Here is a 112,712-nt window from a genome sequence, read left to right as displayed (position 1 = left end):
TTTTGGCAACCTCGACGAAAAAGGCCAACTGCCAGCCAATGCCCACGCCGAAACCATGAATACCGCACGCATGACCCACAGCTTCGCCATGGCCCATGCCATGGGCTTGCCGGGCTATGCCGAACTGGTTGAGCACGGTGTTGCGGCCCTCAGTGGCCCTTTGCGTGATAGCAAACACGGCGGTTGGTTCGCCACGCCTCAGGCCTTCGATGGCAATACCGGCAAGGCCGCCTACCTGCATGCTTTCGTCGCCCTGGCAGCCAGTTCTGCCGTGGTGGCGGGCGCGCCTGGTGCGCAAAACCTGCTCAATGATGCGACCCACATCATCGACCAGTTTTTCTGGAGCGAAGCCGAGGGCGTTATGCTCGAATCCTTTGCTCAGGATTGGAGCGGCGTCGAAGCCTATCGCGGCGCCAACAGCAATATGCACGCGACCGAAGCCTTCCTTGCCTTGGCCGATGTGACGGGCGATACCCGCTGGCTGGATCGTGCACTGCGTATAGTCGAGCGCGTGATCCACACCCACGCCGCCGGTAACCAGTTTATGGTCATCGAGCATTTCGACCCGCACTGGCGCCCGTTGCTGAACTACAACGAAGACAACCGCGCCGACGGCTTCCGCCCCTACGGCATCACCCCAGGCCACGGTTTTGAATGGGCGCGGCTGGTGCTGCACCTGGAGGCCGCCCGCCTGCAAGCCGGGCTGGCTACGCCAGATTGGTTGGTGAGCGACGCCAAAGGCTTGTTCGCCAGCGCCTGCGAATACGCCTGGGCCGTGGATGGCGCCCCCGGCATCGTTTACACCCTGGACTGGAATCACCAGCCGGTGGTGCGCGAACGCTTGCATTGGACCCACGCCGAAGCCTGCGCCGCAGCCCAAGCCTTGCTTAAACGCACTGGCGAACTGCATTACGAAACCTGGTATCGGCGCTTCTGGGAGTTCTGCGAAACCCACTTTATCGACCGCATCCACGGCAGTTGGCACCACGAACTCAACCCGCATAACCAGCCCAGCAGCACTATCTGGGGTGGCAAGCCGGACCTGTACCATGCCTGGCAAGCGGTGGTGCTGCCTGCACTGCCCTTGGCACCGAGCATGACCAGCGCATTAAGCGCTGGGCGCTATGTCACCAACTGGTGACATTTGTGCGTCCCTTTGTTACCCGCGCTCGAAAAAACCATGTTTAAACTCCGTGCAGCGCAAGCTCTAGACTTGCATGCATAACAACAAGAAAAGGTATTCAGATGAACGCGATTAATCGCCTCGCCGTAGCTATTTCCGTTGCCTCGTTGTTTCCCCTCAGTGCATTTGCCGCCGACTCCAAAGGTACGGTTGAAGTTGTGCATTGGTGGACCTCGGGTGGCGAAAAAGCGGCTGTAGATGTCCTGAAGGCCCAAGTCGAGAAAGACGGCTTCACCTGGAAAGACGGTGCCGTTGCAGGCGGCGGTGGCGCCACTGCCATGACCGTGCTCAAAAGCCGCGCGGTCGCCGGTAACCCTCCCGGCGTTGCCCAGATCAAAGGCCCCGATATCCAGGAATGGGCGTCCACTGGCCTGCTCGACACTGACGTGCTCAAAGACGTCGCCAAAGAAGAAAAATGGGACTCCCTGCTCGACAAGAAAGTCTCCGACACTGTGAAGTACGACGGTGACTACGTCGCCGTGCCGGTCAACATTCACCGTGTGAACTGGCTGTGGATCAACCCGGAAGTCTTCAAGAAAGCCGGTATCACCAAGAACCCAACCACCCTCGAAGAATTCTACGCAGCCGGCGACAAGCTCAAGGCTGCGGGCTTTATTCCGCTCGCCCACGGTGGCCAGCCTTGGCAGGACAGCACCGTGTTCGAAGCGGTCGTGCTCTCGGTGATGGGTGCCGATGGCTACAAGAAAGCCCTGGTTGACCTGGATAACGCCGCGCTGACCGGCCCGGAAATGGTCAAGTCCCTCACCGAGCTTAAGAAAGTCGCGACCTACATGGACGTCGATGGCAAAGGCCAGGACTGGAACCTCGAAGCCGGCAAAGTCATCAACGGCAAGGCCGGTATGCAGATCATGGGTGACTGGGCCAAGTCCGAATGGACTGCCGCCAAGAAAGTCGCCGGTAAAGACTACGAGTGCGTAGCCTTCCCGGGCACCGACAAAGCCTTCACTTACAACATCGACTCCCTGGCGGTGTTCAAGCAGAAAGACAAAGGCACCGCTGCCGGTCAGCAGGACATCGCCAAAGTCGTGCTGGGTGAAAACTTCCAGAAAGTGTTCAGCATCAACAAGGGTTCGATCCCTGTTCGTACTGACATGCTCAATGAAATGGACAAACTCGGCTTCGACTCCTGCGCCCAGACCGCTGCCAAAGACTTCCTGGCAGACGCCAAGTCTGGCGGCCTGCAGCCAAGCATGGCGCACAACATGGCCACCACACTGGCCGTGCAAGGCGCGTTCTTTGATGTCGTGACCAACTTCATCAACGACCCGAAAGCAGACCCGGCCGACACCGCCAAGAAACTCGGCGCTGCGATCAAGTCAGCCAAGTAAAAGCTGACCTTGTGAGGGGGACCCCTAACCCCTCACAAGGCCTGTTCCTGTAGTCCTTTTTCCCTGTATTGGATTTCCCCATGAGTTCTGTTGCTGTGTTCAGCAAAGCCTCGCCGTTCGATGCACTGCAGCGCTGGCTACCCAAACTGGTGCTGGCGCCCAGCATGTTCATCGTCTTGGTGGGCTTCTACGGCTACATCCTGTGGACGTTTGTGCTGTCGTTCACCACATCCACGTTCCTGCCAAGCTACAAATGGGCGGGTCTGGCGCAGTACGAGCGTTTATTCGACAACGATCGCTGGTGGGTGGCGAGCAAGAACCTGGCGCTGTTTGGCGGCATGTTTATCGGCATCACCTTGGTGATCGGCGTGACGCTGGCGATTTTCCTCGACCAGAAAATCCGCCGCGAAGGCTTCATCCGCACCATTTACCTGTACCCGATGGCGCTCTCGATGATCGTCACCGGTACCGCCTGGAAATGGCTGCTCAACCCGGGCATGGGCCTGGACAAACTCCTGCGTGACTGGGGCTGGGAAGGCTTCCGTCTCGATTGGCTGATCGACCCGGATCGTGTGGTCTATTGCCTGGTAATCGCTGCTGTGTGGCAAGCGTCCGGATTCATCATGGCGATGTTCCTCGCCGGTTTGCGTGGCGTTGATCAATCGATCATCCGCGCCGCGCAGATCGACGGCGCGAGCCTGCCGCGCATCTACTGGAGCGTGGTGCTGCCGAGCCTGCGTCCGGTGTTCTTCAGTGCGGTGATGATCCTGGCGCACATTGCCATCAAGAGCTTCGACCTGGTGGCGGCGATGACCGCGGGAGGTCCGGGCTACTCGTCCGACCTGCCGGCGATGTTCATGTATTCGTTCACCTTCAGCCGTGGCCAGATGGGCATGGGGTCGGCGAGTGCAATCCTGATGCTCGGTGCGATCCTCGCGATCATCGTGCCTTACCTCTACTCCGAGCTGAGGACCAAACGTAATGACTAGTCTCGCCTCTAAACCGTCCATCAGCCTGAGCCGCATCGCGATTTACGCAGTGCTGATCCTCGCCGTGCTGCTGTACTTGGTGCCGCTGGTGGTGATGCTGCTCACCAGCTTCAAGACCCCGGAAGACATCACCAACGGCAACCTGCTGAGCTGGCCCACCGTGGTCACCGGCATCGGCTGGGTCAAGGCCTGGGACACCGTCGATGGTTACTTCTGGAACTCGATCAAGATCACCGTTCCGGCTGTACTCATTTCCACCGCCATCGGCGCATTGAACGGTTATGTGCTGTCGTTCTGGCGCTTCCGTGGCTCGCAGCTGTTCTTCGGTCTGCTGTTGTTCGGCTGCTTCCTGCCGTTCCAGACCGTGCTGCTGCCCGCGTCGTTCACCCTCGGCAAGATGGGCCTGGCCAGCACCACCACAGGCTTGGTGTTCATCCATGTGGTTTACGGCCTGGCGTTCACCACGCTGTTCTTCCGTAACTACTACGTGAGCATTCCGGATGCGCTGATCAAGGCTGCGCGCCTGGACGGTGCAGGATTCTTCACCATCTTCCGTCAGATCATTCTGCCGATGTCGACGCCGATCATCATGGTCTGCCTGATCTGGCAGTTCACTCAGATCTGGAACGACTTCCTGTTCGGCGTGGTGTTCTCCAGTGGCGACTCCCAGCCCATCACGGTGGCGCTGAATAACCTGGTCAACACGAGCACCGGGGCCAAGGAATATAACGTGGATATGGCGGCGGCGATGATCGCCGGGCTGCCGACCCTGCTGGTCTATGTGATCGCAGGCAAGTATTTCGTGCGCGGCCTGACGGCCGGCGCGGTCAAGGGGTAATCATGGCTACGCTTGAACTTCGCAATGTAAACAAGACCTATGGCGCCGGCCTGCCCGACACCTTGAAGAACATCGAACTGTCGATCAAGGAAGGTGAATTCCTGATCCTGGTCGGCCCTTCGGGTTGCGGTAAATCCACGCTGATGAACTGCATCGCCGGTCTTGAGACCATCACCGGCGGCGCGATCATGATCGGTGACCAGGATGTGAGCGGCATGAGCCCCAAGGATCGCGACATCGCCATGGTGTTCCAGTCCTACGCGCTGTACCCGACCATGAGCGTGCGCGAGAACATCGAGTTTGGCCTGAAGATCCGCAAGATGCCGCAAGCCGACATCGACGCCGAAGTGGCGCGCGTGGCCAAGCTGCTGCAAATCGAACACCTGCTTAACCGTAAGCCGGGCCAACTCTCCGGCGGCCAGCAACAGCGCGTGGCCATGGGCCGTGCCCTTGCGCGTCGGCCGAAGATCTACCTGTTCGACGAACCGCTGTCCAACCTCGACGCCAAGCTGCGCGTCGAGATGCGCACCGAAATGAAACTGATGCACCAGCGTCTGAAAACCACCACCGTCTACGTGACCCACGACCAGATCGAAGCCATGACCCTGGGCGACAAAGTGGCGGTGATGAAGGACGGCATCATCCAGCAGTTCGGCACGCCGAAAGAGATCTACAACAACCCGGCCAACCAGTTCGTGGCGAGCTTCATTGGTTCGCCACCGATGAACTTCGTACCTCTGCGCCTGCAACGCAAGGACGGTCGTTTGGTGGCACTGCTCGACAGTGGCCAGGCCCGTTGTGAGCTGGCGCTGAACGTGACGGATGCGGGTCTTGAAGACCGCGACGTGATCCTGGGCCTGCGCCCGGAGCAGATTATGTTGGCGACAGGCGAGGGCGACAGCGCATCGAGCATTCGTGCCGAAGTTCAGGTCACCGAGCCAACCGGACCGGACACCCTGGTGTTCGTGCAACTCAATGACACCAAGGTCTGCTGCCGCCTGGCGCCCGATGTGGCACCCCAGGTGGGCGAGACCCTGACCCTGCAATTCGATCCGGCCAAGGTGTTGCTGTTTGACGCCAAGACGGGGGAGCGTCTGGGCACTGCTGCCTCAGTGCCGACACAGGGACATGCCGATAACGTGGCTCAGTTCAAGGGTCGCTGAGCGATATAAGTCGTTGTTTTAGTTAAAAAATGTAACCCGCGTTAGATAAAAACAGTTTAATAACAATAAAGACGAGGATGTAGGGATGAAAAAGCAACACAACAACACTCGGCTGATCTGCCAACTGTCAGCAGCAGCAGCCCTGGTATTGTCCGCCAATGCGATGGCGGCCGATGCATTCAGCGCCGATTCCAAGTGGATGACCGGCGATTGGGGCGGCGAGCGTACCAAGCTGATTGAGCAAGGTATCGATATCAAGGCCGACTACGTTGGGGAGATGGGCGCCAACCTGCATGGTGGCTACAACGACGACAAGACTGGTCGTTACTCCGACCAGTTTGGTTTGGGCGTAGCACTGGATCTGCAAAAGCTGTGGGGCTGGGATAACACTCAGGCCAAGATCCAGTTGACCAACCGTAATGGCCAGAACATCTCCAACGACCGCATTGGCGATCCGCGTGCCGGCACGCTGAGCTCGTCGATGGAAGTCTACGGTCGTGGCCACATGGTGCGTCTGACCCAGTTCTGGATTCAACACCAGATGTTCGACAACAAGCTGGATGTGAAGCTCGGCTACTTCGGTGAAGGCGAAGACTTCAACACCTTCCCATGCGACTTCCAGAACCTGTCGTTCTGCGGCTCGCAAGTCGGTAACTACGTGAACACTTGGTACAACTGGCCTGTCAGCCAGGCGGCCATTCGCGTGAAGTACAACATCACGCCTGAGTTGTACGCGCAGATCGGTGCATACAACCAGAACCCATCGCAGCTTGAGCACGGCAATGGCTTCAAGCTCAGCGGCAGTGGCACCAAGGGCACCGTGATTCCGGTGGAATTGGTCTGGTCGCCGAAAGTTAACAACCTGCCGGGCGAATACCGTGTGGGTTACTACAAGAGCGCGGCTGATGCACCGGACGTGCGTGAAGACGTCAACGGCGGCAATGCGGTCCTCACTGGCGCAGACTTCCGTACCCGCAGCAGCAAGAAAGGCTACTGGTTCGTTGCACAACAGCAGCTCACCACGCACAACGGCGATGCTTCGCGCGGCCTGAACATCGCAGCGAACGCCACCTTCCACGATAAGGAAACCAACCTGGTCGACAACTACCAGTCCTTGATGCTGGTGTACAAAGGTCCATTCGACGCGCGTCCAAAAGATGACGTCGGCATTGGTGCTGCTCGTCTGCACGTCAACAATGATGTGAAGAAGAACGCTGAGCTGCTGAACGCCGATAATGGCGTAAGTGACTATGACAGTGCGCTGTACACGCCGATTCGCGAAACCGAGTACAACTTCGAAATCAACTACGGCTTCCACGTCACCAACTGGCTGACCGTGCGTCCCAACCTGCAATACGTTGTCCAACCGGGCGGCGTGGATAAAGTCGACAACGCGTTGGTGGCTGGCCTGAAAATTCAGTCTACGTTCTAACGTTGTTGCGATAAGCTCCTTCTCTCTGTGCGCATTTGCGGGTAGCCATGGCTATCCGCTTTTTTTTGGGTGGCACTGTGATATTCGGGACCGTGGCACATGCATGAGCATCCGCTGCAACGCTTTTTCAAATCCTTGCGCGAGCGTCCAGTGTTCGCCTGGGAGCGCTTTCAGATGCGCGATGTGTTGGTGATTGACCATCCGCTGTGTCAGGCGGTGTTCAGCCGGCAGGGCGCGCAACTGTTGCATTTCCAACCCCGTGGCCAGAAACCCTGGCTGTGGTGCGCGGCCAAGTGGCCGCAAGTCGGCGCCATCCGTGGTGGCGTGCCGGTGTGCTGGCCGTGGTACGGCCGTCACCCGAGCGAGAACGCGTGGCCATCCCATGGCTGGGCGCGATTGATCGACTGGAAACTGCTCGACAGCAGCACCGACGACGACGGTGTACGCCTGCACTGGCAATTGCAGTTGTGCGACTGGCAGGTCGACCTGCACGCGCACCTGGGTGAAACCCTGGAACTGCGCCTGAGCACCGAGCATCAAGACGAACTCCCATGCCAGTTGAGCCATGCTTTGCACGCTTACTGGCGTATTGGTCACGTCGACGAGATAGCGCTGTCTGGGCTCGACGGCGCCCAAGGTTATGACCAGCTCAATCGTCAGGCTTGTCAGCAGGAAGGCGAATTGCGGGTGGACGGTGGGTGCCAGCGGGTGTTCCAGCACGAAGGTGAACTGCAGCTCAAGGATCACGCCTGGCAGCGTGAACTGTGTATCGACACTGGCGACAGTGCGGACACCGTGGTGTGGCATCCAGGCAGCCGGCCGTTGCTGGGGGTCAGTTTTAACGAGGCGTCGGGGTTTGTGTGCGTGGAGTCGGCGATGGCTGGCGCAAGTCTGGCGCCGGGGGAGCGGGCGCATCTCAGCTTGCAGGCGCGGGCTGGGGTTTAGCGGTGTGGCTGATGGCCCTATCGGGGGAAAGCCCCCTCCCACAGTTTGATTTGTGAATACATTTCAAATGTGGGAGGGGGCTTGCCCCCGATGAGGCCAATGAAGCCAACACACAGACTGGATTAGTTGAACTCATCCCCAACCGGATACCGGCTGTCATTCAAACTCTCTTTGATCTTGCGCAGATGCGGCTGGAAATCCACGCCACGGCGCAAGGTCATGCCGGTGGCCAGCACATCCAGCACCGTCAGCTGAATGATCCGCGAGGTCATCGGCATATAGATGTCGGTGTCTTCCGGCAGCGGAATGTTCAGGCTCACGGTACTGGCCTTTGCCAGCGGTGAATTCTCGGCAGTCACGCCCAGCACCGATGCGCCGTTTTCCCGTGCGATACGCGCTACTTCCACCAACTCGCGGGTACGCCCGGTGTAGGAAATAATCACGAACAGCTCGCCGGTGTGCGCCACTGAGGCGATCATTCGTTGCATTAGCACGTCGGCGTGGGCGGTCACCGACAGGTTGAAGCGGAAGAACTTGTGCAGCGCATCCATGGCCACCGGCGCAGACGCGCCCAGGCCGAAGAAGTGGATCTGCCGCGCCTGGATCAACAAGTCCACGGCCTTGCTGATCAGGTTCGGGTCCAAGGCCTGGCAGGCGCTGTCCAGGGACGCAATGGCGCTGCCAAAGATCTTCTGGGTGTAGGCCTCGGGGTTATCATCGGCCTCCACGGCACGGCTGACATAAGCTGCGCCACTGGCCAGGCTTTGCGCCAACTGCAATTTGAGTTCAGGGTAACCGCTGACGCCGAACGAACGGCAGAAACGGTTGACCGTCGGTTCACTGACCGAAGCGGCCTGGGCAAGGGCGGCAATGGAGAAGCGGGTCGCCTGCTGCGGGTTGAGCAGGATGACCTCGGCGACTTTTTTCTCAGCCTTGTTCAATTCTTCGAGGCGGTTCCGGATCTGTTCCAGAAGATTTCGCACGCGGTCCATTCAGTCTTTCCTTCGGGCGACGATGCAAATAAAGGGCGGCAGCCAATCGACGAGTGGCTTTTCGCGGTGGCCTATCCTACTGAGGGTAGCTGAACACCACCACTCGGAATGCGTATTTCGGGAAAATGTTGTGGTTATTACTACATTTTTCCTTGAGTGATGCCTTGAAAAAAGGTATTTGTAGCTTAACTTGATAAAAGAACAAACATCATGCCTTCGATAACCGTAGAACCCTGCACCTTTGCCCTGTTTGGCGCCTTGGGTGATCTGGCGCTGCGCAAGTTATTTCCTGCCCTCTATCAACTTGATGGCGCTGGGCTGCTGCACGACGACACGCGCATCCTGGCCCTGGCCCGTGAAGCCGGTTCCGAGCAGCAGCACCTGGCTCATATCGAAAAAGAACTGCGTAAATATGTCGGCAACGAACTGGACGAAAGCATCGCCCAGCGTTTCCTGGCGCGCCTGACTTACGTCCACGTCGACTTCATGAAGGCCGACGACTACGTGGCCCTGGCTGAACTGGCGGGTACCGAGCAACGCCTGATCGCTTATTTCGCCACCCCGGCCGCGGTGTACGGCGCGATCTGCGAGAACCTGTCCAAGGTCGGCCTGGCGGAAAACACCCGCGTGGTGTTGGAAAAACCCATCGGTTCGGACCTGGAGTCCTCGCGCAAGGTCAACGATGCCGTGGCGCAGTTTTTCCCGGAAAACCGCACCTACCGTATCGACCACTACCTGGGCAAAGAGACCGTCCAGAACCTGATCGCCCTGCGTTTCGCCAACAGCCTGTTCGAAACCCAGTGGAACCAGAACTACATCTCCCACGTGGAAATCACCGTGGCCGAGCAAGTCGGTATCGAAGGCCGTTGGGGCTACTTCGATAAGGCAGGCCAGTTGCGGGACATGATTCAGAACCACCTGTTGCAACTGCTTTGCCTGATCGCTATGGACCCGCCGGCCGATTTGTCCGCCGACAGCATCCGTGACGAGAAGGTCAAGGTGCTCAAGGCCCTGGCGCCGATCAGCCCGGATGGCCTGACCACTCAGGTTGTACGTGGCCAGTACATCGCCGGCTACAGCGCCGGTAAAGCGGTGCCGGGTTACCTGGAAGAAGAGAATTCCAACACCCAGAGCGACACCGAAACGTTCGTCGCACTGCGGGCCGATATTCGTAACTGGCGTTGGGCCGGGGTGCCGTTCTATCTGCGCACCGGCAAGCGCATGCCGCAGAAGCTGTCGCAGATCGTCATCCATTTCAAGGAACCGTCTCACTACATCTTCGCCCCCGAGCAGCGCTTGCAGATCAGCAACAAACTGATCATTCGCTTGCAGCCGGACGAAGGGATTTCCCTGCGTGTGATGACCAAGGAGCAGGGCCTGGACAAGGGCATGCAACTGCGTAGCGGGCCTCTGCAACTGAATTTTTCCGACACCTATCGCAGCGCGCGCATCCCCGATGCCTACGAGCGTTTGTTGTTGGAAGTGATGCGCGGCAATCAGAACCTGTTTGTCCGTAAAGATGAAATCGAAGCCGCGTGGAAGTGGTGTGACCAGTTGATCGCCGGGTGGAAAAAATCCGGTGATGCGCCCAAGCCGTATGCGGCGGGGTCCTGGGGGCCGATGAGCTCCATTGCACTGATCACGCGGGATGGGAGGTCTTGGTATGGCGATATCTGAATTGAAACTGCCTCGTGGCGTAACTGCCCATGAGTACCGCACGCCAGTGCAACTGGCGGACGGCCTGGCCAATGACGTGGCAGAGCAACTGCGCACGGCCATCAGTGCACGTGGCGAAGCGACCCTGGTTGTGTCCGGTGGCCGCAGCCCTGTGGCGTTTTTCCAGAACTTGGCCAAGCAAGGCCTGGACTGGTCCAAGGTCACGATTACCCTGGCCGACGAGCGCTGGGTGCCGGTGGAACATGCCGACAGCAATGCTGGCTTGTTGAAACAGCATCTGTTGCAAGGCCCGGCCGCCAAGGCCAAGTTTTTGAGTCTGTACAGCGCCGCCGCCAATCTAGAAGACGCTGCCGAGCAGGCCGATCGCCTGCTGGCCGAGTTGCCAGCCATTGATGTGCTGGTACTGGGCATGGGCGATGACGGTCACACCGCATCGCTGTTTCCCAACAGTCCGAACCTCGCCGAAGCGTTGCAGACCGACGGTACCCGCCGTTGCTGGCCGATGCTGGCGCCGACCGTGCCGCACCAGCGCCTGACCATGAGTCGCGCGTTGCTGGCCACGGCCAACTACACCGTGCTGTCGATTTCCGGCAGTTCGAAATTGACCACCTTGAGCGCCGCCCTGGCCAGTGACGACGTTGCTGCCATGCCGATTCGCGCGTTTCTGCAACCTACTTTAGAGATTTACTGGTGCCCATGAGCCAAGGATCAGCCGCTATGAAAAGCCCCCAACCGACCGTGTCCATGGCGGATAAAGTTGCCTTGATCGACAGCCTCTGCGCCAAGGCGCGGATCCTGCCTGTGATCACCATCGCCCGCGAACAGGACATCCTGCCGCTGGCCGATGCCCTGGCAGCCGGTGGTTTGACCGCATTGGAAGTGACCCTGCGTTCCGAGTTCGGCCTCAAGGCCATTCAGGTACTGCGCGAGCAGCGTCCGGAACTGTGCACTGGTGCCGGCACCGTGCTCGACCGTCACATGCTCGAAGCGGCCGAAGTGGCTGGCTCGCAATTTATCGTCACCCCCGGGATTACCCGCGACCTGCTGGAAGCCTCGGTGCACAGCCCGATTCCTTTGCTGCCAGGTATCAGCAACGCCTCCGGCATCATGGAAGGCTATGGCCTGGGCTACCGCCGCTTCAAGCTGTTCCCGGCCGAAGTCAGCGGCGGCGTGGCGGCGATCAAGGCTCTGGGCGGCCCGTTCGGCGAAGTGAAATTCTGCCCGACCGGTGGCGTTGGCCCGGCCAACATCAAGAGCTACATGGCGTTGAAAAATGTGATGTGCGTAGGTGGTAGCTGGATGCTTGACCCTGAGTGGATCAAGAACGGCGACTGGGCCCGTATTCAGGAAGTCACCGCCGAGGCGCTGGCGCTGCTGGATTGATCTGATTTACCGAATCGTTGTTGCTGTGCTTAACGGCATTTTTGCGGTGCACTTGGTCGGTGTACCGCTTTTTTTTGCCTGTAGAAAAGCGCTTATTCGGCGCTCAACTCGGTAATAGCGTTGATCAGCGCATGAATGTCCTGCGCGGAGGTCACCAACCCTGGCGTCACTCGAATACACGTGCCAAACGCTGCTCCGGTTCGCGTGGTGGCAAACAGGTCGTACTCTTTGAGTAGCCGATCGACCATGCCTTGCTGATCGCGGCCGACGAATTTGAACGCGGTAATCCCGCAATACAGCCGTGGATCATCCGAGGTCAGGACCTCAATGCCTTTCAGTGGTCGCACCTGACTTACCCATAAATCGCGCAGGTAATTCACCCGAGCACCTTTGGCTGCTGCGCCACCCAATGCCCGATGTTCTTCAAATACCAATGGCAGTGTCATCAGCGCCGGAAAGTTCGGCGTGCTGTAAGACGTGCGTGCGCGAACATCCGTGATGGGGTAGTGGAATTCGCCCATGTCCGGATCGATGTCTGCCAGGCGTTCCGGAGCGATATACAGAAAACCCAGGGTCAGCGGTGCACCGATCCATTTATGCAGGTTGAAGCCGGCGAACTGGATACCCAGCTCGGCGAGATTGAAGTCGATCTGGCCCAGGGCATGGGCGCCATCGAGGATCACGTCGACGTCATGTTCACGCGCCGCCTTGGCGATGGCTGCGACGGGCATCACCAGGCCGGTGCGGTGGGTGACGTGAGTCAGCGCCATCAGCTTTAAACGCGGGTACTCAGCGAAGGTACTGCGATAGGTCTGCAACAGACTGTCGAAACTGGCCGGGTGCGTGTGGGAAAGCTCGATCACCTCTACACCGCGAACCCCGGCCAGCCAACGCATGGCGCCCTTGACGGTGTCGTACTCCAAATCACTGATCAACACCTGGTCGCCCGGTTGTAGACGGTTGTAGTTGCGGATCAGCGACTGCAACGCTTCGGTGGCATTGCGGGTAAAGGCCACCGACTCAGGATCTACATCGATTAATTCGGCCAATTGGCGGCGGATCTCGACGTTCTCGCCCTGTTCAAAGCGCTGGCGCACGTGCAGCGAATTGCTGCGGTTGATAAACGCCACATGGTCCAGATACTGCGCCTGTACTGCGCGGCTCATGCGCCCGAAGTAGCCGTTTTCCAGATTGATCGGACCCGGTTCCAGGTCATACCGCTGGGCGATGGCGTGCCAGTGACGTTCGTTGTTTGCATTCCCTTGCATGGCGCAGTTCCTGATTAATGGCGCGGGGCGGGCTTGCCGTGTTTAGTGCGCAAGGGTTCGAGCAGTTCCGACAAACCGTTGTGGTCGATTTCCTGCATCAAGGCCAGCAAACCGCCCAGCTCGCCGTGGGGAAAGCCTTCGCGGGCAAACCAGTTCAGGTAAGGACCCGGCAGGTCGGCGATGATCCGGCCCTTGTATTTGCCGAAGGGCATTTCGCGGGTGATCAGCAGTTCGAGTTTTTCGGGGTTCATGGGGGGATTCAATGGCGTGAGTCGAGACGTTCGAAAATACAGGCATTCTGCATGAAGGCCAAATGACAGATCATGCAAATAACGTACATACAGATCGTTCAAATATTTTTAAGTTATTGAAATTAAACGTAAAAGTTGTTTTTCAAAACCTGGCACGAGCGCTGCAATCATTAAGACAACCCTTCGTAACCTGCCTAAGGAATTGAAAAATGACTGACATCAATAAAGAATCGATCTCCGTACTCAATGACCTGATCGAGACCAGCATCGACGGCCAGAAAGGTTTCAAAGAATGCGCCGAAGACATCAAACACCCAGAACTCAAAGCGCTGTTTGCCAAGCGTTCCGCTGACTGTGCAACCGCCGCCGCCGAGCTGAAAACCGCCGTGCGTGCCCTAGGTGGTGATCCGGAAGATTCGGGTAGTGTGGCCGGCGCCCTGCACCGTGGCTGGGTCGACGTGAAGTCGATGGTTACCGGTAAAGATGAAGAGGCTGTGCTGAACGAAGCCGAGCGCGGCGAAGACCACGCACTCAAGGCTTATAAAGAAGCGATCGAGAAGATCAACAAGCACAACCTGCTGGGCATTCGTGACTTGGTTGAGCGTCAGTACCACGGCGTACAGCGCAACCACGACCAGGTGAAAGCCCTGCGTAACCAGGCTCGCGCTCAGTCGTAAGCCCTGCTGTGTAACAACTGTGGGAGGGGGCTTGCCCCCGATAGCGGTGGATTAGTCGATATTTCAATGACTGACACACCGCAATCGGGAGCAAGCCCCCTCCCACATTTGTATGGCGTTGGCCTTGAAACCAGACTCAGCCGATGCTGATCGGCGGCAGCTCGGTCAAGGTCACGACCTGCTGTTTGCGTGGCGCGAGGATTTCCGCCTCGCCATCCACTACCAACTCATCGCGCTGATTGAACACGCGAGTGGCGATACGTACGCGAAACTTCGGCAGCTTCTCGAGGATTTCCAGACGCACGGTCAGGGTATCGCCGATTTTTACCGGCTTCTGGAAGGTCATCTGCTGGCCGATATAGATAGTGCCCGGCCCAGGCAGCTCGCAGGCAACGGCCGCGCTGATCAAGGCGCCGCTGAACATACCGTGGGCGATACGCTCCTTGAACATGGTCGCCTTGGCGTATTCGGCATCCAGGTGCACCGGGTTGTGGTCACCGGACATGGCGGCGAACAGCTGGATGTCGCGCTCTTCGACCGTCTTGCTATAGCTGGCGGTCTGGCCGACTTCGAGGGCTTCGTACGGGGTGTTGGTTACCTGAGTCATCTAAAGGTGCATCCTGTGGCTAAACGGTAATTATCGGCCGATTTTAAACGGCTGATTTTAAAAGAAAAGTTATTCGCAGCGGGCTGGCCTGCGCAAGGTCAGGGCCTGGTCGAGCCACGTCAGCACATCGGCGGTGACTTCATCGCGGTTGGCTTCGTTGAACACTTCGTGACGCGCCTGCGGGTACACATTCAATTGCAGATGCTGGCAGCCGGCCTCACGCAGGGCGTGGGCCAGGTTTTTGAGACGCTTGCCCTCACTCACCGGATCACATTCGCCGCCCATCACGAGGATCGGCAGGCCCGGATCAATCTGGGCGAGATTGGACGCTTTGCTGATTTGCTGCAAGCCGCCAAGCAGGTCGATCCACAGCTGGTTGGTACACCGGAAGCCGCAGAGTGGATCGCTGATGTATTTGTCCACTTCATCCGGGTCACGGCTGAGCCAGTCGAACGCCGTGCGGTTGGGCTTGAAGGCCTTGTTGAACGAGCCGAACGACAGGAACTCGATCAGCGCACTTCGCCCCCGTACACCCTGGCGCAGACGTTCGGCCCGAGCGATCACCCGCGCTGCGCGGTACAGCGCTACCGGTTGGAAATTCGAGCCACTGAGAATTGCCCCGTGCAGGCTGGCGCTGTGGTGCAGCAGGTAGGCTTGGGCGATGTAGCTGCCCATGCTGTGGCCCAGCAGGATGATCGGCAGCCCTGGTTGCTGCTGGCCGATGTGTTGATTGAGGCTTGCCAGGTCGCCTACCACTTTGTTCCAGCCATCCTTCTCGGCGTACAACCCCAGCGTACCTTCGTCGGCGGTACGTCCATGGCCACGCTGGTCCGGTGCATACACGCCATAGCCTGCGCTGCATAACGCTTCGGCCAAGCGTCCATAACGCCCGCTGTGCTCGGCCATGCCGTGGGACAGCATGACTACGGCGTGAACCGGGCCGTCGGGCATCCATTGATTGACGTACAGGCGGCTGCGGTCATTCGCGGTCAGCCAGAAGGTGCTGTGGTTCATGGCGCTTCCTTTGCTATGGGTCGTTGCAGTGTATAGCTGATCTGCCGAGGGGCGGGGTATCTGCCTACGCATCAGCGGCAAGATTCATACAATCAATGACACGATTTAGCGTATTTGCCTGTTTGGTCATAGCTGCTAACGTCCCCAAAGCTCCGCTTGTTATAAGCGGCCGGACATACTCAGGTAAGGGGACAAGAATAATGCAACCTGGTTTCTGGAATGACAAACGCGCGGCGGGCGTTCCCAACGATATCGACCTCACGGCCTACAAGTCGGTGATCGAAGTCTTCGAGCGCTCGTGCAAGGCCTTTGCCGACCGTCCGGCATTCAGCAACATGGGCATCACCCTGACCTACGCCGAGCTTGAGCGCCAGAGTGCGGCGTTCGCCGGTTACCTGCAACAGCACACCGACCTCAAGCCCGGCGAGCGCATCGCAGTGCAGATGCCCAACGTGCTGCATTATCCGATTGCCGTGTTCGGCGCCTTGCGCGCGGGGCTGATCGTGGTCAACACCAACCCGCTGTACACCCCGCGCGAGATGCGCCACCAGTTCAAGGACGCCGGCGTGCGTGCGCTGGTCTACCTGAACCTGTTTGGTTCGCGGGTACAGGAAGTGTGCAACGACACCGAGATCGACTACCTGATCGAAGCCAAGATGGGCGACTTCCTGCCCGCCGCCAAAGGCTGGCTGGTCAACACCGTGGTCGACAAGGTCAAGAAGATGGTCCCGGCCTATAGCCTGCCGCGCGCGGTGTCATTCAAGCGTGCCCTGCGCATGGGCTCGGGCCTGGCGGTGACCCGTCACCCCGTGACCCTGGATGACATCGCCGTGCTGCAATACACCGGCGGCACGACCGGCCTGGCCAAGGGCGCGATGCTCACCCATGGCAACCTGGTGGCAAACATGCAGCAGGCGCGTGCGTGCATGTCTCAGGTCGGCGACGACGGCCATCCTTTGATCAAGGAAGGGCAGGAGGTGATGATCGCGCCGCTGCCGCTTTACCACATCTATGCCTTCACCGCGAACTGCATGTGCATGATGGTCACGGGTAACCACAACGTACTGATCACCAACCCGCGGGACATCGGCGGGTTTATCAAGGAGCTGAAAAAGTGGCGCTTTACCGGGTTGCTGGGGCTTAACACGCTGTTTGTGGCGTTGATGGACCATCCGGAATTCAAGACCCTGGATTTCTCCCACCTCAAACTCACCAACTCCGGTGGCACGGCACTGATCAAGGCCACGGCCGAACGCTGGCAGCAAGTCACCGGCTGCACGATTGGCGAGGGCTACGGCCTGACAGAAACCTCACCGGTGGCGTGCACCAACCCCTATGGCAACAAATCGCGCCTCGGTACCGTGGGCATTCCCGTGCCGGCTACCGCGATGAAGGTGATTGATGACGAAGGCGTGGAGTTGCCTCTGGGCGAACGCGGCGAGCTGTGCATCAAGGGCCCGCAGGTGATGAAGGGCTACTGGCAGCAACCGGCCGCCACGGCCGAGAGCCTGGACGCTGAGGGTTGGCTCAAGACCGGCGACATCGCGGTGATCGATGAGGATGGCTTTGTACGCATTGTCGATCGCAAGAAAGACCTGATCATCGTCTCGGGTTTCAACGTGTACCCCAACGAGATCGAAGACGTGGTGATGGCCCACCCGGCCGTGGCCAACTGCGCGGTGATCGGCGTGCCGGACGAGCGCACGGGGGAGGCGGTTAAGTTGTTTGTGGTGGCGCGTGCCGAAGGCGTGAGCCTTGAGGAGTTGAAGACCTACTGCAAGGCCAACTTCACGGGGTACAAGGTGCCCAAGCAGATTGTGTTACGAGACTCGTTGCCGATGACGCCAGTGGGCAAGATTCTGCGCAGGGAGCTACGCGACATCGCCTGACTATGAATTGAAATGCAATCAAATGAGGGAGGGGGCTTGCTCCCGATAGCGGTGTATCAGTCACTGAATGTATTGACTGAACCACGGCAATCGGGAGCAAGCCCCCTCCCTCATTTGGTTTTGATTGTTCTGAAGGCCCCATTCCAGAGCCTTTCAGTAGGTAATTCGAGCGCCAAAATAATTGTGACTAAATATTGTCCTACAGTCGAGTTTATGACTGTAAGGCCCGCTTTTGGCTCTAGTCGGCCCTTGGCAAAGCTGCTACTCTCGGCGCGCTTTGTGACGTCTAGGCCTGCTTGAAAGCGCCAGATTCACCTAAAAAAACATACACCAATAATAATCGCATCAAATGCGATGATGAATTCGCGTCGCTGAGGAGTGGGCTTCCATGAACGAAGACTTTTGGAAGGATAAGTACCCCGCCGGGATTGCTGCAGAAATCAATCCAGACGAGTATCCAAATATTCAGGCGGTACTGAAACAGTCCTGCCAGCGCTTCGCTAACAAACCGGCTTTCAGCAACCTGGGCAAGACAATCACCTACGGTGAACTGTACGAATTGTCCGGCGCCTTCGCCGCGTACCTGCAACAACATACCGACTTGAAACCCGGCGATCGCATCGCCGTGCAACTGCCCAACGTCCTGCAATACCCGGTCGCGGTATTCGGCGCCATCCGTGCCGGCCTGATCGTGGTCAACACCAACCCGCTGTACACCGCGCGGGAAATGGAACACCAATTCAACGACTCCGGTGCCAAGGCCCTGGTCTGCCTGGCCAACATGGCCCACTTGGCGGAAAAGGTCGTGCCCAAGACCGCCGTCAAGCATGTGATCGTCACCGAAGTCGCCGACCTGTTGCCGCCGCTCAAGCGCCTGCTGATCAACAGCGTCATCAAGTACGTTAAGAAAATGGTCCCGGCCTACCACTTGCCACAGGCGATCAAGTTCAACGACGTACTCGCCAAGGGCAACGGCCAACCAGTCAACGACGTCAACCCGGCGAGCAGTGACGTGGCCGTGTTGCAATACACCGGCGGCACCACCGGCGTGGCGAAGGGCGCGATGCTCACCCATCGCAACCTCGTTGCCAATATGTTGCAGTGCAAGGCGCTGATGGGCTCCAACCTCAATGAAGGCTGCGAGATCCTGATCACGCCGCTGCCGCTGTACCACATCTATGCGTTCACCTTTCATTGCATGGCGATGATGCTGATCGGCAACCACAACATCCTGATCAGCAATCCGCGTGACTTGCCGGCAATGGTCAAGGAACTGTCGAAGTGGAAGTTCAGCGGCTTTGTCGGTCTCAACACCTTGTTCGTGGCGCTGTGCAATAACGAAGGCTTCCGCAAGCTGGACTTCTCTGCACTCAAGGTCACCCTGTCGGGCGGCATGGCCCTGCAACTGGCGGCCGCCGAGCGTTGGAAGGCCGTGACCGGGTGTGGCATCTGCGAAGGTTACGGCATGACCGAAACCAGCCCGGTAGCCACTGTAAACCCGATCCAGCATATCCAGATCGGCACCATCGGCATTCCGGTGCCGTCCACCGTGTGCAAAGTCATTGCCGATGACGGCACCGAACTGGCGCTGGGCGAAACTGGCGAGCTGTGCGTCAAGGGCCCGCAGGTGATGAAGGGCTATTGGCAGCGCCAGGACGCCACCGACGAGATGCTCGACAGCGAAGGCTGGCTGAAGACCGGCGACATCGCGATCATCCAGCCGGACGGCTACATGCGTATTGTCGACCGCAAGAAGGACATGATCCTGGTCTCAGGTTTCAACGTGTACCCCAATGAGCTGGAAGACGTACTGGCAGGGCTGCCAGGTGTGCTGCAATGCGCGGCCATCGGCGTGCCGGACGAGAAATCGGGGGAGATCATCAAGCTTTTCATCGTGGTCAAGCCGGGCGCCACCCTCACCAAGGATCAGGTGATGGAGCATATGCGCGCCAACGTCACCGCCTACAAGGTGCCCAAGGCTGTCGAGTTCCGCGACGCATTGCCGACCACCAACGTAGGCAAGATCCTGCGTCGTGAATTGCGTGATGAAGAGTTGAAGAAGCTGGGCCTGAAAAAGTAAGCCGATAAAAAACCCGCCGATGCGGGTTTTTTAATGACTGGATTGGAATGCAATCCAATGTGGGATGGGCGGTACCACGATTCGACTTGCCTCCGATAGGGAGGGATCAGTCACCAGATTCAGTGACTGACACTCTGCTATCGAGAGCAAGTCATATCGTCGCATCGCGCCTTCCACCTTTAAATCCGGTGCTTACAGGGCGAAATGCGCGAAGCTCACGTTAGCGCCGGCTGGGCGTACGTCTTTAAGGAACGAATCCTTGTCCGCGCTCAATTCCAACGTAATCTCGGGCTTGCGCTTGCCCGAATTGCGCACTACCAGACCTTCGATATGCTCGCGCAGGAACGCCGTCGGCACCTTCAGGTGCAGCAACTGATCCGTCTCGGCGTTGTGCATCAACAAGTGAATCCACTCGTAATGGCCCACCGCAATACGGCCCAGCGGCAGGTCGAACCACCAGATATTGCGCTTGCGGTCCAGGTCGGTGAAATGGCAGTTGTTGACGCCGAGTACGGCACCGCCCAGTTCCTGGTTTCTACGGGCGATGGCCTGTGCTTTATTGAGTTTCATAACCTTCCTACGGGATCTGTTATTCAGCGTTATAGCCTGAATGTGCCGCGCATTCTCGTGGGTTGGCCGCCAAACATAAAGTCAAACCTGCCGTTTTGGACGAAATGCCCGCTGAAAATAATTGAAACTCTGCCGAACGGCCTCTGGTCAATCTTTGTGTAATCACCAAAACCCTTGATTGTTCTTTCGGAGAAATACCATGAGCAGCACATCGGACAAGGCAAAAGGCTTGGCAAACGAAGCGATCGGCAACATCAAGCAAGGCGTCGGCAAAGTGACCGGCAACGACAAGCTTCAAGCTGAAGGTGTGATTCAGGAAAAGAAAGGCGAAGTGCAGAAAGCAGTCGGCGATACCAAAGATGCGGTCAAAAAAGCGACCAAGTAAGTCTGTATCACTGGCTGTATTCGTACAGCCCGGCGGCCATCCACGGATGGCCGTTTTTGTATCCCTTATTGCAACTAAACTTTCGAAATTGTTTCAAAGTCGCCATATGGGCTACTTTGATGTAGAAAACGGCCCCTGAGTCGCCCACGATCTCACCCTCTTTGCGGCGAAAGGAGACGCTATGATCTTTCCGGTTCTCGATGGTCTCAAGCTGCACAAGGTGCTGGTACGCACCGTCAAGGAATTCGTCGACGACGAGATGTCCACCTACGCGTCTGCACTGGCCTACCAGATGCTGTTCTCGCTGTTTCCCTTCCTGCTGTTCCTGATTGCCCTGATCGGTTTCCTGCACCTGCCTGACTTCTTTACCTGGCTGCGCCTGCAGTCGGAACTGGTGTTGCCGCCCCAGGCTTTGGAGCAGGTCAACCCGGTGATCGACCAGTTGCAGCAGTCCAAGGGTGGCCTGCTGTCGGTGGGTATCGTGATTGCGCTGTGGACCGCTTCGGCTGGTGTACGGTTGATGATGAGCGCCATGAACGCAGCCTACGACGTGGTGGAAGGGCGGCCGATTTGGAAGCGTTTTCCGCTGTCGATTTTCTACACCATTGGTATCGCCGGCATGCTGCTGGCCGCTGCGGCGTTGATGGTGCTCGGCCCCCAAGTGATGGAATGGGTGGCGGGGCAGATCGGCATGCAGGAGTTCGTGGTCACCTTGTGGACCATCCTGCGTTGGCCGCTGATCGTGATTTTGCTGATGTTTGCCGTAGCGTTGATGTACTACGTGATGCCTGACGTCGAGCAGAAATTCCGCTTTATCACCCCAGGCTCGGTGCTCGCAGTGGTGGTGTGGATCGTGGCCTCCCTGGGGTTTGGCTACTACGTCAAAACCTTCGCCGATTACAACGCCATGTATGGCAGTATCGGTGCGATCATCGTCCTGCTTTTGTACTTCTATATTTCCGCTGCCGTGCTGCTGCTCGGCGCGGAGATGAATGCCGTGATCGAACACATGTCGGCCGAGGGTAAAGATCCCGGTGAAAAAGAGTTCGATGAACCCGGCCACACCGATGAAAAACAGCACGTCTCAGGCCTAGGCCGTGACCACTCCAAGCCCACCCCCGTTGAGCCTGATCAATGATTCGTGAAATCCTGAAAATGGGCGATGAGCGCCTGCTGCGTATCGCGCCACCGGTTCCGCCGGAGATGTTCGACAGCCCCGAGCTGTGGCAATTGATCGACGACATGTTCCAGACCATGGAGCACGTCGGCGGTGTAGGTCTGGCGGCGCCGCAGATTGGCGTCGACCTGCAACTGGTGATCTTTGGATTTGAGGCCAGCGAGCGCTACCCGGACGCGCCGCCGGTGCCGCAGACTATCCTGATCAATCCGTTGATCACGCCGCTCAGTCCAGTGCTGGAAGAAGGCTACGAAGGTTGCCTGTCGGTACCCGGTCTGCGCGGCGCAGTGGACCGTTACCAGCAGATCCGCTACGAAGGTTTCGACCCCAAGGGTGAGCCGATCGTCCGCACTGCCGACGGCTTTCATGCGCGGGTGGTGCAGCACGAGTGCGATCACCTGATTGGCCGGTTGTATCCGTCGCGGATCACCGACTTCAGCAAGTTCGGGTTTATCGAAGTGATGTTCCCCGACATGGACCCAACGGCTGACGAGTAATCCCCCAGACACACTGAAAAAATGTGGGAGGCCAAGCGCCTCCCATATTTGAATCGCGCTTCATATCGGGTTATCGGGTCGGCTTCACGAACTTCAACGTCATCCGATCCGATTCGCCAATCGCCACATACTTGGCCTTGTCCTGCTCTCCCAGCTTCAATGCCGGCGGCAATGTCCACACGCCCTCCGGGTAGTCTTTGGTGTCTTTCGGGTTGGCATTCACCTCGCTTTGCCCCTCCAGTTTGAAGCCCGCGTCGGTGGCCAGTTTCACCACATACGCTGTGGTCAGATAGCCGCTGTGCGTGATGTCTTCCAGCGACGCTCCGTCTTTGGCGCGGTGATCCACCACACCTAGCACGCCACCGGGTTTAAGCACCTTGTAGAACGCGTTGAAAGTGGCCCTGTCGGTATCAGCCAGCACCCAGTTGTGCACATTGCGGAATGTCAGCACCGTATCGACCGAGGCCGGTTTGCCGAATACCGGTGCCTTGGGGTCGAACTCGATCACCTCGGCCTTGGAATAACGCGTCGGGTCGGCGGCAAATTTTTTCTTGAGATTTTCTTCGGACGTACGCGCGTAAGCGCTGCTGCTCGCGGCCTGCACCGCAGCGATGTAGTGCCCTTGGTCCTTGAGCAATGGCGCCAGCACCTCGCTGTACCAGCCGCCGCCGGGGGTGATTTCGATCACGCTCTGTTTGGCGCCCAGGCCAAAGAATTCCAAGGTCTGCTGTGGATGCCGATACCCATCGCGGGCGCTGTTTGCCGGGTCGCGCCAACTGCCGGCGAGCACGCTGGCATATTGCTGGGCACTGATGGGGGCGTCGGCTGCCTGGCTCAAGGCCGGGGCGAGGAGGGCGGTGAGGGCGAGGGCTGCAAGCGTCGGTTTCATGATCATCCTGGTAAAGGCCACTGTGCTGCCGAGGCTAGCATGGGCGCTTTACCGGCCGATCACACATTATCTGAGGTCGACCTCACCAACGGTTCTAAGCCCATGGCGATCATCGGTTTGTTGCGCTTGTAACGCACCAGCCGTTCGCTGAGGGATTGGGGCAGGATCGTATCCTGGGTGAATCCAATGCGCTGATACAGGCTTTCCAGGTCTGGATGGCACAGCAGCCATACCGTGCCTTGCACATCAGCTATTGCCTGAAGAATCAAGCGCGCCGCCAACCCTTGGCGGCGATACGCCGGAGCCACAAACACTCCGGTCAGCCATTGCCCGCCTACCACCGGCGACAGGCACAGCCCGGCGACAATTTCACCATCGCGCGCCACCCATAAACGCCCACCTTTAAGGGCCTTCATCGACGAGTCGTGGCTGCGGTAGAACTTGTTCAGCAGCGGCCACAGAGGTTCTGCCAGCAGATCAATGGACAACTCAGTCATGGTGTTCAGACAGGCTTTATAAAGGGGCGCGGATTATAAACCCCTTCTGGCGGGTGATCGGTGTTATACCCAGTGTTACATCCCCTTTCAGTGGAGCACGCATCATGGCCAAAGGTATGGATTCAAAGAAAGCAGCGAAGAAGAAACCGGCAAAGACCGCCGATGAAAAACGCGCCGACAAAAAAACCAAGAAATCCGAGAGCGGCCTGTTCGGTCACTGATCACCGTTCAACTGAAGGATTTTAAGCGGCCAACGCAACCCGCTCTGTTGGCCGCTCCCTGCCCTGCGCTCGACCTCCCTTCCTGCCCCGCCATGTCATAACTAATGGCTGACTGATGGCCTTGCATAGCGCCAAGCCCTGTCTATGCTCACCCAGAACCGTTGATGACGCTCGGCGTGTAAAGCGTTTCGGATGGTTATCCCATAAAGGTCTGCCAGCACTATCCAACTGATGAATGGAATGCGCCTAGCCAGGCGCGGGTTACTTAAGGGTGTCCGACATGTTCAACCTCCATCACAAGTCTGACCTGCTTGAAATCCAGCGTTTCTCCTGTGCACTCACCGAATCCAACGCCAAACTCGCCGCTATCAGCCGTTCCATGGCCATGATCGAATTTGATCGCGATGGGGTGATACTCGATGCCAACGACAACTTCTGCAAAACCATGGGCTACAGCGCCGAGGAAATTCGCGGCCAGCATCATCGGATCTTTTGTGACGAGGCCTACACCCATACCGACGCCTACGCCAAGCTTTGGCGCGACCTGGCGCGGGGCGAGGCCCTCAGCGGCACGTTCGTACGCTTGAACAGGCACGGCCAGGAGGTGTGGCTCGAAGCCAGCTATATGCCTGTGCTGGACAGCGACAACCACGTACAGAGTGTGATCAAAGTCGCGTCCGATATTTCCGCGCGGGTCCACCATGAACATGAAAACCAGAGCCTGATCGACGCCATCAGCCGCTCCATGGCGATGATCGAGTTCACCCCTCAAGGCCAGATTCTCAAGGCCAATAACAACTTTCTGAAGACCGTGCAGTACTCACTGGATGAAATCGTCGGCCAGCACCACAGCCTGTTTTGCCATCGCAGCGAAGTGGAGTCGCCGGCGTACAAAGCGTTCTGGGCGTCCCTCAATCGCGGCGAATACCACTCGCACCGCTTCGAGCGCAAAAACAAATACGGCAAAACCCTGTTTTTGGAAGCGTCCTACAACCCGATTTTCGACACCAACGGGCGCCTGTACAAAGTGGTGAAATTCGCCAGCGATATCACCGACCAAGTGACCACCCTGCGCACCGCCGCCGATTCGGCTCACGCCACCTCGGTACAAAACGACGCCTGCGCGCGCAAAGGATCGGAGGTGGTGCAGCAAACCGTGCAGATCATCGAAGAGATTTCTCACAATTTGAACCAGGCGGCACAGAGCATCGACGCGGTGAGCAAGCAGTCGGACATCATTGGCGCCATTGTGCAGACCATCCGCAGCATTGCCGAGCAAACCAATATGCTGGCGCTCAACGCCGCGATTGAAGCGGCACGGGCCGGTGAGCACGGACGCGGGTTTGCGGTGGTGGCCGACGAAGTGCGCAGCCTCGCCGCACGTACCAGCCACGCGACGGTGGAGATTGTGGAGGTGGTGCGCAAGAACCACGATCTGTCGTTGAGCGCAGTGTCGAGCATGCAGTCGAGCTTGAGCCGTACGGGGTTGGGGGTGGAACTGGCGAACGAGGCGGGGCAGGTGATCCTGGAGATTCAGGAAGGGTCACGGCATGTGGTGGATGCGATCGGGCAGTTCAATTCGACCCTTCAACTGCAATAGCCGACCTATCCATTTCCAATTTGGAAAGCCAATCCCTGTGGGAGGGCGCAAGCACTCCCACAGGTTGATCCGAAGTGTGGCTTAGATTGCCGCCAGGGTTTCTTTCACCGAGTGCGCAGGATCAGTGGCTTTCGCCGCTACTTGCTGCTCTTGTTGCTGCTTCAACCGGTCGGCCACTTGCTTGGAAATCGCGTCCTGTTTTTCCAGGGACATGTTCTGTACATCCGCCTCAGTCAAACCCTGCTCCTTGAGCAACTGCTCACGGATGCGTTCGGCCGGGGTTTTGCTCATGTACTCCGTGAATTCAGAGCGCGCGCCAGAGGTGGATGTGGTGGCAGGCGTCTCGGTCGAGGAGGTGGTTGCCGTGGTGGAGGCTTGCAACTGCACGCGGGTCTTGGCGAAGGCTTCGTCGATACGGTCGGTGGCTTTGTCCAGGTCCTTCTGCGCGACCGGTACGGTCACACTTTGCTGCGCGGCTTGAACGGCGCCGCTGTACAGCGCACTGGCGGCAGCGTTGGCTGGATCCATATCGGGGCGTTTGAGCTGTTGGACGGTCGATACGGCTTGTGTGTTGTTGTTAACCAGCATGATCGGGCACCTGGAGGAAATGTACGGTGCTACAGCTGGAGCAAATAGCGTGCCGGGCGCGAAAGCCCAGGTTTTGCTGGGGTCGGCTCGGCTGTTGCGGCAAGTGCTGGCCCATCGACGGCCAGCCATTGCCGCCTGCAACTCAGTAGGTGATGGGAATCTCGAATGTCTGAAACGCATCATCCACCGGTTGATAGCCCAGCACACGCGTGGTTTCGCTCAAGTCCAGACGCTTGAAACGGTTATTGGAGATGCCGTGGGCGATCAAGTGCTTTACGTCTTTAGTTTCAACCGAACGTTGCAGCAATTGCACTGCATCCCGTGGGCTGAGCCAAGCGCTGAGGTCGCGGGCGTTGTTCAGGTCGTGGCTTTCGGGGAATTCAAAGGCGCCAATGCGCAGGGCAATGGTCGACAGTGGCGTTTTCGCCGCGTAGTAGCCGCACAGCGCCTCGCCATAGCATTTGCTCACGCCATACAGGTTGGCGGGCAGCACTGGCATGCCAGGTGTGATCTGCCGATCCACCGGGTAGCCTTCGATGGTCTGGGCGCTGCTGGCGAAAACCAGACGCTTTACCCCGGCGGCCACGGCAGCTTCGAACAGGTAGGTGGTGGCGAGGATGTTGTTTGGCAGCAGTTCGTCGAACGAGGCGCTGGCATGGGGGATGCCCGACAGGTGCACGATCACGTCGATGCCATCGAGCAGCGCGACGAGCGCGGATTTATCGCTCAAGTCGGCGTGTACGAAGCGATGGTCGCCCAGTTCAAAATCCGGCGTGACGCGGTCTGTAAGCGTAAAGCGGTAGCGGTCTTTCGAGGCTTCGAAAAACGTCTTGCCGATTCTGCCGCAGGCGCCGGTGAGCAGTATGTTGAGTCCTTTCACGTGCATGTCCTTAGTTGTGGCCGTCGAGGGCAAAGGTCTGGAAGCCCGGATGCTGGCTGAGGCGTTCGTAATACGCTGCGATGGCGGGGTAGGGCGGATGCTCCATGGGCGTCATGCGCCAGCGGTGCACCGAAAGGCCGATAAGGACGTCGGCGAGGGTGAATTCGTCGCCGGTGACGTAAGCGTTGGTTTTGGTCAACTGTTGTTCCAGCAGGCCCATCTTGTCATTCCAGCCCTGTACGCCGGCTGCGATTCGTTGCGGGTCCTGATGCTCAGGACTCTGACGCACCAGCGCTTGGAACGCGTAACCCCAGGAAGGGTTGAGCTCGGTGGCTTGCCAGTCCATCCACTGCTCCACCCTGGCCCGTGGCGCGGGTTCGGCGGGCAAGAGGTCGTGGCGTTGGTAGAGGCTGACCAGGTAGCGGCAGATGGTGTTGGATTCCCACAGCACGCCGTGGTCGTCGATGAGCACAGGTATTTGCGCGTTAGGGTTCAGGGCCAGGAATTCGGGGGATTGGGTGGGGGTGTAGCCGATGCCCCAATCTTCGCGTACGTATTCGATGCCCAGTTCGTGGCATGTCCACAGGACTTTGCGTACGTTGATGGAAGAGGTGCGGCCCAAGATTTTCAGTGAGTGTCCCATGGTGCTTCCCTGGCAGTGGAGAAGGGACAATCTAGCAGGGGCCGGGGAGGTTAAGCGAGCGCGGTCAAATTGAGGGAACCGGCAGGCTAGCTCCCTCGATGGATCACGTTCGGCTTGAAGGTCAGGTGCTTTCCCGCACCTGCAACTCAAAGCCCATGTCCACTACCGGCTTGGCGACCTTGTTGCCCGCCATGATCGTGAGCAGATGCTCCGCCGCACGTCGGCCAATGGCTTCGCGTGGCGTGCTGATGCTGCTCAGGCGCGGCACCATAAAGGACGACGCGGGCAAGTCGTTGAAACCCAGCACCGCCACGCGCTCTGGCACCTTGATGCCATGGCGCAGGGCTTCCAGCAGCGCGCCTTGGGCCAGGTCGTCGTTGCCGAAGAAGATCGCATCCACGTCCGGATGGGCGGCCAGCAACTGTAGGAACAACTCACCGCCCAGGCCCACGGAAGAAGGACGCGGCGTCAGCAGCTCCAGCGCCGGGTCGTACATTCCGGCCTGTTGCAGGGCGCGGCGGAAACCCTCGCCACGCAGCAAGGTACGTTGGTCCAATTGCGCGCCGATATAGGCCAGGCGCTTGCGGCCACGGGACAGTAAATGCGCCGCGGCTGTTTCACCGGCGGCCAATTGCGAGAAGCCCACGCAATTCACGCCAGCGTTAGGGTCCAGGTCCATCATGTAAACGCAAGGCACATTGCTGGCCTCGACCATTCGTCGGGCGCTTTCGGTCCGATCGAAGCCCGTCAGCAGCAAGCCCCGTGGCTGATAGGACATGTAGTTGCGCAGCAGGTTTTCTTCTTCATCGCGGGAGTAGTGAGAGTTGCCGATCAGCACTTCAAAGCCCTTAGGCCGTAGCACCTGATGGATGGCTTCGAGGGTTTCGATAAATAGCAGGTTGGACAACGACGGTACCAACACCACCACCGAATGGCTCTGAGCCGAGGCCAGGGCGCGGGCGGCGGGGTTGACCACGTAGTTGAGCTCGGCAGCTGCCTGTTGGACTTTTTCTACCAGTTCGATGGCCACGGTGCTGATGCCGCGCAGGGCGCGTGAAGCGGTGATCGGACTGACGCCAGCCAGGCGGGCAACTTCGTTGAGGGTCGGGCGACCCGTGGTGCGCGTATTTTTATCGTTCTTAGAGGTCATCAGGCGGCTTGCCAAACAAAAATCGAGGCACTAAGGTAGCGCTGTCTCCAAATGGCTGCAAATTATTGAACTTTGGGTTGCCTGATCCGGTTCAAATGATTGGAGCGGATGCACGCGTCACTCCATAAAAATGACAAGACGGCGCGGGAAAAGCCTGTTTTTGCACGTGCCTTACAGCGTGTGAAGGTAGCGCTATCTGCGTCTTGAGGTGTTTCATGAGTCAACCTGTTACCGCCCTGGTCATCATGGGTGTTGCCGGCTGTGGCAAGACCAGTGTCAGCGAGGCCTTGTGCCGGCTGAACGGCGCTACCGCCATTGAAGGCGACAGCTTTCACCCTGCCGCGAACATCGAAAAGATGAGCGCCGGCCACCCCCTCAACGACGACGACCGCGCCGGCTGGCTCGACATCCTGTGCGATGAACTGCGCCGCTCGCTTAAAGCGGGTGAACATCCGGTGCTCACCTGTTCGGCTCTCAAGAAGAAATACCGTGACCACCTGCGCGAAGCCGCGCCAGGTCTGGGTTTCGTATTCCTGGAACTGACCCGTGAAGTCGCCTCGGACCGCGTGTCCCATCGCCCCGGCCATTTCATGCCGGCAAGCCTGATCGACAGCCAGTTCGCCACCCTTGAATCGCCCAAAGGCGAGCCACTGACCCTGGCCCTCAACGCCAGTGAAGACAGTGTCGAGGCGTTGGCCGAGCAGACCAACGCTTGGTGGCTGCAACACGGCTTTGAACGAACTCATTAATTTTTTGCCGGAAAAGATAGCGCTATCCCCGGCAAGAAATTCAACACCCGCTTTAATAACAACAACAAACAGGAGAGACCCCCCATGTTTGGCATGTCCCACGAGTCGTACCTGCTGCTAGACGCAGTCGTCACTATCATCGGGTTGATCGTTCTGATCACCAAGTTCAAGGTCCACCCGTTCATTGCACTGATCATCGCGGCCGGCTTCCTCGGCCTGACCTCGGGCATGCCCGTGGACAAGATCATCAAGGCCTTCCAGGACGGTTTCGGCGGAGTGCTCGGCTTTGTCGGCATCATCCTCGCGCTGGGCACCATGCTCGGCAAGATGATGGCCGAATCCGGCGGTGCCGATCAGATCGCCCAGACCCTGATCCGCGCCTTCGGCAAAGAGAAGGTCCAGTGGGCCATGATGTTCGCCGCGTTCCTGGTGGGCATCCCGCTGTTCTTCGAGATCGGCTTTGTGCTGCTGATCCCGCTGGTGTTTATCGTCGCGCGCCGCACAGGTGTGTCGCTGATCAAGATCGGCATCCCGCTGCTCGCAGGCCTCTCGGCAGTGCACGGCCTGGTGCCACCGCACCCGGGCCCGCTGCTGGCTATCGGCGTGTTTGGCGCGGACATCGGCAAGACCATCCTGTATGGCCTGATCGTCGCACTGCCGACCGCCATCATTGCCGGCCCGATCTTCGGTACGTTCATCGCCAAGTACATCCCCGGTAATCCCTCCCAGGAACTGGTGGATCAACTGGCCCGCGAGACCGACAACAAGTCGTTGCCAAGCTTCGGCATCACATTGGTCACCGTGCTGCTGCCGGTGTTTCTGATGCTGCTCAAAACCTTCGCCGACATCGCCTTTGCCGAAGGCAACGTGGTGCGCAACTGGATGGACATGATCGGTCACCCGATCACCGCCTTGCTGCTGGCGCTCCTGCTGTCGCTGTACACCTTTGGCAGCCGCCAGGGCATTCACTCCAAGCAAATCCTCAAGCTGCTCGACGCCAGCCTTGCGCCGACGGCCGCGATCATCCTGATCATCGGTGCCGGTGGTGGCTTCAAACAGATGCTGGTGACCAGCGGCGTGGGTGATGTGATCGGCCATATGGCGGTGAATGCGCAGATCAACCCGATCCTGCTGGCCTGGCTGGTGGCGGCGGTGATTCGTATTGCGACCGGTTCGGCGACCGTGGCGACCATTACCGGCGCGGGCATCGTAGTGCCGGTGGTGGGGATGATCCCTGGGGTTAACCGTGAGCTGTTGGTGCTGGCGACGGGGGCGGGTTCGTTGATCCTGTCTCACGTCAACGATGCGGGGTTCTGGTTGGTGAAGCAGTACTTCAACATGACCGTGGCCGAGACGTTCAAGACCTGGACGGCGATGGAAACCATTCTGTCTGTGGTGGCGTTGATCTTCATCATGCTGCTGTCGTTGGTGGTCTAACAGACACACCAGCAGCAAGGGTGAAAACCCAATGCAAATGTGGGAGGGGGCTTGCCCCCGATGGCGGTGGGTCAGTCACCAGATGCAGTGATTGAACCTCCGCTATCGGGGGCAAGCCCCCTCCCACATGTTGACCACATTTGTTCAGGTGGATCGGGTCAGGCTTTAGCGACCAGCCCATCCGCCCGGAACATCCCGCGAATCCCGCGCACCGCCTGGCGAATCCGGTCCTGGTTTTCGATCAGCGCAAAGCGCACATGATCATCCCCATACTCGCCAAATCCAATCCCCGGCGACACGCAGACCTTGGCTTCCAGCAGCAGCTTCTTGGCAAATTCCAGCGAACCCATGGCGGCATACGCCTCGGGAATCTTCGCCCAGACATACATCGACGCCTTGGGATTCTCGACCATCCAGCCCAACTCATGCAGGCCCTTGACCAGCACATTGCGGCGCTGGCGGTACTGCTCGGCGATGTCTTTCACGCACTGTTGATCGCCTTCCAGCGCAGCAATCGCGGCGACTTGCAGCGGGGTGAAGGTACCGTAATCGTGGTAACTCTTGATCCGTGCCAGGGCGTTGACCAGTTCCGGGTTGCCCACCATGAAACCGATGCGCCAGCCAGCCATGTTGTAGCTCTTGGACAGGGTGAAAAACTCCACCGCAATGTCCTTGGCCCCCGGCACTTGCATGATCGATGGGGCTTTCCAGCCGTCGTAGACGATGTCGGCGTAGGCCAGGTCATGCACCACCAGCACGTCGTACTGCTTGGCCAGGGCGATCACCCGTTCGAAGAAATCCAGCTCCACGCACTGCGCAGTCGGGTTGGACGGGAAGCCGAGGATCATCATCTTCGGCTTCGGGATCGACCCACGAATCGCCCGTTCCAGCTCGGCGAAGAAGTCCACGCCCGGAATCAGCGGCACTGAACGCACCTGGGCGCCGGCAATCACGGCACCGTAGATATGAATCGGGTAGCTCGGGTTGGGCACCAGCACCGTGTCGCCCTGGTCCAGGGTGGCCAGCATCAAATGCGCCAGGCCTTCCTTGGAACCGATGGTGACGATGGCTTCCGTCTCGGGGTCGATGTCCACTTCGTAGCGGTCTTTGTACCAGCGCGAAATCGCCCGGCGCAGACGTGGAATGCCTTTGGAGGTGGAGTAGCCGTGGGTGTCTTCGCGCTGGGCGACGGTAACCATTTTCTCCACGATATGGGGAGGCGTGGCACCGTCGGGGTTACCCATGCTCAAGTCGATGATGTCTTCGCCGCGCCGACGCGCAGCCATCTTCAGCTCGGCAGTGATATTGAAAACGTAAGGGGGGAGTCGATCTATGCGCGCAAAGCGGCGCGGCGAACCTTGGTCGGCCATTGTTGCCTCGAGAGTACGTAAGCGCCCGGAACCGTCCGAGCGACGTCGGCCACTGCGGTGGCCTGCGGAGCAGACAATACGGTCGATGATGGCCAGTTGTCCATATGCGTAGGAAAATTTTCTGCATGGAGTACGGCACGGATATGCCCCTATACTCGATGCGGGTTTGTTCCCTCATAAGAAGGAGACTGTTCGTATGGATCAGCAGACAAAACAACCGTTAGAGCCACGCATGGAAGCAGGCAAGGCCTTGGTGATTGCTGGGGTACAAGGGCGTTATTCCAAGGCGACGGTGGGCGATATTCCCAAGTTGTGGGAGTTGTTCGACACCTGCATCAAGGACATCAAGAAGCGCATCGGCGGTGTGACCTATGGCGTTTGCCATAACCCCAATCACGGCGAATTCGATTACATGGCGGGGGTGGAAGTCCCGAGCAAAAGCGACGTCCCGAGCAACTTCGAAGCCATTGAAATTCCACCGCTCAACTATGCGGTTTTCCCCCATTACGGACCGGTGCAGGCTTTGGAACAGACGTACGAGCGCATCATGTTCGAGTGGTTGCCACATTCGGGCTACAAAGTGGCAGGGCCGGATTTTGAACGCTATAGCGCTGATTTTGACGTGAGGAAAGGCACGGGGACGGTGGAGATCTGGTTGCCGGTAGTCAAGGCCTGATGTCACACGACTGAGCTGCGTTGGCAGCTCAGTCGTGGGTATCACTGGCTGAGCAGGCGGCCGATGAAGGAGTGGACACCTTCCAGCACACCGCTGGTTTGCAGTGTTTCACCCGCATTTACCCATTCAAGCTTGTTGATGTTGGAGATTTGGGGTCTTGATTGCGGGTCGCGCCATGCATCGGCCACACCCTGATCGCCAAAGGTGAGGTCCAACTCCCCAGTCGCGGTGTACCTGATCAGTTCGACGAGGCTGCCGTTTGTATTGCGCCACAAGACGACGATTTTCCCATCGGGTTGAACCGTCACGCTGTCATAACTTCCATGACGAGCATCGTTCTCCTTGGGGATTCCGCCATTGAACTGCGGATCAGGTTGGCCGTTGGCAAGCAGGCTCGTCACGAAGTTCTGCTTGCGCGGCAACCGGTGCTCACCGCCGACGACAACTATCCGGCCATCGGGTCCTTTGGCCAGCGCTGAGGCCTGTTTTCCCCCAGTACCTGAAAGCTCCAATTGGACGTAACCTGCGTTACCAAAAGCCGTGTCCGCATCTCCAGCATGTGTGAATCCTTTAATAAGGGCCTTGCCGTTTATAGAGCCCGCAATCAAAAAACCCCTCTCAGTGGTCAATACTGGGCCCATAAGGGCGCCGCGCTCTTCAAGCGGATCTAAAAAGCCGAAGTTGAGTTCCTGGCCGGAACTGCTGAGTTGATAGATAAAACTGCTTGTACCGTCATTAAATACACAAATGATCTTGTCATCGGACTGTAAAGCTAAACCGGCTTTGCTGTTTAAATTCAACTCAATCCGCTTATTCAGCACCACCTCGCCATTATTGCCGAACCTGAAGTCTGAATTGCCGTTTGCTTCGTTGAATCGACTGATAGAGACCGCCACATTATTGATATGGGTGGCCAGTAACAGTTGCCTGCCATTAGGCTGAATGAGCATGTCGATGAAGGTTTGGCGTTGCTGCATCGCCGTCAGCCCTCGCCCGAATCGAGCGTCGTTCTCTCCCGTAGGCGTTTGTTTGGTGATGCCAATGAAGGGGCCATCCGGCTCGCTATACGGGCCTGCTGTGATGGTTGAACCGTCTTCGAGGACTCGGGAGATCCCTGCGGTGCGGGTGTTTATAACGGTACCGTCTTTGAGTGGAGGGGTGCCAAAGGAAAGATCCGGGCTCCCCGCAGTGTTAAGCGTATTGTTGCTCGGTGGAGTATTCATGGAGGGTCTCCGTGCTGGGCGTTGAGCGTTTCCACGCCTGCTCGTTGCACCGCTTGAGCGACTACCTTGGCATTCCAGTACAGAGCAATCGGCAACGCCTGTATAGCTGTGAACTTTGACAGTGGACAGCCAGGGAGGGTGGGCCAGAGTGGTCGATTTATCGGCGTTGGGATATTTAAAGCAGGCTGGGGTCGTCTCGTCCAAACACCCACTTTAACTTTCGCTCATACCCAACTCGCCCCTTATACGCCTCCCCGCTGTCTACCCATCCCGCGCCCAGATACAACCCCATCGCCGCCACATTGTCGGTGTCCACCGACAACTCCAGCGCCTTGATCTGTGGCCACGTCTCTATCGCTGCCGCCGGCAATGCCTGCAAACACGCCTTGCCGAACCCTCTGCCTTGTTGCCGCCGATCCACCTGGAACGCATGCAGCGTGGCGCTGTGTGCATCGGCCCAATGGGGCAGGCAAGGTGGGCGTTTGAGCAAGAGGAAGGCCACCGGAATGTCATCGGCCAGCAGGGCGAACCCTTTGACGCCTGGGCTTGGTTTGGCCAGCAGCGAATTGAGCGCGCAATACATATCGCCGCAAAACGGCAGTTGTTCGGGATGAACTTCGATGGCGCTGGCTTGCTGTCGTTGCACAGCAGTGAGCGCCTCGTAGGCGACAAGGCGGGTTTGCATCGGAACGTCCGAACGGCTGCAAGGAAGCGCGCAGTCTAGCGGGTTTGAGGGCGACACAGTGCTTAGTGATAAGCGGGCTGGCCCTGAGCGAGGCGCGCCAATTCACCACATACTCTGAGCCTGATCACTCATCCAGCATCTGCGCCAGCATCCAGCTGCCCGCCGGTCCCGGTGGATACTGCCGCGACCACAGGGCATCCACCGCTACCAGTCGCGGCCAACCGCGCACTGGGAGTTCCACCAGCCCAGTGTTGCCAAAGCGTTCCACCAGCCAACGCGGCAGCTCGGCCCAACCGAAACCGAGCTGGGCCATTTCCATCAGCATCAGAAAACTCGGCGCCGACCAAACGCGGCCGCTGGGGCGGGTTTCATTCGGGTTGATGATGCTCGCCAGCCGAAGTTCGCGGTGTTGCTGCAAGCACTGCGCGTCGATGTTCGGCAGCGTGGCCAACGGATGCTCGGGCGCGACGAACAGCGCGATTTCCGTGCGTTCAGCCACGGGCGCGCGGCTGAGGTCGGGTGGGTAATGCGCCTGGGCTTCGACAAACGCGATCTGCGCACGACCGCTCTGCACCAGCGCGATCAAGTCTTCGCACTCGGCGATCAACCATTCCAGTTCAAGGTCCGGGTAACGCTGCTCGAAGGCCTTGAGCGCGAGTTCGAAGCGCTCAGATTGATAGGTATCGGACATGGCAATCGTGACTTTCGGCTCCAATCCCATGGCCAACTGACTCGCGGCCAGCGCCAGGCGACTGCTGGCTTCCAAGACTTGTTCGGCGCGTTGCAGCAACACCAGGCCGGCGGGCGTGAGCGTCGGCTTGCGGCTGCTGCGATCAAACAGCACAACATCCAAGTCAATCTCCAGGCTGGCTAACGCCGCGCTGACGGTGGACTGGCTCTTGCCCAGTTTGCGCGCCGCCGCCGAAAACGAGCCTTGGGTGGCCGCCTGCACAAACGCCTGCAGCACTTCATTAGAGGCCATGACTATCGCCTTGATCGATGGTTATTGGTTATGAAGTATCGATTCAAAGGGTAATGATGGCAACCGTCGTCACTCTCGGAGACGGGTCATGAACCCTACCAAATCCATCACTGAACGCGTTTGCCAGGCTGTTGGTTTCGAAGCCCTGGCGTTGTTGATCTGCACCCCTTTGTTGGCGTGGATCATGGACAAGCCGGCCCTGGAAATGGGCATGGTCACCCTGGCGATCAGCCTGATGGCGCTGACCTGGAACGTGATCTTCAACGGCCTGTTCGACCGACTCAAGGCACGCCTGCAACTGGCCAACAATGGCTGGACCCGTGTGTTGCACGCGCTCGTGTTTGAAGGTGGCTTGATTTTGGTGTGCGTACCGCTGATTGCGGCGTGGCTGAACATCAGCCTGATGCAGGCATTTATCCTCGACATAGGTGTATTGCTGTTCTTCCTGCCGTACACCTATGTGTATCACTGGGGCTATGACGTACTGCGCGACAAGCTCCTACAGAAACATGCCGCCCGACGCCTCGATGCGCTGGCCGGTGATCCAGTGGCTGCCGTCGGCCAGCAGGCTGGCAATCGCTCCACCGATATCGTCCGGTAAGCCGGCGCGGCCCAGGGCGGTGTTGCTCGCGACCATGGCATTGAGGTTGGCGTTGTCGCGTACAGCGCCGCCGCCGAAGTCAGTTTCGATCGCGCCAGGGGCCAGGATGTTGACGCTGATCCCGCGCCCACCCAGCTCTTTGGCCTGGTAGCGGGTCAGCACTTCCATGGCGCCTTTCATCGCCGCGTAGGCGGCATAGCCCGGCAGGCTGAAACGCGCCAGGCCGCTGGAGACGTTGAGGATGCGGCCGCCGTCGCGGATCAACGGCAACAGCTTCTGCGTCAGGAAAAACGGACCCTTGAATTGGATCGCCACCAGTTGGTCGAACTGGGCTTCGGTGGTCTCGGCAAAACTGGCGTGAATGCCGATCCCGGCGTTGTTGATCAGAAAGTCGATGTGATCCTGTGCGAAAACATCCTTGAGCACGCCGGCCACGTCGCCGACAAAACCTTCGAATGTTGCGCTTTGGCTCACATCCAATTGCAGCATGGCGGCGCGGCCACCCAATTGTTCGATCTCGGCCACCAATGCCTGCGCCTCGTCGGCCTTGCTGTGAAAGGTGCCGATGATGTCTACGCCTTGCGCCGCCAGGTGCAATGCAGCGTTTTTACCCAAGCCACGGCTGGCGCCGGTGATCAATGCGATTTTGCGGGTCATGGTGCAGTCCTCTTCAGATGTGAACGTGGGACTGAGTGTATTTGTCCGCTGCTAACGTGATAAACAGGGCCAGGCCGGAATCACTGGCCGGATAAGGCGAACAATCCTATGAACAAACTTGAGTTGCTGCGCACCTTCGTGCGGGTCACCGAACTGTCGAGTTTTACCCAGGCGGGCGAGAGTCTGGGGCTGCCGCGTTCCACGGTGTCCGAGCATGTGCAGGCGCTGGAAGAACTGCTCGGCGCGCGTCTGTTGCAGCGCACCACACGCAAAGTGCAGGCGACCCAGGACGGGCGCGTGTTGTACGAGCGCAGCAAGGACCTGCTCGCGCATATGGAGGAACTCGAAGGGCTGTTTCGCCAGGACGAAGCGCAACTGAGCGGGCGCATCCGCGTCGACATGCCCAACGTGATGGCGCGGGAGCTGATCCTGCCGCGCTTGTCGCAGTTCATGGACGCGCACCCGTTGATCGAGTTGGAGATCAGTTGCACCGACCGCCAGGTCGACCTGCTCGCCGAAGGCTTCGACTGCGTACTGCGCGTCGGCGCCCAGCCGGACCAAAGCGTGGTCGCACGCGTGCTGTGCCGCATGCCGATGATCAACTGCGCGAGCGCGGGTTACGTGCAACGTTACGGCGTGCCCGCGACCTTGGCCGATCTGGCGCAGCATCAATTGGTGCATTACGTGCGGCCGTTGGGTTCACGCTCGGCCGGTTTCGAGTATCAGCAAGGCAACAAGGTGCAGCGCATCCCCATGGCCGGGCGGGTGACGGTCAACAGCACGGATGCGTATCGCGTGGCGTGCCTGGGCGGTTTTGGCATTACTCAGGTGCCGGCCTTGGGTATTCGTGACTTGCTCGCCAGTGGCGAGTTGGTTGCCCTGCTCCCGGACTACCCGGCGCCACCGCTGGATGTGTCCTTGCTCTACGCGGGCCAGCGGCATTTGCCGTTGCGGGTGCGCGTGTTCATGGACTGGCTGGCGGCCACCCTGCAAGCCCATCTTTAACGGCGCGCCGACAGTTGCTGCGGCGCCAGGAACGCGTCGTGAAAGTAATCCCGGAACGCCTGCATCGCCGGGGTAAATGCCCGCTCGCGGTGCCAGGCCAGTCCGACGCTCATGGGCGTGACCGGGTCGGTGACGGTCAGGGTTTCGATGCGCTTGCCTTCCAGTGACCACGGGCGGTGCACCAAGTCCGACAGAATCGCCACGCCGCTGCCATTGGCGACCATGCTGCGTACTGCCTCCACCGAACTGGTGCGCAGCCGCACCTTAGGCGTTTGCCCGGCCTGTTCCCAATAGCGCATGGCGCTGTGTTCGGCTTCATCGACGGTCAGCAGGATGTAGGGCTCTTGCGCCACATCCGCCAGGCTCACGGCGCCGCGCTCGCACAATGGGTGATGGCTGGGCAGCCACAGGCGACGTTCCGAGTTGAACAGAATCTCGGAAACGATCGCCGGGTGAGTCAGGTTGGCGGTGAGCACCACGGCCATGTCGAACTGGCCGTCGAGCAGACCTTGTTCGATCGCCTGGCGCTCCTGCTCGAAGACCTCGATGGTCACGTCCGGATGCCAATGCTCCATGCGCTGCAAGTGATGGGGCAGGAAGTAACCAAGCACGGTGTAACTGGCCGCTACCCGCAGCACGCCGCTGGCGCGGTAGTCGGGCAATGGACTGTTCAGCGCATCGTCCACGCTGCGCACAATCACATAGGCGCGGTTGAGAAAGTGCCGCCCGGCATCGGTCAAGTTCATGCCTTGGGCCGAGCGCACAAACAGTTGCACGCCGAGCATCGCCTCCAACTCCTTGATCGCCGTGGTCACCGCCGACTGCGAGATGTTCAGGTGGATCGCTGCCTGGGAAATCTGGCCGATCTCAGCGGTGGCGACGAAGTAGCGGATTTGGCGCAAGGTCAGCGACATGAGCGATATCTGTTTTTCAGAAGATAGGGCATCTGATAATAGATCTTCCCAAGGGGTCAAGGCGCAGCCTACTTTTCCAACATCATTTCTGGCGGAGCGACCCCGATGCAGGCAGTGGATTTCAATTCGGACATGGGCGAAGGTTTCGGCCCCTGGACCATCGGTGATGGCGTCGACGCGGAGCTGATGGCCTACATCAGCTCGGCCAATATCGCCACCGGCTTCCACGCCGGCGACCCCGGGACCATGCGCCGCACCGTAGAACGCGCCAAGCAACTGGGCGTGGCCATCGGTGCCCATCCCGGCTTTCGTGATCTGGTCGGCTTTGGCCGTCGGCATATCAACGCACCGGCTCAGGAGCTGGTGGACGATATGCTCTACCAACTCGGTGCCCTGCGGGAAATCGCCCGCGCCCAAGGCGTGACGCTGCAACATATCAAGCCTCACGGCGCGCTCTACATGCACCTGGCCCGTGACGAAGAAGCGGCCCGGCTGCTGGTGCAAAACCTGCAACTCATCGAACCGACGCTGTTGCTGTACTGCATGCCCAACTCGGTGATCTGGCGGGTGGCCAAGGAGTTGGGGCAACCGGTGGTCCGGGAATTCTATGCCGATCGTGAGTACGATCTGACGGGCTCCATCGTGTTTACTCGCACTGTTCGCGCGCTTGATCCTGCAACGGTGGCGGCACGTGTCCTGCGGGCTTGTCAGACGGGGTTGGTGCGCACCGTAGAAGGCGAAGACCTGTTTATCGAATTCGATTCCATCTGCCTGCACAGCGACACTCCCGGCGCCCTGGAACTGGTGGAAGCCACCCGCGAGGCCTTGGACCAGGCGGGTATCACGGTCAAAACACCCTAATAAGATCGACCCCTTACTTTTTTGCCTGCCTTTCCATAACCATTCCAAGAGGAAGCGACATGGCTGAAACGACCCCCATCCGCTACAGCTTCGGCGGTGATGAACACCTGTTTGCCGAGGTCAGCGACAGCATGTCGTTGGAGGCCTTTTTCAAGGGCATGGCGGTGACTCGAGCGGTGGAGCGCCTGGCGCTGGAAGGCGTGCTGGATGTGTGCTTGGCCAATGCCTCGTTCCAGATCCGTTTCGACCCCGACCGCATCGCGCCCCATGTGTTGCTCGATGCCGTGCAAAGCGCCGAAGCCCAGGCCGTGGCCGAACGCACCTTGCGCACGCGCATCATCGAAATCCCGGTGCTGTACAACGACCCCTGGACCCATGAAACCCTGATGCGTTTTCGCGATCGCCATCAAGACCCCAGCGGCACCGACCTGGAGTACGCCGCGCGCATCAATGGTCTGGCGGATGTGGACGCGTTTATCGCCGCTCACAGCGGCGCGCCGTGGTTTGTGTCGATGGTCGGGTTTGTCGCGGGTCTGCCGTTCATGTTCCAGATGGTCGAGCGTGAGCGGCAGTTGCAGGTGCCCAAATACCTGCGCCCGCGCACCGACACGCCCAAACTCACCCTCGGCCATGGTGGCTGCTTTGGGTGTATCTACTCGGTGCGCGGCGCTGGCGGTTACCAAATGTTCGGCGTGACCCCGGCGCCGATCTACGATCCGGCGCAGCAGTTGGCCTACCTCAAGGAGCACATGGTGTTCTTTCGCCCCGGTGACATCGTGCAGTTCAAACCCATAGAACGTGATGCCTACGACCTGGCCGTCGCCGAGGTGGACGCAGGACGTTTCGACCTGCGCATCCGCCCGGTGGAATTTTCCCTCGACGCCTTTCTGGCCGACCCGATGGGCTATCCGAAAACCCTGCAGGAGGCGCTGGCATGATCAAAGTCCTCAAACCCGGCCTCGCCACCTCTGTGCAGGACCTTGGCCGCGAAGGTTATTACCACTTGGGCATTCCGCCGTCGGGGGCGCTGGACCAATACGCGCTGAGCGCGGCCAACCATCTGGTGGGCAATCCGGTCGGTGCGGCGGGCCTGGAATGCACCTTGATCGGGCCTGAATTGGAATTCCAACAGGATGCGTTGGTGGCACTCAGCGGCGCGCTCATGTCGCCGCGCCTTGACGGTGAAGTGGTGCATCAGGACACCGCGTTCCAGGTGCGTGCCGGGCAGGTGCTGCGTTTCGAATTTCCCAAGGCCGGCGCACGGACTTACCTGGCGGTGGCCGGCGGCATTGATGTGCCCGTGGTGCTCGGCAGTCGCTCCACTTACACCCTGGGCGCGCTTGGTGGGTTTAAAGGTCGGCGCTTGCAGGAGGGTGATGAATTGCCCATCGGTGAGCTCTGCGGGCAGGGCCGGGCGGGCAACAGTTTGCCGATGGCCTTGCGCCGGTCGGTAGGGGGCGATATCACCCTGCGTGTGGTGCCTGGCCTGTATTACGAGCGCCTGACCGGTGCCGCCAAAAGCAGTTTTTTCGCCGAACCGTGGACCGTGGGTTCCGAAGCGGACCGTATCGGCTATCGCTTCAAGGGCGGTAGCGCGTTGAGCTTTGAACCACGGGAACAGCCGTTTGGCGCGGGCTCGGATCCGTCGAATATTGTCGACAGTTGCTACCCCATCGGTTCGATCCAGGTACCGGCGGGGCTGGAGCCGATCGTGTTGCATCGAGATGCAGTGTCGGGCGGAGGTTACGCGATGATCGGCACGGTGATCAGTGCCGATCTGGATTTGATCGGGCAGATGCAGCCCAACCAGCGCGCGGGGTTTGTGGCGGTGACGCTGGAGGAGGCCCTTGAGGCGCGGCGGGTCTACAAGAAGCGGCTCAAGGCCATGACGGGACTCTTCAACAACTGACACAACACACATCCAACTGTGGGAGGGGGCAAACCCCCTCCCACAGTTTCAATCTATGTTGTGTCAGAAAAGTTGGGTGAACAGCCAGTAGAGGCTGCCAGACAGAAGAATCGCCGCCGGCAACGTCAGCACCCACGCCATCAGCAAATTGCGGATCGTCCGCATCTGCAACCCGGCACCATTGGCCACCATGGTCCCCGCCACACCGGATGACAGCACATGGGTTGTCGACACCGGCAACCCATACATATCTGCGGCCCCGATGGTCAGCATCGCCACTGTTTCCGCCGCCCCACCTTGGGCGTAGGTCATGTGGGTCTTGCCGATTTTCTCGCCCACCGTGACCACGATGCGCTTCCAGCCGACCATGGTGCCCAGGCCAAGCGCAATGGCCACCGCGATCTTCACCCAAAGCGGAATAAAGCGCGTGGCGTTGTCGATCTGTTGCTTGAACAGCTGCAGTTTGTCTTGGGTGTCGGCGTCGAAATTGCCGACCTTGCCCTTGTCCATCAGGCGAATGGTTTCGCTGGTCAGGTACATGTCGTTACGCACGTTGCCGACCGCCTCGGCGGGGACTTTGGCCAGGGAACCGTAGCCTTTGACTTCTTCGCCGATATGCCCGGTGAGCGCGGCGAGGGCCGGCACCAGGTCCGGTGTGGCTTGCTTGGTGCGCACGTAGGTCGACAGGACGGGGCGCGGGTCGCCGGGCAATGCCTGCGCCGTGGTTTTCATCAGGGCGGCCTGGGTCACTTCGGCCACCGCCGCGAACTGCAACGACTGCTCGGCGGGCATGGTGCGGTTCAACGCATAGGCCATGGGCAATGTGCCGACCAGAATCAGCATGATCAGGCCCATGCCTTTCTGCCCATCGTTGGAGCCGTGGGCGAACGACACGCCGGTGCAGGTGGCGATCAACATGCCGCGAATCCACCACGGCGGCGGAGTGTTGCCTTTGGGCGCCTTGTACAGCGACCGGTTCTTCACAAAGGCGCGCATGGCCAGCAGCAACAAGGCTGCAAACGCAAAGCCGATCAAGGGGGACAGTAGCAACGCATAACCAATCTTGGTCGCCTGGGCCCAATCTACCCCGCTGGTACCGTCACGTCCGTGCATCAAGGCATTCGCCACGCCGACGCCGATGATCGAACCGATCAGCGTATGGGAGGACGAGGCCGGTAAACCCAGCCACCAGGTGCCGAGGTTCCACAGGATCGCAGCGATCAGCAGGGCGAAGATCATCGCGAAACCGGCCGATGAGCCCACCTGCAAAATCAGCTCCACCGGCAGCAGGGCGATGATGCCAAACGCCACCGCGCCGCTGGAGAGCAGCACGCCGAGGAAGTTGAAAAAGCCTGACCACACCACCGCGAAATGCGGTGGCAGCGAGTTGGTGTAGATCACCGTCGCGACGGCGTTGGCGGTGTCGTGGAAACCGTTGACGAACTCGAAGCCCAGAGCGATCAACAACGCGACGCCCAGCAGCAGGAACGGCGTCCAGGTGGTGACCACCGTGCCCAGTTCGTGCATGTCATGCATCAGGCTGTAGGCGGTGAACAACAGTCCCATGGCGAGGACGGCGAAGAAAATGATCACGGTCACCAGGCCAGGTTTCTTGTCCAGGCGCGGTTTTGAATCGACGGAAGATGAGTGCGTGGAGGCAGTCAGGGAAGGGGTGGCCATGCCGGAGCATCCAGGTGATGAAGGATGTCGTTCATAGTCATTGCAGAATGTTACAACGGTGCTGCCGCAGGTCAGTGTTTGGTCAATCAGGCACGCCATTAGTCTGTCTTGCAGCGCACACAGCCGCGAAACTCATAGACACCACCGATCCCTGTGGGAGATGTCGAGCTTCAGCGAGGCTTCGATAGCGGCGGCAGGGCTGGCAGAGGTGTTGGCTGACACACTGTCATCGGGAGCAAGCCCCCTCCCACAGCGGATCTCATTTCAATTTGAAAATCTGCGAAACGCCCAACGCCCGGCAATCAAGGTAAAGGTCGCGACCAGCGCCACCAAAATCCAGAAGCCTTCCGGGTCTTGTGAAAGCGGCACGCCGCCGACGTTCATGCCAAAAAAACCGGCGATGATGTTGATCGGCAGTGCCAGCACCGTCACCACCGTAAGGGTGAACAGTGTGCGGCTGCTTTGCTCGTTGAGGTTGGCGGCGATCTCTTCCTGCAACAGTTTGATGCGTTCGCCCAGAGCCGTCAGGTCGTTGATGATCAGCGCAAACTCTTCGGTGGATTTGCGCAACTCCTTCACGTCTTCCTTTTGCAGCCATTGCGGCGGTCGGTTGAGCAGGCGCAGCAACGAGCCCGGCTCCAACGCCAGCAAGCGTTGCAGGCGCACCAGTACCCGGCGCGCGGCACCCAGTTCGGCGCGGTTGGTGGACAGGCGCGAGGACAGTAATTGGTCTTCGATATGGTCGACGCTGATGCTGGTCTTGCGCACGATCTGCGTCAGCACTTCGCCCTGGTCGCGCAGCAAATGCACCAACAGTTCCAGTGGCGAGCGAAAGTGTTCCCCGGCCTTTACCGACGAGCGCAACTTGTCCACCGAGTGCAACGGTTGCAGCCGCGCGCTGATCAACAGGCGGCTGCGAGCGCATACCCACAGCGTGGAAATATCCGACGAGACCATGCTGCTGAAGTTGAACACCACGTCGTTGACCACCGCCAGCAAGGCCGAGTCGACGTGTTCGATGCGGGTGGAGCGCGAGCCCTCGTGAAGGGCCTCGAAAAACTCTTCAGGCAGTTCCAGGTGCGCCTGCATCCAGCGCTCGCAGGCGGCGTGGGCAAGGTTCAGGTGCAGCCACAAGAACTCCTCCGGGTCCTGCGGTTGCTTCAATGCCGCCAGGGCGGTAGCCGAGTCAATCTGCTCCCCCTTAACACCTGGGCGAAAACGAAAACCGTAAAGCAAGCCAAACAGATCGGAGTCCTGATGGCTGTGATCGATGCTGTGATTCATGGAGGCTCGCAGAGAAAAGGCCTGTAGGACATTTCACAGGTCGCGTGGCGAATAATTACAGGGTTATTTGACAGTTTTATGACAGTCGTTGGTTTATTTCGCATTCGTGACATTTTATTGACCATTTGTCCGAATCCCTTCAAGAAGGCTCTATTCCGGCCGATTCAGCTCATTAACAACCGTTAGGGATGTGCGGTGTCTTTGTCGACAGGGAGGTCAAGGCGTGCACACGCCACTTACCTGTATCGAGGCTTTCCCCGATGAATGTTTTGCGAACCTCCTTGAGAGCACAAATCCTGTCGCTGCTCGGTGGCAGCTTGCTGGCGATATTGTTGATCGCCCTGGCCTGTTTCAACTTCCTCTCCAACGGGGTGCAGAGTTATCGCAGTTTGATTGACGGGCCGTTGCTCACTTCGCAATTGATCGACGAAGCCAACCTGCAGTTCAAGGTGCAGGTGCAGGAATGGAAAAACGTGCTGCTGCGCGGCAAGCAGCCTCAGGATATGGAGAAATATTGGGGCCAGTTCCAGGACCGGCAGCGCGATGTGCAAAGTATCCTCGCTCGCCTGGTCACCCAGACCAGCAGCGACGCGCCGTTGAGCCGACGCATCGAAACCCTGCGCCTGGAGCACCAGCAACTGGGCGTTGCCTATCAGAAGGGCCGTGATGCCTATATGGCGGCGGGTGGTGATGCAACCGTCGGCGATACGGCAGTCAAAGGCGTAGACCGCGCCGCCAGTGAGCAGATGAGCGCTCTGGTCAGCGACCTGCGTGCCCAAGGCAGCCAGCAATCTCAGGCCATCAGTGCCTACGCCGAGCGCACCGTGCTGGTGGGGCTGGCGATTATGTTGCTGTCTGGTGTGCTGATCGGCCTGTTCAGCCTGTGGCTGATCAACCGCAACCTGATCCTGCCGATTCGTGGCTTGATCGACTACGTCACGCAACTCAGCCACGGCCGCTTTGCCGAGCGCGTAGCCAGCCGTCGCCAGGATGAACTGGGCCACCTGGCCGCCGCCGCGAATACGCTGCGCGACTTCCTCGCTGAAACCTTCAGCCGCTTGCAGCGCAGCGCCACCGACTTGGTCAGCGCCAGCGGCGAGTTGAACTCGATTGCCAGCCTGATGGCTACCGGCACCCAAGAACAATTCAACCGTACCGACCAAGTGGCCACGGCCATGACCGAAATGTCGGCCACCGCCCAGGAAGTCGCACGCCACGCTGCCAGCGCCTCGCGCGCGGCTGACGAGGCGGATCACTCGGCCCGCGAAGGCGGTGAAGTGATGAAGGTCACGATCGCTACCATCGGCCAGATGCGCACGGAAATCCTCAACACCGGCACCATCATCCGACGCCTGGAAGCTGACAGCGTACGTATCGGCAAAGTGTTGGAAGTGATTCGCGGCATCGCCGAGCAAACCAACCTGCTGGCGCTCAACGCCGCTATCGAGGCGGCGCGGGCGGGCGAGGCGGGGCGTGGTTTTGCAGTCGTCGCCGATGAAGTCCGCAGCCTGGCGCAACGCACGGCCGCGTCGATCATCGAGATCAACCAGATTATTCAGGCGGTGCAGACCGGCGCGATCGATGCGGCCGAGGCGATCGTCAGCGGCCAGTCGTGCAGCGATGACAGCGTGGAAAAAGTCAGCCAGGCCGGCGCCATGCTCGACCACATCACTCAGGCGGTGGAAGCGATCCGCGACATGAACCGCCAGATCGCCACCGCGGCTGAGGAGCAGACGTCGGTCGCCGAGGACATCTCGCGCAATATCACCCAGATCACCACGGTGGCCACGGCCAACCTCGACAACGTGCAACGCACCGAAGCCGCGAGCCACAATCTGCGCGGTTTGTCCGGTGAGTTGAATGAGGTGACGGCGCGCCTGGGCGCCTGATCAGCCGGTTGGCAGGCTGAAGCTAAACACCGTGCCGTGCTCCGCGGTGGTGGACACTTTGAGTTCACCGCCATGAGCTTCGGCAATCTGCTTGACGATATACAACCCCAGGCCCAGGCCGGCCTGGGGCGTGTTCGTCGCTGGGCGTGAGTAAGGCTCAAAGAGCCGGGGCAAGGCTTGCGCGCTTATCTGGCCGGCGTTTTTCACTGACAGGTGGAAATGGTCGTCCTCAACCTGCGCGCGCACCTCCACCGGGCCGTCATGGCTGCCATGGTGAATGGCATTGGCCACCAGATTAGAGAGCAACTGCGCCAAGCGGTCTTGGTCGCCACTGACCCCTTGCAGATCACCGATATCCGCACGAATCTCGCGCTGCGGGTGCACGCTCTGCACTTCCGATACCACATGCTGCAACGCCGCCTGTAACCCTTGGCAGTCGCCGATGTTGAGTGGGATGCCGCTGCCCATGCGGCCCCTGGCGAAATCCAGCACGTCTTCCACTAACTGCGCGGCGCGTCGGCCGCTGGTGAGAATGTGCCGCACGAGGGTATCGGTGGCGGGGTCCGGGTATTTACGCAGCAGTCGTTCGGCACCGAAGTTAATTGCAAACAACGGGTTGCGCAGGTCATGGCCGAGCACGGCGATAAATTGCTCGCGCAGTTCGGCGGTACTGCGTTCTTCCTGCAATTGCGCTTGTGTTTGCTGCGCGGCTTCTTCGGCTTCGATCTGCAATGACAACACCCGCGCAAACGATTCCATGGTCGATCGGATCGTGCTGCTGCGCAGCATGGCTGGATTGGGGTCCAAGGCGCAGATCGTGCCGAAGAAGCGCCCGTCGGTGCGGAATACCGGCACCGAAATGTAGCTTTCGAAGTGGTACAGGCGCGGTGTGTGGTGGTCGTGGTAGACCGGGTCTTCGCTGGCCTTGTCGATCACCACGGAGATATGGGAACCGCGAATCTCGTGGCAAATGGTGGTGGTCAGGTCCAACTCGCCTCCGACGCCGAGGCCGAATCCCAGGCGGTCGAGTACGGCGCAGGCGGTCCAGGTTTCGTCGGTCACCCGCGCAACGGCGGCAAAGCGCAGGCCAGTCATGTCGCTGATCACTTGGAGCATTGCGGGAACGGCACTGATTCGGCCAATGGTGGCAATGTCGACGGCTTTTTGCTCCATGACGTGTTCTCGGTGTGCTGTGCGATGGCGTAATGCCCTGGCTGATGCGGGGAAGTCTAACGACCTTGAATTGAGTCGGGGGAATTTGATTCATCGCGACGGCGCTTTTTCCAGGCACTACTGACGAGCGCCCATAAAAAAACCGCGCCACCCGAAGGTGGCGCGGTTTTGAGGATTCAACTCAGGTGTCTTGCTTGTTTTCCAGCACGGCACCGGTCTTGGCGTCGAGCTTGACTTCAAACTTCTTGCCAGCGGTGTCGGTCAGGTCTACTTCGTAGACATATTGATCGGCTACACCGTGTTTGTTGTCCAGCTCGGTGTCGGTAATTGTCGCGCCAGGGTGAGTGGCTACGGCCGCGGCGTTGAGCTTGTCAAAATGCATCACTGCGCCGGATTTGACCAGGCCTTCAATATGATCCGGACGAACATCCGCTTGGGCCAGGCCGGCAGTCAGCGTCAGGGCAGTTGCGGCGAACAAAGTGGTCAAAGTTTTCATGGTGTATGTCCTTCTTTGGTGAGCTGTTTAAGTGGCGCCAGATTAACTGGCGCAACTTAATTCATCCTTAATGGCGCACTGACACCAACGATGCCTCAGTACTTATAGTCGTTGAGCAAATCCTGCACGCTGGACGACGGCCAGCGCTTGTAGAACTTCAGCAGCTCGGCGGCGCGGTTGGTGAAGATGCCGTCGACGCCGGCTTTCATCACTTTCTCGAAATCCACTGGCTCATCCACGGTGTAGACATGCACCAGCAGACCTTTGTCGTGGGTCAGCTTGTTCATTTCAGGCTTCACCAGGTCCGAATAGCTCTGGTCGCCGTGGTCGGTCAGCTCGGCGGATGGGCCGGTGCCGATGGCGCCGAGGCTCTTGGCTTCGTCGACCCATTTTTCGAACTCGGCGGCGTCTTTCGGTTCTTGCTTGGCGTAGTAGGCGGCCTTGGTCGGCTCGCCGGATTCGGCGAAGGTCTGCTTGGATTTCGGCTCGATGCTGCCTTCACCCACCCACAACAGCAGGATCTTCGGGGTGTTCGGCATTTCTTTCTGCAGCTCTTTGAGGCTGGCGGTCTCGAAGGTTTGCAGCACTACGCGGCCCTTGCCCTGGCCGACGCCGGTGTTGCTCTTGCCCAGCTTGGAGCCGGCGGAGCTCAACCAGCCTTTATCCAACAGCTTGTTTTTGAGGTCGGCTTCGATGCCCGGGAACTGCTTGGGCTCCTTGGTCTCGATGTACAGGCCGGGTTTGTGCTGCGGATTGCCTTCGGCGATCTTGATGATGTCGTCCAGGCTCAGGATCTTCAGACCGACGAAGCCTGGACGCGCGCGGTCCGGGTAGGCGGCGTTGAACCAACTGCCGGCATCGAGGCTTTGCAGTTCCTTCCAAGTGAATTCGTTGGCCGGCGCGTCTTTGCGCTCGGGAAACTTGGTGGCCACATCGGTGGTGCGCTGCAGGTTGTTGTCGTGCAGGGCGAACAACACGCCGTCCTTGCTGCGCTGCAGGTCCAGTTCCAGGTAGTCGGCACCCAGGTCGCGCGCAACTTTGTAGGCGGCGGCGGTGGATTCCGGAGCGTCGTAGGAGGCGCCTCGGTGAGCGATCACGGCAGGGTGGGGAATGCCTTCGTTGGTTGCCAATTCAGCCGGGCTGATCGGGTCGGCAGCCTGCGCCTGGCCAAGGCCGAGCATCAGGGCCAGCAGCAGGGCGCTCTTGGTAAACGTGACAGGCATATGCGAAGTCCTTTCGTGGAGGTAGCTTTTAGAAGGCCTCCTTTTTAACAATTGATTGCGAAAGGCGCTATCACCAAACCGACATTAACGTGCGCACCCGTCAATTTTCTCGGTTTTTTTGCCAGGCATTGCAGTACTCTTGACCGCAGCCGCCCCGCTAGAGGGCAGTACTTTCCGCCACGCGTGTAAACCATCTTTCCAGTCCCTGTGGGACTTTTCAGTGAGGTTTACCATGCGCATCACTTCCGAGCTTATCTGCCAGGCCGCCGACCAACTCCACGGATTTGTGGGCCTTAATCGCAAGACCGGCCAGTACATCGTACGTTTCAGCGAAGACTCCTTCGGCATGGACGTGGCCGATGACGGGATCATTCCTACCGCCGAATTTGTCTGGCTGCCCGCCCCCGAGCAGACCATGACTCTATCGCGTGAACGCATTCAGTTGCTGCTGGACCAAAACATCGATGACCGCATCAACATTACTGAGCCGCTGCGCGTGTATATGCGTCGGGTTGAGATTCCACAGATCAGTGCGTTGCGCAGTCTTGTGAGCTAGTTCGCTTCAAAACCGTAGGCCCGCTCCACCTTGCACACCCGTGTCTGAAATGCCGAGTACCAGGTGGCGCGGCCCTGCTCACGCACGTTCCGGTGCTCGGCCTGCTGCTTCCACGCCAGGATTGCTGCCTCGCTGCTCCAGTACGACACGGTAATCCCCAGGCCATCTTCCCGCGCCGATTCCACGCCCAGAAAACCAGGTTGCTGCCGTGCCAGTTCCAGCATGTGTGCGGCGGCCTCGCCGTAGCCGTGATCGCCCTCGGTGCGCAGTGAGCTGAAAATCACTGCGTAGTAGGGCGGGGTGGGTGTCTTGGCGATCATGCCGATTGCTCCTGGCACGCCTTGAGCAGGGCGATCGCCAGGGGTGGCGCGATGCCCTTGAGCGCCGCGCGTTCGGGCTGGAACAGAGTGGCGACGAAGAAAGGATGGCCGAGCAATTCCACTGCTCGCAGGTCCCCTGCGCAGTCGTGGCCGGTGGCGATCAGATCGCCCTCCAGCAACGCGCTGGCGAATTCGGGGTTCACCCCGTAACGGCAACGATAACCTTCTTCAAGATCAAGGGTGCCGTAGGCCTCGGCGATGCGCGTGTAGGGCAATAAACGTACGGTGTCGGTCGCCTCCACCAGCGCGCAGGTCAAGGGTGTGATCACGGCGCGTTTTGCGTCAGGAGCCACTTCACCGTGTTCGGCGTCGGCCCAACCCAGCGCGTTACGGGCATATTCCAGCAATGCATGTTGAAAACCACCGCAGGTGCCGAGCAATGGTCGGCGCTGCTCGCGGGCGAAGCGGATCGCCCGGAGTGCGCCATCGGTATCCCGGTAAGGGGTGGCGGGTACACACCAGAAACCGTCGAAATCGTGCAGGGATTCCGGCAGGGTGTCGGTGTCGAGCCAGTGCACATCAACAGTCATGCCCAGCGTATCGGCCGCCCGTTGCAGGGCCACGGGAATGGCTTGGTGCGCGGTGACATGAGGGTTGTAATCGCCAATCAGCGCGAGGCGTAAGGGGGTGGCTTTCATCGTGTGCGTTCCATGGCTTGTTGTGGGCTGAGGCGCACTATAGATTGGCGTTCACGCAATCAATATTGGCGTTTGCCCATATGCTCAATGCACCGACGCACTATTCAATTGACTACGCTGACCTTTCGCTGATCCTTGCACTTGTGCGCGGCGGCTCCCTGGCGCGGGCGGCAGCGTTGTTGCGGGTGGATGTGTCCACGGTGTTTCGCGCGATACGACGCTTGGAGGCGGCACTGGGCCAGACACTGTTTGAAAAAAGCCGCGCCGGCTACCTGCCCACCAGCCTGGCCAACAACTTGGCGCAGCAGGCTGAACGCGCCGAACTGGCCCTCGAAGCGGCGCGCATCGGGGTGGAGCAGGGGGGCGAGGTGATCAGCGGCACGGTGCGCCTGACCTGTACCGACTCGGTGCTGCAAGGTCTGTTGCTGCCAGCATTGGCGCAGTTCATGCCGGACTATCCTGCGCTGATCCTGGAACTGAGCACCTCCAATGATTTCGCCAACCTCAGCCGCCGCGATGCAGATATCGCCCTACGCCTGACCAAGACTCCGCCTGAGCATCTCGTAGGACGTTGCCTCGGCACCGTGTCGTACCAAGTCTACGCAAGCGCCGACTATGCCCGCCGTCATGCAGGCCGTGAACTGGCCGACCTGACCTGGATCGCGCCGGATGACTTCCTGCCCGATCATCCCACCGTCGCCTGGCGCCGCGAACACTTGCCGGGAATTCGGCCCAGCTATCGCTGCAACAGCATGTTGTCGGTGACCGAATTGGTACGGACGGGAATGGGTGTGGCGGCGTTGCCGGACTTTCTGCTTGATGAGGGTCTGCAACCACTGGGCCCTGCATTGGCAGGGTATGACACGGCGCTGTGGTTGCTCACACGTCCCGATTGCCGGGCATTGCGCTCGGTGGTCACGTTGTTTGATGAGTTGGGACAGCATGTACGGTTGCCGGATCGTTAGGTTTTTCGTACGAAGTGCTCATGCATTTCGCACGTCAGGCTTTCGATATGCTCGGTCAGTTGCTTGGTCATCTCCGTCAGTCGGGTGTTTTGCTCCAGCAATTCCAGCAGCTGTTTGGTGGTCTGCGCGGCCTGGGCCTGGCGTTCGGTATTGGCAGTGGCCAAGGCTTCGCGATGCTGTGCGTCGGCGTCTGACTGCGCCTTGTCTCGCGCAGCCTGGCGAGTCTGGGCCAACAGGATCAGCGGCGCGGCATAGGCCGATTGCAGGCTGAACGCCAGGTTGAGCAGGATGAACGGGTACACGTCGAAGTGAGTGATGCCGGTCGCATTCAGAACCACCCACAGCACCACAATCGCGGTTTGCGCGCCGAGGAAGGTTGGGGTGCCGAAGAAACGGGCGAAGGCTTCGGCCTTCAGCGCGAAGGTATCGTTACCGAAAGTCGGCGCCAGGTGAGCGTGGGGGCGGTGGAAACGCATGTGGTCAATAGGTGCGGTTTCAGGCTTCTCTGAGGTCATGGCGGGCTCGGGTCATCACGGTTAAGACGTTGGTTCACTATAGTCCTGGCGACCTGTCTTACACATGAATAACCCAAATCCTACTTAGTGGCGGACACGGTCATTGGCAAACGCACTCACCGCCTGTAACGCCTCGTTAGTGCCTTGGCGTATTTGCAGGATCACGGTGCCGGCGCGGTTGGCCAAGTCCACGCCCTGGGCTGCACGGTCGCGGGTACCGTCCATACTGTCGATGGCTTGGCGCGTTTCGTTCTGGATCATTGCGATCATGCTGGAAATTTCCGCCGTCGAACGGCTTGTGCGTGCGGCCAGTTGCCGAACTTCATCGGCCACCACGGCAAACCCACGCCCTTGCTCACCCGCACGCGCCGCCTCGATGGCCGCGTTGAGCGCCAACAGGTTGGTCTGGTCGGCGATGCCGCCAATGGTGTTGACGATGGCGGTGATCTGCTGCGAACGCTCACCCAGCTTGGCGATCAATTGCGAAGAACCGTCGATGTCTGAGGCAATTTCGCGCATGCCGTTGGCACTTTGCTGAATCACTTCGGCGCCTTTTTCCGCGATGTCCTGGGTGTTCAGGGAAATGTGATACGCCTGAGACGCGCTCGCCGCATCGGCGGCATGTTGCTCCACCTTGGCGGTCACGTCCGAGGCGAATTTCACCACTTTGCACAGCCGCCCGCTGGCGTCATATACCGGGTTGTAGTTGGCTTCAAGCCACACCGTCCGGCCGTTCTTATCCACGCGCTCGAATTGGCCGCTGAACAGCTCACCTTGGTTGAGGCGCTTCCAGAACTCGGTGTAGGCCGAACTGTTGGCCAGCTCCGCAGAACAGAACAGGCGATGATGCTTGCCCTGGATTTGCGCGAGGCTATAGCCCATGCGCTGCAGGAAGTTAGCGTTGGCCGTGATGATGGTGCCGTCGAGGTTGAACTCGATCACCGCCATGGCCCGGTCGATCGCCTCCAATTTGGCGCTGGCTTCGCTCTCGGCTTGCAGGCGCGGGGTCACGTCCAAGGCGAACTTAACCACCTTTATCACGTGCCCTGCCTCATCACGGACTGGGTTGTAGCTGGCTTCCAGCCACACCGATTCCCCATTGCTCGCCTGGCGTTCGAACGTTCCGGACTGAAATTGGCCATTGCGCAGGTTCGACCACAACTGGTGATACTCGGTGCTGCGGGCGAACGCCGGTGTGCAGAACATTCGATGGGGCTTGCCCACAACTTGCTCTGCGCGATAGCCCATGGTGTTAAGGAAATTGTCATTGGCCCGCAGTACATTGCCTTGCGGATCGAATTCGATCACCGCCATGGAGCGCTCGATGGCATCCAGCATGCTGGCCTGGTGGGAAACCGTGTTTTGTAGGGCGTTGATGGTTTTTTTATGGGTGTTGAATAGCATGGTGGCGGCTCGGGCAGGCAGCGTCTGAGTTTTCCATGTATAGGCGCCTGCCCCGTACGGCACTCGGCCTACGGTTGACGTGCTCATTGTCGGCTTCCTGCTGCCGACAGAGGGAGGTGGAACAAGGGATTCAGAGTGATCAGATTGCCAAGAAGTTCGCCCCAAGGGCAGGACCTTTTTTGGGTAGGCGACAGATGGTGGCTCTGTGCTATCTCCGCGGGTGCGCTGGAGGCTGCATCAGGCCGAATAGGCGACTCTTTCGTCGCTGACATTCACCCGGTTGCGGCCGTTATCTTTCGCTGCATATAGCGCTCGATCTGCCGCATTCAGCCACATAGCGGCGCTGGTGAAGGAGGGCTGGAAGTCCGCCAAGCCAATGCTCAGGCTCACGCGCAGCTCAGGGATGTGTGGGGCGCGGTAGTTGCTGAAGGTTTCGCGCATGCGCTCCATAACCTGTGCGGCTTCTTCTTGGTTCATTCGCGGAAGAATCACACAGAACTCGTCGCCCCCGTAACGTCCAGCCAAGTCGTTTTCCCGCAAGTGGCGCCTTAATTCCAAGCTCAACTGGCGCAGCACGGCGTCGCCGGCGATATGGCCATGAGTGTCGTTAATCTGTTTGAAGTGATCGATATCGATCAGCGCAATGGTGCCGTGGGTTTGTTGTTGCTGGCACTTGTGGAACTTGAGGTGCAACAAGTCTTTCCAGGACCCGTGATTGAGTAATCCCGTGAGGCTGTCGATGCGGCTCAAGGCACGGAGGGCGCGTTTGTGGTCCGAGAGTTTGATCGCCAATTGATAGCAGATCATGCCGATGGCCATGGGGTAGAAGGTCAGCATCGGCAGGCACGCGTAGACCTGGACCACGCTGATGCCAGGGTTGAAGTGCAGGCCAAACAGCAAAACAGCGACGCCGGCGCCGAGCAGTTGCGCCAGTGCTCCGCGTAACAGCAGGTATCTGCCGCCAGCGGCGACGTTGTTCATGGACACCATGGACAGCAAGGTCACGGTGGTTAACGGCGCGAACTGCAACGTCGCGACCCAAAAGCCGCTGAATAACGCGTCGTACACCAGATTGCGTCGCTCGGCGTCATAGGGGACTTTGGCGCGGGTCGCCAGTTGATACGCGAGGTGCGGCCAGACAAAACCATTGGCCAACAGCGCTGCCCAGACCCACCCCGGCATCGCCAACGGATACAGGGCGGCTATTACACTGATGCTGCACATGGCAGAGCCGATGATTCTGGGCCTGTAGATGCGCCTGGCAAACGAGAGTCCTTTGCCTTGTCTGTTTTCCATAAAGTCCTGATTGAGCTGCTTTTCTACCTATATGAAGGCGCACGTTCGCTGGATGAACCGTTGATCGGATAAGGCCGATGAATATTGTCAGTTATTCCCGTGGGAATAATCAGTGTCCTTCCAGGCCATTTACGCAAAACAGAGGGCGAAAGCGTCAAATACGACCTTAAGTGTCGCTTACACAACAGGCATTACTGGGCGGGTGTGGGCCTGACTTCGTAGCCGGCCAGGAACAGGTCAATGGCGGACTCGATCACGCTGGCCTGGTTGGCGGCGTCCAAGGTTGGTTGGCCGAGGGTAATCTGCGGCCAGAATGCGAAGGCTTTGAGCAGACTCTGGATCTGATGGGCGGCAAATGCCGGGTCGGTGCAGGAGAGACGGCCGTCTTCCTGGGCGGCGCGCACCCACTGGGTAAAGCCTTCTTCGCGCTGGCTGAGACGGGTAACCATGTCTTGCGCACGTTCCGGCGAATGAATGGTAGCCGCGATGGCGACTCTGGCGAGATCGAGGAAGTTGGCGTCCGACATCATCTTCATCTTTGCCTCCAGCAATCCGCGCAATTGCTCACGCAGCGGGCGGTCGCTGGCATAGCAGACGTCAAGCTGAGCGACGCTGCTGGCCCAGAGCTGGTGGAGAATCTCGGCGAACAACTCTTCCTTGCTGGGAAAGTGGTTGTACACCGTGCGCTTAGAAACGCCGGCGGTGGCGGCGATCTTGTCCATGCTGGTGACCTCGAAACCGTTATCGCGAAACTCAGCGATGGCAGCAGCCACGATGGCTTGGCGTTTGCGGTCGGTGAGGCGTTGAGGGGCAGTCATGGATGGCGCTCAGCTCTTGAAGGAAAATTACACTCGGTAGTTTACTTGCTCCCTGTTTTGTTGCAATCTTGAAACTACACTGTGCAGTGTAATTTATGAGCGGACCGTAGGAGTCACTCTGCAATGGCCACCATCTCACCCCGCGTCGACCGCACGTCTGCAGCGCTCAAGCCAGCAGAGCAGGGCAAGGCGCACTTCAGCAACGACGCCCCTGTGCAACATGGCGGGCTTGGCAAAACGCTGCGTATTTTTTGGAACATGGTGTTTAACAAGCCGCGCACCACGCGACCGGTGGGGGCGATTCCGGTAGAGCCTCTAACGCGCGAGCAACTGTTGGCGGCGCCTGATCACAGCGTATTTCGCTTGGGGCATTCCACCGTATTGCTGAAAATGCGCGGTAAGTTCTGGGTGACCGACCCGGTGTTCGCCGAGCGTGCCTCCCCATTCAGTTGGGCCGGCCCCAAACGCTTCCATCAGCCGCCGATCAGCCTTGAAGAGCTGCCTGATCTCGAAGCGGTGATTCTTTCCCACAACCATTACGACCATCTGGACCGCAAGGCTGTCGTCCAATTGGCCAACAAGACCCGTCATTTTCTAGCACCGCTTGGCGTGGGTGACATTTTGATCAAGTGGGGTGTCGACGCCAGCAAGGTTCGCCAACTGGACTGGTGGCAGGGCACCGAGGTAGACGGCATCCGTTTTGTGGCCACGCCGGCTCAGCACTTTTCCGGGCGTGGCCTGTTTGATGCCAATCAGACCCTATGGTGTTCGTGGGTGATGATCGACGGTGCGCGGAGGATTTTCTTCAGCGGTGACACGGGTTACTTCGATGGCTTCAAGCGCATCGGCGAGCAATACGGCCCGTTCGATCTGACGCTGATGGAAACCGGTGCTTACAACGTTGACTGGCCCCATGTGCACATGCAGCCGGAGCAAACCCTACAAGCGCACATCGACCTCAAGGGCCGCTGGTTGCTGCCGATCCACAACGGTACCTTCGACCTGGCGTTTCATGCCTGGCATGAACCGTTTGACCGCATCATGGCGCTGGCTTGGGAGCGTAATGTGTCGATCACTACGCCACCCATGGGCCAGGCGTTCAGCTTGAATCAGCCTGAGCGTGGGTATGCATGGTGGCTGGAAGTTGAAACTCAAAAAGATGCACAAGAGCAGCTTTTGAGCTGATGGAAGAGGTGTGGGAAAAAGGAGTTTTCATGTTGTTTCAGGGCTGCGACACACGCCAGTGAAGGATGCGATGATCCCCGGAAAATCACGGTTCAGGGGGTAGTTTTGGTGGAAAAAAAATGCAGTAAACATCCGCGAACAGAGGCGGTTTGCCAGTTAGGGCAGCCGCTGGCTGCACTCATGGATATAGCCGGTCGGGCAACGTCGTGCCACGCTCCGTCCTCTGAGCAGCCCCCTCCCCGCAACATCGCTTTTTGTGGCGATCCACACGTTCAAGTCCATCCCAGGGATGGCGTCCTGATCCCCGGATATAACGCGCCGGCCCTGCCGATAAAACCCGTGCGTGACCCCTCATTGACGCTGATTGCCTTGAGCGGCATCGAACCCGAGGGACCGGTGATGGTGGAGGTGCCTCTGGTGCAGAACAACAGCACTTTTACTGCCCTCAGCATGCTGGCTGGCCGGCGCGTAGGTTTTGCCGACCGATATGAGCGCAACGGTGATCAAGAACCCCTCAAGCATCGGGCGGTGTTCCTGCGAGCGTTGGAGCAATTACGACAGGCCGGGGCGCTCCTTGTACCGGTGTCTGCACAACAGGTCGATGGCTCGCTGCAATTCGACCTCCACACGCGTAATGAAATCGACGACCTTATGACTGAGCATCGGCTGGATGCGCTGGTCTCGGACAGTCAGAGTGCCGCGTTCCATCAGGCTTGTTGGAGTGGATACCCAAGGCTGGGTGAGCCTTTGGGAGCCGGGGCTACGTTGTGGTTCTACGGTGCAAGATGGTCGAAGGATTCACTGGCAGTCCTGGTGCAGGGGTATCGCAGTGTTCGTGGCCATGCAGATGCACGGTAGGGGCTGAATGTGGCGTCGGGCAATCCAACTCGTTGATCTCCCTACGTAGCGTGCGCCGGCATGAGACCTGGTTAAAGGTGCCGGCTGGTCCGCTGACTTGGATAGGCTTTACGCACCATTCGGTTGGGCATTGGGAGAGTCTATTGATGCGGTGGTTGAGCCCATCAGCCGAGACATGATGCCCTGTGCCACGGGTTCAGGTGGCGTGATATTAAGGCGGCGCGCACTCATTCCCCAGCCCGGCGCAAAGCCTGGGAAAAATACCAGCCCTTCAGCCTCCAGCCGAAACGCCAGCGCCAGGCGCGTTGCATCATCGCTGTCACCCTGGCTTTCAAATCGTTGAATAGCCTCCACCGCCACACCGACATGACGGGCCAGGTCTTCCCGACTCCAGCCCAGCATCGCGCGGGCCTGTGCGCTGTGTTTGGCGGTGAATTGGTGCAGGACGATCTGCTGTTCTACGAAAGAGCTCATTGCCAGAGAGGACATGGGGTTTCTCCAGGGTTCGACGGGGGAGGACAAACTATACTGTGTTTTTGTACAGTTGTTTTGACCGCTCATCAACTGGATTTTTCCGATGGCTTTTTACCACTGACTATTCCAACCCCGGCGCCTCCCGAATAATCAGGTGATCCAGGTTCTCGATATCCGCGCTGAACACCCCGAACGTTTGCTCGGGATTCTTCTTGCTGGGCACATGCTTGAGCTCTGGCGTCACCCCGTAGAAGAAGCAATAGAGCGCACGCTCGCTGTCCACTGCCGCCTTGATCTGTTCTAGGAACGCCGTGCGCTTGCGGTAGTTTTCGATGAGTTTTTTGCTCAGATAAACGTTGACCGAGTAGGGCTTCTTGTCGACCCACACCTTCTTTTCGAAGTCGATGCGAAAGCTGCTGGTGTAGTCCTTGATCGCCTTGATCTTGCCCCAATAGATCAGGCCCTTGTTGTCTTGCAGGTATTCGATCTTCTTGAAAAACGTACAGTAGGTCGCGGTGTGATCGCCGATTTTCAGCGGCATGCGCTTGAGCGTGTCCTTGTCGTCGATGTTGGACACGTAACACTCCACCGGGTGGGCGAATACGCTGGTTTTATCCGGGGTGGTGTCGCTGGAACTGACGGACGTGCTGGTTCGGTTTGAAGTTGTTTTCGCAGGTGACGCTGGGATTTGAGCTTCGGCACCGGTCACCGGAGTGTTGCGCGGGTACGTTCGTCGGGTCAGTACAAATTCCGACGGGAAATGGTCTTCGCGCTCGTCTTCAGTTTCCCCCACAGCGCCCCTGTGCGTGCTGGCATAGCGGCAGCCCTCGATATGCTGGGTGCTGGTTTTGTTCTTGAAGTGCGGCGTGCGCACATAGTTGACGTTTTTTGCATTGAATGTGCTCAACGCATTGCCCGTATCGAACGTCCCTCGGCACGCATCGTTGGGGCAGAGGAAATGGTCAGTGTCGGAGTCGTATACGGCAGTTTCGTCGAAATTCAGGTCACGCACGTCGTAGATCGACAGCTTGTCATCGAGACTCAAACTGTAGGCCGTGTCGAATTTCATGAGGCTCGGGTCCGTGAGAAGTTTCGCTATTAATAGCGGGATCCCATGTAAATATCAGCAAGAACCTGCAACCCGCCGCCCACTCAGGAAACACAAGGTGCCACCCACAGCTGTCAGTGCGCCCAAGGCATAGAACATGCTGGTGGGCGCCGCATTGATCAGCAAGTACCCACAAATCACCGGGCTCAACGCTCCGCCAAAGGCGGCCAGGTTCTGTGCACCGTAGTAACTGCCGCGCAGGGTGTCGGGGGCGATGGTGTCGATGAACAGGAACTCCGAGGGGTAGATGATCATCTCGCCCAAGGTGAATACAAACATCGCCAGGCACCAGGTGACCAAGCTGTCCGCCAGGCTGAAACCGATCAAACCGGCAATGAACAGCAACGTCCCCAGCACGATCCAGTAGCGCAGTTGTTCACGCTTGAGAAACCGGCCTATCTGGTACTGCATCAAAATCACCGTAATGGCATTGCATGCCAGCACCGCCGAGAGAATCTTCAGAGCTTGCGCAGGCTTGTAGGCCACCAGCAGAAATTGTGACAGATACAGGGTGTAGCGCCCGTGGACAATGGTGCTTAACAGGCTGCCACCGGTGAACAGAATCAATGCACGGTCGTTGCGCAATGTGCGCAGGGTGCTGAGAAAGCTCAGCGGTTTGTTGCTTTCGTCCCGTTGAGTCGGTGGGATGCCGATCATCAGGAACACACTGCAGAAGGCAATTGCGCTGGCGATCAGGAACGGCGCCAACTGCATGTGCCCCGCAATTACTACACCCACCATGGGGCCCGTGGCGTAGCCGACGTTGGTGAGGGTGTAGCGCAGGGAAAACACCTTGGCACGCTCATCCACTGGCAGGTTTTCGCTGATGATCGCTTTGGAGCCAATCAGGAACAGCGCCGACGCGGCTTCGGTGATTACCAGGGTCAGTGTCGTCAGGTAGAGGTTGCTGGCAAAGGTCAGCAACAGAAAACCGATGGCGCTGGAGAGCATGGCCAGGATTAGCAGCTTGCGCTTTTCCAGGCGGTCGATGATGTAGCCGCCGTACAGGCCCAGCAGCGTGGCGATAAACACGGCGATCCCCATCAGCAGACCGATGTCCTGCTGGTTGAGGCCCAGGCGCGTGCTCAGCAGCAGGGCCAGCAACGGGCTGGTCATGGCGCGGCTGACCACGATGGTCACCGAGCAAATCATCAGGCGGCGGATTACCAGGGAGTAGGTGGCCACGGTGGGGCGGATGTCCTTGTTATCTTTTTTGAACAACAAAAATCCAGTGTGGGAGGGGGCTTGCCCCCGATAGCGGTGTACAGCCAAGCATCAGGTGACAGAACCACCGCCATCGGGGGCAAGCCCCCTCCCAAATTTTTTAGACCGAGTTATTGGCCAGCGTTAATGGTGATCTTCTCGACCGCCCCTTGCTCCAGATCCCACTTCTTCAAAATCTTGCCGTAGGTCCCATCATCAATCATGCCCTGCAGCGCCTCACTGATCGCGGTCACCAGTTCAGTGTTGCTTTTCTCAATCCCCAGCCCGGTGAACTGCTTGGAAATCGCCAGCCCAACCGGCTTGTACTTACCTTTATCCAACGACATCAGATAAGGAATCGTCTCGCTGCCCTGCATTGCGGCATCCAAACGGTTCTGCTGCAACTGCGCCCGCGCATCCGCCGAGCCTTCGGTGCCGATCACCACGATTGCCGGTTTACCCGCCGCTTCGCAGTTTTCCTTGCTCCACGCGGCAATTTCCGACGGCCAAGTAGTCCGGCGACTGGTGCCGACTTTTTTACCGCACAGGTCAGTCAGTTCCTTGATCTCTTCACGCTTGGCCAGGGTGTACAGCTGCGGGCCACTGGTGAAGTAGTCGACAAAGGTTACGGATTTCTGGCGTTCGGCGGTGTCCGACATGCCCGACAGCACGATGTCCACGCGCTTGGTGGTCAGGCCGCTGAGCATTTGCTCGAAGCCGGTTTCCTGCCACTTGATCTTCACGCCCAGGCGCTCGGCCAGAGAGTTGCCCAGGTCGAAGTCAAAGCCTGTGAGTTTATTGGTGGCCGGGTCCTTGAAATCCATCGGCGGGTAGTTCGGTACGATAGCCGCGCTGATCTCACCCTTGTCCTTGATGGCCGCCGGCAAGGCCGCGAATACACAGGTGGAGGCCATCAGGCCTGCGAGCATCGTTGGGATAAACAATTTTTTCATGGGGGCGTTCTCGTTAGTTTTTTAGTTAAGTGCGAACGGCAGAAATAAAGCTTTGGGTACGCGGGTTTTGTGGGCTTATTAGAATTTCTTCGGGGCTGCCGGCTTCCACAATCTGGCCGGCGTCCATAAACACCATGCGGTTGGACACTTCACGGGCGAAGCCCAATTCATGGGTGACCACGATCATGGTCATGCCGGTGGTGGCCAAATCGCGCATCACCGACAGCACTTCTCCTACCAGCTCCGGGTCGAGGGCTGACGTGGGTTCGTCGAACAACATCAGCTTGGGACGCATCGCCAGCGCACGGGCAATCGCCACGCGTTGCTGCTGGCCGCCGGACAATTCCACCGGATAGGCATTGCGTTTGTCCGCCAGGCCCACGCGGGCCAGCAGTTCCAATGCATCTTCGATGGCTTCCTTGGGCGAGCGCTTGAGCACCTGGCACGGGCCTTCGATGATGTTTTGCAACACGGTCATATGCGGGAACAAATTGAAGCGCTGGAACACCATGCCGGTGGCCAGGCGCTGTCGGGCGATCTGCGATTCATTCATCTCATGCAGCTTGTTGCCGACGACCCGGTAACCCACCAGTTCGCCGTCGACCCACAGGCCGCCCTTATCGATTTTTTCCAGTTGGTTGACGCAGCGCAGCAGCGTGCTTTTGCCCGACCCGGACGGGCCGATGATGCACATCACTTCGCCTTGCTCGACTTCGATATTGATGTCGCGCAGCGCGTGATACTGGTCGTAATACTTGTTCAGGTTGACGGCCTTGACGATGCTTCTCATGGGGCAAATCTCCTCAACCCAAACTTACGAACGCTTGCCGGCGCCGCGAGCGAAACGACGCTCCAGACGGCTCTGGCCAAATGAAAGAACAGTCACCACCGCCAAGTACCAGATACCGGCAACGATCAGCAGCTCCATGACCCGGGCGTTGGCGTAGTAGATGTTTTGCGCGTTGTGCAGCAGCTCCGAGTACTGGATGACGCTGGCCAGGCTGGTCATTTTCACCATGCTGATGAACTCGTTGCCTACAGGCGGAATGATCACGCGCATGGCCTGCGGCAGAATGATCCTACGCAGCGCTTGCAAGCTCGGCATGCCGATGGACTTGGCGGCTTCGTACTGGCCCGTGTCCACTGACAGCAAACCGGCGCGCACCACTTCGGCGGTATAGGCACCCTGGTTGATGCTGAGGCCGAGCAGGGCGGCCACGAACGGCGTCATCAGGTCAACGGTGTCGATGCTGAACAGGCCGGGAATCGCGATTACCGGGAAAATCAGCGCCAGGTTGAACCACAGCAACAGCTGCAAAATCAGCGGTGTACCGCGGAACAGCCAGGTGTAGGTGATGGCCACATAGCGCAGGATCGGGTTGGCCGACATGCGCATGATTGCCGTGATCACGCCGATCACCACACCCAGCGCCATCGCCAGAATCGACATGACGATGGTATTCACCAGGCCCCATAGAATGGCCTCAGACGTGAGGAACTGACCGATGTAGGACCATTCGATCTGGCCATTGGCGAAGGCGCGCAACAGTGCGGCCAACACAATCACTATCAACGTGGCAAAAAACATCCGTCCGTAATAGCGGCGCGGCACGTGTTCGTACTGGGTTATGTCGAACTGGTTCTCGGACAGCTTGCGCTCTATTTCCAAGCGCTCGGCCGGGGTTTGGTTCATGGTGATTCTCCAAAACTGATGACGCTACTACTGATGTACTCGGTCCAAATGTGGGAGCGGGCTTGCTCGCGAAAGCGTCAGCCCCCGCACCACACCTCTGACAGGCTTAAATCCGAAAGCCCTGATAGCTCTCAGCCCACTGCTGCTGAGCCGCCAATGCAATCTTCAAACGCCCAATCTGCTCTCGAACCCGCTCCGGTGCCGTCCCACCCCAGCCACTGCGTGCCGCAATCGCCGCTTCCAGGGTCAAGCAATCCCGCACCTCAGGCAGCAGCCGAGCATCCACCTCGGCCAACATCGCCGGTGAGGCTTCCCACAACTCAATCTCATGCTTCTCACAGGCTTGTACCAACGCGCCGGTAATCTCATGGGCCTCCTTGAACGGCACACCACGGGTGGCTAGCCAATCCGCCACCTCGGTCGCCAAGGTAAAACCCATCGGTGCCTGGCGCCGCAGTTCGTCCACCTGGACTTTCATGGTCGCCACCATCCCGGCCATGGCTGGAAGTACCAGCAGCAACGTGTCCACGCTGTCCAACACGCTGTGTTTGTCTTCACTCAAATCGCGGTTGTACGACAGCGGCAAGGATTTGAGCGTCGACATCAACCCGGTCAGGTTGCCAATCAAACGCCCAGCCTTGCCCCGGGCCAACTCGGCAATGTCCGGGTTCTTTTTCTGCGGCATGATCGAGCTGCCGGTAGCGTAGGCATCGTCCAACACCACCCAGCGAAACTGGCGCGACGACCAGAGGCAAAACTCTTCCGACAGCCGCGAAATATTCACACCCAGCATGCCCGCCACAAACAGGAACTCCGCCACATGGTCGCGGCTGGCCACAGCGTCGATCGAGTTTTCACACGGCCCGGTGTAGCCCATTTCCTTGGCCGAATGCTCCGGCCGCCGCGCAATCGCCGAGCCCGCCATTGCTGCGGCGCCCAATGGCGACAACGCCGTACGCGCATCCCAATCCACCAGGCGCTGTACATCGCGCAACATCGACTGCGCGTGAGCCAGTAAGTGGTGGGCGAACACGATGGGTTGGGCCTGCTGCAAATGGGTAAAGCCGGGGCAGATGCTCTCGACATGCTGCTCGGCCTGTTCCACCAACGCCTGCTGCAAACCCAACACCTCGGTGGTGATGGTGCGTGCATGGTCGCGTAGGAAAAGGCGCAGATCGTTAGCTGTCTGGTCGTTACGCGAACGACCGGCGCGCAGCTTGCCGCCCAGGGCGCCCAGGCGCTCGGTCAAGACGCGTTCGATAAAGGTATGTACGTCCTCGTCATCCAGGGTTGGATGCAGGCGGCCGGCGGCGAAGTCTTCACCGATGCGGTCCAGGGCTTCGAGGGTGCGCAAGGTCTCCGATTCATCCAGCAAACCGGCGCGCTGCAATTCACGGGCATGGGCACGGGAGCCCGCCAGGTCGTAGGGCGTCAGGCGAAAATAGCGCTCAGGGCAACGTGACAACGCGGCCAACGCAGCAGACGGACCGGTCTTGAAACGAGCGCCCCAAAGGCGGTCGGTGGACTGAGACATGGGTATTCCTCACGCTTGTTTTTAGAAGAGTCGGAGGCAGTAAAAAAAGGTTTTCAACTAAACTGAATCAGCGTCTGACGCGCCGTATTCAAGGTTGCCAAGGGCGGATGTTTATGTTCATTATCGCCGCCTGGCTATGTTCAAGGATTGGGTTGAAGCCTGTTGAATATGGTACTTGAGGTCAACGCGTATTATGGAAACTCCACTTTCCACTTCTGGAAACCTGCCACCCAAACCGGGCACAAGACCACCGCTGCAACTGAGCGGACTGGACTTCAAATTGCTGCGGGTATTCATGGCCGTGGTCGAAGCCGGCGGCTTCAGTGCTGCGCAAAACGAGCTGAACGTGGGGCTGGCGGCCATCAGTAAACAGATCTCTGACCTCGAGATTCGTATCGGCATGCGCCTGTGTACACGGGGCCGAGAAGGTTTCGGGCTGACCGAAGAAGGGAAGTTAGTGTATCAAGCGTCCATCGAGTTATTTACCTCGGTGGACAGTTTCAGAGACAAGCTTAGTTCGGCGCAAAACGAGCTTATTGGTGACCTTAGTGTCGGGGTTATTGATAACACCGTGTCGGATGTTAATTCCCCGCTTATTACCGCATTGGGAAAATTACATAGCGAATCACCAAAAATAAGATTGCGCCTACAGGCTTCACAGTTGGACGAAGTTGAACGCGGCGTGGTGGAGGGCCGGTTAATCGTCGGTATCGTTCCCGTGTACCAGCGCCGTGAAGAGTTCGATTACTTCCCGCTGTACGAAGAAAAGGCTCACGCCTACTGCGCCGTAGGACACCCGCTTTTTACTGCGAGCGACATTACGCCGGAGGTGCTGCGTCAATATGAAGTGGTCAACCATCGTTATGCGATCCATCGCGACAAGACTAACTTCGTCAATTACGACAGCCAGTCCGCCTCCGCCTCGCAAGTCGAAGCCGTCGCGATCCTGATCCTTACTGGCCGTTTCCTCGGTTTTTTGCCCGAACACTACGCCAAGCCCATGGTAAGAGAAGGGCGCCTTCGCGCACTGTGCCCGGAGCAAGTTCACCTGAGCACCGCCTTCAACCTCATCCTGCGCCACAACGCTCCGCGCAGCCCGATGGTAAAAGCCTTTGCGGCGGCGTTGGGCGTAGACCTCAAAACCAGTGTCTGACCAACCTGTGGTGAGCGGGCTTGCCCCGCGCTGGGCTGCGCAGCAGTCCCAATAAAAACGCCGCATGCTGTCAGACAGCATGCGGCGTTTGGTTTTAGGGCCGCTACGCGCCCCAGCGCGGGGCAAGCCCGCTCACCACAATGGTCAGCGCAGCGCTTTCGCCCGCTTCTTCTTCGCATGAAAATGCCTAAACGTCCCACGCAGCCCGATGGTAAAAGCCTTTGCGGCGGCGTTGGGCGTAGACCTCAAAACCAGTGTCTGACCAACCTGTGGTGAGCGGGCTTGCCCCGCGCTGGGCTGCGCAGCAGTCGCAATAAAAACGCCGCATGCTGTCAGACAGAATGCGGCGTTTGGTTTTAGGGCCGCTACGCGCCCCAGCGCGGGGCAAGCCCGCTCACCACAATGGTCAGCACAGCGCTTTCGCCCGCTTCTTCTTCGCATGAAAATGCCGAAGCGTCCCACGCAGCCCGATGGTAAAAGCCTTTGCGACGGCGTTGGGCGTAGACCTCAAAACCTGTGTCTGATCAACCTGTGGTGAGCGGGCTTGCCCCGCGCTGGGCTGCGCAGCAGTCCCAATAAAAACGCCGCATGCTGTCAGACAGAATGCGGCGTTTGGTTTTAGGGCCGCTACGCGCCCCAGCGCGGGGCAAGCCCGCTCACCACAATGGTCAGCGCAGCGCTTTCGCCCGCTTCTTCTTCGCATGAAAATGTCGAAAATGCGCATCCTGCGCCGCCGCCAACAACTCCCGGTCCCCGCGCGTATCTCCCCAGGCCCGGAGCCGATACTCCCCCAGGTCTCCGTACACCGCCTCAAGCCGCAGCACCTTGTTCTCACACCGGCAGTTATTTCCAGTGAGCTTGCCGGTCAACACCCCGTCGACTACCTCAAGCTCGGTGCCAATCAACTTGATCCCAAGTCGATTGGCAAACGGCTGCAACACTAACGCAGGCGAAGCCGAACACAATGTCACCTCCGCGCCGGAGCCCAACTCCTGCTCCACCGACAACACCCCGGCCGGGCGCATCAACCGCGCCCAATTGCGCTGGCAATACTCCTCGGCCTTCTGTTGCACCCACGTCTTCTCCACCCCTGTCATAAACGTGCGGATCAACTGCGCTTTCAACTCATCCCGGCTGATCTGCCGAACCAAAAAGCGCAGCCCGGGCACCGCCAGCTTGACCATCCGGCCATAGAACTCGCCGGTACCAAAGGCAAACTTGAGGAAGGGCACGAAACTGTCGTGGTGGGTCAGGGTGCCGTCGAAGTCAAAGACGGAAAGTACTTTGGCGTCAGCGGGGCCGGCTTCGAGCATGTCTGGGTTCACGGGTTGGCCTCGGTCCTATCTAGTATTTTTTTGAGCGTGCATCAGGTGTGACAGCAGGAGTTTACTCCCGTGCCAATCTTCCGACCTTGGCGTAAAGCCCCTCGGTGAAAGCCTCCCGGTCACTCGACCGGTGACAACGCTGATGGCAATTGGGGCACAAGGCTACAGCATTGGTGATGCGATCCGAACCCTTCTGGGCTAGGTGCTTGACGTGATGTACTTCAAGAAATGGCAAACCGTCGACCTCAAACGGCGCGTTAGAGCCGCAGCCTTCGCAGACGCCCTCGGCCTCTTTCAGTACCCAAGCGCGTACCTTTGGGTCTCGAACAAAAGCGGTGCTGACGGTCGAGACCTTCTGCGGCTGGGCAATGCCGTCCGGTCGCTGAGTGAAAGGTTGCTGCTGCAGTTTGGACGCACGACGGATAAGCGTTTGCTCGTCTGCTGTTTGGGCGGCGTCTTCGGATTCGAATACACCCTGCGCGGCAAGTGCTTGGCGGATGCGTTGCTCCACGCCTGTGCCCACGTTCTTCGCAGGCTTATAGCCTTCGATGCGGTCCCGGCCCATACGCACAAGCAAGGTGGAGATGTTTTGCATGCGGAGTTCGATGGAGCCCTTTGCACGGCCTGCCACTGGGCCTTCGCGCAGGAGGCGGTTTTCGAGGGCTTTGTTGAACGGTTGGCCGCTCTTTTCCCAGGCCAGCATCTTCAAGTACGCCTCGACCGCAGCTGCCAACTCCGCGTCGCTCCAGTCCGTTTTGTCTTTCGTAATGTCCATACAACCGCCGAGGGTAGAAAACCCTCGGACGATACTGAGTAGCCATTATTGCGTCTACGAAATTTCCTACGAGCCAGAAGGATTTGGCGGTTAGCTACTTTGGTAAATTCGCTGCTTTGTAAGGAGAGTCTTTAGTGAGCTCGCATAAAAAAGCCCCGAACAAGTCAGGGCTTTTTGGTGTTGCTGTGCTAAGGAATCAATCCCAGCTCAGCGCGCCGCCAGTCTGATACTCGATCACACGGGTTTCGAAGAAGTTTTTCTCTTTCTTCAAGTCCATGATTTCGCTCATCCACGGGAACGGGTTAGTGGTCCCTGGATACTCTTCTTTAAGACCGATCTGCGACAGACGACGGTTCGCGATGAACTTGAGGTAATCCTCCATCATCGCCGCATTCATGCCCAACACGCCGCGAGGCATGGTGTCGCGCGCGTATTCGATCTCCAGCTGGGTCCCTTGCAGGATCATCTGGGTCGCTTCTTCTTTCATCTCGGCATCCCACAAGTGTGGGTTTTCGATTTTGATCTGGTTGATCACGTCGATACCGAAGTTCAGGTGCATCGACTCATCGCGCAGGATGTACTGGAACTGCTCAGCGACGCCGGTCATTTTGTTGCGGCGGCCCATGGACAGGATCTGGGTGAAGCCGCAGTAGAAGAAGATGCCTTCCAGCACGCAGTAGTAAGCAACGAGGTTGCGCAGCAGTTCTTTGTCGGTCTCAACGGTGCCGGTTTCGAACTTCGGATCGGAGATCGAACGGGTGTACTTCAGGCCCCAAGCCGCTTTCTTAGCGACCGATGGGATCTCGTGGTACATGTTGAAGATCTCGCCTTCATCCATGGCCAACGATTCGATGCAGTACTGATAGGCGTGGGTGTGGATTGCTTCTTCGAAGGCCTGGCGCAGGATGTACTGGCGGCACTCCGGGTTGGTGATCAGGCGGTACACGGCCAGCACCAGGTTGTTGGCAACCAGGGAGTCGGCGGTGGAGAAGAAGCCCAGGTTGCGCATGACGATGCGGCGTTCGTCGTCGGTCAGGCCTTCTGGGTTTTTCCAAAGGGCGATGTCGGCGGTCATGTTGACCTCTTGCGGCATCCAGTGGTTGGCGCAGCCGTCGAGGTACTTCTGCCAGGCCCAGTCGTACTTGAAGGGCACGAGTTGGTTGAGGTCGGCGCGGCAGTTGATCATGCGCTTTTCGTCAACGGCGACGCGGGCGGCGGAGCCTTCCAGCTCGGCGAGGCCTTCGGCGACGTCGAGTTTGTCCAGGGCAGCCTTGGCGCGCACGATGGCGGCGGAGTCACTGGCGGTGACGGCGCGTGCTTCGATGGCGGCAGCTGCGCCAGCACCGTCGAGGCGGTCCATGTTGGCTTCGGTGGCGTGGCCGGCGTTGGCGCCTTTGGTGGCTACTTCGCCTTCTTCTTCTTTGTCGAATTCGTCCCAGCTCAGCATGACGTGTCGTCTCCTGCGTGAGGGCTCAAAGGTGCCCGTGTGAAACCGGATGGTTGGGTGTTCACACGGCCCTAGGGCCGCGGTGGATCTTAAGGAATCGTTTGTTGCAGCAGCTAGCGCAGGCATTAAACGGAATAGGGTTACGGGTACTCTGCTTGAGGCTTGAGGTGCGCAGCGGTAGGTGCAAGCTCGCGCGGAGGCCTCAGGTCTGGCTCTTCGTCCCAGTGTAAAGGGATATTGCAGGCCCGATTTACCCGCGCATTATAGGGAAAAATTCGGTTTTGTGTTGCGGTGGATGGTCACGGGCGAGGGCCAAAATGGCGTGGTTTTCGGCCAAGGCGTGTGTTTGCGAGGCTTTGCTGGGGTTGGTTTTTTTTGAGGAGCGATGAGCGGCTTTTTGCGGGAGGGGGCAGGGGACGGGACGTAGGGTGTAATAGAGAGGTGCGGCGGTTGACGCTATCGGGAGCAAGCTCCCTCCCACACCTGGACTGCGTGGTGCCTCAAGCCGGTTCTTTGCCGCAAGAACGATTTCTTGCGGCGAATAAGATCCGGGTGTTTTCTAACTGACTAAGTTGTTAGCCGTTAGAGCAACCGTTGCCCATAATCTTGTAATTAAGAATATGGCGTTGACCCTGGGAGTCTTCATATTCCATCTTCGCAGGTACAACTTCACATACATTCGGAACTTCGCTCATGGACAATACTTTGGCAACGTCCAAGTGGGTGCTGTAGGTGTAATCTTCAACAATCGGGGCGTTCTGGCCGGCCAGCTCGGTCGGGGCTTCGTCGGCCAGGGCGGCGGTGGCGCACAAGCTGCTGAGGGCCATAACTACGAGAGCTTTCATTTCTTTACTTACCTTCTTCAGGGCGAAAGGGGTCACGGGGCCCTTGTGAGGCCACGTGTGTAACTTAGGATTGGTTAGTTCGGATTAACGTTGCCTTCGTGGGGGCTGTTACGTTGTTAATCACTGCCGTGTAAACCACGGCGTCGTGTTGACGGAGTTGATTTTAGGCCTGCGGGTTATATTCATATACCCGTGCTTTTGATAAACACTATTGGCGGTTTTTGTAACAATCCCGTGGTAAAGGTTTTTTCACACAGCGCCAGAAGCCTTGCAGCCCTTGGCCCAGAGCCCTGTCAGCCGATACCAGGGCAATGTGTAGGGGCTTGTTACTACCATCGTCGAATGGTTCTATGGGGTCGCCCCGGCTACAACAGGGCATACAAAAACAACTATTGTCACCGAGGTAAGAAAGATGAGTGCGGCTTCCCTGTACCCCGTTCGCCCCGAAGTAGCAGCCAACACGCTGACCGATGAGGCGACCTACAAGGCCATGTACCAGCAGTCGGTGGTCAACCCCGACGGTTTCTGGCGTGAGCAAGCCAAGCGTCTTGACTGGATCAAGCCTTTCACCACGGTGAAGCAGACCTCGTTCGACGATCACCATGTCGACATCAAGTGGTTCGCCGATGGCACCCTGAACGTGTCCTATAACTGTCTGGACCGTCACCTCGCCGAGCGTGGCGACCAGATTGCGATCATCTGGGAGGGCGATGACCCTGCCGAGAGCCGCAACATCACTTACCGCGAACTGCATGAAGAAGTCTGCAAGTTCGCCAACGCCCTGCGTGGCCAGGACGTGCACCGCGGCGACGTGGTGACTATCTATATGCCGATGATCCCCGAAGCCGTGGTCGCCATGCTGGCGTGTACCCGCATCGGTGCGATTCACTCGGTGGTGTTTGGTGGTTTTTCGCCGGAAGCCCTGGCCGGTCGCATCATCGACTGTAAGTCGAAGGTGGTGATCACTGCCGACGAAGGCATTCGCGCCGGTAAGAAGATTCCGCTCAAGGCCAACGTCGACGACGCACTGACCAACCCGGAAACCAGCAGCATCCAGAAGGTCATCGTGTGCAAACGCACCAATGGCCAGATCAAGTGGAACCAGCATCGCGACATCTGGTACGAAGACCTGATGAAAGTGGCGGGCACCGTATGCGCGCCAAAAGAAATGGGCGCCGAAGAAGCCCTGTTTATCCTCTACACCTCCGGTTCCACCGGTAAGCCTAAAGGCGTGCAGCACACCACCGGCGGCTATCTGCTTTACGCCGGCCTCACCCACGAGCGCGTGTTCGACTATCGCCCGGGCGAAATCTACTGGTGCACTGCCGACGTCGGCTGGGTCACCGGCCACACCTATATTGTCTATGGCCCGCTGTCGAATGGCGCGACCACGGTGTTGTTCGAAGGCGTGCCTAACTACCCGGACATCACTCGGGTGGCGAAGATCGTCGACAAGCACAAGGTCAACATCCTCTACACCGCGCCGACCGCCATTCGCGCAATGATGGCCTCCGGCACCGCAGCTGTTGAAGGTGCTGACGGCAGCAGCCTGCGCCTGCTCGGTTCCGTTGGCGAGCCGATCAACCCGGAAGCGTGGGATTGGTACTACAAGAACGTCGGTCAATCCCGTTGCCCAATTGTCGACACCTGGTGGCAGACCGAGACCGGCGGCAACATGATGAGCCCGCTGCCGGGCGCCCATGCGCTCAAGCCAGGCTCTGCTGCACGGCCGTTCTTTGGCGTGGTGCCGGCGTTGGTGGATAACCTGGGCAACCTGATCGAAGGGGCTGCCGAAGGCAACCTGGTGATCCTCGATTCGTGGCCGGGCCAAGCGCGTACGCTGTTTGGCGATCATGACCGTTTCGTCGATACCTACTTCAAGACCTTCCGTGGCATGTACTTCACCGGTGACGGCGCTCGTCGTGACGAGGACGGTTACTACTGGATCACGGGGCGTGTGGATGACGTGTTGAACGTTTCCGGCCACCGTATGGGCACTGCCGAGATTGAAAGCGCCATGGTTGCCCACCCTAAAGTGGCTGAAGCAGCCGTGGTTGGGGTGCCGCATGACATCAAGGGGCAGGGCATTTATGTGTATGTCACCCTCAAAAATGGCGAAGAGCCAAACGAAGCGCTGCGCCTGGAGCTGAAAAATTGGGTGCGTAAAGAAATCGGGCCGATTGCTTCGCCGGACGTGATCCAGTGGGCTCCGGGCTTGCCGAAGACCCGCTCTGGCAAAATCATGCGCCGTATCCTGCGCAAGATCGCCACGGCTGAGTACGACGGGTTAGGCGATATCTCCACCCTGGCGGATCCAGGTGTAGTGGCGCATTTGATTGAAACCCACAAGACCATGAACGTCGCTTAAGGCGAGGTTGGTTGGACAAAGCCCTATTCGGTGTGAGCCGGGTGGGGCTTTTTTATGTTCGCTTCCAGCCGGTGGGGATCCAGTGTGGGAGGGGGCATGCCCCCGATTGCAGTGGGGCAGTGAATACAGCTGTCGCTGGCCTAGCGCCATCGGGAGCAAGCCCCCTCCCACGTTTGGATCTGCGCCACCCGAATAAATATCGGTTTATTGCGTAGGAGGTTTCTGAATGTTACCGAGCGGGGCAAATGTGTAACCCCATGTCCACACATGAGGCAAAGCGCTACGCCCGTGCCCCGAAAAACCCCATTCCAGACACCCCAAGAAATAAGATTAAACGCCAGACTTGCCGTGCCAGAAGGGTTTGCGAATAATAGGCCCGCAATTTGCAGCGTCTACAGGTTTAATGTCTTTTGTCTCTGCATAAAATCCAGGGGCTGTCAATGAGCTGGAACCGCTTTCTCTGTGCTTCTGTAAATTGTTGTCGCATTGAGGAAATATCGGCTTCCGGCCTGTCGTTAGAATGCCGATCACTCGCTCGTCGTCGCCGATGTTGAATTGGTGTCGGACGCAGCACCACTATTCGGTTTCACCTTCGCCGCATCGTGGGCCATGGCTCATACTGCTGTTTTGCCCTATACCGATGGAGTCCCAAGATGAAGAAACTCGTGCTGTTGGGCGCCCTGGCGCTGTCCGTGCTGTCCATGCAGGCCTTCGCTGAAGGCAAGCCTCTGAAAATTGGTATCGAAGCGGCTTACCCTCCGTTTGCCTCGAAGGCGCCGGATGGCAACATCGTTGGTTTTGACTACGACATCGGCAACGCCCTGTGCGAAGAGATGAAGGTCAAATGTACGTGGGTCGAGCAAGAGTTCGACGGCCTGATCCCTGCGCTCAAAGTGCGCAAGATCGACGCCATCCTGTCGTCCATGTCCATCACTGAAGACCGCAAGAAGTCCGTTGATTTCACTAATCGCTACTACCTGTCCCCAGCACGCCTGGTGATGAAGGAAGGCACCGCTGTCAGCGACAGTCTGGATGAATTGAAAGGCAAGAAGATCGGCGTGCAACGTGGTTCGATCCACGACCGCTTCGCTCGTGAAGTCCTGGCTCCAAAAGGCGCTGACATCAAGGGTTACAGCACCCAGAACGAAATCTACCTGGATGTGGCCGCTGGCCGCCTCGACGGTACCGTGGCCGACGCCACCCTGCTGGAAGACGGTTTCCTGAAGACCGACGCTGGTAAAGGCTACGCGTTCGTTGGCCCATCCTTCACTGACGCCAAATACTTCGGCGACGGCATAGGCATCGCGGTACGTAAAGGCGACAAGGAAAACCTGGACCGCATCAACGCTGCTATCGCTGCGATCCGTGCCAACGGCAAATACAAAGAAATCGAGAAAAAGTACTTCAACTTCGACATTTACGGCCCAGAAGCCCAGTAAAACGTCGCAGCGGTCTGTCCTAAATGGCGCAAGCAACAGAATTCCTGCGGTTTGCGCCATTTTTTCATCCCCCTTTTCGAGGACCTGAATCATGTTGAAAGGCTACGGGGCCGTCATCCTCGATGGCGCATGGTTGACGCTTCAGCTCGCCTTGTCGTCCATGGCCTTGGCCATTGTTCTGGGTCTGATCGGGGTCGCGTTACGCCTGTCGCCGGTGCGCTGGTTGGCCTGGCTGGGTGACTTGTACTCCACGGTGATCCGCGGGATCCCTGACCTTGTGCTGATCCTGCTGATTTTCTACGGCGGCCAGGACTTGCTCAACCGCGTCGCGCCGATGCTCGGCTACGACGACTATATCGACTTGAACCCTTTGGCCGCCGGTATCGGCACTCTGGGGTTCATCTTTGGCGCCTACCTTTCGGAAACTTTCCGTGGCGCCTTCATGGCCATCCCCAAGGGACAGGCCGAAGCCGGCCTTGCGTATGGCATGAGCAGTTTCCAAGTGTTTTTCCGGGTGATGGTGCCGCAGATGATTCGGCTGGCGATCCCTGGTTTCACCAATAACTGGCTGGTACTCACCAAGGCCACCGCGCTGATCTCGGTGGTAGGCCTGCAAGACATGATGTTCAAGGCCAAGCAGGCGGCAGATGCCACCCGCGAGCCTTTTACCTTCTTCCTCGCAGTGGCGGCGATGTACCTGGTGATCACCAGCGTATCGTTGCTGGCGCTGCGCTATCTTGAGAAGCGCTACTCGGTAGGCGTAAGGGCGGCTGATCTATGATCTTCGACTACAACGTCATCTGGGAGGCCATGCCGCTGTACCTTGGCGGCCTGCTGACTACCCTGAAATTGCTCGCCATCTCGCTGTTTTTCGGCCTGCTCGCCGCCTTGCCCCTGGGGTTGATGCGTGTGTCCAAGCAGCCGGTCGTGAACGGTGTGGCCTGGCTCTACACGTACGTGATCCGCGGCACGCCGATGCTGGTGCAACTGTTCCTGATCTACTACGGTCTGGCGCAATTCGAAGCGGTGCGCGAAAGCTTTATGTGGCCTCTGCTGTCCAGCGCCACGTTCTGTGCGTGCCTGGCCTTTGCGATCAACACCAGCGCCTACACCGCCGAGATCATTGCCGGTAGCCTCAAGGCCACGCCCAATGGCGAGATCGAAGCGGCCAAGGCGATGGGCATGTCGCGCTATAAGCTGTACCGCCGCATCCTGCTGCCGTCGGCCTTGCGCCGTGCGCTGCCGCAGTACAGCAACGAAGTGATCATGATGCTCCAGACCACGAGCCTGGCCTCCATCGTCACCCTGATCGACATCACCGGCGCCGCACGCACGGTGAACGCCCAGTTCTACTTGCCGTTCGAAGCCTATATCACCGCTGGCGTGTTCTACCTGTGCCTGACCTTTATCCTGGTGCGCCTGTTCAAGTTGGCCGAGCGCCGCTGGCTGAGCTACCTGGCTCCACGGAAGCACTGATATGGAACGTATCGACCACCTGTTGCCCTGGGGCCACCTGGGCTGCGAGCGCCAACTGAGCGTGTTCCGTTTCGGCAGCGGCGAGCGCAAGGCCTATATCCAGGCCAGCCTGCACGCCGATGAACTGCCCGGCATGCGAGCCGCCTGGGAACTGAAAAAACGCCTGACAGAACTGGAACAGCAAGGCGCACTCAACGGTGTGATTGAGCTGGTGCCGGTGGCCAATCCGATGGGCCTGGGCCAGTTGTTGCAAGGCAGCCACCAGGGGCGTTTCGAAGTAGGCAGTGGCAAGAATTTCAACCGTGATTTCGTCGAGTTGAGCGAACCGGTTGCCGCATTGCTTCAAGGCAAGCTGGGGGATGATCCCCATGCCAATGTGCGCCTGATCCGTCAGGCCATGAGCGATGCGCTCAGCGCCTTGCCCGAGCCGAGCAGCCAGTTGCAAGGCATGCAGCGCGTCTTGCTGAGCCACGCGTGCACCGCTGATATCGTCCTCGACCTGCATTGCGACGCCGAAGCCGCGCTGCATATGTACGCGCTGCCCCAGCACTGGCCCCAGTGGCGTTCGCTGTCGGCGCATCTGAATGTGAAGGTCGGCTTGTTGGCGGAGGATTCCGGTGGCAGCTCGTTTGATGAAGCCTGCTCGCTGCCATGGTTGCGTTTGTCCCGGATGTTTCCGGACGCTCAGATCCCGTTGGCGTGCCTCGCGACGACGTTGGAACTGGGTGGTCAAGCCGACACCGGGCGTGATGAAGCAATCTTCCACGCCGAGGGCATCCTCGCATTCCTTGCCGAGCAAGGCCTGATCAACGGCGAATGGCCGGCTGCGCAGCACGAAGCGTGCGAAGGCATGCCGTTTGAAGGCACCGAGTTGCTCTTCGCGCCCCACGCCGGTGTGATCAGTTACCTGCGCAAAGCCGGAGATTGGGTGGACGCCGGCGAACCGATTTTTGAAGTGATTGACCCCCTGCAAGACCGCGTGAGCGTTATCTGCGCCGGTACGTCGGGGGTGTTGTTTGCCGTTGAACGGCTACGTTATGCCCAAGCGGGTTTCTGGCTGGCCAAGGTGGCGGGGCGCGACGCGCTGCGACACGGGCGCTTGCTCAACGACTGACCACCTGTTTTTGTGAGAACCGACCGCATGTACAAACTTGAAGTCCAAGACCTGCATAAACGCTATGGCAGTCATGAAGTGCTCAAAGGCGTTTCCCTGGCCGCTGCTGCCGGTGATGTGATCAGCATCATCGGTTCCAGTGGTTCGGGCAAAAGTACCTTTTTGCGCTGCATCAACCTGCTGGAGCAACCCCACGCCGGCAAGATTCTGCTCAATAACGAAGAGCTGAAACTGGTGGCCAACAAGGACGGCGCCCTGAAGGCCGCTGATCCCAAGCAGCTGCAACGCATGCGTTCGCGCCTGTCCATGGTGTTCCAGCATTTCAACCTGTGGTCGCATATGACCGCGCTTGAAAACGTGATGGAAGCCCCGGTGCACGTGTTGGGCATGTCGAAGAAAGATGCCCGTGAAAAGGCCGAGCACTATCTGGCTAAAGTCGGCGTGGGTCATCGTAAGGATGCGTTCCCTGGCCATATGTCCGGCGGCGAGCAGCAGCGTGTGGCGATTGCCCGTGCCTTGGCGATGGAACCTGAGGTGATGCTGTTTGACGAACCGACTTCGGCGCTGGACCCGGAACTGGTCGGCGAAGTGCTCAAGGTGATGCAGGACCTGGCCCTGGAAGGCCGCACCATGGTGGTGGTCACCCACGAAATGGGCTTTGCCCGCGAAGTGTCGAACCAGTTGGTGTTCCTGCACAAAGGGATTGTTGAAGAGCGCGGCAACCCTCGGGAAGTGCTGGTGAACCCGCAGTCCGAGCGGTTGCAGCAGTTCCTGTCCGGCAGCTTGAAATAATTCCTCCCACATGGATCTCTACATTGGGGTTCTACAGTTGGATCTTTATCGTTTTTAAGCTTTGTGTTGGTTTACGGGCTAGCATTGGCCCTTGTCTTCATTACTGTTACAGGCTTCGGATAGCACTCCATGACCGCCCATAAAATTGGTTTCCTGATTTGGCCCAGCACAAAGGCACTCACGCTTGCGCTGGCTGAGGAGGCCTTACGCGTTGCTCAGCGGGTGCATCCGGATGTGGTTTACGAGCTGTCGTTTTTGCTCGCGGAGCCTGCCACCGAAGGCGCCTGGCAATTGCCGGGTGAACCATGGGCCGGCAAGCTCGAAGGCTTTCAGAAGCTGTTTCTGCTGGCCGACGAGCCGCCAACCGTTATTGCCTCGCAACTGAGCACGGCCCTCAAGCAATTGGTGCGGGCCGGGTGTGTGATCGGTGGTTTGTCGGCCGGCGTGTACCCGTTGGCCCAACTCGGTCTGCTCGACGGTTATCGCGCCGCCGTGCACTGGCGCTGGCAGGATGACTTCGCCGAACGTTTTCCCAAGGTGATCGCCACCAGCCACCTGTTCGACTGGGACCGTGATCGCCTGAGCGCCTGCGGTGGCATGTCGGTACTCGACTTGCTGCTGGCGGTACTGGCCCGTGACCACGGCGCCGAACTGGCGGGTGCAGTCTCCGAAGAACTGGTGGTGGAACGCATCCGCGAAGGCGGCGAACGCCAGCGGATTCCTCTGCAAAACCGCCTGGGTTCCAGCCATCCTAAGCTGACCCAGGCCGTGTTGCTGATGGAAGCCAATATCGAAGAACCGCTGACCACTGACGAAATTGCCCAGCACGTCTGTGTGTCGCGACGACAACTGGAGCGGATCTTCAAGCAGTACCTCAACCGCGTCCCCAGCCAGTATTACCTGGAGCTGCGTCTGAACAAGGCCCGCCAAATGCTGATGCAAACCAGCAAGTCGATCATCCAGATCGGCCTGTCCTGCGGCTTCTCCTCAGGGCCACACTTCTCCAGCGCCTACCGCAACTTCTTCGGCGCCACCCCGCGTGAAGACCGCAATCAACGGCGCAGCAGCAGCCCGTTCGAGTTGTCATCGGTGCCGTCCGAACGCGGCTGAAACCGGGTTGTCCCGAACAGGTACGCGACTGTCTCACTCCTCCATGGGTTCCGGTGTGCCGGGCGGGGTTATGTCCTCCATGTTTTCGTCGTATGTCGCTTCCTCCACCCCCAACTCATAGCCCGTCTGCCGGTAATAGGTACGCAAGATCGTCAGGCTTTCGGGAGACAGGGGGTTGCCGCTCACATCCGAGTCATCGTCGAGCGGCAGTGGCATTCCCAGCAGGTCGTCCGGCAAGTGCTCGATCAGGTTGTCGCTCAGGTCTACGGCCCGCAGGCGCGGTAGGCTGAAGATCCCCGTGGGTATGTCGCGCAGCCTGCAGTTGTGCAGGTACACCATCGTCAGTCGCGTCATGTTGCGCAGGTCCGGCGCTTGGGTGAGGGTGTTGTCGCTCAGATCCAAGTAAGTGAGCTCCGTCAGGCGTGATAGCTGCTCGATGCTGTTCGGCGTCAGGCGGATCTGGTTATTGCTGAGCTTGAGCAGGCGCAATTGCTTGAGTTCGAACACCCGGTCTGGAATCCGCTGCAGGGCGTGCTGCTCCACTGTCAGCGCAGTCAGGTTTGGGAACGCCTGCAGGAATTCGCCTACGCGAACATGGCGCTTGTCGCCCGTCAGTTCCATCAGCGTCACATGTTCCAGGCGCGCATTCAGGGCTGGCAGATCTCCGGAAAGCTGGCCGTTGAAGATCAGCTTGTGAGTGTTTCGGGCGGGCCATTCGTTTTCATCCAGATCGGTTTCTCTGCGCCAGCAGCGCAGTATCAATTCCTTGAATGCCAGGCGACGCACCTGCTCCTCGGCGCGGGCATTTTCGATCAGCAGGGGGTTGGCCAGTTGGTCCATGGCGGGGACGTTGAGTACCCATTCCTCCAGGTCGCTGTCGAGCCGCTCGTATTCGGCACTCAGGCGGCTGATTTGCGCGTCGGCTTCCTCCAGTTCGCCGGGTAGCTCAAAAAAGATGCGCTTGGTATCTCGCTCCGTGAGGCTGGGGTAGAGCGCGTTGATGCGCTGCAATTGTGCATCGGGAATGCTGGCATTCCAGTGTTCGCCCTTGGCTTGGCAATAGCGCTTGATCGCGTGCAAGGTCGAGGGCGACAGCGGGTTGGCCGACAGGTCGAATGCGTTGCTGGCCGCCCGCGGCAGTTCGAAGGCCTCTTCAGGCAGCTCGCGCAAAGCGTTCTGGCTCAAGTCCACGCGGGCACGCAATACCGCTGGCTGAATCAGCGAGCGGGGCAGTTCGCTCAAGCCAGTGTTACGCAGTGACAGGCTGACCAGGTTGGGCAACTGGTTGAAATCCGGCAGTCGCGCCAGCGGGTTGTTATCGAGGTTCAGGTGCTTGAGTTCACGCATGCCCTGCAAGGCTTGCTGCGCGGATGGCGACAATTGCAGCGTGCAGCGGTCCAGCACCAGGTACGACAGGTTTGGCAGGTGGCCGAGTCGCGGCAGTTCACTCAGTGCATAGTTTTCGATATGCAGCGCAGTCAGCGCCGGGAAACTGCGCAGGAACGCATCCAGACCCAACGGTGAGCCCAAGCCCTTTAAGGCGAGCACGGACACATGATTGAACGAGGTGCGCAGGGCGGGCAAATCGCCGCTCACCGGGAGGAAAAGGCTGAATTCGTAGCTGAGCATCGGCAGCCCGAAGTTGACATCGCCCGAGGTGATATCGCGTCGCCAGCCTGCCTCAAGGGCAGCGATAAATCGGTGGCGCAGGGCTTGTTCCTCGGCGGTGACGCTGCTGTCGTTGGCCCAGCCAAGGCAATCCTGACGGATGGTGGGAAATTCGTTCTCCAGCCGACTCATCTCGACGCGACCGGCTGCCAGGTCCCCTGGCAGGCCAAAAATGAAGCGGTTGATTTGGTCACCGTTGAACGAGGGGAACAGTCTTTTGGCCTGCTCCGCGTCGACCCTGGCCGGGATCGCTTCCAAGTAGTGTTGGGTACGCTGGAAGTAGGCTTTGACGCGCTCCAGTGTCGGCTCGGACAACGGGTTGTTGGACAGGTCGAAATGCCGAGTGATGTCGACGGGCAAATCGAACAGGGCGGCAGGCAACTCGCTGATCCTGTTATTGGACAGCATCGCCAGCGTCAGGTGGCTGCGACTTAGCAATCCTTCGGGCAGTTGCTCGATGTCGGTGTTGGCCAGGTCCAGGTATTGCAACTGCGGCATCTGTTCCACATTGGGAGTCAGCGTCAGGGGGTTGTTGTACAGGTCAAGGGTCAACAGGCGCGTCATGTTGTTGATGACCGCATGGCTTTGCTCGGTGAGGCGGATGTTGCAGCTACTCAGGATCAATTCGTTGAGCGTGTTCATCGAGGCCAGGCTGGGCGGCAGTTCGTCCACGGCAAGATTGCGGATGTTCAGCCGACGCAAGCTTGGAAAAAGCTGCAGGAATCCGTCGATTTCCATGCGTTGGTGCGCACCCTGCAATTCCAGGTGAGAGACATGTTCGAAGCGTGCACTCAGGGTGGGCAACTCACCCAGCAGGGGGGCTGACAGTCGCAGGATATGACCGTTGATGGCTGGCGGCTCATAGAAGTTATCGAGCTCGGTTTCCTGGCGCCAGGCTCGCCGTAGTTGGTGGGCGAACAAATTGCGGTCGCGCCGCAGGTATTCATATTGGAGCGCGCTCAGCGTAGCGCCGGTTGTGGGGTGTACACGGGGTGTCTGGGATTCCCATACCACCAGGTTCAGGTCCAGTTGGATGTATTCGTTGCGCAACCGGGTTAAGGCCAGTTGTGCACCGCCGGGGGTGTTTTGCAGGGCGGCGATCATGTCGCGGATTCTTGCACGCGACAGTTGCGGGCGCAGCGTCTGCAGCTGTTGTTCGAGCGAGGGGCCGCGGCTGGGTCCCGGCACCTCGGGAATGGCTGGCGGGTAACCGTCCATGCCGCCGCGCAAACGCATGACATTGGGGTCGTAGCTGGGTTTGTTGTGCGGGTCGCTCTTTAATATGTCGCGCAAGGTAGGGCGATCCACCGGGGCATCGCCGATCGCCTGCTTGAGGCGTGGGCCCTGGCCGATATGAAGTTGCAGCGCATTGCGCGCACTGTCAGGCAGGGCCTGCAGGACGGCGGTGAAGAAGTCGGTGCTGCCAAACAGTGCGGTCTGGCCGTTCTCGGGGATGAATTGGCCGTCCGGTGTGGCCACCAGCGTACGTTTGGTCGGCGCGTAAGTAGGCCCGATGGCGTCGAGCAACTCGCCGTCAGCGCGGTATTGGCGCAGTTCCAGACGAATCCACTCGGGCCAGCCATTGAGGTTTTCCAGCGAATGCAGCGCCAGCCGGCAAGTGTCCGGATTTTCCACAGCGTCCAGATACAGGCCTTCATAGGCGCGTGTGGTGCGCACTTCATGCAACGACCATTCGGCCAGTTCGGTCAGGCGCGTCGGTACGTTGCCAGCGTCGATCGACTTGAGCTCCTCGCCACTGGCACCGGCCAGTAACTCCTCGGCAACCGGCGTCGGCAGGCCGGGGCGCGAGGCACTGTCGATGAGCTTTTGCACACGTGGGTCGCTGGTGCGGTCCTGGCCGCGGTAGCGTGAGTCGAACAGTGAGAAGCGCTTGTCCTGGGCAATACGCGCAAGTTTCTTGCGCAAAGCGGCTGCGCGGGTGCGGCTGGAGGCGGGAGGCAGGCCGAATTCTTCTTCCAGTAGTTCCTTGCGCTCCGGCTCATTCAGGCTGTCGATCAGGGTGGGCAGCAGGTCGCCGTTGCGCAATTGCTCCTCAAGTACCTGCACAGTGCTGGCCCCGGATTCTCCGAGGAACTCCCACAGGGTGTTGCCGCTGGCATCCACCACCCGCAAGGTCTTGCCGGAGGGCCACAGGCCATAGCTGATCAGCAACTGCAATTGGGTCTGCGAATCGGCCTTGGCGTAGATCGCCGGGTCGTCGCTGTTCATCTGTGTCACAAACTCCTGCAACTGCTGGTCGATCTTGAAGCGCTTGAGGGTGTCGGCCAGTAGCGGTGGTGGCGGCTGCTGGGTGCTGTGCGTTTTGCGCAACGTGTTGTCATGGGTAGCGCTGCAGTCGCGGACCTGCGCTAATTGCGCGTCGCTCAATGAATCGGTCTGGTAACCGAGGCGGCGCATCAGCGTAGTGCTATCCCAGCTCAAGGGGTTTTCCAGCTCGGTGACCCAGGCGCCCTGTCCGTTGGTCATCACGGCCGGACGGTAAGCCGAAGGTCGCGTGGGGTGCTGGATGAAATAGCGGCCGGCGTCTTTCTGCACGTGATAGCGCTCGCCATTGAGGCTAAGGATGTTTTTGTCTGCGTGCAGGTGCAGGCCTTGCGCGTCCGGGCGTGCCTCGGCGGGCAGTGTCACCTCCTGTCGATAGGGGCTGAGGTCGGGTTGCCACAGACGGCGCTGACTGTTGGGCCGTTTGACCGGTTGCAAGCGCTCGATGAAGGCCAGCAGCTGCGCGGGCAATGCTTCGCGCACCAGTCCTTCGATGATGGGCAATCCGGTGGCGAACAGGCCCAGTTGGACCATCTGCTCCAGCAGGCCCAAAGCATGGCCCAGGGCTTCATGTCGCAGGCCCTCAGCCCAGTCGATGATGCCTTCGAAGGCCTCGTCGAGCACCTGATAGGCGGTATACGCCAGCATCAGTGCGCCCAGCGGCGGCACGAACGGCAGTGCCACGAAGGCAACGATCTGCAGCAGGGTATCGCCGATTTTTTTCAGGAACTCCCAGCGTTCCCAACGTGCGTTCTGGTCGACCTTGGCGGTGGAGACCGCGCGGCTCTGCGCGTCTGCCAGCAGCTTGCTCAGGTGCATCTGGAATAGATGCGCGAAGAGGTCACCGTTGATCCTGAGGCTGCGAAATTGCAGCTGGGGGCTCTGGGTCGGGGTGTCACGCCAACTGGGCAGTGGATCGCCCTGTTTATGCGCATGCCAGGTGACTTGGTTGAGGCGTTGATTGAGGTTGGCGAAGAACACCGCAGCGTCTTCATGGCGGACAAAACGGCTGAAGAACCCTTGAAAGTCCTTCGAGCGCAGCCGGGCGACCAGGCTCTGCATGAACGCGGCACTGCTGGGGTAGTGTTTGATCGGGTGTTGCGGATCGTCGGGGATATAGGCGATCAGCGGGGCTGTATCGCGACTGTTCTCCAGATCCGGAGCGAACAGCACCACGCCAGTGAGGCGACAATCCATGATGAATAAATCATGGGCCATCAGCGGTGGGCAGCCGTTGTGCGTGGCGTCGCCGTTTTCGATCAGATTGAGTACCGCGGTGTGGCTGGCGGCGGGCAGCTCGTCCTTGAGCAAGGCCATGTACAGAGCGAATTTCAGCGCGCCCAAGTGGCTTTGTTTGAGCCAGTGCTCCAGGGCGTTGCGCGCCACGGGGTTGCCCAGGTCGAGGTACTCGTCCAGGTAGCGTTGGTATTGGCCGCCGATATCCAGGCGCCGGCAGAGTTGGGTGAATTGCGCGACGCTGATCTTCGCGTCGAGGTCGGGGAGGGGGCTGAACTGCCCTGTGGCCGTGGGTTGCGTGCTGAAGCCCGAGTGCTGCGCGTAGGTCTCGTCGGTTTCGAAGTTGTGCAGCGCCGCTTCCAGCAGTGAGACCGACCAGGTTCTGGCCGCGCCCTGCTTGACGGTAAAACCGACGACGGTCAACGGGACGTACAGTTGCAGGTAGGTGGTGCGCACATCAGTGTCGATGCCGAACTCGTCCTTGAGTGCCGCGTGCAGGCGTTCGGCGCCGAACTGCTCCGGGCTTTTCAGTGCCGCCAGAGCCTTGTCCACGAGGTTCTGCGCGGTCCAGGCGGCGGCGTTGAGTTCTTTGAGCTGTGCATGTTGCGACTCGGTTGCACGGGTATACCAGTCGGCAATCAACGGCGTGCAGGCTTTCAACGCCACGCGCTTGGCGGCACTGGCCGTGCCCAACCAAGGAGGGATAGCGTCGCGGAGAATGTCGAGGTGTGGTGTCTGGGTTTCAGGATGCTGCGCCATGGGCCGTTCCTTGATGGCTTTTGAGGAGGCTCAGCAAAACAGCGCAGGCTTGTCGTTGGGCGGTAGACAGTTAGCGCAGCGCGCTGGGGCTGATTTGCGAAGATCCTGTCATCCCCTGCCCACGAGGCCTGCGCACGGTTTAAACTGCGCCTTTGCGACGCTATTTGTCGCATTGGCGTAAACCCGCTGAAAACGCGGGTTGGCGCTATAAGAAGTTGTCGCTTGGCGGCAAGGCCGCTCTGAAAACTGTCCTTACAATCCCTGCATCGCCCGCCAGTTCCAGGCAGGCGTTCCTCTTCAGGAGACTCCGATGTCCGTTGAGCAAGCCCCGGTGCAACGTGCCGATTTCGACCAGGTCATGGTTCCCAACTACGCACCTGCCGCATTCATCCCCGTGCGTGGCGCAGGCTCCCGTGTGTGGGACCAGGCGGGTCGCGAGCTGATCGACTTTGCCGGCGGCATCGCGGTCAACGTGTTGGGCCACGCCCACCCGGCGCTGGTCGGTGCGTTGACCGAACAGGCTAACAAGCTGTGGCATGTCTCCAATGTGTTCACCAATGAGCCGGCCCTGCGCCTGGCCCATAAGCTGATCGACGCCACCTTTGCCGAGCGCGTGTTCTTCTGTAACTCCGGCGCCGAAGCCAACGAGGCCGCGTTCAAGCTGGCCCGTCGCGTGGCGTTCGACCGTTTCGGTACCGAGAAGTACGAGATCATTGCCGCGCTGAACAGCTTCCACGGCCGTACCTTGTTCACCGTCAACGTTGGTGGTCAGTCGAAGTATTCCGATGGCTTCGGTCCTAAAATCACCGGCATCACCCACGTTCCTTATAACGACTTGGCTGCGCTGAAAGCCGCCGTGTCGGACAAGACCTGCGCCGTGGTGCTCGAACCGATCCAGGGCGAAGGCGGCGTACTGCCGGCCGAGTTGGCTTACCTGCAAGGCGCCCGCGAACTGTGCGACGCCAACAATGCGCTGCTGGTGTTCGACGAAGTGCAGACTGGCATGGGCCGTAGCGGCCACCTGTTTGCCTACCAGCACTACGGTGTGACGCCGGACATCCTCACCAGCGCCAAGAGCCTGGGCGGCGGTTTCCCGATCGCGGCGATGCTCACCCGCGAAGACCTGGCCAAGCACCTGGTGGTCGGCACCCACGGCACCACTTACGGCGGTAACCCGCTGGCGTGTGCGGTGGCCGAAGCGGTCATCGACGTGATCAACACCCCTGAGGTGCTGGCCGGCGTCAACGCCAAACACAACCAGTTCAAGGCGCGCCTGGAACAGATCGGCAAGCAGTACGGCATCTTCACCGAAGTGCGTGGCATGGGCCTGCTGATCGGTTGCGTATTGAGTGATGCGTTTAAAGGCAAGGCCAAGGACGTGTTCAACGCGGCCGAGAAAGAAAACCTGATGATCCTGCAAGCCGGTCCGGACGTGGTGCGTTTCGCGCCGAGCCTGGTGGTGGAAGAAGCGGACATCAACGAAGGCCTGGATCGCTTCGAACGTGCAGTAAAAACCCTGACACAAGCCTGATAACTACACCTTCTGCCGGCCGGACTGGGTCAAAAATGTGGGAGGGGGCTTGCCCCCGATAGCAGTCTGTCAGTTGATACATCCGGTGACTGATAAACCGCTATCGGGGGTAAGCCCCCTCCCACATTGAAATATGGTTGTTCCAGCTATGTCCGGTAATTTTCCCCTATGAGTTTTAGAGTTAAGGAGTGACACCATGCTGGTGATGCGCCCCGCGCAAATGGCTGATCTGGGCGAGGTACAGCGTCTGGCTGCGGACAGCCCGATTGGTGTCACCTCCTTGCCGGATGATGTGGAACGCCTCAGCGACAAGATCGCCGCCAGCGAAGCGTCCTTCGCGGCCGAGGTAAGTTTCAACGGTGAAGAAAGCTATTTCTTCGTGCTCGAAGACACCGAGACCGGCAAGCTCGCCGGTTGCTCGGCCATCGTCGCGTCGGCCGGCTACTCGGAGCCTTTCTACAGTTTTCGTAACGAGACCTTCGTGCACGCCTCGCGCGAGCTGAAGATCCACAACAAGATCCACGTGCTTTCCCAGTGCCACGACCTCACCGGCAACAGCCTGCTCACCAGTTTCTACGTGGTGCCCGAGCTGGTCGGTTCGCCGTGGTCGGAACTCAATTCCCGTGGCCGCCTGCTGTTCGTCGCCAGCCACCCCGAGCGCTTTGCCGACTCGGTGGTGACCGAGATTGTCGGCTACAGCGACGAGAACGGTGATTCGCCGTTCTGGGATGCCATCGGCCGTAACTTCTTCGACCTCAACTACGCCGCCGCCGAGCGTCTGTGCGGGCTGAAAAGCCGTACGTTCCTCGCCGAGCTGATGCCGCACTACCCAATCTACGTACCGCTGTTGCCGGACGAAGCCCAGGAAGCCATGGGCCAGGTGCACCCGCGTGCGCAGATTACCTTCGACATCCTGATGCGCGAGGGCTTCGAGACCGACCATTACATCGACATCTTCGATGGCGGCCCCACGCTGCATGCACGGGTTTCGGGGATTCGCTCTATTGCCCAGAGCCGCGTGGTTCCGGTGAAGATCGGCGAGATGGTCAAGGGTGTCGGCCGCCAATACCTGGTGAGCAACGCGCAGTTGCAGGATTACCGTGCGGTGATGCTGGAGCTGGACTACGCGCCCGGCAAACCGGTGACCCTGGACTTGGCAACTGCCGAAGCCCTGGGCGTTGGCGAAGGCGCGAGTGTGCGCTTGGTAGCGGTATAAAGACTGAGTTTCGCGGGTGGCTGACAACAGCGGCCCGTCTGAGGAGATAGCATGATCGTTCGTCCCGTACGCAGCAGCGATTTACCGGCCCTGATTGATCTGGCGCGCAGCACCGGCACCGGCCTCACGACCTTGCCGGCCAACGAAGAGCGCCTGACCCATCGGGTTGGCTGGGCGGAAAAAACCTTTCGCGGCGACGCCGGGCGTGGCGATGCGGACTACCTGTTCGTGCTGGAAAACGACGAAGGCCGAGTGGTGGGGATTTCCGCCATCGCTGGCGCCGTTGGCCTGCGTGAGCCTTGGTATAACTTCCGGGTGGGCCTGACCGTCAGCGCCTCCCAGGAACTGAACATTTACCGCGAGATTCCGACGCTGTTCCTGGCCAACGACCTCACCGGCAATTCCGAGTTGTGCTCGTTGTTCCTGCACGCCGACTACCGCAACGGCCTCAACGGCCGCATGTTGGCCAAGGCGCGCATGTTGTTTATCGCTGAGTTTCCGCAGTTGTTCGGCAACAAGATCATTGCCGAGATGCGCGGCGTGTCTAACGATGCCGGGCGTTCGCCGTTCTGGGAAAGCTTGGGTCGTCACTTCTTCAAGATGGAATTCAGCCAGGCTGACTACCTCACCGGCGTGGGCAACAAGGCGTTTATCGCCGAGCTGATGCCGAAGTTTCCGTTGTACAGCTGTTTCCTGTCGGAAGACGCGCGCAACGTGATCGGCAAGGTCCATCCGGACACCGAACCCGCGCTGAGCATGCTCAAGAGCGAAGGCTTCAGCTACCAGGGCTATGTCGATATCTTCGACGCCGGCCCGGCAGTGGAGTGTGAGACCAGCAAAATCCGTGCGGTGCGCGACAGCCAGTCGCTGGTGCTGGCCATCGGCACGCCGGGGGACGACGCCACGCCGTTCCTGATCCATAACCGCAAGCGCGAAGAGTGTCGCATCACCGCCGCACCGGCCCGCCTGGCGGCAGGCACGCTGGTGGTCGATCCGCAGACTGCCAAGCGCCTGCAACTGGTGGTGGGTGATCAAGTGCGCGCTGTACCGTTGTCTGCTGCTCGGGAGTCGAAATAATGAATTCGCTGTATATCGCAGGTAGCTGGCTGTCTGGCCAGGGTGAGTTGTTTGAATCACGCAACCCGGTGACTCAAGACGTGCTGTGGGCCGGCAACGGCGCCACTGCCGAGCAGGTCGAGTCCGCTGTGCAGGCCGCGCGCCAGGCGTTCCCGGCCTGGGCCAAGCGTTCGCTGGAAGAGCGCATCAGCGTGCTGGAAACCTTCGCCGCGACCCTTAAACGTCGCGCCGATGAAATCGCCCGCTGCATCGGTGAGGAAACCGGCAAGCCGTTGTGGGAATCGGCCACTGAAGTCACCAGCATGGCCAACAAAATTGCGATCTCGGTGCAAAGCTACCGGGAGCGTACTGGCGAGAAGAGCGGCCCCCTGGGTGACGCCACCGCCGTGTTGCGCCACAAGCCCCACGGTGTGGTGGCGGTGTTTGGCCCTTACAACTTCCCTGGGCATTTGCCCAACGGGCATATCGTCCCGGCCTTGTTGGCGGGTAACACCGTGCTATTCAAGCCGAGCGAGTTGACTCCCAAAGTCGCCGAGCTGACCGTGCAGTGCTGGATCGAAGCCGGTCTGCCGGCGGGTGTGTTGAATCTGCTGCAAGGTGCGCGGGAAACCGGTATCGCGTTGGCGGCCAACCCAGGCATCGACGGTTTGTTCTTTACCGGTTCGAGCCGTACCGGCAATCACCTGCACCAGCAGTTCTCCGGACGCCCGGACAAAATCCTGGCCCTGGAAATGGGCGGCAACAACCCGCTGGTGGTGGACGAAGTGGCCGATGTGGATGCGGCGGTCTACACCATTATCCAGTCGGCGTTTATCTCTGCCGGCCAACGTTGTACCTGCGCCCGTCGCCTGCTGGTGCCGGAAGGCGCCTGGGGCGATGCATTGCTGGCGCGGCTGGTGGCGGTGAGTGCGACGATTGAAGTCGGTGCGTTCGACCAGCAACCGGCGCCGTTCATGGGCTCGGTGATTTCCCTTGGCGCCGCGAAAGCGCTGATGGATGCCCAGGAGCTGATGCTGGCAAATGGCGCTGTCGCGCTGCTGGAAATGACCCAGCCGCAGGATCAGGCCGCGTTGCTGACCCCAGGCATCATCGACGTGACCGGTGTGACCGAGCGCGAAGACGAAGAACTGTTCGGCCCGCTGTTGCAGGTGATCCGCTACGCTGATTTTGAGGCGGCGATTGCCGAGGCCAACAACACCCAGTACGGCCTGGCCGCCGGTTTGTTGTCGGACTCCGAGGCGCGTTACCAGCAATTTTGGCTGGAAAGCCGCGCCGGGATCGTCAACTGGAACAAACAACTGACCGGCGCTGCGAGTACCGCACCGTTCGGTGGGGTGGGGGCGTCGGGCAACCATCGGGCCAGTGCGTATTACGCGGCGGATTATTGTGCGTACCCGGTGGCGTCGCTTGAAACGCCAAGCCTGGTGGTGCCGGCCACGCTAACCCCCGGCATTACGCTGATCTAAATGTGGGAGGGGGCAAGCCCCCTCACACAGGGGTTCAGTGGTGTATTCAAGTAATTTGATGCCTATAAAAACAGATGTTCGTGGAGCCTCGCCGATGAAATCCTATGAAGTCAATTTTGACGGTCTAGTGGGGCCGACCCATAACTACGGCGGTTTGTCCTTCGGCAACGTCGCGTCCCAGAGCAACAGCCAGCAGCATTCCAACCCCAAGGAAGCAGCGTTGCAGGGCCTGCAAAAAATGAAAGCCCTGATGGACATGGGCTTTGTGCAAGGCGTACTCGCGCCCCAAGAGCGCCCGGACGTGGCCGCCTTGCGCAGCCTTGGCTTCAGCGGGACCGATGCCCAGGTGATCCAGCAGGCGGCCAAGCAGGCCATGCCGTTGTTGGTCGCCAGTTGCTCTGCGTCGAGCATGTGGGTGGCCAACGCCGCCACGGTCAGCCCGAGCGCCGACACGGCGGATGGTCGCGTGCATTTCACCGCCGCCAACCTCAACTGCAAGTACCACCGCAGCATTGAACACCCGACCACCAGCCGCGTGCTGGGCGCGATGTTTGCTGACCAGAAACACTTTGCCCATCACGCCGCATTGCCGGCGGTGGCGCAGTTCGGCGACGAAGGCGCGGCCAACCACACGCGTTTTTGCCGTGAATATGGCGAGGCCGGGGTAGAGTTTTTTGTGTTCGGCCGCAGCGCGTTCGATCCCCGTTACCCGGCCCCCCAGAAATACCCGGCACGCCAGACGCTCGAAGCCTCACAGGCCGTCGCCCGTCTGCACGGTTTGAAAGACGACGGCGTGGTCTACGCCCAGCAGAACCCGGCCGTGATTGATGCGGGTGTGTTCCACAACGACGTGATCGCGGTGGGCAACGGCGAAGTGCTGTTCTATCACGAGGATGCGTTCCTCAATACCGAACAGATGCTCGCCGAACTGCAAGGCAAGTTGGGCAAAGTGGGCGGCAACTTCCAGTCGGTGTGCGTGCCGCGCGCCCAGGTCAGCGTCGAGGACGCAGTGCGTTCCTACCTGTTCAACAGCCAGTTGCTGACCCGACCTGACGGCTCGATGCTGTTGATCGTGCCAGAAGAGTGCCGCGCCAATGAGCGCGTGTGGCATTACCTGCAAGGCCTGACCGCTGCGGGTGGGCTGATCCGCGAAGTGAAGGTCTTCGACCTCAAGCAGAGCATGCAGAACGGCGGCGGCCCGGCGTGCCTGCGCTTGCGCGTGGCGCTGAACGAAACGGAACTGGCGGCGGTGAATCCAGGGGTTATCATGACCGCGCCGTTGTACGACACGCTGACCCAATGGGTCGACAAACACTACCGCGACAGCCTGCGTGAAACCGACCTGGCTGACCCGCAGTTGCTGCTTGAGTGCCGGACGGCACTGGATGAACTGACGCAAATCCTTAAACTGGGCTCGGTTTATCCTTTCCAGATCAATTAACGCCGCACGGCTGAGAACTATTTTATGACCACCGACACCCTGAAGCTGATCCTTGAAGACACCGACGGCACCCAGCTGGAAACCTCCTGCACCCGCGTCGCCGTGGTCTGGCAGGGCAAGGAAATCTGGATCCAGCACGACGGCCGTGGCCAACTGCTGATCGGTGTGGACGTCGAAGAAGGCGATGCCGAATACGCCAACCTGCTGATGCGCCCACTGGCCACCAACCTGATGAGCCTGCAGCTGGAAATGGAACCGGCCGACGTTGAAGGTGATGACGACGATCACGTCCACGGCCCAGGCTGCAACCACTAAGGAAGCTGCGTATGCTCGCCCTCGGCAAATTGCTTGAACTGACCCTCGCCGGTCGTGAACCGGCGCAAAAAATTCAATCGACTGTCGACGGCGTGCAGATGCGCTGGCTCAGCGAGGGCGCGCTTGAAGTGCGTCCTCCTGAAGCACGGGACAATGGCAGCGACCTGCTGCTGTCGTCCGGCATCCATGGCAACGAAACCGCGCCGATCGAACTGCTCGACCGCTTGTTGCATGGCATCGCCCGTGGGGAGATCAAACCCCGCACTCGTATTTTGTTCCTGTTCGGCAACCCCGAGGCGATGCGCCGCGGCGAGCGTTACCTCGAACTGGACGTCAACCGGCTGTTCAACGGCCGTCACGAAAAAAACATCGGCCCCGAAGCCATGCGCGCCGCCGAGCTTGAACAACTGGCCCGTAGCTTCTTCAGCCAGCCTGACCGTTCGCGCCTGCATTACGATTTGCACACCGCCATTCGCGGCTCGAAGATTGAGCAGTTCGCCCTGTACCCCTGGAAAGACGGGCGCCAGCATTCGCGTCGCGAACTGGCGCGTTTGAACGCTGCCGGCATGGACGCGGTGCTACTGCAGAACAAGACGTCGATCACCTTCACGGCGTTTACCTACGAGCAACTGGACGCCGAAGCTTTCACCCTGGAACTGGGCAAGGCGCGGCCATTCGGGCAGAACCAAGGGGTGAATGTTTCCCGCCTGGAGCTGCGCCTCAAACAGATCATCGAAGGCACGGAGCCTGAGACTGACAGCCTGGACGGGTTGAAACTGTTCGCCGTGTCGCGTGAAGTCATCAAGCACAGTGATGCATTCCTGCTGCACTTGCCGGCTGACGTGGAAAACTTTTCGGAATTGGAAAAGGGTTATCTGCTGGCCGAAGATGTGGCCAAGACGCGTTGGGTGATCGAGGAGGAGGGCGCACGCATCATCTTCCCCAACCCTAAGGTGAAGAATGGTTTGCGGGCAGGGATATTGATTGTGCCGACCACGGACGCTGGCCTGGCATAGGTCTCAAGGCGTAACCGGATGCAAATGTGGGAGGGGGCAAGCCCCCTCCCACATTTTGTTTTGCAGTGTTGCTTAGACCGCTACCGCCCGTGGCTCGCTACGACGGATCGCCCGTACCTTGTGCAGGGTATCTGCGCAGGTCTTCGCCGCTTCCTGGCCCTTGTGCACAAAGTGATCATGGAAGAACGCGTGGTGTTCGCTGCCCGCGTGGAAGTGATGCGGCGTCAGCGATACTGAGAACACCGGCACTTCAGTTTCCAGCTGCACCTGCATCAGGCCGCTCACCACCGATTGGGCGACGAATTCGTGACGGTAGATGCCACCGTCCACCACCAGCGCGGCGGCAACGATACCGGCGTAACGACCGGTCTTGGCCAGTAGCTTGGCGTGCAGGGGCATTTCAAAGGCGCCGCCGACTTCGAAGAAATCGATGTCCGATTCCTGGTAGCCCTGGGCGATCATTTCGGCGAGGAAGCCTTTACGGGATTGGTCGACAATATCCTTGTGCCAGCAGGCTTGGATAAACGCGACGCGCTCGCCGTAGTGGTTTTTGCTTTTGCTGTCGATAGCGGTGGGTTGCATGTTCTGACTCCTGTTTAAGAAAAAAACAGGGCGTTATGAATCGAATGGGATTTAAGGGTACGCATGCGTCAATAGGCGCGCGGCCCTTAGGTCTCAATCCCGTTCTCTCTTCATCCGGACTATGACCGTCGGCCCCGGGATCACACCGGGTCTGCTGACCTTGTCGCCGTCCCGCGTGAGCAGTTCGAGGCGCCAAGCGCTCGCGGGCTATACACATTGCGTGTAATTACCGCCGGTGGGGAATTACACCCCGCCCTGAGAACGTTGCCACCAGAACCCTGGCGGCGGGGAGATTTTTAACATGGTTTTTCAAAAACTGCACGGACGCCGTATCGATAACCTATATCGGTTTGTTTGGTTGGTATTCGATTGAATGTAAACGGGGCTTGATATTCCGGGGCTTTGCCCGCAGTAATCATCGATAAAAGGACGTACTCAACCTGTTAGAGGCCTGTTTCATGACCGTGATTGACCTGCGCAGCGATACCGTGACCCAACCCACCCCCGGCATGCTGGACGCGATGGCCACTGCCGTCAGCGGCGATGACGTCTACGGTGAAGACCCCAGCGTCAATCTGCTGGAAGCTGAATTGGCCAAGCGCCTTGGGTTTGCTGCGGCGTTGTTCGTGCCCACCGGCACCATGAGCAATCTGCTGGCGTTGATGGCTCATTGTGAGCGCGGTGAGGAATATATCGTCGGCCAGCAGGCCCACACCTACAAATATGAAGGCGGTGGTGCAGCAGTGTTGGGTTCGATCCAGCCCCAGCCGTTGGAAGTGCAGGCGGATGGCTCCCTGGATTTGAACCATGTACGGGACGCGATCAAGCCGGACGATTTCCACTTCGCCCGCACCCGCTTGCTGGCTCTGGAAAACACCATGCAAGGCAAAGTGCTGCCCTTGGAATACCTGGCCCAGGCGCGGGCGTTTACCCGTGAACATGGCTTGGCCCTCCATTTGGATGGCGCGCGAATCTATAACGCGGCGGTCAAGCTTGGGGTGAATGCGCGGGAGATCGCCCAGCATTTCGATTCGGTGTCGGTGTGCCTGTCCAAGGGGCTCGGTGCCCCCATCGGCTCGGTGCTGTGCGGCTCTACGATGTTGATCGCCAAGGCCCGGCGTTTGCGCAAGATGGTCGGTGGCGGTATGCGCCAGGCCGGTTCCCTGGCTGCGGCGGGGCTGTATGCCTTGGATCATCAGGTGCAACGCCTGGCTGATGACCACGCCAACGCTCAGTGGCTGGGCGAAGAGCTGCGCAAAGCGGGGTATGAGGTCGAGCCGGTGCAGACCAACATGGTCTACGTGCAGATCGGCGATCAGGCCCAGGCCTTGAAGGCCTTTGCTGCCGAGCGCGGGATCAAGTTGAGCGCCGCGCCACGCCTTCGTATGGTCACTCATCTGGATGTCAGTCGGGCGCAGATCGAGCAGGTGCTTGCGACATTCGTCGAATTTTCGCGCAAATGATCGTGCAGACCGTCTAATTGAGCGTCTCTATCGCATAAACACGCTGTACCCCCGGCAAAGGGCCGATATAATGCGGCCTTTTGCCGTCGCTCCGTCTGATGATGTTGCGCACTGGCCTTTGGCCGCAGCCTCCGTGGAAGAACCTAATGAAAAGCGCAGAAATCCGTGAAGCCTTCCTTCGCTTCTTCGAAGAGCAAGGTCACACCCGTGTCGCCTCCAGCTCTTTGATCCCAGGCAATGACCCAACCCTGCTGTTCACTAACGCGGGGATGAACCAGTTCAAGGACTGCTTCCTGGGCCAGGAAAAGCGCGCCTACACCCGCGCCACCAGCAGCCAGAAGTGCGTACGTGCCGGCGGCAAGAACAGTGACCTGGAAAACGTCGGCTATACCGCCCGTCACCACACGTTCTTCGAAATGCTGGGTAACTTCAGCTTCGGTGATTATTTCAAAAAAGATGCGATTACCTTCGCCTGGACCTTCCTGACCGGCGTGCTGAAGCTGCCAAAGGAAAAACTCTGGGTCACCGTCTACGCGACGGACGATGAAGCGTATGACATCTGGACCCAACAAATCGGTGTGCCTGCCGAGCGCATGATTCGCATCGGCGACAACAAGGGCGCGCCTTACGCCTCCGACAACTTCTGGACGATGGGCGATACCGGCCCATGTGGCCCTTGCACCGAGATCTTCTACGATCACGGCGCCGACATCTGGGGTGGCCCGCCGGGCTCGCCGGAAGAAGACGGCGACCGTTACATCGAGATCTGGAACAACGTATTCATGCAGTTCAACCGCACCGCCGATGGCGTGTTGCATCCGCTGCCAGCGCCGTCGGTGGACACCGGCATGGGCCTGGAGCGGATCAGTGCGGTGATGCAGCACGTTCACTCCAACTATGAAATCGACCTGTTTACCAACCTGCTGAGCGCGTCGGCGGCGGCCATTGGTTGCGCCAATGAGGGCCAGTCTTCGCTCAAGGTTGTGTCGGACCATATTCGTTCCTGCGGCTTCCTGATTGCCGACGGTGTGCTGCCGTCCAACGAAGGCCGTGGCTATGTGCTGCGCCGCATCATTCGTCGAGCCTGCCGCCACGGTAACAAGTTGGGCGCCACCGGCAGCTTCTTCTACAAAATCGTTGCCGCCTTGGTGGCCGAGATGGGCGAAGCGTTTCCAGAACTCAAGCAGCAGCAGGGCAACATCGAGCGCGTGCTCAAGGCTGAAGAGGAGCAGTTCACCAAGACGTTGGAGCACGGTCTGAAGATCCTGGAACAGGACCTGTCTGAGCTCAAAGGCACCGTGGTGCCGGGCGATGTGGTGTTCAAGCTTTACGATACCTATGGCTTCCCGATGGACCTGACCGCTGACATCGCCCGTGAGCGCGAGCTGACCATTGATGAAGCTGGCTTCGAACGTGAGATGGAAGCCCAGCGCGTACGTGCTCGCTCCGCCAGCTCCTTTGGCCTGGACTACAACACCCTGGTCAAAGTTGATGTGCCTACCGAGTTCACTGGCTACAAGGCGACCCTTGGCTCGGCCAAGATCGTTGCCCTCTATAAAGATGGCAAGTCGGTCGACGTTCTAAATGAAGGCGACGAAGCCGTTGTGGTCCTGGACCAGACGCCGTTCTACGCCGAGTCGGGCGGCCAGATCGGTGACTGTGGTTTCCTGAGCTCGACATCGGGTCGTTTTGAAGTGCGTGACACCACTAAGACCGGCGGTGCGTTCCTGCATCACGGCGTGTTGGTGCTGGGCAACTTGACGGTCGGCGCGCCAGTGGACACGCAGGTCGATGCCGAAGTACGGCATGCAACCGCCTTGAACCACTCGGCCACTCACTTGCTGCACGCTGCATTGCGTCAGGTGCTGGGTGAGCACGTCCAACAGAAGGGTTCGTTGGTCGATAGCCAGCGTCTGCGTTTCGACTTCAGCCACTTCGAAGCGATTAAGCCGGAGCAGATCAAGGCCCTGGAAGATATCGTCAATGCACAAGTGCGCAAGAACACCCCGGTTGAAACCGAGGAAACCGATATCGAGACCGCCAAGGCCAAGGGCGCCATGGCACTGTTCGGCGAGAAGTACGGCGACAACGTGCGCGTACTGAGCATGGGCGGCGACTTCTCGGTGGAACTGTGTGGTGGTATCCACGCCAACCGCACGGGCGACATTGGCCTGCTGAAGATCATCAGTGAAGGCGGTGTGGCCTCCGGTGTGCGACGTATCGAGGCGGTGACTGGCGCTGCGGCCCTGGCCTACCTCAATGCGGCCGAAGAACAACTCAAGGAAGCGGCCAGCCTGGTCAAGGGCAGCCGCGACAACCTGATCGACAAGCTGTCCGCCGTGTTGGAGCGCAACCGTGCTCTGGAAAAACAGCTGGAGCAGTTGCAGGCCAAGGCAGCCAGTGCGGCAGGCGACGATCTGTCGTCTTCTGCGGTGGACGTCAAGGACGTGAAAGTCCTGGCGGCGCGCCTGGATGGTCAGGATGGTAAGGCGCTGTTGGCCCTGGTCGATCAGTTGAAGAACAAGCTCGGCCGCGCAGTGATCCTGCTCGGCGGTGTCCATGAGGATAAGGTCGTTCTGGTTGCCGGTGTAACCAAAGACCTGACTGGCCAACTCAAGGCCGGTGATTTGATGAAGCAAGCCGCCGCGGCGGTGGGCGGGAAGGGCGGTGGTCGTCCGGACATGGCGCAAGGCGGTGGTGTCGATGCCGGTGCTCTGGATGCGGCCCTGGCCCTGACCGTGCCGTTTGTCGAGGCAGGTATTTAAGGCGTTGTTAACTGGCCCGTGGTCTAGTCGCGGGCTTGTTCGGTGCTGGTTGATTGGATATTTAGGCGCCCCTTTACGGGCTGAGGCGGCTTAGAAATGGCTTTGATCGTACAGAAATTTGGAGGCACCTCGGTCGGCTCTGTCGAAAGAATCGAGCAGGTTGCCGACAAGGTTAAGAAATTCCGCGATGCTGGCGACGACCTGGTGGTGGTGCTGTCGGCCATGAGCGGCGAGACCAATCGCTTGATCGAGCTGGCCAAGGCAATCAGTGGCGACCAGCAACCGCTCCCGCGTGAGCTGGACGTGATCGTCTCTACGGGTGAGCAGGTGACCATCGCCTTGCTGGCCATGGCCCTGAACAAGCGTGGCGTTCCTGCGGTGTCCTACACGGGCAGCCAGGTGCGTATCCTCACCGACAGTGCGCACACCAAGGCGCGCATTCTGCAGATCGATGATCAGAAAATTCGCACTGATCTGAAAGCTGGCCGCGTGGTAGTTGTAGCGGGCTTCCAGGGTGTGGATGAACACGGCAACATCACCACCCTCGGGCGTGGCGGTTCGGACACTACCGGCGTGGCCCTGGCGGCAGCTCTCAAGGCTGATGAGTGCCAGATCTACACCGATGTGGATGGCGTCTACACCACTGACCCGCGTGTGGTTTCCGTGGCCCAGCGTCTGGACAAGATCACCTTCGAAGAGATGCTGGAAATGGCCAGCCTCGGTTCCAAGGTTTTGCAGATCCGCGCGGTGGAGTTCGCCGGCAAGTACAACGTTCCGCTGCGCGTATTGCACAGCTTCAAAGAGGGTCCGGGCACCCTCATTACTATTGATGAAGAGGAATCCATGGAACAGCCGATCATTTCCGGCATCGCTTTCAACCGCGATGAAGCCAAGCTGACGATCCGTGGCGTGCCAGACACCCCGGGCGTGGCCTTCAAGATTCTGGGCCCGATCAGTGATGCGAATGTTGAAGTCGACATGATCGTGCAGAACGTCTCGCACGATAACACCACCGATTTCACGTTCACTGTGCACCGCAACGAGTACGATGCGGCATTGAAAATCCTGGAGAACACCGCGAGCGAGATTGGCGCCCGTGAAGTGGTCGGCGATATCAAGATTGCCAAGGTGTCGATCGTGGGTGTGGGCATGCGTTCCCATGCCGGCGTTGCCAGCCGTATGTTTGGGGCTCTGGCCAAGGAAAGCATCAATATCCAGATGATCTCCACGTCTGAAATCAAAGTCTCGGTAGTGATCGAAGAGAAGTACCTGGAGCTTGCTGTGCGCGCGCTGCATACCGCGTTTGAGCTAGACGCTCCGGCCCGACAGGGCGAGTGATGTAGTGCCAGGAAGGCGCGGTCTACCGCGCCTTTCCTTTTTTTGTAGGGCGCATGGTCTTTTGTGTGCGCTCGACAATACTTAGGTCGTTAGGGCTATGACTCTCGAGTCGTAGGTCGAACGCCTTTTTTTTGCAGACTGTTGTTCCTGAAATGAAATGCGTGAGGAGAAAGGTATGCTGATTCTGACTCGTCGGTGCGCAGAAAGCCTGATTATCGGTGATGGCGAAATCACCGTGACCGTGCTCGGCGTCAAAGGCAATCAAGTACGTATCGGGGTTAATGCTCCGAAAGAGGTAGCGGTCCACCGCGAGGAAATCTACCTGCGGATCAAGAAAGAGAAGGACGAAGAACCAAGCCTTTAATTTTTATCGTTTTTTATGTTTGCAAACGGGGAGGAACGTGGTTAATATACGCCCCGTGTTGCGGAGAGCTGGCCGAGTGGCCGAAGGCGCTCCCCTGCTAAGGGAGTACACCTCAAAAGGGTGTCGGGGGTTCGAATCCCCCGTTCTCCGCCATTATTTGCTTAGTACGTTGCAATCTGGTTTTTTCGGTAAGTTGTTGAAAATTAACGAAAAAATAGCTTTACATAGAGATTGAACGGCCTATAATGCGCGGCAACAAATGCACTCGTAGCTCAGCTGGATAGAGTACTCGGCTACGAACCGAGCGGTCACAGGTTCGAATCCTGTCGAGTGCACCATTTAAGAGTTAGTTGCAGCAATGCGGTTAACTTGGCTTCAACCAGTTGTGATCTGGTCTAAAAACACAATCTGCACTCGTAGCTCAGCTGGATAGAGTACTCGGCTACGAACCGAGCGGTCACAGGTTCGAATCCTGTCGAGTGCACCATACAAACAAAAAGCCCGCCTAGTGCGGGCTTTTTGCCGTCTGGGGTTTGTGTCGGACTTTATCTTTTTCTCCTTCCTTGTGTGTTTTCCCTTCGCGCCGTGGCGTCGCAGTTCTAAGATGCAGCCAATACTCAGCTTTGGCTCGCAAGCGCTTGTTCTTTCCAGTTTTTTGACATTTAAGATGGTCGGTCGGTGTATCATTGCGCCCGTCAGCCCCGCCGGGGCTTGTGGAATATCTCCATGGACTTACCCAGTAGTTACTCAGTACCCCGCTTTACCAATCATGAATTGACTGATTGATCCTTCCGGCGTGCCCCGCTGCTGGGAGTGGAGTTCGCCTATGACCGAAGTAGAAGTAAAGAAAACACAAGAAAGCCTGCAAGATCGCTTGGCTCAAGTCATTGAGCTGCTGCAGCGCCAGCGCGTGGTCGAAGACCTTACGCATCGCCAGGAAGGTCCAAACCACGACCGCGTCGAAAACCTGGTTCACCGGCAAAACCTCGTCGAATTGCAGCGCAAGCTCGATGATCTGCACTCCGCCGACGTTGCCTACATTCTCGAAGCCTTGCCGCTCGATGATCGACTGACCCTCTGGCAGTTGGTCAAGGCCGACCGCGACGGCGACATCCTGCTCGAAGTATCCGATTCTGTTCGTGAAACCCTGATCGCCGACATGGACGATCACGAGCTCCTGGCTGCGGCCAGGGAAATGGACGCCGACGAACTGGCTGACCTGGCCCCTGAGCTGCCCCGTGATGTTGTCCATGAGCTGATGGAGGCACTCGACGGCCAACAGCGTGAGCGCGTGCGCTCCGCGTTGTCCTATGACGAGGACCAGGTCGGCGCGCTGATGGACTTCGAGATGGTCACCATCCGAGAGGATGTCAGCCTTGAAGTGGTGTTGCGTTACCTGCGTCGTTTGAAAGAGCTGCCGAGTCATACCGACAAACTGTTCGTGGTTGACTATGAAGGCATTCTCAAGGGCGTGCTGCCGATCAAGCGGCTGCTGGTCAATGATCCTGAAAAAAGGGTTGCTGACCTGATGGCCAGCGATACCGTCAGTTTTCATCCGGACGAAGACGCCTACGACGCGGCCCAGGCTTTTGAGCGCTACGACTTGATCTCGGCGCCCGTGGTCGACAAGAACGGCAAGCTGATCGGCCGTCTGACCATCGACGAAATCGTCGACCTTATTCGTGAAGAGAGTGAAACCGAAGTCCTCAACATGGCGGGTTTGCGTGAAGAGGAAGATATTTTTGCGTCGGTCTGGCGTTCGCTGCATAACCGCTGGGCCTGGCTGGCGGTGAACCTGATCACGGCATTTATAGCCTCTCGTGTGATTGGGCTTTTTGAGGGGTCTATCGAAAAACTGGTGGCTTTGGCTGCGTTGATGCCGATTGTGGCAGGTATTGGCGGTAACTCCGGTAATCAGACCATTACTATGATCGTACGCGCCATGGCGCTGGATCAGGTGAGTACCGCCAACTCTTCGCGCCTGCTGCGCAAGGAGCTGGCAGTGGGTCTGATCAACGGCCTGGTATGGGGTGGTGTGATTGGTCTGGTGGCTTACTTGCTCTATGGCAGCTGGTCGCTGGGGGTGGTGATGACCGCCGCTATGACGCTCAACTTGCTCCTGGCAGCGCTAATGGGTGTGCTGATCCCCATGACCCTGGCGCGCCTCGGCCGAGATCCAGCCATGGGCGCCAGCGTAATGATCACCGCCATGACCGACAGTGGCGGCTTCTTTATCTTCCTGGGTCTGGCGACGATCTTCCTGCTCTGATCCCTTCCGACGGTGGGGGCAAATTTGCCCCCCCAGCCTCGCGTTATCTTTCTAAAATCCGGGCAAAAAAAAGCCAGCACATGGCTGGCCTCGGCTTTCAGTTGCAGATCAATTGGCTTCTGCGGCCGCCTCTACGTCGTGCGCGATAAGCGAGACGAGGGCATTTTGCTGGCGATGGGAGAGCTGACGAAAACGCTGCAGCAGTTCGCGTTCATGCAGTGACAGCTCAGGACTATCCAGGCGCATGCTCAACTCGTCACCTAGCGCACCTTCCTGAATAAGGCTCTGTTCCAGGCGCGCGATGATTTCGGAGTTCATGCTGCGGTGATGATTGCGAGCCACCTCGGCAATGCGTTCCCGCATTCCGTCTGGCAGACGTACGACGAACTTGTCAGCCGTACGGCTGGAATAAATTGCCTGTTTCAATGGGCGCATATATTTAACCGGTTAGTTCAGGGGAGCGGTTTTTGGAATTGGCCGCAAGCGATGAGAGTTAAGACAAGACTCACGACCAAAGTTCAACCCGAATTGCAAAGAGGCCGCATCATGCCTCAGATTTGCCAGTTCCTTGGCGTCAATTCTGTGACAAATATTGAACTGCCTAAAGGCTTTATGCCAGCACTGATTTGCATTTTTGCGGACTGGTTGGAAAACTTTTCTGCGAGAGGGGCGCTTGACGATCTTCCCGTAGAACGGGCCGCAACGGGGCATTCGGGCGGCACATCGTATAGCAAAGTGGCCTTTTGCCCCTGCGTTTAAGACTAGTGGCAATTTGCCGATTTACTAGGGCGAGGCGACATAAGGTAGGACGAGGGGGGAGGGGGTCAGCGCAAAACCGGGTCGAATTTGATGCGGCGACCCATAACAAGGGTCAGCAGTAGAATGCAGGCGCAGACACCGCTCGCAATCAGTGCGTTGAGTTGAGTGTCCTGGGAATCGGCACCCAATCCGTAGATGCCAGTGATAGTGGTCAGGCACAGAAAAAGCCAGGCAGTTTTGGTCATGAGCGGTTACCTTAAAATACCCAGTGTTCGGAGGCCGGGGCGGCCTGAGTGCCTTGAGTCAAGCGTACCGGCGACTGCGCGTTCGGCGTCATGACTGCCAACTGCGGGCGTTGTTGCAAGTGGTGCGGAACAGCCTGGCTGATCTGTGCTGGGTCATTATCGCCCGCCGACTGAAAGTGGAATGTGACCAGCGTAGCCAGAGCGATGGCGTTAAGGGTTAACAAAAGGGCACTGTTCATGGTCATGTTCTCCGCTTAACGCCGTGGCTGAAGGGGTGGTATGGGAGAAGTATTGCAGGTGTCGTGCCAATCTATTAATTCAATAAAATCAATGGTTTAGGTATTGATAAAGATGTCAAAGGCTTGCAATTTGCAATGCTGGCATTTTGGGGGAGTGCATTTTGCACGATTAGCCTGAGTGCCCGTATTTGCGGGTCGAAACCGCAACCTCCGGGGCGCGGATCCTCCTACACTCAAAAAGCCCACGGACGACATGACAAAACCTAACTCGGCCGTTAACATGCACGCCGTCCGTCGCAATGCCCTTGGCCCGACGGCTGTCATTTGTCCCAGTAGCTCAATTGGATAGAGCATCCCCCTCCTAAGGGGAAGGTTGGCCGTTCGAACCGGCCCTGGGACACCAATAAAATAAGGCGTATTGTGAGAAATCTTGATGGCACGAAGTTTTCGTGACAGCAGGGTGGCAGCAAGCGCATTGAAAAAGCCCCGCTCAGGCAGTGACCTGGCGGGGCTTTTTAGTTTTCAGAGTTTATGCGAATTTGACTGAAAGACCGGAGTTGGCGCTACCTGGATATCCGAAGGGTGTATCTGCACCAATGGCTGAGCGAAGCCGGTCAAGAAGCTCTCTTGGTTCGAATTTTTTACCTACGATAGCTAACGATTCTGGTCGGGGATTCTCTGAGCCTCGTGCCCGATAGCCAACTACTGCCGGTGCTCCAATTTCAATAGCCTTTAAGCAAATTCCCCGCATGAAAAACCGGTTGAACTCGCCCTCTGCTAGCAATTGGTGAGCGTCATGCCGCATCGCAATTGGCTTACCTTGGCGCAGGTCGTACGGATTGAGCAGGCGTTGTCGCGCAATCTCGTTGGCCAGCCAATCGTCGGAATGGTTCGCGGAGGCCTCTTTCAATAATTGATGCCAGACGTTTTTTCCTTGGGCATTCAGGCGGGGGCTGTGATATAGAATTTGGCCTGCCAGATCGTTATCCATCTCTTGAATCATTAACCCACGGATCTCTGGATTGAGATCTTTTTGATTCAGTCCCATGTCGCTCCCTCAACTGACGAAACTGGCGCACAGGAAGTGAGCCATTGTCGAGGAAGCGTAGCTCAATGCCAGCATATGCTTCGGCGGGTTTTACGCTACAGCCTGACAGCGGCATCCCTGATCCTTAAAACCGTCGTTGTGGAGCAGTTTGCGTGCCGCGCTGTTGCGCGAATGCCCAGGCCCGCGCCGAGCAGTTCAGTTACACGCTTGTGCAGATCCTCATTCACTGGCCGGCCCTGATACTTCCCTGCGGCCTTGGCCTTCTCAATGCCTTGCGCCTGGCGCTCGCGGCGCTGTTCGTAATCCTTGCGCGCAATGGCGGCCATCATTTCCACCAGCATTGAGTTGATCGCCCCCAGCATCCGGCCGGTGAACTCGTCGCCCTTGGTGTCCTGCATTCCCTGGTGGCTCGTTGGTAGGTCAAGCGCAACGATGCGCAGGCCCTTTGAGTCAATGGCCGCCTTGAGCTTTTTCCAGTCCTCGACCGGGAGGCGAGATAGACGGTCTATAGACTCCACCAGCAGCACGTCGCCCTTGCGTGCATCTTTCAGCAGTCGCACCAGCTCCGGCCGGTCGGCGGTGGCGCCGCTGGCGTTCTCCAGGTACACGCTGGCAATGACCTTGTTATGGTCGCTGGCGAACTGCTCAAGCGAGGCGCGCGCGCGGCCGGCGTCTTGCTCTTCGGTGGATGCTCGGAGGTATGCGCGGATGAACATGATGTGTGCCTGTATCAGTTAGGGCGTCCTACTAATAATGTTGCACTTTGGGTGTTACTTATCAAGCGCAAAGCCCAAAAAAGGCAAAATAAGCCTGTATCTGGATAGGCATATTCAAAAGTACGGCTTTGGATTTACCACCGATACGCTGTAATTTGCAGGGCATCGCGACCGCTTCGGTCACGACTCACTGGAAGGGAATTCATGAAAGGTGACATCAGTTTGAGTACGTTCATCGGCGAGGTAAAAAAAGAGTTGCTTGCCTCGGTGGACGATGCGAATCCTTTTTTCGATATTGGGGAGGTCGAGCTTGAGGTCTCGTTCACCCTGGAGGGCTCGGGTAAAGCAGGGTTTAAGTTTGTTGTAGTGAACGCGGATGTATCGACCAAAGCCGCTCAAACTCATAAGGTAAAAGTGAAGTTAACCCCGTTTTTGGTGAGGGAGGCTCCTCCTGGGGGCACGCCGGAAGAAGTCGGTGAAGTTGAAGGCGACGAGGGTGCGTTGAATCTCAAGGGAGGAGCGGCGGCCTCTGGAGCGTCATCCAGGCGGACGATTAAAGTAGCGCCACAGGCGAAGCGCGAAAATGGGAAGCCCCTTTCTAAGCAGCCGTCCAAAAAAGACCGAAGTGCCAACGCGTAATTAAACCGTCGCTTAATTTTGATACTGAACAACACAGTGTGCAGGTTTCACACACTGTGTTGTTTTCGACACGGTGGCGGGTCAAAGGGAGCTTGGGCGGATGTCCGTGCCGTTCTGGGTGCCAGAGATTCGGTACTTCTGAACCTCGCCCGCTGCCACCTCTGATGCCGTCTCCTTGACTGGCTGGCCGATCTGCATCGCGCAAAGGCCGTTGCCCTCATCATCACCAGCGATGCCGACAATATGACGGCCCGGCTTGACCTGGAATTTCACCACTTCGCCAGTGTTGATGCGGGCGACCTTTTTCCCGTCAATGAGCACGGTCGCCATACAGCCACCCGAAGCCCAAAACCCGTTATCCCGGCTTACCACCAACGTAGCACCACCCGGAACGGCGGCCTGGTAGGCATAGACCCGATCGACAGGCACGCGCTTGGCCGAACCTGGCTCGACCGGCGTGCTTGAACAGCCGGCCAGCAACACGGCAGCGGCGGTGAGCAGAATCCTGTACATATTTCTTCCTCGTGGGTTGATGGGTGACTTCATACCAGCCTGGCTACATCTGGTCTTCGGCGTAGATAGCGGCACTGATGATTGCGCCTCCTACCCGCCGCTTGCCGTAGCAGAGCGGTACCGGGTTACCGGATGCCGTGGTGTTCTTGGCGCTGCCGAAGGCGTAGCCGGGAGTATTCTCCGGCGCCGCGCTGGTTTTAAGGCCGCCGGCCTGGGGGCTGAGCATTTGGATAACCCCGCCAGCCACGAGCGCAATCCCAGGGGCAAGCGTTGCGCCGTTGGTAAATGCGCTGGCCACGATCAACACGATGCCGACGATGGTCTGGAGTATGCCGGCGCGCTTGCTCCCGGTGATCACTGGAACCACCCTTATTTCCCTGGCCCCGCCGAGAGTCAACTCGGATTCGCCTACGTTCTTCCTGTTGCGGAAAATTGCGAACTCCAGGCCGATAGACCTTGCTCGCGCGATGTCGCTCAGGAATCCCGGGTGATTCACATCGATTGCCCTCAGTGCCTCCCTGGTGTCGCCATGAGCGGACAGCGCATAGGTATGTCGACGGCCATATTTTTTGGCCAGTGAGCCACTGAGCAGAATGGTTGTGCGCGGTGAATATTCGATGGCAGTCATACCTGATCCTCAGCGTAAATAGCAGCGCTGATGATGGCGCCACCCCAGCGACGGTGGCCGATACAGAGAGGTACGGGCAAGCCCGATGCCACAGTATTTTTCGCACTACCAAAAGCATAGCCAGGCGTGTTCTCTGGCGCGGCGCTGGACTTCAAACCCTGGGCTTGCGGGCTCAGCATTTGAATCACGCCGCCGGCGGCTAAGGCGATACCCGGCGCAAGAGTTGCACCATTTGTGAAAGGGCTCATAACGATCAGTACGGCCCCTATGATCGTCTGCAAGATGCCTGCCCGCTTACTGCCTACGATCACTGGAGCGATGATGATGTCGCCCTGGCCTTGGTAGTTGAGCTCGCTCTCCCCAATGTTTTTCTTTCCTCGAAAAACGGCGAACACCAGCCCGCGTGACCTGGCATGTGAGATAAAACGTTCCAAGCCAGGAATCTGCACACACAGTGCCTTCAAGGCTTCCGCCGGCGTCCGCACGGCCAGGTCGTAGGACCGGCCGAACTGCCGGAGCTGGCCGTAGAGTTTGATGGTGGTCATAGGGGAGTTATCGAATGCTGTAGCGGCCATGGGGCCTCCTATGGATTGGTGGAAGGCGCTGGAAGCCCAAGTTGAATGGCGAGCACTGCGCGCGACATACGCGCCTGGTCGATGGTCAGTTGCTCCTGGCGCGGGTCGTAGTTCCACACCCGGTTGTAGATCGTCTCGCTGTCCCGGGCGCCGCGAAATGTACCCCTCAGCAGGTCGGCCGAAACCCTGGCCTCTTCCTCGGTGAAGAAGGGGCCGTCGATTGTCACCTGTTGGCCACCGCTGACGTGCTGGACCTCCCACACTGTGTAGCCGGCGTCCGGCCCCTGGATCAGTTCGTAGGGGTTGAATTTCTGCGTTTTGCACGCCTCGGTAAAGCGCTCTTGAAACGTCATGTCTTCTTACTCAAAGGATTAGCCGGCTGATGGGCGCTACCAACACTTGCGTAGCGCGCGGATGGTCAGTTAGGCCGCTTCGGATTGATCAGGGGCCGCTTTTGCAGAGGTGCGAGTGGGCATTTTCGCCAGCCATTCGCGAAGCGCTTCGGAGCCCTCACAGCCCGATCGCCACTTCTCAAAGCGACCGGTGTACCCATTCGAATTGGCGACCATACCGCTCAGTGCGACACCGGCATTGGAGGCCGTGGCCAGCACGTCATCGTAGATCGCCAGCATCTGCTTGAGCCCTTCAATATCTTCGGCGCGCGAGGCGGCAATGCCTGCGCGCGAAAGGCTGTCAGCCGCCTCTGGCGATAGCCCGGAGAGCATTGGGTTTGCCCTGAGCACCGCCTCTACAACGTCGGGATGACTACCTGCCCGCGCTTCAGCTACTAGCCGCTGACGCTCCTCCGGCTTGAGGCCTCGCACAATGGACCGTAGCTCCTGATCAGCTAGGAAACCAACAACGTCCGAGCTAGCGCGGGGCGTGACCGCTGCAAAGCCGCTGGCCACTGTTTGGGCCAACGTGAGCATATCTTTTGCCGCCTTCTCCATCGCAGGCATCAGGGCGGGGATGATTCCATCAATCTGCTCCTTGCCCTTGCGCTCAATGGCTGCGGCGTTGAGGTCTTTGTTCTCCCGAATCGAGAGAATTTCTTCTCCGAGGTCCTTGAACGCCTCCAGAGACAATCCCTGCAAATGGCGGACAGACTTCAGCAAGCCACCTGCCTGCCAGGTGCCTTTGGTGCCATCTGGTCGCTGAATATTGAATGTTCTCGCCTCTACCTGGGAGTGTTCGTATTCGGAGTAATGGAGGTTGGCCAAGCCAACTTTGAGGACGGATCGTTTGCCGATTTTCATTGAGTTACCTTTTGATTGTCTGGCCGTGGGGCGGCCGGTTTCGGTCTGAGGCTTCGCTCAGAATTTCGAGTAGGGACACGTTTTCTCGGGCGCCACCGCCGGTTGCTGTTACGTGCAACTCGTCCATAAGGGCGCTGATCTCTCGTACGTCACGATTGAATTGAGTGAGCCCGGATTGCTGACGCAGCTTGGCCACCTGGTTACGGATGTTCATGGCGGGCCTCGATGATCAGTCGGTACTGTTCGGCGATGTGATTTTTGATGTCTTGCCCGTCAGCCAATGGCGGGAAGATCCAGGCGCCAGCGCTTGGGAATGGCCGCATATCCATCACGCCTACTGGAGAGGGACGGCGGAGTCTTTCAATTGCTCGGACGTGGAGAATGAACGCCTCTGCCAGATTGGCCGCGTCATAGCTGTTCATGGTGCACAGTGGGAAGTGCATGACCGTCTGTACGCCGAGGACGGGATAGTTGAAGGAGTGGCCCACTGTCTTGGGGTAGTCCATCTCCTCCTCAACCGCGTCAACCCTGCAGTCCACCACCGTCAACATTACGAGCACTGTTTCTTCGTCATCGGCGCCGATCTTTTCTGCAATTCGCTTGAGCTCGGCCCGCATCCACTTGATGCTCATTGCCGCATTCCCTCCATCTGTTCGCGGAGTTCTTCGACGGCCTTCTGTAGCTCGGCAACCTCGATGACTCGGGCAACAGCGCCTAGCCCTTCGATCAATGCCTTGCCCTGGTCGGGCGGTAGCTCGCCGGCGGCAACTGCGCGAAGGATTGATTTGGCTGCGCTGGGTAGGTCGGTGTCGTCGAGTTCGAAGCACACTGTCTCGGCAGTGGGCTTGATTGGCGGTACCAGGCGCTCAAGGATCAGTCGGCAAGCCTGCATATCGCCCTTCTTGGCCGCTGTCAGAACCTTCTTTGTCACGGCGTCTGCACCTTCCGCGAGTCGGGCGCGCAGCTCTTGCGTCTGGCCGGATCGGCCGCCGGGATTACCCGACTGTCCTGGCTTCCATTTGCCGGCTTTATCGCGATCAGTCATGCGGCCGGCGATTCCATGGCGATGACCGGTTTGTTTTCAGCGAGCGCTATCAGCAGGGCGGATGCTTGAACGCTTCCGTCTGCTGCGGCTTCGCGAAGGCGGCCCCAGGCGGCAGCAACTTCGGAGCGAGTTGGTTTGTGCTGACGTCCTCGGGCGGGCTTAGCTGTGTTCATAGGTGCTGCCTCGAATGGGTTTTGAGTGGCTCAAAAACTCACATTAGGCATGATCTGATCATTTATCCAGTGCTTTTTAGGTGCACTCTAGGTGATACACGTAACCGGATTAAACGGGACCGAAATAGTTGGTTTGCAGCGAATCGAGAAGGGGATTTTTGTTGCAGTAAGTCGTGGGTAGGCAAAGTGATACATAGCCGGGCTTCGGCTCAGTCCGACCTCAGATTGAGGATGGAGCGGGGAGGGCTGACCTACCGTTTCGGTATGTCAGGTTTCCGCGCCACGTTTTGCGAGATGTGAATACGTGGCGCGGATTTGATGCGTCCGGGTTTTGACACATCTTCCACCAGTAGTGGAGCACCCCTGATCGGGGGGTATTTGAAAGCAGGATTTCCTGCTTTGGGCGTGGAGCAAAGCTGGCTTATCAGGATCAATTCTGCCCAGTGGCAGAGTTAGACGAGGTGGCGCTTCACCACCCCACCTCATACAGGTGAGCAAGGATCACATTTGAGTGAGGGTGTTGCTGTCATCGCAACACCTGCTCCAGCCTGCTGTCAGGCTTAACCGTCTTACTCAACAAAATAAAAGTTACAGAGCTCTTTTAATTGAGATATGTGAGAAACTTTTAATTTTGGGAAGCCGCTTTCATCAAAGTGTGCAATGGCCACGTGAACATTCTCAGGCGCCTTGGATATTTCAATGTTCTGCAGCGATTTAATTGCTTCAACGGTGTCGATATTGTTGCTCAAAACAAGGAAAATTGTGATTGTGGTAAATTTTGAGATGTGGCTAATTCTTATCCCTTGTCGGATAATTCTTGATATTACATCAACGTCCAAAGTGTCTATGTGTCTAACATCGTAAGCATGGTGTTCATTGCCGTTTTGGGCTATGAAGTCAATATAACCTTCGGATGATTCTTCCAGTATTGGATAAATGTTAAGTATCCAGTTCGCTATTGCGGTGTACAGAGCGGAGTACGGATGCGCTGGATTGAGTGTGCTAAATTTATTTTTGTTGGCGGACGAAATGTCTCTTACTTCATTTAATGTTTGTTCGGATATCTTGGCTTTGAGGAAAGTTTGGGAGAATTTGAGGAAGCCTTCTGGCTTGTACATTAGGAAAGTTTCAGCACCAGCCTCAGAAGCCTCCTCTGTCAACTCGGGACGGGGTCCGATTGTTTTGGAACCTTGTAGATCGATTTTTCTCCACCAATCTTCCTTTCCATCATCTGTTACAAAAATAATTTTTTCTATTTTTGCATTTTTGATGTGGTTAAGAATTTGACGCCATACGAGGTAGTCACCGTATTTGCGCTTGTAAATTATTCCTCGGTGGGCGAACTCGTCGATGCTGTGTTTGTCCTTTTTGGAATCCTCATAACCAGGTGGTATTTTGCATTTGTATCTAATGTCTGCAATTTTGAATAGATCATCTATGTCTTTTTGAGTTGGAAAAGATGGACCAACCTTTCCGTCGAATAAATCTTCGATTTGTTGTTTTAAAGGATCGGTGGCGGTTAGTTGTTGTTGCGACTCTTGTAGTGTTTTTAGTTCTTTCAGGAACTTGTCTGCTAATTCTTTAAATCCTGATATCAAAGAGTCAGGGTTTATCAGTGCGTGACGTTTGTGTAGTTGAAGTTTGTCGATGTCGTTCGAGAGGCTTGATTTTGCTTTTTCTATAACGTCCTGTATTTCAAAGAAGCGCCTGCTTTGATCCGCTACAACATGGAGTCGATTTCTTTGGAACTCGAGTGCTACATGGTGCGGTATCCAAATTCTATCTGATAGTTCGCCCAATACAGTGATTAACTCTTCACGGGTATTCGTCTGATACCTGTATAAATTTAAAAGTACGTTTGTGTCGAATACAAACAGCGCGTTTTTCCAAACGTCGTCATAGTCTACCGTGCTGACATCGTTATATTGTGGAAAGAGTCCCTTCATGTGCCCTCCAGTCGTTATCGTTGAAGCCCAAACCGACACAGGTTCGCTGCTTAGCATGATATGAGACAGACCTCATCATCTGAATCAGACCGTTTGGTCTGTCTCATCAGTTCGTGACAGGACGTACCTGACTTGAACCACAGTATGGAGATGGCCAATGGCTTTCAAGGCAATTCGCGAAATATCGGATGTTCCCAGTGAGACCGATTCGTCTCAGTGAGACCAAATCGTCACACAGCACGATAATCCCCTGTATTTTCGCGTGTATGTAGAGTTTTCACCTGGTAGTGCGCGGAGATATGGTCAAAGCTGAGGAGCTTCCGCCGGCGTTGTTTTCAACTACCGTGCCGGCTTAACTTCGAGGCACGAACAAACTCTAGCGCCTCAAGGAAGACATCCGAAAGCTCTTGCCTTGAAATCACTTCGGTTGCGTTGACCGCCCAAGCAATGCCGTATTTGAAATCAACGCCAGGATAGGCGACGTGGTTATCTGTTGTTTTATGCCTTCCAGCGGCCTCGAATTTTGCTAGAGGCACTCGCACGCGAGCAAAACGGTCTCTGGCTTCTTTGATCTTATCCCCGACGTCAGGCGGATCATCACTCTGACCCTCTCTAATCCGCTGCGCCAAGGTGCGGAGTATCTCGTAAGCGCCGAGCACCCACAGGTATGACTGCGTCCTGTGATGCTGTACGGAGTCGAAGCTGTAAATTGCGCTCACCTGTTCCCGATCAGCCTTAACTATCCTTGCATCAAACGCACATAGATCGACGTCTAACTGCCCCATATCCTGTACCAGGCTGACTAGATGTTCTTCAAATCTCGCCATCCCGATCGATACCATCACCCATCTATCGAAGCGTTCTTCCATGGCTCTCTCTTCGTCAAGCATTGCTCCACCCTCGTTAGCTCTAAATCCCTAACCAACCTTAGCGAATAAATGTCGACCGCATGGGCGAAAGCAGCGTGGGCCTGCAATTATTTTGCACACCTCTATTGCGTTACTAGTCACGACCTTATATCTTTGGCTCATCGTAACTAGTAACAGGGAGGCAAGATGACAGACGAAGC

Annotated in this window: 108 protein-coding genes, 4 tRNA genes, 3 pseudogenes and 1 riboswitch (2 of these 116 only partly in view); of the genes and pseudogenes, 57 read left to right on the top strand and 58 right to left on the bottom strand. The window is 58.6% G+C overall.

Annotated features, from left to right (window positions below; all coding sequences use genetic code 11):
* From CKW32_RS19480 to CKW32_RS19450, 7 genes are all read left to right on the top strand, one after another.
* Positions 1-1,141, top strand: the 3' portion of a protein-coding gene (locus CKW32_RS19480; protein ID WP_095185734.1) for an AGE family epimerase/isomerase. 119 nt of this gene lie to the left of the window's left edge; only the last 1,141 of its 1,260 coding nucleotides appear in the window; its start codon lies off the left edge, out of view; the stop codon is at positions 1,139-1,141.
* 104 nt (positions 1,142-1,245) lie between these two features.
* Positions 1,246-2,532 carry an ABC transporter substrate-binding protein gene (locus tag CKW32_RS19475; protein ID WP_032891000.1) on the top strand — a complete coding sequence of 429 codons (1,287 nt, stop codon included), beginning with the start codon at positions 1,246-1,248 and terminating at the stop codon, positions 2,530-2,532.
* An 80-nt stretch (positions 2,533-2,612) separates the two neighbouring features.
* Complete coding sequence (locus tag CKW32_RS19470) at positions 2,613-3,521, top strand: carbohydrate ABC transporter permease (RefSeq protein ID WP_003175732.1); 909 nt, start codon at positions 2,613-2,615, stop codon at positions 3,519-3,521.
* On the top strand, positions 3,514-4,359 hold the full coding sequence (locus CKW32_RS19465) for a carbohydrate ABC transporter permease (protein ID WP_032891002.1): 846 nt from the start codon (positions 3,514-3,516) through the stop codon (positions 4,357-4,359). The genes CKW32_RS19470 and CKW32_RS19465 overlap by 8 nt, the downstream gene beginning before the upstream one ends.
* Before the next feature lie 2 nt (positions 4,360-4,361).
* Entirely contained in the window at positions 4,362-5,522 is a 1,161-nt protein-coding gene (locus tag CKW32_RS19460; RefSeq protein ID WP_032891003.1) for an ABC transporter ATP-binding protein, read from the top strand.
* Between the two features lie 85 nt (positions 5,523-5,607).
* A complete protein-coding gene (locus CKW32_RS19455) occupies positions 5,608-6,954 on the top strand; it encodes a carbohydrate porin (protein ID WP_032891004.1) in 1,347 nt (448 codons plus the stop codon).
* A 99-nt stretch (positions 6,955-7,053) separates the two neighbouring features.
* Complete coding sequence (locus CKW32_RS19450; protein WP_032891005.1) at positions 7,054-7,899, top strand: D-hexose-6-phosphate mutarotase; 846 nt, start codon at positions 7,054-7,056, stop codon at positions 7,897-7,899.
* A 122-nt stretch (positions 7,900-8,021) separates the two neighbouring features.
* On the opposite strand, the gene CKW32_RS19445 is transcribed toward CKW32_RS19450, so the two are convergent.
* Positions 8,022-8,882: a MurR/RpiR family transcriptional regulator gene (locus tag CKW32_RS19445; RefSeq protein WP_169851198.1), complete on the bottom strand. Its 861-nt coding sequence runs from the start codon at positions 8,880-8,882 to the stop codon at positions 8,022-8,024.
* Positions 8,883-9,101: 219 nt separating this feature from the next.
* On the opposite strand from CKW32_RS19445, the gene zwf reads away from it, so the two are divergent.
* From zwf to CKW32_RS19430, 3 genes are read left to right on the top strand one after another with little or no spacing between them, the layout of a single operon-like run.
* The gene (gene zwf / locus CKW32_RS19440; RefSeq protein ID WP_032891006.1) at positions 9,102-10,568 is read left to right on the top strand and encodes a glucose-6-phosphate dehydrogenase; all 1,467 of its coding nucleotides are present in this window, start codon (positions 9,102-9,104) and stop codon (positions 10,566-10,568) included.
* A complete protein-coding gene (pgl, locus tag CKW32_RS19435) occupies positions 10,555-11,268 on the top strand; it encodes a 6-phosphogluconolactonase (protein ID WP_095185733.1) in 714 nt (237 codons plus the stop codon). The genes zwf and pgl overlap by 14 nt, the downstream gene beginning before the upstream one ends.
* Positions 11,269-11,285: 17 nt before the next feature.
* Complete coding sequence (locus tag CKW32_RS19430) at positions 11,286-11,951, top strand: bifunctional 4-hydroxy-2-oxoglutarate aldolase/2-dehydro-3-deoxy-phosphogluconate aldolase (protein ID WP_017735662.1); 666 nt, start codon at positions 11,286-11,288, stop codon at positions 11,949-11,951.
* A gap of 92 nt (positions 11,952-12,043) precedes the next feature.
* Here the strand turns inward: CKW32_RS19430 and CKW32_RS19425 are convergent, their stop codons facing one another.
* The gene (locus CKW32_RS19425; protein WP_095185732.1) at positions 12,044-13,219 is read right to left on the bottom strand and encodes an aminotransferase class V-fold PLP-dependent enzyme; all 1,176 of its coding nucleotides are present in this window, start codon (positions 13,217-13,219) and stop codon (positions 12,044-12,046) included.
* A 14-nt stretch (positions 13,220-13,233) separates the two neighbouring features.
* A complete protein-coding gene (locus tag CKW32_RS19420) occupies positions 13,234-13,470 on the bottom strand; it encodes a DUF3820 family protein (protein WP_032891009.1) in 237 nt (78 codons plus the stop codon).
* A gap of 209 nt (positions 13,471-13,679) precedes the next feature.
* Between CKW32_RS19420 and CKW32_RS19415 the strand changes: the two genes are divergently transcribed.
* Positions 13,680-14,147, top strand: a complete 468-nt coding sequence (locus tag CKW32_RS19415; protein WP_032891010.1) for a PA2169 family four-helix-bundle protein — start codon at positions 13,680-13,682, stop codon at positions 14,145-14,147.
* 136 nt (positions 14,148-14,283) lie between these two features.
* Here CKW32_RS19415 and CKW32_RS19410 read toward each other — a convergent pair whose 3' ends face one another.
* Both CKW32_RS19410 and CKW32_RS19405 read right to left on the bottom strand, forming a co-directional pair.
* Positions 14,284-14,754 carry a MaoC family dehydratase gene (locus tag CKW32_RS19410; RefSeq protein WP_024077080.1) on the bottom strand — a complete coding sequence of 157 codons (471 nt, stop codon included), beginning with the start codon at positions 14,752-14,754 and terminating at the stop codon, positions 14,284-14,286.
* A 69-nt stretch (positions 14,755-14,823) separates the two neighbouring features.
* Positions 14,824-15,768 carry an alpha/beta hydrolase gene (locus CKW32_RS19405; RefSeq protein WP_095185731.1) on the bottom strand — a complete coding sequence of 315 codons (945 nt, stop codon included), beginning with the start codon at positions 15,766-15,768 and terminating at the stop codon, positions 14,824-14,826.
* A 200-nt stretch (positions 15,769-15,968) separates the two neighbouring features.
* Between CKW32_RS19405 and fadD2 the strand changes: the two genes are divergently transcribed.
* Both fadD2 and fadD1 read left to right on the top strand, forming a co-directional pair.
* Positions 15,969-17,657: a long-chain-fatty-acid--CoA ligase FadD2 gene (fadD2, locus tag CKW32_RS19400; RefSeq protein ID WP_032891013.1), complete on the top strand. Its 1,689-nt coding sequence runs from the start codon at positions 15,969-15,971 to the stop codon at positions 17,655-17,657.
* Positions 17,658-18,045: 388 nt separating this feature from the next.
* Positions 18,046-19,737, top strand: a complete 1,692-nt coding sequence (fadD1, locus tag CKW32_RS19395; RefSeq protein WP_032891014.1) for a long-chain-fatty-acid--CoA ligase FadD1 — start codon at positions 18,046-18,048, stop codon at positions 19,735-19,737.
* A 192-nt stretch (positions 19,738-19,929) separates the two neighbouring features.
* Here the strand turns inward: fadD1 and CKW32_RS19390 are convergent, their stop codons facing one another.
* Positions 19,930-20,307 carry a hypothetical protein gene (locus CKW32_RS19390; protein WP_032891015.1) on the bottom strand — a complete coding sequence of 126 codons (378 nt, stop codon included), beginning with the start codon at positions 20,305-20,307 and terminating at the stop codon, positions 19,930-19,932.
* Positions 20,308-20,506: 199 nt separating this feature from the next.
* Between CKW32_RS19390 and CKW32_RS19385 the strand changes: the two genes are divergently transcribed.
* The 3 genes from CKW32_RS19385 (at position 20,507) to def (ending at position 22,366) form a co-directional block, all read left to right on the top strand.
* Complete coding sequence (locus CKW32_RS19385; protein WP_032891017.1) at positions 20,507-20,692, top strand: CsbD family protein; 186 nt, start codon at positions 20,507-20,509, stop codon at positions 20,690-20,692.
* A gap of 181 nt (positions 20,693-20,873) precedes the next feature.
* Positions 20,874-21,830, top strand: coding sequence for a YihY/virulence factor BrkB family protein (locus CKW32_RS19380; RefSeq protein ID WP_032891018.1), 957 nt, complete (start codon positions 20,874-20,876; stop codon positions 21,828-21,830).
* Positions 21,827-22,366, top strand: a complete 540-nt coding sequence (def, locus tag CKW32_RS19375) for a peptide deformylase (protein WP_032891019.1) — start codon at positions 21,827-21,829, stop codon at positions 22,364-22,366. Before CKW32_RS19380 ends, def begins: the two co-directional genes overlap by 4 nt.
* A gap of 70 nt (positions 22,367-22,436) precedes the next feature.
* On the opposite strand, the gene CKW32_RS19370 is transcribed toward def, so the two are convergent.
* Together CKW32_RS19370 and CKW32_RS19365 are read right to left on the bottom strand one after the other, a co-directional pair.
* Positions 22,437-23,255 carry a class I SAM-dependent methyltransferase gene (locus CKW32_RS19370; protein ID WP_095185730.1) on the bottom strand — a complete coding sequence of 273 codons (819 nt, stop codon included), beginning with the start codon at positions 23,253-23,255 and terminating at the stop codon, positions 22,437-22,439.
* Between the two features lie 59 nt (positions 23,256-23,314).
* Positions 23,315-23,752, bottom strand: coding sequence for a GNAT family N-acetyltransferase (locus CKW32_RS19365; RefSeq protein ID WP_032891021.1), 438 nt, complete (start codon positions 23,750-23,752; stop codon positions 23,315-23,317).
* Between the two features lie 501 nt (positions 23,753-24,253).
* Between CKW32_RS19365 and CKW32_RS28890 the strand changes: the two are divergent.
* Positions 24,254-25,030, top strand: a pseudogene (locus CKW32_RS28890) (PAS domain-containing protein); the annotation flags it as partial.
* Entirely contained in the window at positions 25,004-25,573 is a 570-nt protein-coding gene (locus CKW32_RS28885; RefSeq protein WP_371854016.1) for a methyl-accepting chemotaxis protein, read from the top strand. The pseudogene CKW32_RS28890 and the gene CKW32_RS28885, both read left to right, overlap by 27 nt.
* An 81-nt stretch (positions 25,574-25,654) precedes the next feature.
* Here CKW32_RS28885 and CKW32_RS19355 read toward each other — a convergent pair whose 3' ends face one another.
* From CKW32_RS19355 to CKW32_RS19340, 4 genes are all read right to left on the bottom strand, one after another.
* A complete protein-coding gene (locus CKW32_RS19355; protein WP_095185729.1) occupies positions 25,655-26,161 on the bottom strand; it encodes a hypothetical protein in 507 nt (168 codons plus the stop codon).
* A 142-nt stretch (positions 26,162-26,303) separates the two neighbouring features.
* A complete protein-coding gene (locus CKW32_RS19350) occupies positions 26,304-27,041 on the bottom strand; it encodes an NAD(P)-dependent oxidoreductase (RefSeq protein ID WP_095185728.1) in 738 nt (245 codons plus the stop codon).
* Between the two features lie 10 nt (positions 27,042-27,051).
* Positions 27,052-27,684, bottom strand: a complete 633-nt coding sequence (locus CKW32_RS19345; RefSeq protein ID WP_032891026.1) for a glutathione S-transferase family protein — start codon at positions 27,682-27,684, stop codon at positions 27,052-27,054.
* Between the two features lie 121 nt (positions 27,685-27,805).
* The gene (locus CKW32_RS19340; RefSeq protein ID WP_164440467.1) at positions 27,806-28,837 is read right to left on the bottom strand and encodes a LacI family DNA-binding transcriptional regulator; all 1,032 of its coding nucleotides are present in this window, start codon (positions 28,835-28,837) and stop codon (positions 27,806-27,808) included.
* A gap of 212 nt (positions 28,838-29,049) precedes the next feature.
* Here CKW32_RS19340 and CKW32_RS19335 point away from each other — a divergent pair, with 212 nt between their 5' ends.
* Together CKW32_RS19335 and CKW32_RS19330 are read left to right on the top strand one after the other, a co-directional pair.
* Complete coding sequence (locus CKW32_RS19335; RefSeq protein ID WP_032891028.1) at positions 29,050-29,583, top strand: gluconokinase; 534 nt, start codon at positions 29,050-29,052, stop codon at positions 29,581-29,583.
* Between the two features lie 84 nt (positions 29,584-29,667).
* Positions 29,668-31,020 carry a GntP family permease gene (locus CKW32_RS19330; RefSeq protein ID WP_032891030.1) on the top strand — a complete coding sequence of 451 codons (1,353 nt, stop codon included), beginning with the start codon at positions 29,668-29,670 and terminating at the stop codon, positions 31,018-31,020.
* Between the two features lie 158 nt (positions 31,021-31,178).
* Here CKW32_RS19330 and alaC read toward each other — a convergent pair whose 3' ends face one another.
* Entirely contained in the window at positions 31,179-32,390 is a 1,212-nt protein-coding gene (alaC, locus tag CKW32_RS19325; RefSeq protein WP_032891031.1) for an alanine transaminase, read from the bottom strand.
* 196 nt (positions 32,391-32,586) lie between these two features.
* On the opposite strand from alaC, the gene CKW32_RS19320 reads away from it, so the two are divergent.
* The gene (locus tag CKW32_RS19320; protein ID WP_032891033.1) at positions 32,587-33,066 is read left to right on the top strand and encodes a GyrI-like domain-containing protein; all 480 of its coding nucleotides are present in this window, start codon (positions 32,587-32,589) and stop codon (positions 33,064-33,066) included.
* Positions 33,067-33,107: 41 nt separating this feature from the next.
* Here CKW32_RS19320 and CKW32_RS19315 read toward each other — a convergent pair whose 3' ends face one another.
* The 3 genes from CKW32_RS19315 to CKW32_RS19305 all read right to left on the bottom strand — a co-directional run bounded on the left by CKW32_RS19315 (position 33,108) and on the right by CKW32_RS19305 (position 35,956).
* Entirely contained in the window at positions 33,108-34,289 is a 1,182-nt protein-coding gene (locus tag CKW32_RS19315) for a hypothetical protein (RefSeq protein WP_095185726.1), read from the bottom strand.
* 175 nt (positions 34,290-34,464) lie between these two features.
* A complete protein-coding gene (locus CKW32_RS19310) occupies positions 34,465-34,974 on the bottom strand; it encodes an N-acetyltransferase (protein ID WP_032891036.1) in 510 nt (169 codons plus the stop codon).
* 124 nt (positions 34,975-35,098) lie between these two features.
* Positions 35,099-35,956, bottom strand: a complete 858-nt coding sequence (locus CKW32_RS19305; protein WP_095185725.1) for a LysR family transcriptional regulator — start codon at positions 35,954-35,956, stop codon at positions 35,099-35,101.
* An 88-nt stretch (positions 35,957-36,044) separates the two neighbouring features.
* On the opposite strand from CKW32_RS19305, the gene CKW32_RS19300 reads away from it, so the two are divergent.
* Entirely contained in the window at positions 36,045-36,557 is a 513-nt protein-coding gene (locus CKW32_RS19300) for a multidrug/biocide efflux PACE transporter (RefSeq protein WP_095185724.1), read from the top strand.
* Here the strand turns inward: CKW32_RS19300 and CKW32_RS19295 are convergent.
* A complete protein-coding gene (locus CKW32_RS19295; protein ID WP_095185723.1) occupies positions 36,456-37,214 on the bottom strand; it encodes an SDR family NAD(P)-dependent oxidoreductase in 759 nt (252 codons plus the stop codon). The two genes, CKW32_RS19300 and CKW32_RS19295, sit on opposite strands and share 102 nt — an antisense overlap.
* Before the next feature lie 108 nt (positions 37,215-37,322).
* Here CKW32_RS19295 and CKW32_RS19290 point away from each other — a divergent pair, with 108 nt between their 5' ends.
* Complete coding sequence (locus CKW32_RS19290) at positions 37,323-38,219, top strand: LysR family transcriptional regulator (RefSeq protein WP_095185722.1); 897 nt, start codon at positions 37,323-37,325, stop codon at positions 38,217-38,219.
* Here the strand turns inward: CKW32_RS19290 and CKW32_RS19285 are convergent.
* Entirely contained in the window at positions 38,216-39,133 is a 918-nt protein-coding gene (locus CKW32_RS19285; protein WP_032891044.1) for a LysR family transcriptional regulator, read from the bottom strand. The genes CKW32_RS19290 and CKW32_RS19285 overlap by 4 nt on opposite strands.
* 105 nt (positions 39,134-39,238) lie before the next feature.
* Between CKW32_RS19285 and CKW32_RS19280 the strand changes: the two genes are divergently transcribed.
* Genes CKW32_RS19280 through CKW32_RS19270 form a run of 3 tightly spaced genes read left to right on the top strand, consistent with a single transcriptional unit; the run spans position 39,239 to position 41,903 of the window.
* On the top strand, positions 39,239-39,994 hold the full coding sequence (locus CKW32_RS19280; protein ID WP_095185721.1) for a 5-oxoprolinase subunit PxpA: 756 nt from the start codon (positions 39,239-39,241) through the stop codon (positions 39,992-39,994).
* A gap of 59 nt (positions 39,995-40,053) precedes the next feature.
* Positions 40,054-40,932, top strand: a complete 879-nt coding sequence (locus tag CKW32_RS19275) for an allophanate hydrolase subunit 1 (protein WP_032891048.1) — start codon at positions 40,054-40,056, stop codon at positions 40,930-40,932.
* On the top strand, positions 40,929-41,903 hold the full coding sequence (locus CKW32_RS19270; RefSeq protein ID WP_095185720.1) for a biotin-dependent carboxyltransferase family protein: 975 nt from the start codon (positions 40,929-40,931) through the stop codon (positions 41,901-41,903). The genes CKW32_RS19275 and CKW32_RS19270 overlap by 4 nt, the downstream gene beginning before the upstream one ends.
* A gap of 63 nt (positions 41,904-41,966) precedes the next feature.
* Here CKW32_RS19270 and CKW32_RS19265 read toward each other — a convergent pair whose 3' ends face one another.
* Together CKW32_RS19265 and CKW32_RS19260 are read right to left on the bottom strand one after the other, a co-directional pair.
* Positions 41,967-43,583, bottom strand: a complete 1,617-nt coding sequence (locus CKW32_RS19265; protein WP_032891052.1) for an inorganic phosphate transporter — start codon at positions 43,581-43,583, stop codon at positions 41,967-41,969.
* Positions 43,584-43,847: 264 nt separating this feature from the next.
* Complete coding sequence (locus CKW32_RS19260; protein ID WP_032891053.1) at positions 43,848-44,867, bottom strand: transporter; 1,020 nt, start codon at positions 44,865-44,867, stop codon at positions 43,848-43,850.
* Between the two features lie 260 nt (positions 44,868-45,127).
* Here CKW32_RS19260 and CKW32_RS19255 point away from each other — a divergent pair, with 260 nt between their 5' ends.
* A complete protein-coding gene (locus CKW32_RS19255; RefSeq protein WP_095185719.1) occupies positions 45,128-46,756 on the top strand; it encodes a methyl-accepting chemotaxis protein in 1,629 nt (542 codons plus the stop codon).
* Here the strand turns inward: CKW32_RS19255 and CKW32_RS19250 are convergent, their stop codons facing one another.
* The 3 genes from CKW32_RS19250 to CKW32_RS19240 form a co-directional block, all read right to left on the bottom strand.
* A complete protein-coding gene (locus CKW32_RS19250) occupies positions 46,757-47,929 on the bottom strand; it encodes a GAF domain-containing sensor histidine kinase (protein WP_095185718.1) in 1,173 nt (390 codons plus the stop codon).
* Positions 47,930-48,110: 181 nt separating this feature from the next.
* Complete coding sequence (locus CKW32_RS19245; RefSeq protein WP_095185717.1) at positions 48,111-48,425, bottom strand: PepSY domain-containing protein; 315 nt, start codon at positions 48,423-48,425, stop codon at positions 48,111-48,113.
* 95 nt (positions 48,426-48,520) lie between these two features.
* On the bottom strand, positions 48,521-49,648 hold the full coding sequence (locus CKW32_RS19240) for a glycerophosphodiester phosphodiesterase family protein (RefSeq protein ID WP_032891060.1): 1,128 nt from the start codon (positions 49,646-49,648) through the stop codon (positions 48,521-48,523).
* Between the two features lie 232 nt (positions 49,649-49,880).
* Between CKW32_RS19240 and CKW32_RS19235 the strand changes: the two genes are divergently transcribed.
* On the top strand, positions 49,881-50,204 hold the full coding sequence (locus tag CKW32_RS19235; RefSeq protein WP_032891062.1) for a DUF2025 family protein: 324 nt from the start codon (positions 49,881-49,883) through the stop codon (positions 50,202-50,204).
* Here CKW32_RS19235 and CKW32_RS19230 read toward each other — a convergent pair.
* Positions 50,201-50,524 carry an antibiotic biosynthesis monooxygenase gene (locus CKW32_RS19230; protein ID WP_032891064.1) on the bottom strand — a complete coding sequence of 108 codons (324 nt, stop codon included), beginning with the start codon at positions 50,522-50,524 and terminating at the stop codon, positions 50,201-50,203. The genes CKW32_RS19235 and CKW32_RS19230 overlap by 4 nt on opposite strands.
* Positions 50,521-51,222, bottom strand: a complete 702-nt coding sequence (locus CKW32_RS19225; protein WP_095185716.1) for a CTP synthase — start codon at positions 51,220-51,222, stop codon at positions 50,521-50,523. The genes CKW32_RS19230 and CKW32_RS19225 overlap by 4 nt, the downstream gene beginning before the upstream one ends.
* Before the next feature lie 80 nt (positions 51,223-51,302).
* On the opposite strand from CKW32_RS19225, the gene CKW32_RS19220 reads away from it, so the two are divergent.
* Complete coding sequence (locus tag CKW32_RS19220; RefSeq protein ID WP_095185715.1) at positions 51,303-52,187, top strand: LysR family transcriptional regulator; 885 nt, start codon at positions 51,303-51,305, stop codon at positions 52,185-52,187.
* Here the strand turns inward: CKW32_RS19220 and CKW32_RS19215 are convergent.
* The 5 genes and pseudogenes from CKW32_RS19215 to CKW32_RS19200 all read right to left on the bottom strand — a co-directional run bounded on the left by CKW32_RS19215 (position 52,184) and on the right by CKW32_RS19200 (position 56,220).
* Entirely contained in the window at positions 52,184-52,702 is a 519-nt protein-coding gene (locus tag CKW32_RS19215; protein ID WP_095185714.1) for a DUF1003 domain-containing protein, read from the bottom strand. The two genes, CKW32_RS19220 and CKW32_RS19215, sit on opposite strands and share 4 nt — an antisense overlap.
* Positions 52,703-52,786: 84 nt before the next feature.
* Positions 52,787-53,224 (bottom strand): annotated as a pseudogene (locus CKW32_RS28880) (methyl-accepting chemotaxis protein); the annotation flags it as partial.
* 162 nt (positions 53,225-53,386) lie between these two features.
* Positions 53,387-54,016, bottom strand: a pseudogene (locus tag CKW32_RS28875) (PAS domain-containing protein); the annotation flags it as partial.
* Between the two features lie 327 nt (positions 54,017-54,343).
* The gene (locus tag CKW32_RS19205) at positions 54,344-55,402 is read right to left on the bottom strand and encodes a diguanylate cyclase (protein ID WP_032891069.1); all 1,059 of its coding nucleotides are present in this window, start codon (positions 55,400-55,402) and stop codon (positions 54,344-54,346) included.
* 191 nt (positions 55,403-55,593) lie between these two features.
* Positions 55,594-56,220 carry a TetR/AcrR family transcriptional regulator gene (locus CKW32_RS19200; protein ID WP_032891070.1) on the bottom strand — a complete coding sequence of 209 codons (627 nt, stop codon included), beginning with the start codon at positions 56,218-56,220 and terminating at the stop codon, positions 55,594-55,596.
* A 123-nt stretch (positions 56,221-56,343) separates the two neighbouring features.
* Between CKW32_RS19200 and CKW32_RS19195 the strand changes: the two genes are divergently transcribed.
* Both CKW32_RS19195 and CKW32_RS19190 read left to right on the top strand, forming a co-directional pair.
* Entirely contained in the window at positions 56,344-57,405 is a 1,062-nt protein-coding gene (locus CKW32_RS19195) for an MBL fold metallo-hydrolase (RefSeq protein ID WP_032891071.1), read from the top strand.
* A gap of 339 nt (positions 57,406-57,744) precedes the next feature.
* The gene (locus tag CKW32_RS19190; RefSeq protein WP_095185838.1) at positions 57,745-58,263 is read left to right on the top strand and encodes a hypothetical protein; all 519 of its coding nucleotides are present in this window, start codon (positions 57,745-57,747) and stop codon (positions 58,261-58,263) included.
* 108 nt (positions 58,264-58,371) lie between these two features.
* Here the strand turns inward: CKW32_RS19190 and CKW32_RS19185 are convergent, their stop codons facing one another.
* The 7 genes from CKW32_RS19185 to argH form a co-directional block, all read right to left on the bottom strand.
* Positions 58,372-58,752, bottom strand: a complete 381-nt coding sequence (locus CKW32_RS19185) for a helix-turn-helix transcriptional regulator (RefSeq protein WP_032891073.1) — start codon at positions 58,750-58,752, stop codon at positions 58,372-58,374.
* 106 nt (positions 58,753-58,858) lie between these two features.
* Positions 58,859-59,806 (bottom strand): hypothetical protein, encoded by a 948-nt coding sequence (locus CKW32_RS19180; protein WP_095185712.1) that lies wholly within the window; start codon positions 59,804-59,806, stop codon positions 58,859-58,861.
* 54 nt (positions 59,807-59,860) lie between these two features.
* Positions 59,861-61,030 (bottom strand): MFS transporter, encoded by a 1,170-nt coding sequence (locus CKW32_RS19175; protein WP_095185837.1) that lies wholly within the window; start codon positions 61,028-61,030, stop codon positions 59,861-59,863.
* Positions 61,031-61,179: 149 nt separating this feature from the next.
* Positions 61,180-62,001 (bottom strand): ABC transporter substrate-binding protein, encoded by an 822-nt coding sequence (locus CKW32_RS19170; protein ID WP_095185711.1) that lies wholly within the window; start codon positions 61,999-62,001, stop codon positions 61,180-61,182.
* Positions 62,002-62,026: 25 nt separating this feature from the next.
* The gene (locus CKW32_RS19165; protein ID WP_010208290.1) at positions 62,027-62,791 is read right to left on the bottom strand and encodes an amino acid ABC transporter ATP-binding protein; all 765 of its coding nucleotides are present in this window, start codon (positions 62,789-62,791) and stop codon (positions 62,027-62,029) included.
* A 24-nt stretch (positions 62,792-62,815) separates the two neighbouring features.
* Positions 62,816-63,694: an amino acid ABC transporter permease gene (locus CKW32_RS19160; RefSeq protein WP_025859372.1), complete on the bottom strand. Its 879-nt coding sequence runs from the start codon at positions 63,692-63,694 to the stop codon at positions 62,816-62,818.
* A gap of 106 nt (positions 63,695-63,800) precedes the next feature.
* Entirely contained in the window at positions 63,801-65,228 is a 1,428-nt protein-coding gene (argH, locus tag CKW32_RS19155) for an argininosuccinate lyase (protein WP_095185710.1), read from the bottom strand.
* Positions 65,229-65,421: 193 nt separating this feature from the next.
* Between argH and CKW32_RS19150 the strand changes: the two genes are divergently transcribed.
* Positions 65,422-66,381, top strand: a complete 960-nt coding sequence (locus CKW32_RS19150; protein WP_095185709.1) for a LysR family transcriptional regulator — start codon at positions 65,422-65,424, stop codon at positions 66,379-66,381.
* A 668-nt stretch (positions 66,382-67,049) separates the two neighbouring features.
* Here CKW32_RS19150 and CKW32_RS19130 read toward each other — a convergent pair.
* From CKW32_RS19130 to CKW32_RS19115, 4 genes are all read right to left on the bottom strand, one after another.
* Positions 67,050-67,694 (bottom strand): HAD-IB family hydrolase, encoded by a 645-nt coding sequence (locus CKW32_RS19130; protein ID WP_032891078.1) that lies wholly within the window; start codon positions 67,692-67,694, stop codon positions 67,050-67,052.
* A gap of 73 nt (positions 67,695-67,767) precedes the next feature.
* The gene (locus tag CKW32_RS19125; protein WP_095185708.1) at positions 67,768-68,481 is read right to left on the bottom strand and encodes an HNH endonuclease signature motif containing protein; all 714 of its coding nucleotides are present in this window, start codon (positions 68,479-68,481) and stop codon (positions 67,768-67,770) included.
* Positions 68,482-68,677: 196 nt separating this feature from the next.
* Complete coding sequence (locus CKW32_RS19120; RefSeq protein WP_005790649.1) at positions 68,678-69,928, bottom strand: ribonucleotide-diphosphate reductase subunit beta; 1,251 nt, start codon at positions 69,926-69,928, stop codon at positions 68,678-68,680.
* 575 nt (positions 69,929-70,503) lie between these two features.
* Positions 70,504-70,773, bottom strand: coding sequence for a DUF2790 domain-containing protein (locus tag CKW32_RS19115; protein ID WP_032886743.1), 270 nt, complete (start codon positions 70,771-70,773; stop codon positions 70,504-70,506).
* Between the two features lie 412 nt (positions 70,774-71,185).
* Between CKW32_RS19115 and acs the strand changes: the two genes are divergently transcribed.
* From acs to CKW32_RS19080, 7 genes are all read left to right on the top strand, one after another.
* Positions 71,186-73,141, top strand: a complete 1,956-nt coding sequence (gene acs, locus CKW32_RS19110; protein WP_032886744.1) for an acetate--CoA ligase — start codon at positions 71,186-71,188, stop codon at positions 73,139-73,141.
* Between the two features lie 653 nt (positions 73,142-73,794).
* Positions 73,795-74,580 carry an ABC transporter substrate-binding protein gene (locus CKW32_RS19105; RefSeq protein ID WP_032886745.1) on the top strand — a complete coding sequence of 262 codons (786 nt, stop codon included), beginning with the start codon at positions 73,795-73,797 and terminating at the stop codon, positions 74,578-74,580.
* Between the two features lie 91 nt (positions 74,581-74,671).
* Entirely contained in the window at positions 74,672-75,361 is a 690-nt protein-coding gene (locus CKW32_RS19100; RefSeq protein WP_032886746.1) for an ABC transporter permease, read from the top strand.
* Positions 75,358-76,056 carry an ABC transporter permease gene (locus CKW32_RS19095; RefSeq protein ID WP_032886747.1) on the top strand — a complete coding sequence of 233 codons (699 nt, stop codon included), beginning with the start codon at positions 75,358-75,360 and terminating at the stop codon, positions 76,054-76,056. The genes CKW32_RS19100 and CKW32_RS19095 overlap by 4 nt, the downstream gene beginning before the upstream one ends.
* Position 76,057: 1 nt before the next feature.
* Positions 76,058-77,170 (top strand): succinylglutamate desuccinylase/aspartoacylase family protein, encoded by a 1,113-nt coding sequence (locus CKW32_RS19090; protein WP_095185707.1) that lies wholly within the window; start codon positions 76,058-76,060, stop codon positions 77,168-77,170.
* A gap of 27 nt (positions 77,171-77,197) precedes the next feature.
* Entirely contained in the window at positions 77,198-77,962 is a 765-nt protein-coding gene (locus CKW32_RS19085; protein WP_032886749.1) for an ABC transporter ATP-binding protein, read from the top strand.
* A 129-nt stretch (positions 77,963-78,091) separates the two neighbouring features.
* Positions 78,092-79,072, top strand: a complete 981-nt coding sequence (locus CKW32_RS19080; protein ID WP_095185706.1) for a GlxA family transcriptional regulator — start codon at positions 78,092-78,094, stop codon at positions 79,070-79,072.
* Positions 79,073-79,105: 33 nt separating this feature from the next.
* Here the strand turns inward: CKW32_RS19080 and CKW32_RS19075 are convergent, their stop codons facing one another.
* The gene (locus tag CKW32_RS19075; RefSeq protein ID WP_095185705.1) at positions 79,106-85,018 is read right to left on the bottom strand and encodes a dermonecrotic toxin domain-containing protein; all 5,913 of its coding nucleotides are present in this window, start codon (positions 85,016-85,018) and stop codon (positions 79,106-79,108) included.
* A 310-nt stretch (positions 85,019-85,328) separates the two neighbouring features.
* Between CKW32_RS19075 and CKW32_RS19070 the strand changes: the two genes are divergently transcribed.
* The 7 genes from CKW32_RS19070 to astE all read left to right on the top strand — a co-directional run bounded on the left by CKW32_RS19070 (position 85,329) and on the right by astE (position 93,080).
* Positions 85,329-86,549 carry an aspartate aminotransferase family protein gene (locus CKW32_RS19070; protein WP_095185704.1) on the top strand — a complete coding sequence of 407 codons (1,221 nt, stop codon included), beginning with the start codon at positions 85,329-85,331 and terminating at the stop codon, positions 86,547-86,549.
* Between the two features lie 196 nt (positions 86,550-86,745).
* A complete protein-coding gene (aruF, locus tag CKW32_RS19065; RefSeq protein WP_032886753.1) occupies positions 86,746-87,765 on the top strand; it encodes an arginine/ornithine succinyltransferase subunit alpha in 1,020 nt (339 codons plus the stop codon).
* A 51-nt stretch (positions 87,766-87,816) separates the two neighbouring features.
* Entirely contained in the window at positions 87,817-88,842 is a 1,026-nt protein-coding gene (gene astA, locus CKW32_RS19060) for an arginine N-succinyltransferase (RefSeq protein ID WP_032886754.1), read from the top strand.
* Entirely contained in the window at positions 88,839-90,308 is a 1,470-nt protein-coding gene (gene astD, locus CKW32_RS19055; protein ID WP_164444890.1) for a succinylglutamate-semialdehyde dehydrogenase, read from the top strand. Before astA ends, astD begins: the two co-directional genes overlap by 4 nt.
* A gap of 94 nt (positions 90,309-90,402) precedes the next feature.
* Positions 90,403-91,749, top strand: a complete 1,347-nt coding sequence (gene astB / locus CKW32_RS19050; protein ID WP_095185702.1) for an N-succinylarginine dihydrolase — start codon at positions 90,403-90,405, stop codon at positions 91,747-91,749.
* Between the two features lie 24 nt (positions 91,750-91,773).
* On the top strand, positions 91,774-92,064 hold the full coding sequence (locus tag CKW32_RS19045; RefSeq protein ID WP_003214319.1) for a hypothetical protein: 291 nt from the start codon (positions 91,774-91,776) through the stop codon (positions 92,062-92,064).
* An 11-nt stretch (positions 92,065-92,075) separates the two neighbouring features.
* A complete protein-coding gene (astE, locus tag CKW32_RS19040; protein ID WP_095185701.1) occupies positions 92,076-93,080 on the top strand; it encodes a succinylglutamate desuccinylase in 1,005 nt (334 codons plus the stop codon).
* A gap of 72 nt (positions 93,081-93,152) precedes the next feature.
* Here the strand turns inward: astE and CKW32_RS19035 are convergent, their stop codons facing one another.
* Positions 93,153-93,662: a 6,7-dimethyl-8-ribityllumazine synthase gene (locus CKW32_RS19035; RefSeq protein ID WP_095185700.1), complete on the bottom strand. Its 510-nt coding sequence runs from the start codon at positions 93,660-93,662 to the stop codon at positions 93,153-93,155.
* 97 nt (positions 93,663-93,759) lie between these two features.
* Positions 93,760-93,929: riboswitch (FMN riboswitch) on the bottom strand.
* A gap of 191 nt (positions 93,930-94,120) precedes the next feature.
* Here CKW32_RS19035 and ltaE point away from each other — a divergent pair.
* The 8 genes from ltaE to mgtE all read left to right on the top strand — a co-directional run bounded on the left by ltaE (position 94,121) and on the right by mgtE (position 101,861).
* The gene (gene ltaE / locus CKW32_RS19030; protein ID WP_095185699.1) at positions 94,121-95,125 is read left to right on the top strand and encodes a low-specificity L-threonine aldolase; all 1,005 of its coding nucleotides are present in this window, start codon (positions 94,121-94,123) and stop codon (positions 95,123-95,125) included.
* 146 nt (positions 95,126-95,271) lie between these two features.
* The gene (gene alaS / locus CKW32_RS19025) at positions 95,272-97,890 is read left to right on the top strand and encodes an alanine--tRNA ligase (protein ID WP_095185698.1); all 2,619 of its coding nucleotides are present in this window, start codon (positions 95,272-95,274) and stop codon (positions 97,888-97,890) included.
* Between the two features lie 96 nt (positions 97,891-97,986).
* Complete coding sequence (locus CKW32_RS19020) at positions 97,987-99,228, top strand: aspartate kinase (protein ID WP_032886761.1); 1,242 nt, start codon at positions 97,987-97,989, stop codon at positions 99,226-99,228.
* 175 nt (positions 99,229-99,403) lie between these two features.
* The gene (csrA, locus tag CKW32_RS19015) at positions 99,404-99,592 is read left to right on the top strand and encodes a carbon storage regulator CsrA (RefSeq protein WP_003175645.1); all 189 of its coding nucleotides are present in this window, start codon (positions 99,404-99,406) and stop codon (positions 99,590-99,592) included.
* 62 nt (positions 99,593-99,654) lie between these two features.
* Positions 99,655-99,745: transfer RNA gene (locus tag CKW32_RS19010), tRNA-Ser, on the top strand.
* A 108-nt stretch (positions 99,746-99,853) separates the two neighbouring features.
* A tRNA-Arg gene (locus CKW32_RS19005) sits at positions 99,854-99,930 on the top strand.
* 72 nt (positions 99,931-100,002) lie between these two features.
* Positions 100,003-100,079, top strand: a tRNA-Arg gene (locus CKW32_RS19000).
* A 339-nt stretch (positions 100,080-100,418) separates the two neighbouring features.
* The gene (mgtE, locus tag CKW32_RS18995) at positions 100,419-101,861 is read left to right on the top strand and encodes a magnesium transporter (RefSeq protein ID WP_032886762.1); all 1,443 of its coding nucleotides are present in this window, start codon (positions 100,419-100,421) and stop codon (positions 101,859-101,861) included.
* Positions 101,862-101,969: 108 nt separating this feature from the next.
* On the opposite strand, the gene CKW32_RS18990 is transcribed toward mgtE, so the two are convergent.
* The 3 genes from CKW32_RS18990 to CKW32_RS18975 all read right to left on the bottom strand — a co-directional run bounded on the left by CKW32_RS18990 (position 101,970) and on the right by CKW32_RS18975 (position 103,104).
* A complete protein-coding gene (locus CKW32_RS18990) occupies positions 101,970-102,296 on the bottom strand; it encodes an Arc family DNA-binding protein (RefSeq protein ID WP_003175643.1) in 327 nt (108 codons plus the stop codon).
* A gap of 389 nt (positions 102,297-102,685) precedes the next feature.
* Entirely contained in the window at positions 102,686-102,865 is a 180-nt protein-coding gene (locus tag CKW32_RS18980) for a PA3371 family protein (protein ID WP_095185696.1), read from the bottom strand.
* Between the two features lie 11 nt (positions 102,866-102,876).
* The gene (locus CKW32_RS18975) at positions 102,877-103,104 is read right to left on the bottom strand and encodes a hypothetical protein (RefSeq protein WP_032886764.1); all 228 of its coding nucleotides are present in this window, start codon (positions 103,102-103,104) and stop codon (positions 102,877-102,879) included.
* Between the two features lie 326 nt (positions 103,105-103,430).
* Here CKW32_RS18975 and CKW32_RS18970 point away from each other — a divergent pair.
* A tRNA-Arg gene (locus CKW32_RS18970) sits at positions 103,431-103,507 on the top strand.
* A gap of 126 nt (positions 103,508-103,633) precedes the next feature.
* Here CKW32_RS18970 and CKW32_RS18965 read toward each other — a convergent pair.
* Positions 103,634-104,152 carry a hypothetical protein gene (locus CKW32_RS18965; protein ID WP_095185695.1) on the bottom strand — a complete coding sequence of 173 codons (519 nt, stop codon included), beginning with the start codon at positions 104,150-104,152 and terminating at the stop codon, positions 103,634-103,636.
* Positions 104,153-104,247: 95 nt separating this feature from the next.
* The gene (locus tag CKW32_RS18960; RefSeq protein WP_095185694.1) at positions 104,248-104,868 is read right to left on the bottom strand and encodes a recombinase family protein; all 621 of its coding nucleotides are present in this window, start codon (positions 104,866-104,868) and stop codon (positions 104,248-104,250) included.
* Positions 104,869-105,072: 204 nt separating this feature from the next.
* Between CKW32_RS18960 and CKW32_RS18955 the strand changes: the two genes are divergently transcribed.
* The gene (locus CKW32_RS18955; RefSeq protein WP_095185693.1) at positions 105,073-105,507 is read left to right on the top strand and encodes a trypco2 family protein; all 435 of its coding nucleotides are present in this window, start codon (positions 105,073-105,075) and stop codon (positions 105,505-105,507) included.
* An 81-nt stretch (positions 105,508-105,588) separates the two neighbouring features.
* Here the strand turns inward: CKW32_RS18955 and CKW32_RS18950 are convergent, their stop codons facing one another.
* The 10 genes from CKW32_RS18950 to CKW32_RS18905 all read right to left on the bottom strand — a co-directional run bounded on the left by CKW32_RS18950 (position 105,589) and on the right by CKW32_RS18905 (position 112,512).
* Positions 105,589-106,020, bottom strand: a complete 432-nt coding sequence (locus CKW32_RS18950) for a hypothetical protein (RefSeq protein WP_095185692.1) — start codon at positions 106,018-106,020, stop codon at positions 105,589-105,591.
* A gap of 43 nt (positions 106,021-106,063) precedes the next feature.
* Entirely contained in the window at positions 106,064-106,648 is a 585-nt protein-coding gene (locus CKW32_RS18945; RefSeq protein WP_095185691.1) for a tail assembly protein, read from the bottom strand.
* Positions 106,645-107,223, bottom strand: coding sequence for a tail assembly protein (locus tag CKW32_RS18940; protein ID WP_095185690.1), 579 nt, complete (start codon positions 107,221-107,223; stop codon positions 106,645-106,647). Before CKW32_RS18940 ends, CKW32_RS18945 begins: the two co-directional genes overlap by 4 nt.
* 8 nt (positions 107,224-107,231) lie before the next feature.
* Positions 107,232-107,576, bottom strand: a complete 345-nt coding sequence (locus CKW32_RS18935) for a hypothetical protein (protein ID WP_095185689.1) — start codon at positions 107,574-107,576, stop codon at positions 107,232-107,234.
* Positions 107,577-107,645: 69 nt separating this feature from the next.
* A complete protein-coding gene (locus CKW32_RS18930; protein ID WP_095185688.1) occupies positions 107,646-108,479 on the bottom strand; it encodes a hypothetical protein in 834 nt (277 codons plus the stop codon).
* 4 nt (positions 108,480-108,483) lie between these two features.
* Positions 108,484-108,693, bottom strand: a complete 210-nt coding sequence (locus CKW32_RS18925) for a hypothetical protein (RefSeq protein WP_143499411.1) — start codon at positions 108,691-108,693, stop codon at positions 108,484-108,486.
* The gene (locus tag CKW32_RS18920) at positions 108,680-109,111 is read right to left on the bottom strand and encodes a hypothetical protein (protein ID WP_095185687.1); all 432 of its coding nucleotides are present in this window, start codon (positions 109,109-109,111) and stop codon (positions 108,680-108,682) included. Before CKW32_RS18920 ends, CKW32_RS18925 begins: the two co-directional genes overlap by 14 nt.
* The gene (locus tag CKW32_RS18915; RefSeq protein ID WP_017138405.1) at positions 109,108-109,524 is read right to left on the bottom strand and encodes a DUF5681 domain-containing protein; all 417 of its coding nucleotides are present in this window, start codon (positions 109,522-109,524) and stop codon (positions 109,108-109,110) included. Before CKW32_RS18915 ends, CKW32_RS18920 begins: the two co-directional genes overlap by 4 nt.
* Positions 109,525-110,266: 742 nt before the next feature.
* Positions 110,267-111,643, bottom strand: coding sequence for a PIN-like domain-containing protein (locus tag CKW32_RS18910; protein WP_095185686.1), 1,377 nt, complete (start codon positions 111,641-111,643; stop codon positions 110,267-110,269).
* A 335-nt stretch (positions 111,644-111,978) separates the two neighbouring features.
* Positions 111,979-112,512, bottom strand: coding sequence for a hypothetical protein (locus CKW32_RS18905; protein ID WP_256585348.1), 534 nt, complete (start codon positions 112,510-112,512; stop codon positions 111,979-111,981).
* Positions 112,513-112,698: 186 nt separating this feature from the next.
* On the opposite strand from CKW32_RS18905, the gene CKW32_RS18900 reads away from it, so the two are divergent.
* Positions 112,699-112,712, top strand: partial view of a hypothetical protein gene (locus CKW32_RS18900; protein WP_095185684.1) — the start only. It continues 211 nt past the right edge of the window; the window shows 14 of its 225 coding nt (coding positions 1-14); the start codon lies at positions 112,699-112,701; its stop codon lies off the right edge, out of view.

The sequence above is a fragment of the Pseudomonas sp. Irchel 3H9 genome, from assembly GCF_900187495.1.
In the GTDB taxonomy this organism is placed as follows: Bacteria; Pseudomonadota; Gammaproteobacteria; order Pseudomonadales; family Pseudomonadaceae; genus Aquipseudomonas; species Aquipseudomonas sivasensis.
The sequence above is the reverse complement of the archived record's forward strand: the minus strand, read 5'-3'. Positions and strand labels throughout refer to the sequence as shown.

Bases quoted from the DNA above. Each gene is read 5' to 3' on its own strand.
- CKW32_RS19475 (WP_032891000.1), top strand. From the start codon at position 1,246: ATGAACGCGATTAATCGCCTCGCCGTAGCTATTTCCGTTGCCTCGTTG.
- CKW32_RS19470 (WP_003175732.1), top strand. From the start codon at position 2,613: ATGAGTTCTGTTGCTGTGTTCAGCAAAGCCTCGCCGTTCGATGCACTG.
- CKW32_RS19465 (WP_032891002.1), top strand. From the start codon at position 3,514: ATGACTAGTCTCGCCTCTAAACCGTCCATCAGCCTGAGCCGCATCGCG.
- CKW32_RS19460 (WP_032891003.1), top strand. From the start codon at position 4,362: ATGGCTACGCTTGAACTTCGCAATGTAAACAAGACCTATGGCGCCGGC.
- CKW32_RS19455 (WP_032891004.1), top strand. From the start codon at position 5,608: ATGAAAAAGCAACACAACAACACTCGGCTGATCTGCCAACTGTCAGCA.
- CKW32_RS19450 (WP_032891005.1), top strand. From the start codon at position 7,054: ATGCATGAGCATCCGCTGCAACGCTTTTTCAAATCCTTGCGCGAGCGT.
- zwf (WP_032891006.1), top strand. From the start codon at position 9,102: ATGCCTTCGATAACCGTAGAACCCTGCACCTTTGCCCTGTTTGGCGCC.
- pgl (WP_095185733.1), top strand. From the start codon at position 10,555: ATGGCGATATCTGAATTGAAACTGCCTCGTGGCGTAACTGCCCATGAG.
- CKW32_RS19430 (WP_017735662.1), top strand. From the start codon at position 11,286: ATGAAAAGCCCCCAACCGACCGTGTCCATGGCGGATAAAGTTGCCTTG.
- CKW32_RS19425 (WP_095185732.1), bottom strand. From the start codon at position 13,219: ATGCAAGGGAATGCAAACAACGAACGTCACTGGCACGCCATCGCCCAG.
- CKW32_RS19420 (WP_032891009.1), bottom strand. From the start codon at position 13,470: ATGAACCCCGAAAAACTCGAACTGCTGATCACCCGCGAAATGCCCTTC.
- CKW32_RS19415 (WP_032891010.1), top strand. From the start codon at position 13,680: ATGACTGACATCAATAAAGAATCGATCTCCGTACTCAATGACCTGATC.
- CKW32_RS19410 (WP_024077080.1), bottom strand. From the start codon at position 14,754: ATGACTCAGGTAACCAACACCCCGTACGAAGCCCTCGAAGTCGGCCAG.
- CKW32_RS19405 (WP_095185731.1), bottom strand. From the start codon at position 15,768: ATGAACCACAGCACCTTCTGGCTGACCGCGAATGACCGCAGCCGCCTG.
- fadD2 (WP_032891013.1), top strand. From the start codon at position 15,969: ATGCAACCTGGTTTCTGGAATGACAAACGCGCGGCGGGCGTTCCCAAC.
- fadD1 (WP_032891014.1), top strand. From the start codon at position 18,046: ATGAACGAAGACTTTTGGAAGGATAAGTACCCCGCCGGGATTGCTGCA.
- CKW32_RS19390 (WP_032891015.1), bottom strand. From the start codon at position 20,307: ATGAAACTCAATAAAGCACAGGCCATCGCCCGTAGAAACCAGGAACTG.
- CKW32_RS19385 (WP_032891017.1), top strand. From the start codon at position 20,507: ATGAGCAGCACATCGGACAAGGCAAAAGGCTTGGCAAACGAAGCGATC.
- CKW32_RS19380 (WP_032891018.1), top strand. From the start codon at position 20,874: ATGATCTTTCCGGTTCTCGATGGTCTCAAGCTGCACAAGGTGCTGGTA.
- def (WP_032891019.1), top strand. From the start codon at position 21,827: ATGATTCGTGAAATCCTGAAAATGGGCGATGAGCGCCTGCTGCGTATC.
- CKW32_RS19370 (WP_095185730.1), bottom strand. From the start codon at position 23,255: ATGAAACCGACGCTTGCAGCCCTCGCCCTCACCGCCCTCCTCGCCCCG.
- CKW32_RS19365 (WP_032891021.1), bottom strand. From the start codon at position 23,752: ATGACTGAGTTGTCCATTGATCTGCTGGCAGAACCTCTGTGGCCGCTG.
- CKW32_RS19355 (WP_095185729.1), bottom strand. From the start codon at position 26,161: ATGCTGGTTAACAACAACACACAAGCCGTATCGACCGTCCAACAGCTC.
- CKW32_RS19345 (WP_032891026.1), bottom strand. From the start codon at position 27,684: ATGGGACACTCACTGAAAATCTTGGGCCGCACCTCTTCCATCAACGTA.
- CKW32_RS19335 (WP_032891028.1), top strand. From the start codon at position 29,050: ATGAGTCAACCTGTTACCGCCCTGGTCATCATGGGTGTTGCCGGCTGT.
- CKW32_RS19330 (WP_032891030.1), top strand. From the start codon at position 29,668: ATGTTTGGCATGTCCCACGAGTCGTACCTGCTGCTAGACGCAGTCGTC.
- alaC (WP_032891031.1), bottom strand. From the start codon at position 32,390: ATGGCCGACCAAGGTTCGCCGCGCCGCTTTGCGCGCATAGATCGACTC.
- CKW32_RS19320 (WP_032891033.1), top strand. From the start codon at position 32,587: ATGGATCAGCAGACAAAACAACCGTTAGAGCCACGCATGGAAGCAGGC.
- CKW32_RS19315 (WP_095185726.1), bottom strand. From the start codon at position 34,289: ATGAATACTCCACCGAGCAACAATACGCTTAACACTGCGGGGAGCCCG.
- CKW32_RS19310 (WP_032891036.1), bottom strand. From the start codon at position 34,974: ATGCAAACCCGCCTTGTCGCCTACGAGGCGCTCACTGCTGTGCAACGA.
- CKW32_RS19305 (WP_095185725.1), bottom strand. From the start codon at position 35,956: ATGGCCTCTAATGAAGTGCTGCAGGCGTTTGTGCAGGCGGCCACCCAA.
- CKW32_RS19300 (WP_095185724.1), top strand. From the start codon at position 36,045: ATGAACCCTACCAAATCCATCACTGAACGCGTTTGCCAGGCTGTTGGT.
- CKW32_RS19295 (WP_095185723.1), bottom strand. From the start codon at position 37,214: ATGACCCGCAAAATCGCATTGATCACCGGCGCCAGCCGTGGCTTGGGT.
- CKW32_RS19290 (WP_095185722.1), top strand. From the start codon at position 37,323: ATGAACAAACTTGAGTTGCTGCGCACCTTCGTGCGGGTCACCGAACTG.
- CKW32_RS19285 (WP_032891044.1), bottom strand. From the start codon at position 39,133: ATGTCGCTGACCTTGCGCCAAATCCGCTACTTCGTCGCCACCGCTGAG.
- CKW32_RS19280 (WP_095185721.1), top strand. From the start codon at position 39,239: ATGCAGGCAGTGGATTTCAATTCGGACATGGGCGAAGGTTTCGGCCCC.
- CKW32_RS19275 (WP_032891048.1), top strand. From the start codon at position 40,054: ATGGCTGAAACGACCCCCATCCGCTACAGCTTCGGCGGTGATGAACAC.
- CKW32_RS19270 (WP_095185720.1), top strand. From the start codon at position 40,929: ATGATCAAAGTCCTCAAACCCGGCCTCGCCACCTCTGTGCAGGACCTT.
- CKW32_RS19265 (WP_032891052.1), bottom strand. From the start codon at position 43,583: ATGGCCACCCCTTCCCTGACTGCCTCCACGCACTCATCTTCCGTCGAT.
- CKW32_RS19260 (WP_032891053.1), bottom strand. From the start codon at position 44,867: ATGAATCACAGCATCGATCACAGCCATCAGGACTCCGATCTGTTTGGC.
- CKW32_RS19255 (WP_095185719.1), top strand. From the start codon at position 45,128: ATGAATGTTTTGCGAACCTCCTTGAGAGCACAAATCCTGTCGCTGCTC.
- CKW32_RS19250 (WP_095185718.1), bottom strand. From the start codon at position 47,929: ATGGAGCAAAAAGCCGTCGACATTGCCACCATTGGCCGAATCAGTGCC.
- CKW32_RS19245 (WP_095185717.1), bottom strand. From the start codon at position 48,425: ATGAAAACTTTGACCACTTTGTTCGCCGCAACTGCCCTGACGCTGACT.
- CKW32_RS19240 (WP_032891060.1), bottom strand. From the start codon at position 49,648: ATGCCTGTCACGTTTACCAAGAGCGCCCTGCTGCTGGCCCTGATGCTC.
- CKW32_RS19235 (WP_032891062.1), top strand. From the start codon at position 49,881: ATGCGCATCACTTCCGAGCTTATCTGCCAGGCCGCCGACCAACTCCAC.
- CKW32_RS19230 (WP_032891064.1), bottom strand. From the start codon at position 50,524: ATGATCGCCAAGACACCCACCCCGCCCTACTACGCAGTGATTTTCAGC.
- CKW32_RS19225 (WP_095185716.1), bottom strand. From the start codon at position 51,222: ATGAAAGCCACCCCCTTACGCCTCGCGCTGATTGGCGATTACAACCCT.
- CKW32_RS19220 (WP_095185715.1), top strand. From the start codon at position 51,303: ATGCTCAATGCACCGACGCACTATTCAATTGACTACGCTGACCTTTCG.
- CKW32_RS19215 (WP_095185714.1), bottom strand. From the start codon at position 52,702: ATGACCTCAGAGAAGCCTGAAACCGCACCTATTGACCACATGCGTTTC.
- CKW32_RS19205 (WP_032891069.1), bottom strand. From the start codon at position 55,402: ATGGAAAACAGACAAGGCAAAGGACTCTCGTTTGCCAGGCGCATCTAC.
- CKW32_RS19200 (WP_032891070.1), bottom strand. From the start codon at position 56,220: ATGACTGCCCCTCAACGCCTCACCGACCGCAAACGCCAAGCCATCGTG.
- CKW32_RS19195 (WP_032891071.1), top strand. From the start codon at position 56,344: ATGGCCACCATCTCACCCCGCGTCGACCGCACGTCTGCAGCGCTCAAG.
- CKW32_RS19185 (WP_032891073.1), bottom strand. From the start codon at position 58,752: ATGTCCTCTCTGGCAATGAGCTCTTTCGTAGAACAGCAGATCGTCCTG.
- CKW32_RS19180 (WP_095185712.1), bottom strand. From the start codon at position 59,806: ATGAAATTCGACACGGCCTACAGTTTGAGTCTCGATGACAAGCTGTCG.
- CKW32_RS19170 (WP_095185711.1), bottom strand. From the start codon at position 62,001: ATGAAAAAATTGTTTATCCCAACGATGCTCGCAGGCCTGATGGCCTCC.
- CKW32_RS19165 (WP_010208290.1), bottom strand. From the start codon at position 62,791: ATGAGAAGCATCGTCAAGGCCGTCAACCTGAACAAGTATTACGACCAG.
- CKW32_RS19160 (WP_025859372.1), bottom strand. From the start codon at position 63,694: ATGAACCAAACCCCGGCCGAGCGCTTGGAAATAGAGCGCAAGCTGTCC.
- argH (WP_095185710.1), bottom strand. From the start codon at position 65,228: ATGTCTCAGTCCACCGACCGCCTTTGGGGCGCTCGTTTCAAGACCGGT.
- CKW32_RS19150 (WP_095185709.1), top strand. From the start codon at position 65,422: ATGGAAACTCCACTTTCCACTTCTGGAAACCTGCCACCCAAACCGGGC.
- CKW32_RS19130 (WP_032891078.1), bottom strand. From the start codon at position 67,694: ATGCTCGAAGCCGGCCCCGCTGACGCCAAAGTACTTTCCGTCTTTGAC.
- CKW32_RS19125 (WP_095185708.1), bottom strand. From the start codon at position 68,481: ATGGACATTACGAAAGACAAAACGGACTGGAGCGACGCGGAGTTGGCA.
- CKW32_RS19120 (WP_005790649.1), bottom strand. From the start codon at position 69,928: ATGCTGAGCTGGGACGAATTCGACAAAGAAGAAGAAGGCGAAGTAGCC.
- CKW32_RS19115 (WP_032886743.1), bottom strand. From the start codon at position 70,773: ATGAAAGCTCTCGTAGTTATGGCCCTCAGCAGCTTGTGCGCCACCGCC.
- acs (WP_032886744.1), top strand. From the start codon at position 71,186: ATGAGTGCGGCTTCCCTGTACCCCGTTCGCCCCGAAGTAGCAGCCAAC.
- CKW32_RS19105 (WP_032886745.1), top strand. From the start codon at position 73,795: ATGAAGAAACTCGTGCTGTTGGGCGCCCTGGCGCTGTCCGTGCTGTCC.
- CKW32_RS19100 (WP_032886746.1), top strand. From the start codon at position 74,672: ATGTTGAAAGGCTACGGGGCCGTCATCCTCGATGGCGCATGGTTGACG.
- CKW32_RS19095 (WP_032886747.1), top strand. From the start codon at position 75,358: ATGATCTTCGACTACAACGTCATCTGGGAGGCCATGCCGCTGTACCTT.
- CKW32_RS19090 (WP_095185707.1), top strand. From the start codon at position 76,058: ATGGAACGTATCGACCACCTGTTGCCCTGGGGCCACCTGGGCTGCGAG.
- CKW32_RS19085 (WP_032886749.1), top strand. From the start codon at position 77,198: ATGTACAAACTTGAAGTCCAAGACCTGCATAAACGCTATGGCAGTCAT.
- CKW32_RS19080 (WP_095185706.1), top strand. From the start codon at position 78,092: ATGACCGCCCATAAAATTGGTTTCCTGATTTGGCCCAGCACAAAGGCA.
- CKW32_RS19075 (WP_095185705.1), bottom strand. From the start codon at position 85,018: ATGGCGCAGCATCCTGAAACCCAGACACCACACCTCGACATTCTCCGC.
- CKW32_RS19070 (WP_095185704.1), top strand. From the start codon at position 85,329: ATGTCCGTTGAGCAAGCCCCGGTGCAACGTGCCGATTTCGACCAGGTC.
- aruF (WP_032886753.1), top strand. From the start codon at position 86,746: ATGCTGGTGATGCGCCCCGCGCAAATGGCTGATCTGGGCGAGGTACAG.
- astA (WP_032886754.1), top strand. From the start codon at position 87,817: ATGATCGTTCGTCCCGTACGCAGCAGCGATTTACCGGCCCTGATTGAT.
- astB (WP_095185702.1), top strand. From the start codon at position 90,403: ATGAAATCCTATGAAGTCAATTTTGACGGTCTAGTGGGGCCGACCCAT.
- CKW32_RS19045 (WP_003214319.1), top strand. From the start codon at position 91,774: ATGACCACCGACACCCTGAAGCTGATCCTTGAAGACACCGACGGCACC.
- astE (WP_095185701.1), top strand. From the start codon at position 92,076: ATGCTCGCCCTCGGCAAATTGCTTGAACTGACCCTCGCCGGTCGTGAA.
- CKW32_RS19035 (WP_095185700.1), bottom strand. From the start codon at position 93,662: ATGCAACCCACCGCTATCGACAGCAAAAGCAAAAACCACTACGGCGAG.
- ltaE (WP_095185699.1), top strand. From the start codon at position 94,121: ATGACCGTGATTGACCTGCGCAGCGATACCGTGACCCAACCCACCCCC.
- alaS (WP_095185698.1), top strand. From the start codon at position 95,272: ATGAAAAGCGCAGAAATCCGTGAAGCCTTCCTTCGCTTCTTCGAAGAG.
- CKW32_RS19020 (WP_032886761.1), top strand. From the start codon at position 97,987: ATGGCTTTGATCGTACAGAAATTTGGAGGCACCTCGGTCGGCTCTGTC.
- csrA (WP_003175645.1), top strand. From the start codon at position 99,404: ATGCTGATTCTGACTCGTCGGTGCGCAGAAAGCCTGATTATCGGTGAT.
- mgtE (WP_032886762.1), top strand. From the start codon at position 100,419: ATGACCGAAGTAGAAGTAAAGAAAACACAAGAAAGCCTGCAAGATCGC.
- CKW32_RS18990 (WP_003175643.1), bottom strand. From the start codon at position 102,296: ATGCGCCCATTGAAACAGGCAATTTATTCCAGCCGTACGGCTGACAAG.
- CKW32_RS18980 (WP_095185696.1), bottom strand. From the start codon at position 102,865: ATGACCAAAACTGCCTGGCTTTTTCTGTGCCTGACCACTATCACTGGC.
- CKW32_RS18975 (WP_032886764.1), bottom strand. From the start codon at position 103,104: ATGAACAGTGCCCTTTTGTTAACCCTTAACGCCATCGCTCTGGCTACG.
- CKW32_RS18965 (WP_095185695.1), bottom strand. From the start codon at position 104,152: ATGGGACTGAATCAAAAAGATCTCAATCCAGAGATCCGTGGGTTAATG.
- CKW32_RS18960 (WP_095185694.1), bottom strand. From the start codon at position 104,868: ATGTTCATCCGCGCATACCTCCGAGCATCCACCGAAGAGCAAGACGCC.
- CKW32_RS18955 (WP_095185693.1), top strand. From the start codon at position 105,073: ATGAAAGGTGACATCAGTTTGAGTACGTTCATCGGCGAGGTAAAAAAA.
- CKW32_RS18950 (WP_095185692.1), bottom strand. From the start codon at position 106,020: ATGTACAGGATTCTGCTCACCGCCGCTGCCGTGTTGCTGGCCGGCTGT.
- CKW32_RS18945 (WP_095185691.1), bottom strand. From the start codon at position 106,648: ATGACTGCCATCGAATATTCACCGCGCACAACCATTCTGCTCAGTGGC.
- CKW32_RS18940 (WP_095185690.1), bottom strand. From the start codon at position 107,223: ATGGCCGCTACAGCATTCGATAACTCCCCTATGACCACCATCAAACTC.
- CKW32_RS18935 (WP_095185689.1), bottom strand. From the start codon at position 107,576: ATGACGTTTCAAGAGCGCTTTACCGAGGCGTGCAAAACGCAGAAATTC.
- CKW32_RS18930 (WP_095185688.1), bottom strand. From the start codon at position 108,479: ATGAAAATCGGCAAACGATCCGTCCTCAAAGTTGGCTTGGCCAACCTC.
- CKW32_RS18925 (WP_143499411.1), bottom strand. From the start codon at position 108,693: ATGAACATCCGTAACCAGGTGGCCAAGCTGCGTCAGCAATCCGGGCTC.
- CKW32_RS18920 (WP_095185687.1), bottom strand. From the start codon at position 109,111: ATGAGCATCAAGTGGATGCGGGCCGAGCTCAAGCGAATTGCAGAAAAG.
- CKW32_RS18915 (WP_017138405.1), bottom strand. From the start codon at position 109,524: ATGACTGATCGCGATAAAGCCGGCAAATGGAAGCCAGGACAGTCGGGT.
- CKW32_RS18910 (WP_095185686.1), bottom strand. From the start codon at position 111,643: ATGAAGGGACTCTTTCCACAATATAACGATGTCAGCACGGTAGACTAT.
- CKW32_RS18905 (WP_256585348.1), bottom strand. From the start codon at position 112,512: ATGGAAGAACGCTTCGATAGATGGGTGATGGTATCGATCGGGATGGCG.